The 113,026-nt window shown below is 53.8% G+C and carries 112 protein-coding genes, 2 tRNA genes, 1 pseudogene and 1 riboswitch (1 of these 116 only partly in view); of the genes and pseudogenes, 42 read left to right on the plus strand and 73 right to left on the minus strand.

Going from position 1 to position 113,026, the window contains the following annotated elements:
• Positions 1–526 carry the 3' portion of a universal stress protein gene (locus tag E1162_RS13720; RefSeq protein WP_155132076.1) on the plus strand. Its footprint begins 290 nt before the window's first position, so the window shows 526 of its 816 coding nt (coding positions 291–816); its start codon lies beyond the left edge, outside the window; its stop codon occupies positions 524–526.
• 86 nt (positions 527–612) lie between these two features.
• Here the strand turns inward: E1162_RS13720 and E1162_RS13725 are convergent, their stop codons facing one another.
• The 4 genes from E1162_RS13725 to rpmB all read right to left on the minus strand — a co-directional run bounded on the left by E1162_RS13725 (position 613) and on the right by rpmB (position 2,989).
• A complete protein-coding gene (locus E1162_RS13725; protein WP_371311943.1) occupies positions 613–1,314 on the minus strand; it encodes a glutathione S-transferase family protein in 702 nt (233 codons plus the stop codon).
• 68 nt (positions 1,315–1,382) lie between these two features.
• Positions 1,383–1,925, minus strand: a complete 543-nt coding sequence (gene sigZ, locus E1162_RS13730; RefSeq protein WP_155132080.1) for an RNA polymerase sigma factor SigZ — start codon at positions 1,923–1,925, stop codon at positions 1,383–1,385.
• A gap of 95 nt (positions 1,926–2,020) precedes the next feature.
• On the minus strand, positions 2,021–2,677 hold the full coding sequence (locus E1162_RS13735) for a queuosine precursor transporter (RefSeq protein ID WP_155132082.1): 657 nt from the start codon (positions 2,675–2,677) through the stop codon (positions 2,021–2,023).
• Between the two features lie 18 nt (positions 2,678–2,695).
• A complete protein-coding gene (gene rpmB, locus E1162_RS13740; protein ID WP_155132084.1) occupies positions 2,696–2,989 on the minus strand; it encodes a 50S ribosomal protein L28 in 294 nt (97 codons plus the stop codon).
• A 400-nt stretch (positions 2,990–3,389) separates the two neighbouring features.
• Here rpmB and E1162_RS13745 point away from each other — a divergent pair, with 400 nt between their 5' ends.
• The 3 genes from E1162_RS13745 to E1162_RS13755 all read left to right on the plus strand — a co-directional run bounded on the left by E1162_RS13745 (position 3,390) and on the right by E1162_RS13755 (position 6,701).
• The gene (locus tag E1162_RS13745) at positions 3,390–4,178 is read left to right on the plus strand and encodes a DUF3108 domain-containing protein (protein WP_257098998.1); all 789 of its coding nucleotides are present in this window, start codon (positions 3,390–3,392) and stop codon (positions 4,176–4,178) included.
• Positions 4,179–4,353: 175 nt separating this feature from the next.
• Positions 4,354–5,310 (plus strand): acetyl-CoA carboxylase carboxyltransferase subunit alpha, encoded by a 957-nt coding sequence (locus E1162_RS13750; RefSeq protein ID WP_155132086.1) that lies wholly within the window; start codon positions 4,354–4,356, stop codon positions 5,308–5,310.
• A 233-nt stretch (positions 5,311–5,543) separates the two neighbouring features.
• On the plus strand, positions 5,544–6,701 hold the full coding sequence (locus E1162_RS13755) for a L,D-transpeptidase family protein (RefSeq protein WP_155132088.1): 1,158 nt from the start codon (positions 5,544–5,546) through the stop codon (positions 6,699–6,701).
• Between the two features lie 36 nt (positions 6,702–6,737).
• Here the strand turns inward: E1162_RS13755 and E1162_RS13760 are convergent, their stop codons facing one another.
• From E1162_RS13760 to ispG, 3 genes are read right to left on the minus strand one after another with little or no spacing between them, the layout of a single operon-like run.
• The gene (locus tag E1162_RS13760; protein ID WP_155132090.1) at positions 6,738–7,478 is read right to left on the minus strand and encodes a DUF429 domain-containing protein; all 741 of its coding nucleotides are present in this window, start codon (positions 7,476–7,478) and stop codon (positions 6,738–6,740) included.
• A gap of 32 nt (positions 7,479–7,510) precedes the next feature.
• Positions 7,511–8,419 carry a bifunctional hydroxymethylpyrimidine kinase/phosphomethylpyrimidine kinase gene (locus E1162_RS13765; protein ID WP_155132092.1) on the minus strand — a complete coding sequence of 303 codons (909 nt, stop codon included), beginning with the start codon at positions 8,417–8,419 and terminating at the stop codon, positions 7,511–7,513.
• Positions 8,409–9,698 carry a flavodoxin-dependent (E)-4-hydroxy-3-methylbut-2-enyl-diphosphate synthase gene (gene ispG / locus E1162_RS13770; protein ID WP_155132094.1) on the minus strand — a complete coding sequence of 430 codons (1,290 nt, stop codon included), beginning with the start codon at positions 9,696–9,698 and terminating at the stop codon, positions 8,409–8,411. The genes E1162_RS13765 and ispG overlap by 11 nt, the downstream gene beginning before the upstream one ends.
• A gap of 294 nt (positions 9,699–9,992) precedes the next feature.
• On the opposite strand from ispG, the gene E1162_RS13775 reads away from it, so the two are divergent.
• Both E1162_RS13775 and E1162_RS13780 read left to right on the plus strand, forming a co-directional pair.
• Positions 9,993–10,775: a 3-hydroxybutyrate dehydrogenase gene (locus E1162_RS13775; RefSeq protein ID WP_155132095.1), complete on the plus strand. Its 783-nt coding sequence runs from the start codon at positions 9,993–9,995 to the stop codon at positions 10,773–10,775.
• Positions 10,776–10,829: 54 nt separating this feature from the next.
• The gene (locus E1162_RS13780; RefSeq protein WP_155132097.1) at positions 10,830–11,861 is read left to right on the plus strand and encodes a patatin-like phospholipase family protein; all 1,032 of its coding nucleotides are present in this window, start codon (positions 10,830–10,832) and stop codon (positions 11,859–11,861) included.
• A gap of 252 nt (positions 11,862–12,113) precedes the next feature.
• Here E1162_RS13780 and E1162_RS13785 read toward each other — a convergent pair whose 3' ends face one another.
• Positions 12,114–12,548, minus strand: coding sequence for a L,D-transpeptidase (locus E1162_RS13785; protein WP_155132099.1), 435 nt, complete (start codon positions 12,546–12,548; stop codon positions 12,114–12,116).
• Between the two features lie 228 nt (positions 12,549–12,776).
• Here E1162_RS13785 and E1162_RS13790 point away from each other — a divergent pair, with 228 nt between their 5' ends.
• A complete protein-coding gene (locus E1162_RS13790; RefSeq protein ID WP_155132101.1) occupies positions 12,777–13,628 on the plus strand; it encodes a pentapeptide repeat-containing protein in 852 nt (283 codons plus the stop codon).
• 34 nt (positions 13,629–13,662) lie between these two features.
• On the opposite strand, the gene E1162_RS13795 is transcribed toward E1162_RS13790, so the two are convergent.
• Both E1162_RS13795 and E1162_RS13800 read right to left on the minus strand, forming a co-directional pair.
• On the minus strand, positions 13,663–14,439 hold the full coding sequence (locus E1162_RS13795; protein ID WP_155132103.1) for a MipA/OmpV family protein: 777 nt from the start codon (positions 14,437–14,439) through the stop codon (positions 13,663–13,665).
• Between the two features lie 228 nt (positions 14,440–14,667).
• The gene (locus E1162_RS13800; protein WP_257098999.1) at positions 14,668–15,447 is read right to left on the minus strand and encodes a MipA/OmpV family protein; all 780 of its coding nucleotides are present in this window, start codon (positions 15,445–15,447) and stop codon (positions 14,668–14,670) included.
• 188 nt (positions 15,448–15,635) lie between these two features.
• On the opposite strand from E1162_RS13800, the gene E1162_RS13805 reads away from it, so the two are divergent.
• Positions 15,636–17,051 (plus strand): L-serine ammonia-lyase, encoded by a 1,416-nt coding sequence (locus E1162_RS13805; protein ID WP_155132107.1) that lies wholly within the window; start codon positions 15,636–15,638, stop codon positions 17,049–17,051.
• A gap of 15 nt (positions 17,052–17,066) precedes the next feature.
• Here E1162_RS13805 and mnmC2 read toward each other — a convergent pair whose 3' ends face one another.
• On the minus strand, positions 17,067–17,753 hold the full coding sequence (mnmC2, locus tag E1162_RS13810) for a tRNA (5-methylaminomethyl-2-thiouridine)(34)-methyltransferase MnmC2 (RefSeq protein ID WP_155132109.1): 687 nt from the start codon (positions 17,751–17,753) through the stop codon (positions 17,067–17,069).
• Between the two features lie 55 nt (positions 17,754–17,808).
• On the opposite strand from mnmC2, the gene E1162_RS13815 reads away from it, so the two are divergent.
• The 3 genes from E1162_RS13815 to E1162_RS13825 all read left to right on the plus strand — a co-directional run bounded on the left by E1162_RS13815 (position 17,809) and on the right by E1162_RS13825 (position 19,728).
• On the plus strand, positions 17,809–18,930 hold the full coding sequence (locus E1162_RS13815) for an NAD(P)/FAD-dependent oxidoreductase (protein ID WP_155132111.1): 1,122 nt from the start codon (positions 17,809–17,811) through the stop codon (positions 18,928–18,930).
• A 177-nt stretch (positions 18,931–19,107) separates the two neighbouring features.
• Positions 19,108–19,398 carry a YggT family protein gene (locus E1162_RS13820; protein WP_155132113.1) on the plus strand — a complete coding sequence of 97 codons (291 nt, stop codon included), beginning with the start codon at positions 19,108–19,110 and terminating at the stop codon, positions 19,396–19,398.
• Between the two features lie 12 nt (positions 19,399–19,410).
• Positions 19,411–19,728, plus strand: a complete 318-nt coding sequence (locus E1162_RS13825; RefSeq protein ID WP_155132115.1) for a DUF167 family protein — start codon at positions 19,411–19,413, stop codon at positions 19,726–19,728.
• A 4-nt stretch (positions 19,729–19,732) separates the two neighbouring features.
• Here E1162_RS13825 and E1162_RS13830 read toward each other — a convergent pair whose 3' ends face one another.
• The 4 genes from E1162_RS13830 to E1162_RS13845 form a co-directional block, all read right to left on the minus strand.
• The gene (locus E1162_RS13830) at positions 19,733–19,924 is read right to left on the minus strand and encodes a Trm112 family protein (RefSeq protein ID WP_155132117.1); all 192 of its coding nucleotides are present in this window, start codon (positions 19,922–19,924) and stop codon (positions 19,733–19,735) included.
• A gap of 28 nt (positions 19,925–19,952) precedes the next feature.
• The gene (locus tag E1162_RS13835; protein WP_155132119.1) at positions 19,953–20,636 is read right to left on the minus strand and encodes an LON peptidase substrate-binding domain-containing protein; all 684 of its coding nucleotides are present in this window, start codon (positions 20,634–20,636) and stop codon (positions 19,953–19,955) included.
• Between the two features lie 35 nt (positions 20,637–20,671).
• Positions 20,672–21,640: a thioredoxin gene (trxA, locus tag E1162_RS13840; RefSeq protein WP_155132122.1), complete on the minus strand. Its 969-nt coding sequence runs from the start codon at positions 21,638–21,640 to the stop codon at positions 20,672–20,674.
• Between the two features lie 125 nt (positions 21,641–21,765).
• Complete coding sequence (locus E1162_RS13845) at positions 21,766–22,284, minus strand: prolyl-tRNA synthetase associated domain-containing protein (protein ID WP_155132124.1); 519 nt, start codon at positions 22,282–22,284, stop codon at positions 21,766–21,768.
• A 398-nt stretch (positions 22,285–22,682) separates the two neighbouring features.
• On the opposite strand from E1162_RS13845, the gene E1162_RS13850 reads away from it, so the two are divergent.
• The 3 genes from E1162_RS13850 (at position 22,683) to E1162_RS13860 (ending at position 23,408) form a co-directional block, all read left to right on the plus strand.
• Positions 22,683–22,757: transfer RNA gene (locus E1162_RS13850), tRNA-Gly, on the plus strand.
• 40 nt (positions 22,758–22,797) lie between these two features.
• A tRNA-Gly gene (locus E1162_RS13855) sits at positions 22,798–22,872 on the plus strand.
• A gap of 128 nt (positions 22,873–23,000) precedes the next feature.
• Complete coding sequence (locus E1162_RS13860; RefSeq protein ID WP_155132126.1) at positions 23,001–23,408, plus strand: YchJ family protein; 408 nt, start codon at positions 23,001–23,003, stop codon at positions 23,406–23,408.
• Between the two features lie 22 nt (positions 23,409–23,430).
• Here the strand turns inward: E1162_RS13860 and E1162_RS13865 are convergent, their stop codons facing one another.
• The 4 genes from E1162_RS13865 to E1162_RS13880 are packed head-to-tail and all read right to left on the minus strand — an operon-like array spanning position 23,431 to position 29,560.
• Complete coding sequence (locus E1162_RS13865; protein ID WP_155132128.1) at positions 23,431–23,775, minus strand: TfoX/Sxy family protein; 345 nt, start codon at positions 23,773–23,775, stop codon at positions 23,431–23,433.
• Between the two features lie 31 nt (positions 23,776–23,806).
• Positions 23,807–27,184 (minus strand): error-prone DNA polymerase, encoded by a 3,378-nt coding sequence (locus E1162_RS13870; RefSeq protein ID WP_155132130.1) that lies wholly within the window; start codon positions 27,182–27,184, stop codon positions 23,807–23,809.
• Positions 27,181–28,581, minus strand: coding sequence for a Y-family DNA polymerase (locus E1162_RS13875; protein WP_371311965.1), 1,401 nt, complete (start codon positions 28,579–28,581; stop codon positions 27,181–27,183). The genes E1162_RS13870 and E1162_RS13875 overlap by 4 nt, the downstream gene beginning before the upstream one ends.
• The gene (locus tag E1162_RS13880) at positions 28,574–29,560 is read right to left on the minus strand and encodes an ImuA family protein (protein WP_155132132.1); all 987 of its coding nucleotides are present in this window, start codon (positions 29,558–29,560) and stop codon (positions 28,574–28,576) included. The genes E1162_RS13875 and E1162_RS13880 overlap by 8 nt, the downstream gene beginning before the upstream one ends.
• Positions 29,561–29,752: 192 nt before the next feature.
• Between E1162_RS13880 and E1162_RS13885 the strand changes: the two genes are divergently transcribed.
• The gene (locus E1162_RS13885; RefSeq protein ID WP_155132134.1) at positions 29,753–30,871 is read left to right on the plus strand and encodes a GNAT family N-acetyltransferase; all 1,119 of its coding nucleotides are present in this window, start codon (positions 29,753–29,755) and stop codon (positions 30,869–30,871) included.
• Between the two features lie 11 nt (positions 30,872–30,882).
• On the opposite strand, the gene E1162_RS13890 is transcribed toward E1162_RS13885, so the two are convergent.
• The 5 genes from E1162_RS13890 to ccrA all read right to left on the minus strand — a co-directional run bounded on the left by E1162_RS13890 (position 30,883) and on the right by ccrA (position 36,597).
• Positions 30,883–31,383, minus strand: coding sequence for a CAP domain-containing protein (locus E1162_RS13890; protein ID WP_155132136.1), 501 nt, complete (start codon positions 31,381–31,383; stop codon positions 30,883–30,885).
• Between the two features lie 132 nt (positions 31,384–31,515).
• Complete coding sequence (locus E1162_RS13895) at positions 31,516–32,772, minus strand: quaternary amine ABC transporter ATP-binding protein (protein ID WP_155132138.1); 1,257 nt, start codon at positions 32,770–32,772, stop codon at positions 31,516–31,518.
• 8 nt (positions 32,773–32,780) lie between these two features.
• The gene (locus E1162_RS13900) at positions 32,781–33,650 is read right to left on the minus strand and encodes an ABC transporter permease (RefSeq protein ID WP_155132140.1); all 870 of its coding nucleotides are present in this window, start codon (positions 33,648–33,650) and stop codon (positions 32,781–32,783) included.
• A gap of 77 nt (positions 33,651–33,727) precedes the next feature.
• Positions 33,728–34,759, minus strand: coding sequence for an ABC transporter substrate-binding protein (locus E1162_RS13905; RefSeq protein WP_155132142.1), 1,032 nt, complete (start codon positions 34,757–34,759; stop codon positions 33,728–33,730).
• Between the two features lie 545 nt (positions 34,760–35,304).
• Positions 35,305–36,597: a crotonyl-CoA carboxylase/reductase gene (ccrA, locus tag E1162_RS13910; protein ID WP_155132144.1), complete on the minus strand. Its 1,293-nt coding sequence runs from the start codon at positions 36,595–36,597 to the stop codon at positions 35,305–35,307.
• Between the two features lie 316 nt (positions 36,598–36,913).
• Between ccrA and E1162_RS13915 the strand changes: the two genes are divergently transcribed.
• On the plus strand, positions 36,914–38,914 hold the full coding sequence (locus E1162_RS13915; RefSeq protein ID WP_155132146.1) for an ethylmalonyl-CoA mutase: 2,001 nt from the start codon (positions 36,914–36,916) through the stop codon (positions 38,912–38,914).
• 3 nt (positions 38,915–38,917) lie between these two features.
• Here the strand turns inward: E1162_RS13915 and E1162_RS13920 are convergent, their stop codons facing one another.
• Positions 38,918–39,685: a transporter substrate-binding domain-containing protein gene (locus E1162_RS13920; protein WP_371311944.1), complete on the minus strand. Its 768-nt coding sequence runs from the start codon at positions 39,683–39,685 to the stop codon at positions 38,918–38,920.
• A gap of 313 nt (positions 39,686–39,998) precedes the next feature.
• Positions 39,999–41,030 (minus strand): SH3 domain-containing protein, encoded by a 1,032-nt coding sequence (locus tag E1162_RS13925; RefSeq protein ID WP_155132150.1) that lies wholly within the window; start codon positions 41,028–41,030, stop codon positions 39,999–40,001.
• Positions 41,031–41,245: 215 nt separating this feature from the next.
• Here E1162_RS13925 and xth point away from each other — a divergent pair, with 215 nt between their 5' ends.
• Positions 41,246–42,049 carry an exodeoxyribonuclease III gene (xth, locus tag E1162_RS13930; protein WP_155132152.1) on the plus strand — a complete coding sequence of 268 codons (804 nt, stop codon included), beginning with the start codon at positions 41,246–41,248 and terminating at the stop codon, positions 42,047–42,049.
• A gap of 8 nt (positions 42,050–42,057) precedes the next feature.
• Here xth and E1162_RS13935 read toward each other — a convergent pair whose 3' ends face one another.
• Positions 42,058–43,035, minus strand: a complete 978-nt coding sequence (locus E1162_RS13935; protein WP_155132154.1) for an NADPH:quinone oxidoreductase family protein — start codon at positions 43,033–43,035, stop codon at positions 42,058–42,060.
• A 148-nt stretch (positions 43,036–43,183) separates the two neighbouring features.
• Between E1162_RS13935 and E1162_RS13940 the strand changes: the two genes are divergently transcribed.
• From E1162_RS13940 to E1162_RS13955, 4 genes are all read left to right on the plus strand, one after another.
• Positions 43,184–43,741, plus strand: a complete 558-nt coding sequence (locus E1162_RS13940; protein WP_155132156.1) for an RNA methyltransferase — start codon at positions 43,184–43,186, stop codon at positions 43,739–43,741.
• 541 nt (positions 43,742–44,282) lie between these two features.
• The gene (locus E1162_RS13945; protein ID WP_257099000.1) at positions 44,283–44,786 is read left to right on the plus strand and encodes an invasion associated locus B family protein; all 504 of its coding nucleotides are present in this window, start codon (positions 44,283–44,285) and stop codon (positions 44,784–44,786) included.
• Positions 44,787–45,043: 257 nt separating this feature from the next.
• Positions 45,044–46,294: a dual-specificity RNA methyltransferase RlmN gene (gene rlmN, locus E1162_RS13950; protein WP_155132158.1), complete on the plus strand. Its 1,251-nt coding sequence runs from the start codon at positions 45,044–45,046 to the stop codon at positions 46,292–46,294.
• Between the two features lie 84 nt (positions 46,295–46,378).
• Complete coding sequence (locus E1162_RS13955) at positions 46,379–46,828, plus strand: translation initiation factor IF-3 (RefSeq protein ID WP_155132160.1); 450 nt, start codon at positions 46,379–46,381, stop codon at positions 46,826–46,828.
• A 44-nt stretch (positions 46,829–46,872) separates the two neighbouring features.
• On the opposite strand, the gene E1162_RS13960 is transcribed toward E1162_RS13955, so the two are convergent.
• From E1162_RS13960 to E1162_RS13980, 5 genes are all read right to left on the minus strand, one after another.
• Complete coding sequence (locus E1162_RS13960; protein ID WP_155132162.1) at positions 46,873–49,317, minus strand: heavy metal translocating P-type ATPase; 2,445 nt, start codon at positions 49,315–49,317, stop codon at positions 46,873–46,875.
• Positions 49,318–49,388: 71 nt separating this feature from the next.
• Positions 49,389–49,877, minus strand: a complete 489-nt coding sequence (gene folK / locus E1162_RS13965) for a 2-amino-4-hydroxy-6-hydroxymethyldihydropteridine diphosphokinase (RefSeq protein WP_155132164.1) — start codon at positions 49,875–49,877, stop codon at positions 49,389–49,391.
• Position 49,878: 1 nt separating this feature from the next.
• Entirely contained in the window at positions 49,879–50,694 is an 816-nt protein-coding gene (gene folP, locus E1162_RS13970; RefSeq protein WP_257099001.1) for a dihydropteroate synthase, read from the minus strand.
• Positions 50,695–50,821: 127 nt separating this feature from the next.
• Entirely contained in the window at positions 50,822–52,045 is a 1,224-nt protein-coding gene (locus tag E1162_RS13975) for a multidrug effflux MFS transporter (RefSeq protein WP_155132166.1), read from the minus strand.
• The gene (locus E1162_RS13980) at positions 52,045–52,506 is read right to left on the minus strand and encodes a MarR family winged helix-turn-helix transcriptional regulator (protein WP_155132168.1); all 462 of its coding nucleotides are present in this window, start codon (positions 52,504–52,506) and stop codon (positions 52,045–52,047) included. Before E1162_RS13980 ends, E1162_RS13975 begins: the two co-directional genes overlap by 1 nt.
• Positions 52,507–53,345: 839 nt before the next feature.
• On the opposite strand from E1162_RS13980, the gene typA reads away from it, so the two are divergent.
• Complete coding sequence (typA, locus tag E1162_RS13985; protein ID WP_155132170.1) at positions 53,346–55,169, plus strand: translational GTPase TypA; 1,824 nt, start codon at positions 53,346–53,348, stop codon at positions 55,167–55,169.
• A gap of 74 nt (positions 55,170–55,243) precedes the next feature.
• Here the strand turns inward: typA and E1162_RS13990 are convergent, their stop codons facing one another.
• The 4 genes from E1162_RS13990 to hisC form a co-directional block, all read right to left on the minus strand.
• Positions 55,244–56,191, minus strand: coding sequence for a sterol desaturase family protein (locus tag E1162_RS13990; RefSeq protein WP_155132172.1), 948 nt, complete (start codon positions 56,189–56,191; stop codon positions 55,244–55,246).
• A 120-nt stretch (positions 56,192–56,311) separates the two neighbouring features.
• The gene (locus tag E1162_RS13995; RefSeq protein WP_155132174.1) at positions 56,312–56,827 is read right to left on the minus strand and encodes a superoxide dismutase family protein; all 516 of its coding nucleotides are present in this window, start codon (positions 56,825–56,827) and stop codon (positions 56,312–56,314) included.
• A 232-nt stretch (positions 56,828–57,059) separates the two neighbouring features.
• Positions 57,060–57,995, minus strand: a complete 936-nt coding sequence (locus tag E1162_RS14000) for a prephenate/arogenate dehydrogenase family protein (protein ID WP_155132176.1) — start codon at positions 57,993–57,995, stop codon at positions 57,060–57,062.
• 19 nt (positions 57,996–58,014) lie between these two features.
• Entirely contained in the window at positions 58,015–59,112 is a 1,098-nt protein-coding gene (gene hisC / locus E1162_RS14005; protein WP_155132178.1) for a histidinol-phosphate transaminase, read from the minus strand.
• A gap of 431 nt (positions 59,113–59,543) precedes the next feature.
• Between hisC and metX the strand changes: the two genes are divergently transcribed.
• The gene (metX, locus tag E1162_RS14010) at positions 59,544–60,773 is read left to right on the plus strand and encodes a homoserine O-acetyltransferase MetX (protein ID WP_155132180.1); all 1,230 of its coding nucleotides are present in this window, start codon (positions 59,544–59,546) and stop codon (positions 60,771–60,773) included.
• 4 nt (positions 60,774–60,777) lie between these two features.
• Positions 60,778–61,404: a methionine biosynthesis protein MetW gene (gene metW / locus E1162_RS14015; RefSeq protein WP_155132182.1), complete on the plus strand. Its 627-nt coding sequence runs from the start codon at positions 60,778–60,780 to the stop codon at positions 61,402–61,404.
• A gap of 20 nt (positions 61,405–61,424) precedes the next feature.
• On the opposite strand, the gene E1162_RS14020 is transcribed toward metW, so the two are convergent.
• Complete coding sequence (locus E1162_RS14020) at positions 61,425–62,198, minus strand: class I SAM-dependent methyltransferase (RefSeq protein ID WP_155132184.1); 774 nt, start codon at positions 62,196–62,198, stop codon at positions 61,425–61,427.
• Positions 62,199–62,384: 186 nt separating this feature from the next.
• On the opposite strand from E1162_RS14020, the pseudogene gloB reads away from it, so the two are divergent.
• The 4 genes and pseudogenes from gloB to E1162_RS14040 all read left to right on the plus strand — a co-directional run bounded on the left by gloB (position 62,385) and on the right by E1162_RS14040 (position 66,152).
• Positions 62,385–63,159: pseudogene (gene gloB / locus E1162_RS14025) on the plus strand (hydroxyacylglutathione hydrolase).
• Entirely contained in the window at positions 63,159–63,590 is a 432-nt protein-coding gene (locus tag E1162_RS14030; protein WP_371311945.1) for a cupin domain-containing protein, read from the plus strand. Before gloB ends, E1162_RS14030 begins: the two are co-directional and overlap by 1 nt.
• Positions 63,591–63,851: 261 nt before the next feature.
• Positions 63,852–65,075 (plus strand): argininosuccinate synthase, encoded by a 1,224-nt coding sequence (locus tag E1162_RS14035; protein WP_155132186.1) that lies wholly within the window; start codon positions 63,852–63,854, stop codon positions 65,073–65,075.
• Positions 65,076–65,255: 180 nt separating this feature from the next.
• Positions 65,256–66,152: a D-hexose-6-phosphate mutarotase gene (locus tag E1162_RS14040; protein WP_155132188.1), complete on the plus strand. Its 897-nt coding sequence runs from the start codon at positions 65,256–65,258 to the stop codon at positions 66,150–66,152.
• 69 nt (positions 66,153–66,221) lie between these two features.
• On the opposite strand, the gene E1162_RS14045 is transcribed toward E1162_RS14040, so the two are convergent.
• On the minus strand, positions 66,222–66,770 hold the full coding sequence (locus E1162_RS14045) for an MAPEG family protein (RefSeq protein WP_257099002.1): 549 nt from the start codon (positions 66,768–66,770) through the stop codon (positions 66,222–66,224).
• Positions 66,771–67,178: 408 nt separating this feature from the next.
• Entirely contained in the window at positions 67,179–67,565 is a 387-nt protein-coding gene (locus E1162_RS14050; RefSeq protein ID WP_257099003.1) for a DUF1761 domain-containing protein, read from the minus strand.
• Between the two features lie 254 nt (positions 67,566–67,819).
• On the opposite strand from E1162_RS14050, the gene E1162_RS14055 reads away from it, so the two are divergent.
• On the plus strand, positions 67,820–68,239 hold the full coding sequence (locus E1162_RS14055; protein ID WP_155132192.1) for a hypothetical protein: 420 nt from the start codon (positions 67,820–67,822) through the stop codon (positions 68,237–68,239).
• Between the two features lie 64 nt (positions 68,240–68,303).
• On the opposite strand, the gene phbB is transcribed toward E1162_RS14055, so the two are convergent.
• The gene (gene phbB, locus E1162_RS14060) at positions 68,304–69,032 is read right to left on the minus strand and encodes an acetoacetyl-CoA reductase (protein ID WP_155132194.1); all 729 of its coding nucleotides are present in this window, start codon (positions 69,030–69,032) and stop codon (positions 68,304–68,306) included.
• A gap of 104 nt (positions 69,033–69,136) precedes the next feature.
• Positions 69,137–70,321 (minus strand): acetyl-CoA C-acetyltransferase, encoded by a 1,185-nt coding sequence (locus E1162_RS14065; RefSeq protein ID WP_155132196.1) that lies wholly within the window; start codon positions 70,319–70,321, stop codon positions 69,137–69,139.
• Positions 70,322–70,622: 301 nt separating this feature from the next.
• Between E1162_RS14065 and phaR the strand changes: the two genes are divergently transcribed.
• Complete coding sequence (phaR, locus tag E1162_RS14070; protein WP_155132198.1) at positions 70,623–71,207, plus strand: polyhydroxyalkanoate synthesis repressor PhaR; 585 nt, start codon at positions 70,623–70,625, stop codon at positions 71,205–71,207.
• An 82-nt stretch (positions 71,208–71,289) separates the two neighbouring features.
• Here the strand turns inward: phaR and E1162_RS14075 are convergent, their stop codons facing one another.
• Positions 71,290–71,724, minus strand: coding sequence for a GlcG/HbpS family heme-binding protein (locus E1162_RS14075; RefSeq protein ID WP_155132200.1), 435 nt, complete (start codon positions 71,722–71,724; stop codon positions 71,290–71,292).
• 125 nt (positions 71,725–71,849) lie between these two features.
• Here E1162_RS14075 and ggt point away from each other — a divergent pair, with 125 nt between their 5' ends.
• On the plus strand, positions 71,850–73,445 hold the full coding sequence (ggt, locus tag E1162_RS14080) for a gamma-glutamyltransferase (protein ID WP_306455043.1): 1,596 nt from the start codon (positions 71,850–71,852) through the stop codon (positions 73,443–73,445).
• A 21-nt stretch (positions 73,446–73,466) separates the two neighbouring features.
• On the opposite strand, the gene E1162_RS14085 is transcribed toward ggt, so the two are convergent.
• From E1162_RS14085 to E1162_RS14095, 3 genes are all read right to left on the minus strand, one after another.
• Positions 73,467–73,847, minus strand: a complete 381-nt coding sequence (locus E1162_RS14085; RefSeq protein WP_155132202.1) for a hypothetical protein — start codon at positions 73,845–73,847, stop codon at positions 73,467–73,469.
• Between the two features lie 103 nt (positions 73,848–73,950).
• Entirely contained in the window at positions 73,951–74,502 is a 552-nt protein-coding gene (locus tag E1162_RS14090) for an IMPACT family protein (protein ID WP_155132204.1), read from the minus strand.
• Positions 74,503–74,505: 3 nt separating this feature from the next.
• Positions 74,506–75,603: a 2'-deoxycytidine 5'-triphosphate deaminase gene (locus E1162_RS14095; RefSeq protein WP_155132206.1), complete on the minus strand. Its 1,098-nt coding sequence runs from the start codon at positions 75,601–75,603 to the stop codon at positions 74,506–74,508.
• 159 nt (positions 75,604–75,762) lie between these two features.
• Positions 75,763–75,841: riboswitch (SAM riboswitch) on the plus strand.
• Between the two features lie 77 nt (positions 75,842–75,918).
• Here E1162_RS14095 and E1162_RS14100 point away from each other — a divergent pair.
• A complete protein-coding gene (locus E1162_RS14100; RefSeq protein WP_155132208.1) occupies positions 75,919–77,109 on the plus strand; it encodes an O-succinylhomoserine sulfhydrylase in 1,191 nt (396 codons plus the stop codon).
• A gap of 341 nt (positions 77,110–77,450) precedes the next feature.
• On the opposite strand, the gene rpmF is transcribed toward E1162_RS14100, so the two are convergent.
• The 3 genes from rpmF to E1162_RS14115 form a co-directional block, all read right to left on the minus strand.
• Entirely contained in the window at positions 77,451–77,636 is a 186-nt protein-coding gene (rpmF, locus tag E1162_RS14105; RefSeq protein WP_155132210.1) for a 50S ribosomal protein L32, read from the minus strand.
• Positions 77,637–77,781: 145 nt separating this feature from the next.
• Complete coding sequence (mtgA, locus tag E1162_RS14110; RefSeq protein ID WP_257099004.1) at positions 77,782–78,510, minus strand: monofunctional biosynthetic peptidoglycan transglycosylase; 729 nt, start codon at positions 78,508–78,510, stop codon at positions 77,782–77,784.
• A gap of 9 nt (positions 78,511–78,519) precedes the next feature.
• Positions 78,520–79,428: a hydrogen peroxide-inducible genes activator gene (locus tag E1162_RS14115; RefSeq protein ID WP_155132212.1), complete on the minus strand. Its 909-nt coding sequence runs from the start codon at positions 79,426–79,428 to the stop codon at positions 78,520–78,522.
• 258 nt (positions 79,429–79,686) lie between these two features.
• On the opposite strand from E1162_RS14115, the gene E1162_RS14120 reads away from it, so the two are divergent.
• Together E1162_RS14120 and ahpD are read left to right on the plus strand one after the other, a co-directional pair.
• The gene (locus tag E1162_RS14120; protein WP_155132214.1) at positions 79,687–80,238 is read left to right on the plus strand and encodes a peroxiredoxin; all 552 of its coding nucleotides are present in this window, start codon (positions 79,687–79,689) and stop codon (positions 80,236–80,238) included.
• A 95-nt stretch (positions 80,239–80,333) separates the two neighbouring features.
• Positions 80,334–80,873: an alkylhydroperoxidase, AhpD family gene (ahpD, locus tag E1162_RS14125; protein WP_155132216.1), complete on the plus strand. Its 540-nt coding sequence runs from the start codon at positions 80,334–80,336 to the stop codon at positions 80,871–80,873.
• A 59-nt stretch (positions 80,874–80,932) separates the two neighbouring features.
• Here the strand turns inward: ahpD and E1162_RS14130 are convergent, their stop codons facing one another.
• Positions 80,933–82,180, minus strand: coding sequence for an SAM-dependent methyltransferase (locus E1162_RS14130; RefSeq protein ID WP_155132218.1), 1,248 nt, complete (start codon positions 82,178–82,180; stop codon positions 80,933–80,935).
• Positions 82,181–82,425: 245 nt separating this feature from the next.
• On the opposite strand from E1162_RS14130, the gene E1162_RS14135 reads away from it, so the two are divergent.
• Positions 82,426–83,331, plus strand: coding sequence for a polyprenyl synthetase family protein (locus E1162_RS14135; RefSeq protein WP_371311946.1), 906 nt, complete (start codon positions 82,426–82,428; stop codon positions 83,329–83,331).
• Here the strand turns inward: E1162_RS14135 and E1162_RS14140 are convergent, their stop codons facing one another.
• The 3 genes from E1162_RS14140 to E1162_RS14150 are packed head-to-tail and all read right to left on the minus strand — an operon-like array spanning position 83,332 to position 85,120.
• On the minus strand, positions 83,332–83,805 hold the full coding sequence (locus tag E1162_RS14140) for a YbaK/EbsC family protein (RefSeq protein WP_155132220.1): 474 nt from the start codon (positions 83,803–83,805) through the stop codon (positions 83,332–83,334). It abuts the gene before it with no gap.
• Complete coding sequence (locus E1162_RS14145; protein ID WP_155132222.1) at positions 83,799–84,464, minus strand: alpha/beta hydrolase; 666 nt, start codon at positions 84,462–84,464, stop codon at positions 83,799–83,801. Before E1162_RS14145 ends, E1162_RS14140 begins: the two co-directional genes overlap by 7 nt.
• Before the next feature lie 14 nt (positions 84,465–84,478).
• A complete protein-coding gene (locus E1162_RS14150; protein WP_155132224.1) occupies positions 84,479–85,120 on the minus strand; it encodes a DNA-3-methyladenine glycosylase family protein in 642 nt (213 codons plus the stop codon).
• A gap of 80 nt (positions 85,121–85,200) precedes the next feature.
• Between E1162_RS14150 and gluQRS the strand changes: the two genes are divergently transcribed.
• Positions 85,201–86,079, plus strand: a complete 879-nt coding sequence (gene gluQRS / locus E1162_RS14155) for a tRNA glutamyl-Q(34) synthetase GluQRS (protein WP_155132226.1) — start codon at positions 85,201–85,203, stop codon at positions 86,077–86,079.
• Here gluQRS and E1162_RS14160 read toward each other — a convergent pair.
• Both E1162_RS14160 and E1162_RS14165 read right to left on the minus strand, forming a co-directional pair.
• Positions 86,076–87,038 (minus strand): AEC family transporter, encoded by a 963-nt coding sequence (locus tag E1162_RS14160; RefSeq protein WP_155132228.1) that lies wholly within the window; start codon positions 87,036–87,038, stop codon positions 86,076–86,078. The genes gluQRS and E1162_RS14160 overlap by 4 nt on opposite strands.
• Before the next feature lie 153 nt (positions 87,039–87,191).
• Positions 87,192–87,794: a 2-hydroxychromene-2-carboxylate isomerase gene (locus E1162_RS14165; RefSeq protein ID WP_155132230.1), complete on the minus strand. Its 603-nt coding sequence runs from the start codon at positions 87,792–87,794 to the stop codon at positions 87,192–87,194.
• Positions 87,795–87,929: 135 nt separating this feature from the next.
• Between E1162_RS14165 and E1162_RS14170 the strand changes: the two genes are divergently transcribed.
• Entirely contained in the window at positions 87,930–88,751 is an 822-nt protein-coding gene (locus E1162_RS14170; RefSeq protein ID WP_155132232.1) for a phosphatase PAP2 family protein, read from the plus strand.
• A gap of 71 nt (positions 88,752–88,822) precedes the next feature.
• Here E1162_RS14170 and E1162_RS14175 read toward each other — a convergent pair whose 3' ends face one another.
• Positions 88,823–89,299 (minus strand): low molecular weight protein-tyrosine-phosphatase, encoded by a 477-nt coding sequence (locus E1162_RS14175; RefSeq protein ID WP_371311947.1) that lies wholly within the window; start codon positions 89,297–89,299, stop codon positions 88,823–88,825.
• A gap of 312 nt (positions 89,300–89,611) precedes the next feature.
• Here E1162_RS14175 and E1162_RS14180 point away from each other — a divergent pair, with 312 nt between their 5' ends.
• Positions 89,612–89,926, plus strand: coding sequence for a 4a-hydroxytetrahydrobiopterin dehydratase (locus tag E1162_RS14180; protein ID WP_371311948.1), 315 nt, complete (start codon positions 89,612–89,614; stop codon positions 89,924–89,926).
• A 13-nt stretch (positions 89,927–89,939) separates the two neighbouring features.
• Here E1162_RS14180 and E1162_RS14185 read toward each other — a convergent pair whose 3' ends face one another.
• Positions 89,940–90,188 carry a sulfurtransferase TusA family protein gene (locus E1162_RS14185; RefSeq protein ID WP_155132236.1) on the minus strand — a complete coding sequence of 83 codons (249 nt, stop codon included), beginning with the start codon at positions 90,186–90,188 and terminating at the stop codon, positions 89,940–89,942.
• Positions 90,189–90,270: 82 nt separating this feature from the next.
• On the opposite strand from E1162_RS14185, the gene E1162_RS14190 reads away from it, so the two are divergent.
• From E1162_RS14190 to E1162_RS14200, 3 genes are all read left to right on the plus strand, one after another.
• On the plus strand, positions 90,271–90,825 hold the full coding sequence (locus E1162_RS14190) for a DUF924 family protein (protein ID WP_155132238.1): 555 nt from the start codon (positions 90,271–90,273) through the stop codon (positions 90,823–90,825).
• A 380-nt stretch (positions 90,826–91,205) separates the two neighbouring features.
• On the plus strand, positions 91,206–91,544 hold the full coding sequence (locus tag E1162_RS14195) for a P-II family nitrogen regulator (RefSeq protein ID WP_155132241.1): 339 nt from the start codon (positions 91,206–91,208) through the stop codon (positions 91,542–91,544).
• Positions 91,545–91,569: 25 nt separating this feature from the next.
• Complete coding sequence (locus E1162_RS14200; RefSeq protein ID WP_155132243.1) at positions 91,570–92,889, plus strand: ammonium transporter AmtB; 1,320 nt, start codon at positions 91,570–91,572, stop codon at positions 92,887–92,889.
• 98 nt (positions 92,890–92,987) lie between these two features.
• Here E1162_RS14200 and E1162_RS14205 read toward each other — a convergent pair whose 3' ends face one another.
• From E1162_RS14205 to ccmA, 9 genes are all read right to left on the minus strand, one after another.
• Positions 92,988–93,251: a hypothetical protein gene (locus tag E1162_RS14205; protein WP_155132245.1), complete on the minus strand. Its 264-nt coding sequence runs from the start codon at positions 93,249–93,251 to the stop codon at positions 92,988–92,990.
• A 175-nt stretch (positions 93,252–93,426) separates the two neighbouring features.
• Positions 93,427–94,242, minus strand: coding sequence for an ABC transporter permease subunit (locus E1162_RS14210; protein ID WP_155132247.1), 816 nt, complete (start codon positions 94,240–94,242; stop codon positions 93,427–93,429).
• A gap of 149 nt (positions 94,243–94,391) precedes the next feature.
• Positions 94,392–95,279, minus strand: coding sequence for a cation diffusion facilitator family transporter (locus E1162_RS14215; RefSeq protein ID WP_155132249.1), 888 nt, complete (start codon positions 95,277–95,279; stop codon positions 94,392–94,394).
• A 149-nt stretch (positions 95,280–95,428) separates the two neighbouring features.
• The gene (locus tag E1162_RS14220) at positions 95,429–96,175 is read right to left on the minus strand and encodes a DUF1223 domain-containing protein (RefSeq protein ID WP_155132251.1); all 747 of its coding nucleotides are present in this window, start codon (positions 96,173–96,175) and stop codon (positions 95,429–95,431) included.
• A 109-nt stretch (positions 96,176–96,284) separates the two neighbouring features.
• Positions 96,285–96,899, minus strand: coding sequence for a DsbE family thiol:disulfide interchange protein (locus tag E1162_RS14225; RefSeq protein ID WP_155132253.1), 615 nt, complete (start codon positions 96,897–96,899; stop codon positions 96,285–96,287).
• Positions 96,900–96,901: 2 nt separating this feature from the next.
• The gene (ccmD, locus tag E1162_RS14230; protein ID WP_155132255.1) at positions 96,902–97,087 is read right to left on the minus strand and encodes a heme exporter protein CcmD; all 186 of its coding nucleotides are present in this window, start codon (positions 97,085–97,087) and stop codon (positions 96,902–96,904) included.
• A gap of 3 nt (positions 97,088–97,090) precedes the next feature.
• Positions 97,091–97,858 carry a heme ABC transporter permease gene (locus E1162_RS14235; protein WP_155132257.1) on the minus strand — a complete coding sequence of 256 codons (768 nt, stop codon included), beginning with the start codon at positions 97,856–97,858 and terminating at the stop codon, positions 97,091–97,093.
• Between the two features lie 124 nt (positions 97,859–97,982).
• On the minus strand, positions 97,983–98,642 hold the full coding sequence (ccmB, locus tag E1162_RS14240; RefSeq protein WP_257099032.1) for a heme exporter protein CcmB: 660 nt from the start codon (positions 98,640–98,642) through the stop codon (positions 97,983–97,985).
• Between the two features lie 5 nt (positions 98,643–98,647).
• On the minus strand, positions 98,648–99,343 hold the full coding sequence (gene ccmA, locus E1162_RS14245; RefSeq protein WP_155132261.1) for a heme ABC exporter ATP-binding protein CcmA: 696 nt from the start codon (positions 99,341–99,343) through the stop codon (positions 98,648–98,650).
• A 683-nt stretch (positions 99,344–100,026) separates the two neighbouring features.
• On the opposite strand from ccmA, the gene acnA reads away from it, so the two are divergent.
• A complete protein-coding gene (acnA, locus tag E1162_RS14250; RefSeq protein ID WP_155132263.1) occupies positions 100,027–102,705 on the plus strand; it encodes an aconitate hydratase AcnA in 2,679 nt (892 codons plus the stop codon).
• Between the two features lie 564 nt (positions 102,706–103,269).
• Here acnA and E1162_RS14255 read toward each other — a convergent pair.
• The 8 genes from E1162_RS14255 to htpX form a co-directional block, all read right to left on the minus strand.
• Positions 103,270–103,557 carry a GIY-YIG nuclease family protein gene (locus E1162_RS14255; protein ID WP_155132265.1) on the minus strand — a complete coding sequence of 96 codons (288 nt, stop codon included), beginning with the start codon at positions 103,555–103,557 and terminating at the stop codon, positions 103,270–103,272.
• A 939-nt stretch (positions 103,558–104,496) separates the two neighbouring features.
• Positions 104,497–105,039 carry a GNAT family N-acetyltransferase gene (locus tag E1162_RS14260; protein WP_155132267.1) on the minus strand — a complete coding sequence of 181 codons (543 nt, stop codon included), beginning with the start codon at positions 105,037–105,039 and terminating at the stop codon, positions 104,497–104,499.
• A gap of 8 nt (positions 105,040–105,047) precedes the next feature.
• A complete protein-coding gene (locus tag E1162_RS14265; RefSeq protein WP_257099005.1) occupies positions 105,048–105,797 on the minus strand; it encodes a carbonic anhydrase in 750 nt (249 codons plus the stop codon).
• On the minus strand, positions 105,778–106,356 hold the full coding sequence (locus E1162_RS14270) for a hypothetical protein (RefSeq protein WP_155132271.1): 579 nt from the start codon (positions 106,354–106,356) through the stop codon (positions 105,778–105,780). Before E1162_RS14270 ends, E1162_RS14265 begins: the two co-directional genes overlap by 20 nt.
• Before the next feature lie 112 nt (positions 106,357–106,468).
• Entirely contained in the window at positions 106,469–108,085 is a 1,617-nt protein-coding gene (purH, locus tag E1162_RS14275; protein ID WP_155132273.1) for a bifunctional phosphoribosylaminoimidazolecarboxamide formyltransferase/IMP cyclohydrolase, read from the minus strand.
• Positions 108,086–108,243: 158 nt separating this feature from the next.
• A complete protein-coding gene (locus E1162_RS14280; protein ID WP_155132275.1) occupies positions 108,244–109,965 on the minus strand; it encodes a heparinase II/III family protein in 1,722 nt (573 codons plus the stop codon).
• A 159-nt stretch (positions 109,966–110,124) separates the two neighbouring features.
• On the minus strand, positions 110,125–111,540 hold the full coding sequence (rsmB, locus tag E1162_RS14285) for a 16S rRNA (cytosine(967)-C(5))-methyltransferase RsmB (protein WP_155132277.1): 1,416 nt from the start codon (positions 111,538–111,540) through the stop codon (positions 110,125–110,127).
• A gap of 224 nt (positions 111,541–111,764) precedes the next feature.
• Positions 111,765–112,787 carry a zinc metalloprotease HtpX gene (gene htpX, locus E1162_RS14290; RefSeq protein ID WP_155132279.1) on the minus strand — a complete coding sequence of 341 codons (1,023 nt, stop codon included), beginning with the start codon at positions 112,785–112,787 and terminating at the stop codon, positions 111,765–111,767.
• Positions 112,788–113,026: the final 239 nt, after the last annotated feature.

Genomic DNA, 113,026 nt, shown 5'->3' on the forward strand with positions numbered 1-113,026 from the left:
GATAAACACAATCCGCCTTAGCGACGTTGCAGTCATTGCTAAAGACAGCGCTGCATCAGAAGAGCCCCTTCGCTATGCTCTCATTGAGGAGATGATCCTCGACACCGGTACAAGCGTGATTGTTGTTCCGGCAGAATATGATCAAGAGTTCCAACCGAAAACCATTGTTATTGCGTGGAATAATACCGGCTCAGCGTTCACGGCAATGTACGCCTCGCTGCCATTGCTACACAAAGCAGATCGCGTGGTTATTGCGGCAATTTCTGATGGTTCCTACTTCGACGAAGACTCACTTACCGAACTTCAAGAGTTCTTGAAAACTCACAGTATTTCGGCCGATATCGAAGTGATAAACGACCAGCGAAGACCAGTCGCGGAAATTCTCAAAAGCAGACTAGAGGAGCTAAGTGCAGACCTGTTGGTGATGGGTGGCTATAGCAACAGCCGCTTCAAACAGTACTTCTTTGGTGGAGCCACTAAGGAAATGCTGGACATCATGGCGCTGCCGATCCTGATAAACCATTAGGGCAACAAAAGCGCCCTCCAACTTCCGGCCACTGGAACTACGGCGGTGAGCACCCACCCACCGCCGAGAAATTTTGTCGGCTCTATTTAGCAGCAGCTGCCTTTTTTACAGCCATCATCTGCAGAGGTAGAGCAGCTAGTAGCGCCGCCAAGATAGGTCTGCGAAGACAGATAGAAGCCGGTAAATTCAGCTTCAAAATCATCACTCACAGAGCGTTCTGCGATACCTGTATCAAGCACAGCTTTCTGCCACGCCTTCACTTTTGGAAAAGCCTTCAGAAAATCATAGTCCGTGTGCTTTTCGATAATCGCAGCGCGGTGCAGCAATGGTAGCCATGCCATGTCAACGTTACCGAGTTCAGTGCCGTTGAAATAAGGCCCCTCAGCCAACTGCGCTTCAGCGCGGGCAAATGCCTTATCAAGGTTGGCCGCACGCTCTTCCAGAGTCTTGCAATCACCGCTGCGCATAGCAGAACACTGCACGAGATAGTGCTTGCTGCCCTGATAACTCCAAGCGCGGTTGTATGCCCTGTCTTCTGGGGTAAGACCTGATTCGAGCGGCGTACTGATTTCGTCGATGTACTCAGCAATCGCATCAGATTCGAACAGCGCCTTACCGCTTTCGGTAATCAACACCGGCACCTGACCGGTTGGCGAAATATCCAAAAACCACTGCGGTTTGTTCTTCAGACTGATGTACTCCACCTGATAGGCAAGGCCCTTGGCTTCCAGCAGGGCAGTGATGCGCTGAACAAATGGGCAGATTTTAAAGCTAACGATCTTAAGCACGGTATGCTCCGTCTTTTCATTGATACTGCTATAAAGACGGGCGCTTTGAAAAAAGGACGAAAAATAATTCAGCAGCTATCGCAGTTTTTTGATTTTCTTGAAAAATCAGTCACTTGCCCGTTTGCACTTTGCTCAAACTGGCAGCATTGATCAAACAGGTGACGCAGTTGCTCTCGCCCCTTCTGCACCCGTGACTTCACAGTCGAGTAGGCAACACCGTGAGCAGAAGCATAGTCTTTTTGAGACTGACCGTTCAGCTCTACATCACGCAGCAAGGCCGCTGTTTCTTCAGGAAGGGCCTTCAAAAATGGCTCAACGCAGCGCTCAAGATCCTCAAGGGCACCGGCTTCTTCCAAGTCAGGAGAAAGGTCTTCCGGCAGTTCTGTCTCGGGAACAGACTTGCGGTAATAATCAATTAGCGTGTTGCGGGTGATTTGTTTTAGCCATGCGGGAAGGCTTTGAGCCTCCTGCAATTCAGGCAGGCCTTTATGCACCTTGATCATGATGTCTTGCAGCAGATCATCAACATCAGACTGGTTTTTCAATCGTCCCCGAAGGTAGCTACGCAGCGCGCCTTGATAGTCCTGCCAGATTTGCTCGAAAGGAGGCATAAGCTTCTCGTCGTTTTATTGAAACGCGAAGATACAACAAGAGTGTGCCCGCATGAAGATGCAGGTTCGAAGGATAGCTAAGACGGGAGAATGAATTAGATTCGGCTGGCGGCGTAAGGGCCGTAACCGAAGATGCTGAGCAAAATACGGTATGGAGCCAGCATACACAGCGCGACGAGGATCTTAACGCTGAAATCACCGAGAGCCCAAGATACCCAGCGCGGTACTTCCAGAGCGAAGTAGCCAAACAGCGGTGCAGCTTCCACGGCAAATGCATCGTAGCTGCCAAGGAAGGCAAGCGATGCAGAGAAGGAAATGCCGAAGAACAAGATGGTATCGAGGATTGCACCTAGCGTGGAAGAGACAATTGGCGCACGCCACCAAGCGCCGTGGCGCAGACGGTGGAAAATGGCAATGTCAAAAAGCTGGGCAAAAAGGAATGCGCAGCCGGATGCAAGAGCAATTCGCGGCGTTGCAAAGACAACCGAAAGGGCAACAGCAACAGCAAAACCTGCGTAGACGACTCGTCTCGCAGCTTTAGGACCGAAGTTTCGGTTGATCAGATCGGTTACCAGAAAAGCAACCGGATAGGTGAAGGCACCCCACGTAAGGAGGTCTTCCAACACCACAGGGCCAAGCATTCCCCGCACAGGATACTGCACGAGAATATTCGACGCGACTACCACAACCATCATCGCAATGATGCCGAGTGCGATAGCGCGCGTCGGATTATTCTTGACCGCTGAATTCATCTGTCAGCAAACAGCAGCTTATGCAGCTGCTTCAGCCTGACGACGACGAATTTCAGTCTTCAGAAGGCGTGCCTTAGGAGACAGATCAGCTTCAGCTGCCTTCATGAGGAATGCGTCCAGACCACCACGGTGCTCAACAGAACGCAGAGCGTGTGCAGAGATACGCAGCTTGTAGGTTTCACCCAGAGTATCGCTCATGAGGGAAACGTTGCAGAGGTTTGGCAAGAACCGACGACGGGTTCTGTTGTTTGCGTGGCTGACATTGTTGCCAGTCATCACGTCTTTGCCGGTAAGTTCACAGCGGCGTGCCATGTGGATCACCCTTTTTATTCAATCTGGCGCCACGTAAAAACAGAAGCGCTATCGTTAACCAGAGATTCGCAGACTCCAAAAGTCCGGCGCTAGCAACTCTGGCCCCGTATTGGAAAAGTCGGCCTGCTATAATGTGGCGCGTAGAATTCGTCAAGGGTTTGGTGCGCCCTTACTACGGATTCTGGCCTCTTTGAATAAACTTTGGTCTCTTAACCTCAACGTTACGAACTGTTCCTATGATTTTGGTAGCAATTTGAAAAGCAGAAAAAATAATTTTTAAAGTACTCAAAGGCTGACGTTTAAATATGAAAAGCAGCCGCGGAGGTATGGCGTCGTGCTAAACTCTCTTATCCGGGCTATAAGTGCCCTGGGTCATAAAGCTATAGTAGGAAGCATCGCTTTGTGCGTATGCTCACTATCCACAGCTGCCCTTGGAAAAACTAATCAGGTCGATGGAAACTACAATATTTCCATCGCTGGCATCACCATCGGCAAGGGCTCAATGTCGCTTGCCCTGCGCAATAATGCCTATTCGGCAAAAGTTTCTATGGAGCCTGCCGGTATCGGCACCTTGTTCTCCACGGGTACTGGCGCGGCTGAAGCACGGGGCTGGATTTCCGGCAGCCGTATCTTGCCGTCCCGCTATGAAATGGTTTCACAGGCGTCCGAGCGCAATTTCCATGTGGACCTGCGCCAAGGCTCTGGCCACATCCGCAACGAGCTTGTCCGTCCACGCTTTAAGCCATCGGCAACCCGTATCAAGGTAACCAACAAGCACCGCAAAAACGCCATGGATCCGCTAAGCGCAGCGCTTATGCCGGTAGTATCGAGAGGCGACGAGCTTTCTCCTGACGCCTGCAATCGCACTTTGCCGATCTATGATGGCTGGACCCGGTTCGACATTGAGATGACCTACAAGAAAATGCGCGAGGTTTCCGGAAACGGTTACGACGGCCCCGTCATTGTTTGTAAGGCACGATGGATACCGGTTGCTGGCCACAGACCAGAGCGAAAAAGCGTCCAACTGCTGGCCCGTTCCAACAATATGGAAGTTTGGCTTGCCCCAACCGGCCACAAAAAAGTGCTGATCCCCTACCGGATTTCCATCCCGACAGGAACAGGCTCTTTGGTGGTTCAAGCGCAGGAATTGGGCCTGCCTAACGGCCATAAACAATCTGCTGCTAGGTAGGTGCATTGCTGATTTTCAATTAAATCATTGCAGGAATGAGCGAGTGCCCCCACATTTATGCCGGAATACCTTGACAAGACGGGCATAGCGGGGCCAGTGTCGCGCCAAATTTCCGGCGCAGCCTGACGCCTCCCTCAGCGATTTTGACCGCTGAATTTAACGAGTGAACACTTAAATGCGCAGTTACCTTGAATTTGAAAAACCAGTTGCCGACCTAGAAGGCAAGGTTCAAGAACTCAAAATAATGGCCAAGAGTGGCGAGGCCGTAGATGTAGAAGACGAGATCGCAACGCTGCAAGGCAAAGCCGATCAAGCACTCAACGACATCTATAATGCTCTTAGCCCTTGGCAGAAAACACTGGTCGCTCGTCATCCGGACCGCCCGCACGCTGAAGACTACATCAAAGGCCTGATCTCCGACTTCACGCCACTGGCTGGTGACCGTAAGTTTGCAGAGGATCATGCAATCATCGCAGGCTTTGGCCGTTTCCGTGGTCAGTCTGTTGCGATCCTCGGTCAGGAGAAGGGTAACGACACCCAGTCTCGCCTGCACCGCAACTTCGGCATGTCCCGTCCAGAGGGCTACCGTAAAGCCGTTCGCATCATGGAACTGGCAGAACGCTTCAACATTCCTGTCGTATCCTTCGTTGATACTGCTGGTGCATACCCTGGCATTGGCGCTGAAGAGCGCGGTCAGGCGGAAGCAATCGCCCGCTCCACCGACCAGTGCCTCATGCTGGGCGTGCCAAACATCTCCATCGTTATCGGTGAAGGCGGTTCCGGCGGCGCGATTGCAATTGCAACAGCAAACCACGTGGCAATGCTTGAACACGCAATCTACTCTGTGATCTCCCCAGAAGCGGGCGCATCCATTCTTTGGCGCGATAGCACCAAGGCACAGGAAGCTGCGACCAACATGAAGATCACCGCGCAGGACCTTTCCGAACTCGGCATCATTGATGAAATCATCAAGGAGCCAGTTGGCGGCGCACACCGCGCCAAGGAAATCGTTGTAGATCGCGCTGGCACGACCATCGAGAACGCTCTGAAGCACTTCGCAGACATGGATGCAGCAGCAATCAAGCAGCAGCGCCGTGAGAAGTTCCTGAAAATTGGTCGCCATCTGGCGTAATCAACAGAACTCGACAATTTATAGACTGGAAAATGGCGTAGAGGCACTTTCTACGCCATTTTTTATTATCTAAACTTCAAGGCATCTACGGCTTTTGAGCAGTCAAACCTTTGTGGAATAGGCTGGGATAAGCTGAACCGGTAAGGAGGGATCAACCTTTCTACCGCTAGTCTACCATCAACGGAGTGGCGACGGGCGTTCCACTTCTTGGTGCTGTTTTCGGGTTCTGCTTTATGCTGTCAAACATCCTCTCCGGCTTAAAACAAGTCACAAAACCACTTTCGATGGCGGCAATTGCGCTAACGCTGGTGGCTTGTCAGGGTGCTGACTTTGCAGATGAGAAGCACCGCAAACCCGTAAGCAAAAAAGTTCAGCGCAAAATCGAAACCTCAGACATGGCTTTAAAGGCCCCGATTTTCATTCGCATCTTCAAGGAAGAAAGCGAGTTGGAAGTCTGGAAGCAGACCAAATCCGGTCAATACGCACTGCTGGAAACCTACGAGATCTGTAAATGGTCTGGCAAACTGGGGCCGAAGTTCAAAGAAGGCGACCGACAAGCGCCTGAAGGGTTTTATTTCGTAACTCCGGGGCGCATGAACCCGAATTCCGACTATTATCTCTCCTTCAACCTCGGCTTTCCGAACCGCTATGACCGCGCCCACGACCGCACAGGTACGCATCTGATGGTTCACGGAGCGTGTTCTTCTGCCGGTTGCTATGCGATGACCGATGACAGCATTTCCGACATTTACGCCCTCGCCCGCGATAGCTTCATGGGTGGTCAGCGCGAGTTTCAGGTGCACGCCTTCCCGTTCCGCATGACCGGCGAAAACATGGCCCGTCATGCTGAGAATGAACACTTCGAGTTCTGGGAGATGTTGAAGGAAGGTTACGACCACTTCGCCGTCACCAAACAGCCACCTAAAATCGATGTTTGTGACCGCCGCTATGTGTTTAACGCCGAGCCGACAATCAGAGGCGCACAGTTCAGCTCCCGCAATCGCTGCCCAGATTATTCTATTCCACAGTCGATTTCCGTCGCTCTGGCTAAAAAACAGGCGGAAGATCAAAAGAACTTCGAGGAATTCCAGATCGCGGCTGAGAAAAGCAGGCAGCGTCAGGAACAGCTTGCAGCGTTCTTTGGTACCAATGCAGCTGACAAAGGCGGCCCAGCACAAACCACAGCGGAAACAGTGGCAGAAGCTGCACCTGCAAACACCCCAAGCCAGAGCCAGCTAGCCCTGACGCCGGAAACAAAACCGGAAGAAGCTCCAAAGACCGAGAAGGACCGCGCCTTTGGTTATTTCTCCAAAATTTTCCCGATCGGTCAAAAGGAAGAAGCTGTGGCGATCGTGGACGAGAACATTCCGCTGCCAATCAGCAAGCCATAGTCGGCACCTGCCCGCTGCTAGCTGTTTAGAATAAACCTAGGCCCAAATCGCCATTCGCAGACCGTTACTGTCGCGCTCATAGTTCGCGGGAAACGGCTGCGCCTGCCCTAGCAGCAAACGCTCGGCAATAACGGCGTTGACCGCCGCATCAATCAAATCGTCGCGCGCCGCGCCTTTTGACGCTTTCTGGTCAAGGAAGTGTGCCGAGTAGCCATAATTGCACAGCAGATCACGGCGCACATCCAGCCCTGCTCCGCTTGGCTGGCCCTTCACCCGCTTCGGCGCAACTATCGGTTCCTCACCATTCAGCCGCCAAAACGCCACTTCCGGATGCACCTCAAAAATACAGCTTTCCAACTCTGGCGACATGGCAGCATCAAGCTCACGGATTTTGGGGAAGATATTGAACGCCTGCTTGGAAACCTTTTTTGGCGGCGCAGAAGTCGCTTGCGCCACTTTACACGCTTCCCAATAGTCTTCGGCGTATACGGCAGCGCGTGAGGGAATGGAGAACACCGTCGATTGGCGCATACCGAGCAAAGGCCGAACCGCCTTTTCCGGTCCTCGCCCATTTTGACCGATGTGATCAGGCAGACCGATAGGCATATCAATGGCGATGCGCTGAAGTTGCGGCCAGCGGGTCAGTATTTCGGAAAAAGAGCCAACCAGATGGGCTTCATGGGTGTAAGGCGTACCAAGGTGGCGAATTATAACCATCCAGCCACCAGCAGCGCCATCAACCCCTGCAACACACAGTTCATTCTGCACTTCACTCATGACATCCTCACAATGAATGCATCACTGTCTGCTCACGCTCTGGCAGGCGCCTCGAATACGCGCCGCTCACTCACCAGCGCCATCGGGCGAATAAGCACGTCCTGATTAGCCGGATAGAACAGCTCTTGCCGGCCCATGCGAACGGAGCGCGCGGCAAGTTCAAAGGTCGAAGCTGTTGCCCGCTTCAACGCTTCGCTCTGGGCAGTACCCGTAAGGGCGCGAGCCAAGAACAGCGCGGAGATCAAACCACGGCTGCCCTTCGGCGCATTTGGCACTTCCGCATGTTCAATCGCAGATGAGCCGCTAAAGGCCACCAGAAGGTTGGAGAGGCTGTTTCTGCGCAAAGCCGGAGCAGATGTAACCACAACGCTTGGAACGCCTAGAAGACGCGCTGAGGCTGTGCATTCCTGTTCTGTGTCGGTACCAGCTTCTACAAGCTCGGCAAGCTCGCGGCGGTTCAGCACAGCATAATCGCTAAGCGGCAAAAGTTGTTCTTTGAATGCGCTGATAACTTCAGCCCGTGCTGGCGCCTGCTCACCATCGGTAATCGAAACATCGCATAGATACTTCGCCTCCGGGTTTAGCCGCTTGACGGTGCTTACAAGGCGGGCAACCAAGGCCGCTTGCTCGCCAGAATGGATATGGCCGGAAAGCACAGCATCCACATCGCGCAGCTTCTCGGAGGTAATCATATCCTCCGCCAAAGCAGCAAATAGCTTAGCGCTCTGTTCAAAACTATTGCCGATGCCAATGCCGCCGCTGATCGGCAACAAGGCCGTTGGCAAAAAGATAACGCTGTGCCCCAAGCGTTCCAGCGTAAACACTGCACTACGCCCACCAAGACCGCACACGGTTTGGGCGGTTAGAACCAGAATGGTTTTCGGCTCGGGTGGTTGCTGTGGTACGGCTGGCTGCTGCGGAGCAAAGCGATCAAGCGACATCAATTTCCTGCGTTTCTGTCAGGGCTGCGGACTGCCCGTTACCATAACGCTTTTCAATATAGTCCAGAACCAGTTTCTTAAAGTCCTCGGCAATTCCCGGACCGCGAAGTGTCACGGCCCTTTCGCCGTCAATGAACACAGGCGCAGCTGGGGTTTCGCCCGTACCCGGCAGAGAAATACCGATATCTGCGTGTTTGGATTCGCCCGGTCCATTCACGATGCAGCCCATCACAGCCACGTTGAGCGTTTCAACGCCCGGATATTGCTCCCGCCAGACAGGCATGCTGTCGCGAATATGGTTCTGAATATCCTGCGCTAGCTCCTGAAAGACGGTGGATGTGGTGCGGCCACAGCCCGGACAAGCCGCTACAATCGGCACAAAGCTGCGGAAGCCCATGGTTTGCAGCAATTCCTGAGACACCTGCACTTCACGGGTGCGGTCACCGCCCGGCTCCGGCGTTAGGGAAATACGGATCGTATCGCCAATACCCTGCTGCAGCAGAATACCCATGGAGGCAGAAGAGGCCACAATGCCTTTGGTACCCATGCCAGCCTCTGTGAGGCCAAGGTGGAGCGCATAATCACAGCGCTGCGCCAGATCAACATAAACGCCGATGAGATCTTGAACCTGAGAAACCTTGGCAGACAGAATAATCTTGTCCTTGCCCATGCCCATTTCCTCGGCGCGGCGGGCAGAAAGCAAACCGGACTGGCAAATCGCCTCGCGCATCACTTCCTGCGCGGTCAGCGGCGAGCCGTTGCTCTGGTTTTCATCCATGAGATGGGTCAGCAGCTCTTGGTCGAGAGAACCCCAGTTCACGCCAATGCGCACCGGTTTGTCGTGGCGCATTGCGGTGTCGATGATCTGGCCGAACTGCTTGTCTTTTTTCGTTTTGAAGCCAACATTGCCCGGATTGATACGGTATTTATCCAGCGCCTCGGCGCAGGCCGGATGATCCGCAAGAAGCTTGTGGCCGATGTAGTGAAAGTCGCCAATCAGCGGCACATCAAGACCAAGGCGCAAAAGGCGCTCTTTGATATGCGGAACAGCTGCCGCAGCCTCGTCCCGATCCACGGTAATGCGCACCAATTCGGACCCTGCCCGCGCCAGCGCTGCAATCTGTGCAACGGTCGCGTCTGCATCTGCCGTATCGGTGTTGGTCATAGACTGCACAACAATCGGCGCATCCCCGCCAACGACGACACCGCCAACATTCACCGCAACACTTCTGCGGCGGGCGAGAGGAGCTGAAAGAAAGGTCTGGTTTGTGCTTGTCATGCTGGATCCGAAACGCGGTTCAAGTTTGCAATAGCAAGTGCCGCATGCAGCTTGCTCTGTCAACGTTTGAAAAAGAAAGAGAACACCCCGTGCCTGTCGCTGGACGGCAAGTCCCTCCCCGCCCTCTACATCGGTTTGTTTACCCTAAGTTTCAATAGGCGGCGCCCGCGCAAAGATTGCCAATCCTATCCGTTTTCACAATACCACTAATGCGTATAATCACATAAGTTTCGTCACATATATCGCTTAGGTATGCGTCGTACCCCAATCGAGTTAGCGCAGGGCATTTCAAAAATGATCAAAGATAAAGCTGCCGTTATCACCGGCTCCACCTCAGGCATCGGTCTGGCCTACGCTCGCGCTCTGGCAGCACAGGGCGTCAACGTCATGATCAACGGCTTCGGTGATCCGGCAAAAATCGAAGCAGAGCGCCAATCAATCGAGGCCGACTTCGGCGTGACCTGCATTTATTCCAATGCAGATATGACCAAGCCGGACGAAATCGGCGCGATGATTGCCCATGCCGCAGAAACCTTTGGCTCGGTCGATATTCTCATCAACAACGCTGGCATTCAGCATGTTGAGGCTATCGAGAACTTCCCGCCGGAAAAGTGGGACGCGATTATCGCGATCAACCTGTCCTCCTCCTTCCACACCATCCGCCACGCTATTCCGCTGATGAAGAAGGCTGGCTGGGGCCGCGTTATCAATACAGCTTCCGCACACGCGCTTGTCGCCTCCCCATTTAAGTCCGCTTATGTGGCTGCCAAGCACGGCATTGCAGGCCTGACCAAGACCGTGGCGCTGGAAGTTGCGGAAGACAACATCACCGTCAACGCCATCTGCCCGGGCTATGTTTGGACACCGCTGGTGGAAGCGCAGATTCCCGACACTATGAAAGCGCGTGGATTGACGGAAGAAGAAGTCAAACGCGATGTTCTTCTGGCAGCACAGCCAACCAAGAAGTTCGTGACGGTTGATCAGGTCGCAGCCATGGCGATCTTCCTCTGCTCGGATGCGGCGTCCTGCATGACAGGAACTATTTTGCCAATGGACGGCGGCTGGACAGCGAAATAAGGCGGTTTTCTTCGAAAGCGGCCTTTGCCAGATGCCAAAGGAAGGAGCTTCCGAATGGCAGCAAAGCGCGTAAGAAAGCCGAAGAAGATTAGTCTGGCGTTACAAGGTGGCGGCTCACACGGAGCCTTCACTTGGGGCGTTCTGGACTGGCTGCTGGAAACCGAAGCGCTGGAGATCGACAAAATCTCCGGCACCAGCGCTGGCGCAATGAACGCCGCCGTCTTGGCTGACGGGCTTGTTGAAGGTGGGCCAGAGGGTGCGCGCAAGGCTTTAGAGCGCTTTTGGCGTTCTGTTTCCTTGCTGGGTCAAGGTAGCCCATTCCAGCGCACGCCGCTCGACATTTATTTTGACAGTTGGAACCTCGACCACTCCCCCGTTTATGTCTCGTGGGATGTTACCTCAAGAGTTCTCTCCCCCTACCAGCTCAATCCGCTCAACATAAACCCGCTTGAAGAACTGGTGCGTGACCAGATTGATTTTGGCCGTGTACAGACCTGCCAAGACCTTGAGGTCTATGTGGCTGCCACCAATGTGCGCACTGGCAAAATCAAAATATTCGGGCGCGAAGAGCTGACTGCAGAGGCGCTGCTTGCCTCTGCCTGCATACCAACCATCTACCAAGCCGTTGAAATTGATGGCGAAGCATATTGGGACGGTGGCTATATGGGCAACCCGCCCCTCTTCCCGCTGTTTCCCAAAGGCGGCATTACCGATGTTGTGCTTATTCAGGTTAATCCGGTAAAGCGAGAAGAGCTCCCCACCACGGCGCAGGAAATCAGTGAACGCCTCAACGAGATCACCTTCAACTCTACGCTATTGCGCGAACTGCGCGCTATCGCCTTCGTGAGCCGCCTCATTGATGAAGGTCGCTTAAGCAACAACGACTATTCGCAGGTGCACATGCACCGCATTGAGGCCAGCGAAGATCTGATCCCCTTTGGCGCATCCTCCAAATTGAACCCGCAATGGGCTTTCCTCAAAAGGCTATTCAACATTGGCCGCGCCAGTGCTGAAAAATGGGCAGCAGAACACTTTGATGCGATCGGAGAACGCTCGTCGTTAAACCTTGAGAAAGAAATTATGTAGCGCTTTGCGCGAAATAAACTGCATTTTGCAATGCAGACATGCTTAACGCTTCCTAAAATTAACCTTGATTTTGATGCCAAGCCAAGACGACCCGCTAGATCTTGATGGCACAGTTAATTCAGCAAGTTGGCAAGGCTCTTGCAATATGGATTGTGCGCTGATGTTGGGTAATGCGTCTTCAGCGCTCCTCAGTTTAAAAGGGTCAGTCGCGTATTTGACTGGCCCTTTTACTTTACCCAGAGCAAATGCTCCTCAGCGGGAAATCATGATCCGCGAGTTGGCTGGTCCGTGCTTCTTTATCAAGCTGAATAATCTGGATGCATTGCTGGGATGCAAGCGAATGCAGCCATGCGAAGCGGGCGTTCCCAACCGCTTGATCGAGTCCGTCCCGTGAATGGCATAGCCCTTATAGAAAAACACCGAATGCGGCATGGGCGAGCCATTATATTTGCGCGAGAAATACTTGCGATGCATGCGCGTTGGCGCAAATGTGCCAACCGGTGTTCGATAGCCCTTGCGAGCCGTTGAAACCTTCCATGTGTGACGCGGCACACCATTCACGTACACCCGCATTTTCTGTTCGGATATATCGATTTTGGCTGTAATTTTATGGCTATAAGCAGCTGTCGGGAAAATAAGGCCGAAGAAAATCAATGCGCAAGCAGCTGCGCGAAATAAGATACGCATGTACTAAACCCCGAAATACCAAGAATAAAAATTAACTTATTATTAAAAATTTCCGGAGTCTTCCTCCCTATATTATCAGTGTAATTTTCCTCAAGGGAAACAGGGATCTAATCTCCAAAACAAAGCCCAAGAAAATTCATATAATTACCCTGCGGCAATTTTATCAAATTACATTACTGAAAAAATCGCAGCGTATGCTACGATAAATAAAAAACGCAGGGTCCACCAATGAAGATCAATAACTTATCGGGCCGTATAATCTTGCTCGCCGTGCTCACCGCGTTAGCCCTCATCATGCTTTTGATGACAGATAAACCAGCCGACGCCGAAGAAGAGCAGCATGTTTTGCTGGACGAGTTGATCGTTAGCGGCCAGTGCGTGGGATGCAATCTGGAAATGGCCTCCATGAGGCACATCAAGGTGCGCGGCCTCAATTTGTCAGGCGCGAATTTACGCGAAGCCGACATGAAAGATGCCGACATGCCGGAAACAAACTTCCACCGCGCAGACCTCCGCCGAGCCTCCCTTGAAAAGAGCTACATGCCAGACAGCAACTTCGACCAAGCCAAGTTGCGGCAGGTAGACTTTGAAAAGTCAAACCTAGAGGGCGCTAAATTTACGGGCGTAGACCTACGTGATGCCGACCTAAAATCAGCCGATATTAAAGGTGCCGATTTTTCCAATTCGGATTTGCGTCATGCATCGTTCAACCGCTCGAACGCAGAAACCGCTCTTTTCCGTGATTCAAACATGGCCAATGTTGTCTTTGACCGCGTCAATGCAAATGAAGCCGACTTCTCCGGCTCCAACATGGTGCAATCCGATCTGAGCAGAACTATTGCCGTTGCCGCCATTTTCAAAGACACGAACCTGTCCAAGGTCAACTTTACAAGCGCAGACCTCACCCAAGCCAATCTGGATGGCGCAAATGTCGCCGGAGCGTTGTTTAGAAGAGCGCGGCTGGCAGGAGTAGACTTTTCCAAAGCCATTGGGGCAGACGATGCCCGCTTCATCAGCAGTTGCCGTGATGAACTGACCGTTCTACCCGAAGGCGTCGAAATGGATATGTGCGACGACTAAAGAAAAAGGGCGGGATACCCGCCCTCTCATCAACTTATTTCCAAAGGTCAAAGTCGAACCGGTAGGTCACCCCAAAGGCCGCTGTAAATTGGTCGTCTGAAACCGTTACTGGGCTATCTTCTGCATCTCCGATCAAACGGTCATAGCCGCCTTGAAGATGCAGAGAAACGTCTTCGGTTGCCTCAAAGCTGACGCGTGCAACTGCACCAACACTCTTGAAGCCGCCATCAGGATCAAACGAACCCGGCATGCCAAAATAAGTGTCGAAGTAATTGTCGTCTGCAAAGTCAACACGCGGGCCGACAGAAAGGGTCCAGCGGTCATGCGGCTCGAAAATCGCATCCATACCCGCACGGCCAACGAAGCCGTTGTAACCGTTGAAGCCGCGGCGCACTTCTAGGAACGCGCGGAACCAGTCATAGCGAAAGCCAGCACCAAGACCGACTTCACCTGCCCAGTTGATCTTCTTTGTGCCGGCAAGCTTTGGATCATCATTTGGCGAACGGCCACCGACGTAACCGAAGGACGGATACAAAAACACGCCCTTTTTCGTAACGCCGTCTTTTACCTCACCGATGCCCGGCAGGTAGAATTTGGCGAACGAGATGATTGGAAACGGATAGATGATGTAGTCGTCTGCGCCGTCATACTTGGGAGAGACCACACCAGCGATCCCCACATCCACCACGTATTGCTTGGTCGCTTCTTCCTCGGTCAAACCATCGGAAAGAAAACGCCCTTCCGCCAGAGCGGTGCCTCCAAAAGCGCAAGCCCCAACGAGCGCCATGAAGCTACGGGAAATCAATTTCATTGCCTTATCCCACAATCGAAAAACTACTGACGCCAGTTATACGCAGTTTTGCAGCTAATGGCTGCATAATACTTTTCGGTAAGCACTTCTGGTTTTAAACCACGAAGGCCCATCCACGGAATCCCGTAGATATTAAGGGGTTAAGAGATTTCCAGTTTTGAAAACTTTTCCGGCAGCCGGAAAGAAAGGCAACATCAGCATGCCGGAAAAGCCATTAGATCAAGCGAATCAATCAAATAGATCGAAAGAGAAGCGGTAGGAAAGACCGGTAGAGATGGAGTAGCTGTCGTCATCTACAAGCAGTGGGCTGTCACCAGCATCCCCTGCAAATCGCTCCCAGCCACCTTGCACGTGCCAAGTCCACTTGTCTGTCAGGTCATAGCTGGTGGATGCATAAACACCGTAGCTTTTGATACCGCCGCCAACTTTGTAGGCAGAGCGACCACTAGCGGCAGCCTCGGAAGGTGTCAGGCCAAAATAGGTCTGCATGTAGTCTTCGCTGGCGAAGTCGATACGTGGACCAACCTTAACGCGCCATGAGTCGGTAATTTCCCACTTGGCATCCACACCCGCACGGCCAACGATACCGGTGTGACCACCAAAGCCCTGACGCAGCAATACGAAGGCATCAAACGGGCCGTAACCATAGCCCATACCCATACCGACTTCGTAAGCGAACTCGGTCTCCTTTGTGCCCCTAAGTTCCGGCGCATCAGAAGCTTTTCGCGCGCCGACAGCACCAAAGGACGGGTAGAAATAAAGGCCATCGCGGTACCCTTCACGCACCTGCCCCCAGCCCGGCATATAGAAGCGGCTGAACTGCGCAATCACATAAGGATAGGAAACTGTACGCTTAGCACCCGGATAAGATGGGCGCGTCGTCACACCAAGGCCAAAATCGACAACATACTGCTTGCCCAACTCTTCCTCTGTCATTCCGCGAATAACAGAAAAGTCATCAGCGAGTGCCGTGGAAGAAAGACCACAAAAAACTAACAAACAACCCAAAGGCGAAGCCGCCTTGGTAGCAAACCCGAAGCACATAAATTGCCAATCCGTTCAAATGATTACCAAGCAAATGTCTATGCTCTTTTTTCATGTGGTAAAAGAGCGTGAAATGACGCAATCTCTTTTGATTGCCGCGGCGGTACATTTGCCGTAAGGCAATTTTCCGGTTGGAATAGGAAAGACCCACAATGTTTTTGAGTATCTTTGAAATCTTCAAAGTCGGCATTGGCCCGTCCTCGTCACATACTATGGGCCCGATGACTGCGGCCCAGAGATTTCTGGAAGAGCTCCGTGACGGGTCGCACAGATGGCCAGGCGCTGGTGATGCAGCAAGCGTAAAAGCCACGCTCTACGGTTCTTTGGCATGGACCGGTAAAGGCCACGCATCAGATCGCGCCGTTGTTCTTGGCCTTGCAGGCTTTACGCCGCACACCATCGACCCAGACCGCGTTGACGAGATTGAAGCCGCAATCGCCAGGGAAAAGATGATCCGCCCTGAGGGCCTGCCTCCTCTGGCGTTCGATCCGGCAAAAGACGTTGTTTTCAATTTCGAGCATGACCTGCCGGGCCACGCTAACGGCATGATTATCGAAGCTTTCGATGCCGCCGGTAATCTGCACTTCCAAGAGACCTACTACTCTATCGGCGGCGGTTTTGTTGTGACGGCGCAAGAACTAGAGCGCCAGCATCAGGCAACAGCTCACGAGACCGACGGACCGGCGACAGACAAGGAAAAGCCTTACCCATTTGCAACAGCAAAAGAGATGCTGGAAATGGGCCAGAAGTCCGGCAAGACAATTGCCCAGATGAAACAGGCGAACGAAGTCACGGTTATGGAAGAGCCTCTCTTCCGTGACAAAATCTGGGAAATCTGGTCGGTGATGAACGCCTGCCTTGAGCGCGGCCTTAACACCAGCGGCACCCTGCCGGGCGGTTTGAGCGTCAAGCGCCGTGCAGCGGAAGTAAAGCGCCAGCTGGATGAAGAGCGCGGCACCAATCTAACAATGCCGCATGTGGCAAACGACTGGCTCTCTGTCTACGCAATGGCGGTAAACGAGGAAAACGCAGCAGGCGGCAAGGTCGTCACCGCGCCAACCAACGGCGCTGCAGGCGTTATTCCGGCAACCATTAAATATTACCGCGAGCATTGTCCGGGCAGCAATGACGAAGGCATCTACACCTTCATGCTTACCGCAGCTGCGATTGGCGGCTTGATTAAAACCAACGCCTCCATTTCCGGCGCTGAGGTTGGCTGTCAGGGTGAAGTGGGTTCGGCTTCGGCAATGGCGGCAGCTGGTCTTTGTGCAGCCCTTGGCGGCACCAATGAGCAGATTGAAAACGCTGCTGAAATCGCGCTTGAGCATCACCTTGGCATGACCTGTGATCCGGTTGGCGGCCTTGTTCAGGTACCATGTATTGAGCGTAACGGTATGGGTGCCATCAAAGCGGTTTCAGCCGCTTCTCTGGCCCTACGCGGCGACGGTTCTCACTACATGCCGCTCGACAATTGCGTCGAAGCGATGCGCCAGACCGGCGATGAAATGAACAGCAAGTACAAGGAAACCAGTCTTGGCGGCCTTGCTGTAAACCTTCCTGAATGCTGATCTGACTTAAGTGTTTTAGGGTTTGGTTCCGCGCATCATCTCGCGCTTGCGGCCAAACCCTTTTTCACGCTCAACAGTAAAACCTGCTTCTTTCAGATTCCGTCGCACCCAGCCTGCCGCTGTATAAGTGGCAAAGCTACCGCCGCTGCGAGTATGGCCGTAGACCGCCTGCATCAAAGGTAATTCCCACAAAGCTGTATTGAGTGATGGATTAAAGCCGTCGAGATACCAAGCATCGGCTGCAAAATCGGCAGCAGGAAGCAGCTCCCGCGCATCACCAACACCCAGCTTCAAGGTTACGCCATCCAGCTCGAAGGTGTTCCAACCCTCTCGCACAGTCCACATGGCAAGCGAAGCTTCCATATACGTTGCCAAGTCAGGCCAAGGGTTCATCGCTCGCCGGATTGCCTCTGCTGGCAGCGGGTGAAGCTCAAACGAAACAAACGTTAAGTGGCAGCGCTGCTCTGCATCATGTGCCCGCAGTTGTCTGCAGGTCTCAAAGAAATTCAAACCCGTACCGAATCCAAGTTCGGCAATGGTGAAAGCTGGCTGCTCCAGAAAGCGTTCAGGCAGCCTGTTTCCCCTTAGGAAGACGTAGTTTGTCTCATCCCGTCCCCCTTCCTTTGAATAATAGGTATCCCCAAAGGCAGAAGAGACAGGCAAATCGCCGTCTTTCCATTCCAATTTTGGAGCATCTGTCATAGGCTGCGTCCGACTTAGTTTTATTCAGTCCCACAATATCAAGGAAAACAAAGGGATGACAGCCTACGATCTCGCAATTGTCGGTGGCGGCATCTTCGGTCTATCGCTTGCAAACGCTGCAATGCGCTACGGGCTCAAAGTAGCCCTGATCGAAAAGAACACAATCGCCTCCGGTGCCAGCAATGGCCTAGTCGGCGCTTTGATGCCTCACATTCCAGCCCGCTGGAACGAGAAGAAACAGTTCCAGTTTGATGCTCTGCTTGAGCTGCCGGAGATTGTAAAAAACCTTGAACAGGCAACCGGCATTTCTACCGGCTATAGCCGCAGTGGACGCTTGGTGCCAATTTATACGCAGGCCAAACTGGACCACGCCTTGGCCCGCGAAGAAGAAAGCCGCCAGCACTGGAAAACAGAAAAGACCGGTTTTGAGTGCAAAGTGATTGAGCGCTCGCCTGTCGAAAACTGGCCAGCGCCGGAAACAGCTCCTCTCGGTTACACATGGGACAATCTCGCAGCCCGCGCAAACCCGCGTATGGTTTCAGCGGCCATTCGCCAGCTGATTACACCGCGTGTTCACATCATGGAGCATACCTGCGTCACCACCATTGATGACAAGGCTGGAAAGGTTGAAACCGCAGACGGCCGCACCATCACCGCAGACCGCATCATCCTTACGGCTGGTTACGAGGGCTTTGATCTTATTAAAGACCTGACAGGCAAACAGCTTGGCAAAGGTGTGAAGGGTCAGTCCCTGCTTTTGGAAAAAGCCTTCGACCAAGAAATGCCAGTTGTCTATGACAGCGGCATTTATGTGGTTGCCCACCAAAACGGTACCGTCGCGATTGGCTCCACCTCGGAAGAAGAGTGGGACACAACAGAGCCGCAGCCAGCCGACATTAAAGAGATGCACCAGAAAGCAGTGCGCCTTTGCCCTGCCCTTAAAGATGCTCCGGTCATTCACACATGGGCAGGTATTCGCCCTAAATGTTTGAAACGCGACCCGCTGCTTGGCCCGCTACCGGACTTCGACCGCACTTGGGTCGTTACCGGCGGCTTCAAGATTTCTTACGCAATCGCCCACCGCATTGCGAAGGCAGCGCTGGAACGCATCTTCCCGCATGAAGCCCCAGCCATTGCTCTGCCGGATAGCTTCTTGATTTCGCACCATTGGAAGTAGTCCCCAAACGGACTATTTTCAGGAAAATATCAGGATTGGATGCCAGTGGACAAAGAGTACTCTTGAAGAGCGGTGACGACAAAGCTACATGAATTTTAGTCGCTGCCACAGATTCAAGAGCCTTGTTCGCTGGCACGCTTCAAACTGCCCAACAAGGCACCGGAGATTGACCGACCCATGAAAGCAATTTTTTTAGTACTCGACGCAGCATTGAGCATTTACTGGTTCATCATTATCGCCAGTGCCATTTTCTCATGGCTCTATGCATTCAATGTCGTCAACTCCCGCAACCAGTTTGTGGCTAGCATTGGCCAGATGCTCTACAACCTCACAGAGCCTGCGCTGCGCCCGATCCGCCGCTTTATGCCAGACCTTGGCGGTATCGACATTTCGCCGATTATCCTGCTGCTCTGCATCTACTTCCTGCGCCTCGTACTGCAGATCTACATCATTCCTGTAGTGCCGTGAGGCTTCGCTCTCTTGAGTGATTTTCCATGGAATTTGAAGGCTGACGGCGTTCTTCTCGCTGTCCGCCTTACGCCCAAGTCCAGCAAGGACAATGTAGACGGGCTCGGTGCTCTTTCAGATGGCCGCCCGCTTATGATGGCGCGTGTGCGCGCTGTGCCGGACAAAGGCGCAGCCAACAAAGCGGTCTGCGCTCTGTTTGCCAAAGCGCTAAAACTTCCCAAATCTGCTGTAACTCTGGAAAGCGGGTCCACATCCCGCGTGAAGACCCTGCATTTGGAAGGGGACCCAGAGCAGATCGAAGCCGCCCTGAAATCCCTCTGTAATCTTTGAAGGCCTAGTCTTCCAGTTTGCGAGCCTCTTCAGGCAGCATAATAGGAATGCCATCCTTGATCGGATAGGCAAGCTTGGCGACCTGTGAAATGAGCTCTTGACGCTCACGGTCATAGCGCAAGGTGGTTTTGGTTACTGGACACACCAGCAACTCCAGCAGCTTACGGTCAATTTCAGGTGCTTTTTGCGCACTCATAGATGCCTCGAATATCGTTATAGCAACACTATTGCAAAGTTGGCCCAGAGCCGACACCAGCAGACTTTGCAAGGTCAACCTCAGTCAGCGCTACCAGCGTTTCCGCGCGGGTTTTTAGGCTATCGGCTTCAAGAAGTGCCTGTTTTTCTGCCGGACCAAACGGGCTCATCAAAGACAGCGCATTGACCAGAACTTCGGTAGAAGCCTCTTTTACACTGTCCCAATCAGCTTCCAGATTGTTCGCGTCAAGGTACTCTTGCAAAGTCTTGAGAAGGTATTCGCGGTCAACGACTTCCTCTCCAAAGCCCGGCTCGAAATCCTCAATGAAACGGCTGACGTCAATCGCCCCGCGGCGGAACAAGGAACGCTCCTCGGTCTCGCCAACTAGCTCAAAGCGTGTAATGCCCGACAAGGTGACGAGATAGTGCCCGTCACCACTTTCCTGAAACGCAGTAATGCGCCCCAAGCCCCCGATTGAGCACAGCTTAGGACGGCCATTCAGCTCGTCGTCTGTTGTCTCAAACACAGGCTGAATGATGCCGATTACGCGGTCTGTGCGCAAAGCAGCATCAATCATTGCCACATAGCGAGGCTCGAAAATATTCAGCGGCAGGTGGGAACGAGGCAATAGCAACGCACCGGGCAGCGGAAACAACGGCACGACCCGTGGAATATCCCTGCTGTGTGCGTACTCTGCGTTACCAACTTTCATCGGGCACTCTCACTTCTGACGGACAATAAATCCGATCATGAAAATAGGATGGACGACAACTTTCTACGGCTTATGGCAGATGCAGGATCTTTAAAGCCCCATGCTTCAAAGAACTGCAGCAACTGTGTGCGTGCACCGTCCTCGCGCCATTCACGATCACGGCGAATAATTTCAATAAGTTGATCGACGGCTTCGTTCTTTTCACCGCGCCCGCTCAGACCAACAGCCAGATCAAAACGAGCTTCATGGTCATCAGGGTTTGCTGAAACACGCTCTTTCAAACCGGCAAGATCGTCTACAGAAGCTGCCTGTTCGGCCAACTCGATCGCAGCACGCGCGGCCACAATTTCCTGCGCATTAGCAGCATCTGCTGGCGCCATATCCAGTGCCTGCTTGGCCCGCTCAACATCGTCTGCAGCCAGATAGCAATGCGCAAGACCTGCGATAGCGGCCGTGTTATGCGGCTCGATGGAAAGCACAGCGCCATAAAGCTGCGCAGCCTGCGGGTAATCACCCTCTGCACGCAGCGCATCGCCCTGCTCGATGTACTTTTCAGCGTCGCTCGGGCCAATCTTCACGCCAAGGCGCTCAAGAAACTGCTTGATCTGACCTTCAGGCAAAGCGCCCATAAAGCCATCAACCGGCTGACCGTTTTTGAAAGCAACAACGGCTGGAATAGACTGAACACCCATCTGTCCGGCGACTTCCGGATAGTCTTCAATGTTCATCTTCGCCAGTTTGACAGCGCCCTTCGCTTCACCAACCACCTTTTCAAGGATCGGCGTTAGCTGCTTGCATGGCTCGCACCAAGGAGCCCAGAAGTCTACGAGAATCGGCTGATTGCGGGATGCATCGATAACATCCTGCATAAAGGTTTGGGTGGTCGTATCAAAAACGTGTCCACCTGCACTGCTCTGGGCTGGTTCTGTCTGGTAACCGCCGCCAAAGCTGCCACCCATGGTTCCGCCAAAGCTACCACCTACTGAGAAACCGGATCCGCTCATACTCTCTTATATCCCTGTAATTTTCTGCAAGAACCAACTTGGTGCCACTGCTGCGCAGGGCTTGTTTCTAACATGGCCCTTCTGCTTACGAATTACAAATCCGCAAGCAACGGGTTGCCATTCGCTCAGGCCATCTGCTTTGCTTCTTCAGAGACTGCCAACACGCGCACAGTATGCCCGCATAGCTCTGCAAAACGTAGCAAATCCTCAGGAGAAATGGCCGTTGTGGCATTGTTTTCAAGAGGATGATAGTTGAGCGGTGCCTTTTGCATCATCGCCGCATCAAAAACCGGCTGAACGCGCTGCGCTTCACGATCGTTGATAAGCGCAAATGGGGTTACTGACCCCGGCAACACGCCCAGAACCTCGCCAAGCAAATCAGCCTTACCAAAGGAAACCCGGCCGCTTGCACCAATAACCGAAGAAATCTGTTTCAGATCAATAGTCGCATCATGAAGCGCCACAACAAGGAACAAGTTTCCCTTTTTATCTTTCAAAAACAGGTTCTTGGTGTGCCCGCCTGGAATGCGTTCGTGCAGGTCACCCGATTCCGCGACGGTGAAAACCGGCTCATGGTCAACGGTTGAAACAGCAAGGCCGTTTTCAGCAAAAAAGGCAAAAAGTTCAGCGCGGGTCGCTGCCATGGGTTCCCTCGTCTCTTCTTTTTAAAAACTGGACACGCGTTTGTGTGACAGGCAACAACCAAAAGCAAGGCAAGACCATCTTTGCACCTTGCGCTAGCCCCGTCTTTTTTCCGCTAGGAGAATTTTGCGCGCTATTTTGGTCCAATTTGCGGGCTTGCAAGCTGGTTCCAACAGTTTTTGTGGGTTTTGGTGAGGCAATAGACCTATCGTTTTCACCGAGATACGATGTTCCGCCATAAATTTGCACGCAATAACACCTAGCAAAATTAATAAAATCCACAGAACTGGAAAAAAGTGCACACCAGATTGAAAATTCCATATTGCAATCCGCCCGCGCTTTTGTCATATAACGCCGACCTCACCGAGGGACGCCGCAAGGCGATCATCGGAAAACATGAGCGGGCGTAGCTCAGGGGTAGAGCGTCACCTTGCCAAGGTGAATGTCGTGAGTTCGAATCTCATCGCCCGCTCCAGTTTTTCTGGAGCTTTCTAGAAAAACACGCGTTTTGGAACGCGGGCGTAGCTCAGGGGTAGAGCGTCACCTTGCCAAGGTGAATGTCGTGAGTTCGAATCTCATCGCCCGCTCCAAAAACAACAGGCCGCCGCAGGGCGGTTTTTTTGTATCCAGCGCCCAGCACTCCCCTTTCCCATTCGTCTCTTTTTGGTTATGCACCCTTCTTGCATAGCATCACACTGAGCCTTTTAGGGTAATGACCATGAGCACCAATCCAGCTGACTGCCCTTGTAAATCCGGCGCGGCGTTTTCCGCTTGCTGCGAGCCGTTTTTGACAGGCGCTTCACTACCGGCAACACCGCAGCAACTCATGCGCTCTCGTTACAGCGCCTATGCCACCAAAAATATCGCTTACCTGAAAGAGACCCTCTGGCCTGCACACCAGAAGAAGTTTGACACAGAAGGTGTGATCCTTTGGGCAAATGAAAGCCAGTGGCTGTCGCTGGAAATTCACAGTGCCGACGGCGCAGAGCCTGATGCTGTAAAAGGTACCGTCCACTTTACGGCCAAGTATCTGGCGAGCGGGCAGTTCGGCGCACAGGAAGAGCTAAGCCTTTTTAAAAAGAAACAGGGCCGCTGGTATTATGTTAAGCCGCTCCCGCTCAGCTAATGAGAGAACGTGGAAAAGGCACCTAACCCTTTGGCGGCAAGGTACTGACAAAGCTTAGGGAAAGTGAAATCCACTCCCGCATCTGCTCGTCATCGCAATCATCTTCGTTCACGAAAAACATGCCACTCATGCGCTTGTTGCCTTGGGTGAGAATCTCTGCGCCGGGCAACTTTTCTGCCTCCGCCTCGTTCTCCTTCCCGACGCGAAACAGAAACTGACCGATCCCGTTTTTAGAGCGGGTGGCACCGCCCACCATATTGCCATCAAGCATAAAACACAGCGCACCCATCATCCGCTTTTCAGAAATGCCGACGATGCCTTCCAGTGCGCAGCGCATGCGGTGCGCTAGTTCTTCATCATATGCCATCGCTCAACTCCAACCCTTACTCACTACAAACCTAATGGAAGTTTCGTCCCTTTGGCAGCGCCAACCGCGTTTGCTGCGCCAAGCGGGCATAATCGTTAGCAACTGCGGGCACATCTTGTGCCAGATTAACCAGCCCGCGACCGGGTTCAATTTTCTCACCCAGTTCGACAACTGGCCTGCGCACTTCGTCCGCATTGGCCAAGCCTGCGTTATCCAGCGCCCCTTCCACACTGGTAGACAACAGCGCAGAAACATCCTCAAGCCGCTCGGCAACAACGTGAATGACCCCTTCAGCGTTCTGAAGCCGTCCTTCAACCTTGATAAACCGCGCCCCTAAAAGAATGCGCCGATATTGCTCAAAGCACTTTGGCCAAACGATCACGTTGGCAACGCCGCTCTCATCTTCCAGCGTGAGGAAGATCACCCCCTTGGCTGAACCGGGGCGCTGGCGCACCAACACCAGTCCGGCAACACTGACAGAGCGACCGCTTGGCACATTAAGAAGCTGCTGACACGGGAGCACCCGCGAGCGCTGCAAAGCCTTACGCGCAAAGAAAACGGGGTGCGCTTTGAGGGATAGGGAAAGCTGGCGATAGTCCAGCACCACCTGCTCTCCAAGTGGCATCGGCGGCAAGTTTGCATCCGGCTCAGGCTGTAAATCGCGCATATCCGCAAGGTCAAACAGCGGCAAGCGCTCTGCGGCCTCGCCCTTTTCCAATGCCTGCGCCGCCCATAGCGCCATGCGCCTATCCACCCCGAGCGAGCGGAACGCATCGGCCTCAGCCAGTTTGATGATAGCAGAGCGGGATAGGCCGGTACGCAGCCACAAGTCCCGTACAGAATCGTAGCCCTGCCCCCGTTTCTCAACGAGGACCTCCATATCCTCCTGCCGCAGACCTTTGACCATACGAAAACCGAGCCGCACTGCGTGGGTGGAGCGTACCGTATCGTGCATGGAAGTGTGCCGCTGGTGCAGTTTCATGCGGGCCTCCACGCCCGCTTCCAAAATCGCATCCCACTGCGAGAGGTTGATATCAACTTCCCGCACATCAACGCCGTGCTCTCGTGCATCGCGCACAAGCTGGGCAGGCGCATAAAAGCCCATTGGCTGGGAGTTCAAAAGAGCTGCACAAAACACATCGGGATAGCGCGCCTTGATCCAGCAAGAGGCATAAACCAGCAGCGCAAAGCTGGCTGCATGGCTTTCTGGAAAACCGTATTCGCCAAAACCCTCGATCTGCTTGAAGCAGCGCTCTGCAAAGCTGCGATCATAACCACGCGCCGCCATGCCCTCCACCATCTTGCGCTGGAACGTGCCGATTGTGCCGACACGGCGGAAGGTAGCCATAGCGCGGCGCAACCGATCGGCCTCTCCGGGTGTAAAGCCTGCTGCAACAATGGCAATCTTCATGGCCTGTTCTTGAAACAGCGGCACGCCTAGGGTTTTACCAAGCACATCGCGCAGCTCTTCCTTTGGAAAATGAACCGGCTCCAACCCTTGCCTGCGTCGCAGATACGGGTGCACCATATCCCCCTGAATAGGTCCGGGGCGAACAATGGCAACCTCGATCACCAGATCATAAAAGTTCTCGGGCCTGAGGCGTGGCAGCATACTCATCTGCGCGCGGCTCTCGATCTGGAAAACACCAATGGTATCGGCGCGTTGGATCATCCGGTAAACCGGCTCTTCTTCTGGCGGAATGCTGGAGACGCTGTGGTCGATATCGTAGTGCTGCTCCAGCATATCAAGCGCCTTGCGCAAGGCCGAAAGCATACCCAGCGCCAGAACATCAATCTTCAAGATGCCCAGCGCATCCAGATCATCCTTGTCCCACTCGATAACCGTGCGGTCTTCCATGGCCGCATTCTGGATTGGCACCAGCTCATCCAGCCGCCCACGGGTGATAACAAACCCGCCCACATGCTGGGAAAGATGGCGCGGAGACCCGATGAGTTCTTTCGCCAGCATGAGCACTTGCGCCACCACAGGATCAGAAGGGTTAAGCCCCGCCTCTTTCACCTGCTGCTCGTCACCACCGCTTGATGAACGGCCCCAGATGGTGCCAGCAAGCGCCCCGCCCGCATCTTCAGAAAGACCGAAGACCTTAGCAACTTCCCGAAGAGCCATGCGCGAGCGATAGCAGATAACGGTGGCAGCAAGCCCTGCCCGCTCCCGCCCGTATTTGCCATAGATATACTGGATCACCTCTTCGCGGCGCTCGTGCTCAAAGTCTACATCGATATCCGGCGGTTCTTTACGCTCTGGTGAAATGAACCGCTCAAACAACAGATCGGCACGCTCTGGATCAACCTCGGTAATACCAAGGCAGAAGCAAACAGAAGAGTTAGCCGCAGACCCGCGCCCCTGACACAAAATGCCCCGCGAGCGGGCAAAGCGAACGATGTCGTAAACGGTGAGAAAGTAAGGTGCGTATTGCAACTGTTCCACCAAGGCCAGCTCATGCTTTACCGCATTAGCGACCTTTTCCGGCACTCCTTTAGGGTAGCGCCGCTTCATGCCCTCCTCGGTCAGCCGCACAAGCTCTTCTTGCGGCGGCAGCCCGCTTTCGCAAACCTCCTCAGGATAGTCGTAGGCCAGCTCTGCAAGTGAAAACGTGATAGCGTCCATCACCTTCAGCGTCTCAGAGACCGCCTGCGGATAATCGCGGAACACATGCAGCATTTGCTCATGAGATTTTAAGTGCCGCTCTGCATTTGCTTCCAGCCGCCGGCCAGCGCTCTCCAGCGTTTCATGCAGACGAATGCAGGTAACAACATCATGCAGCTTGCGACGCTCCGGCGTATGGTAGAGCACGTCATTGGTGGCAAGCAGCGCGATATCAGCCTGCTGTGATAGCTCCATCAGCTGCGCCAGCCAGCGCTTGTCACGCGCCCCGTAGCTGAGAGACGCACCAATGCGCACCATCGCCTCAGAAACAGCTGAAAGCCTCTCCAAAAGCGTTAAAACTGGCTCAAGCCCCTCTTTGAGATGTTCAGGACGAACAAGCGGCGCAAGCACCATGCCTTCGCCATAGCTAAGCAGATCTTGCAGAAAAAGATGACACTCGCCTTTAGGGGCGCGCCGGTTGCCCATAGTCAGCAGGCGAGACAGGCGCGTATACGCCCCATGGGTTTTGGGCCAGCACAGGATATCTGGCGTGCCATCCATAAACACCAAGCGGCAGCCAACGAGCGTGCGCAAGCCAACCTCTTTGGCCGCCACATAAACGCGCACCACACCGGCAAGGGAATTACGGTCGCAAACACCAATAGCCTTCATACCCAAACGGGCCGCAGTAAAAGCCAGCTCCTCTGGGTGGGAAGCTCCATAAAGAAAGGAAAAGTTGGTCGCGCAGCACAGCTCGACGAAATCAGGTTGGCGAAGAAGGGCAAGAGGTTTCATACTCATCCAAATAGCCCTTGCAAGAACCAGCACGGCGTGACGCCTTGCGTGTCATAAAGACCTTCGCGGTACAGCCAGAACCGGCGCCCCTCCATATCCTCCACGCGGTAATAGTCTCGTGGTTCAGCACCACCAAACCACCAAGGCGGACAAATACGCTCTGGCCCCTCGCAGCGGACAACCTCAAACAAGGCTTTGCGCCAGCGAAACCGCAAAGGAGAACCTTCCGGCACCATCGCTACAGTCTCCACCGGCTCAGGCCGTGGTAACAACCGGAGTGGGCGCACCGCGCAAGGGTCAGGATGAGTAAGCGCTGTTTCATCCCAATAGAGCGCTTCATCACGAACAGTTGCAGCAGGTACAAGGGCAAAGGCCTCCTCTGGCAAATGCTTGTTACAAGGCAAAAAGCTCGAGACGCGGCTCACACCAAGGCGGGCACCCAGACGATCAACCAAAGCGGCAAGTGCTTCGCCCTGTCCGGCATTTCCATCAAAGTCGTGCTGGGAGGCGTCATAGCTTTGCGTTTCAACCGCCGCCAAACGCAAAAGGTCATATCCGAAACCGGCATCCATTTCGTCCTTGGCCGATTTTAGCTTTTCCCGAAACAGCCGCAGAATCTGATGCGGCTCTCGAATAGCGTGACTGGTGCCAACGCTAAGACGCGAGACAACGCCGTCCACGCGAAAGAGAACAAACTCGAAGATACGCCCGCCCTCGCAGCGCTTTTCAAGCTGCCCCTTCAGGCTTTGGGCCAGCGCAAGCAAAGTGGCCTCCACATCATCATCACGGGCGATGGGTTCAAAAAAACGTCGCTCGACAACAAGGGGCGGCGTGTAAAGGCGCGGAGAAATCGGTTCCTGCTCCATGCCCATGGCCTGATCGAGACGGCGCACAAGCTCTGGCCCGAACCGGCGCGCAAGCGGCGCACGCGGGCGGTCCATCAAGTCACCTATGAGCTTGAGGCCGACCTGCTCCAGCGCTGTGACCACTCCACTTTCAAGACGCAGATGGGCAAGTGGCAACGCCTCCAAAGCAGCGTGCAAACCACCAGAGGGCACCACCGCGCCCCCTGCGCGCGCTACGGCCCACGCACCGCCAACCGTATCAGCCAGCGCAGCTGAGACGGTGAAGCCCTGCAGTTTGAGGCGGTGAAGGCAGTCATTCTGCAGCGCCTCTTCACCATCAAACAAATGAGCACAGCCGGTCACATCCAGCATCAAACAATCATCACCGGCAAAGGCAACAAGCGGCGTATACCGGTCACACCAGTCTGCCAGTGCCTCTAGCAGCGCACTATCAGCTTTGGGAATTTCCTCTTCATAAAGCAGTTCCGGCACACGGGCACAGGCATCACTCAAGGCAACACCAACATCAAGGCCAGCAGCAAGCGCTGCTTCATTCACGCAGATCAGACGCTGTGCGTTCTTGCGTTTGCCGTAAACGGCCCGCGGCCCAACGGCTGCCTCGCAGCGCCACGACCTGCCCAGATCCCTTCGGCAAATCCGGTCCGTTGCCAGCGCCTTGAACCACAGGCACAGTATTCTCTGGCGCATAACAGAAGCTGTTTGTGTCATGGTTCCATTCCAGATCACAACGACCTGGCCGTCCTTCTCTATTGCGTTCAAGCAGCAGCGACCACTGCGCTGCCTCTACCTGCGGCTTTCCTCCAGAAGCAAACGCAGATGCCTTCCGCTTCTTTTCCGTCAAACCGCCGGAAACACGGGGAAGCACCTGCCAGCGGGTTAAAGCGGCACTGGGCGCTGCCTGCCAGCCATGCCCAACGAGGAAAACGGGCGTCCCGCTTCGTTCGGCACGCAGCACCAAACGGCGCGTCACCGTTAAACCTTCCCCCTTCATTTCACCCTGAAGCTCGCCAACAACTGCAACCAAATCTGAGCAGTGGGCGCCCTCTTCCATCGCCCACAGCACATCGTCTTCCCGTTTCGGTGTCACCAGTACCAGGCGGGATGGCTCCACCCCGTAATAAGAAAGCCCCGGCCCGTACGGACCGCCGGTTTCCCGCAGGACTGTGTCATCGACAATCCAAAGCACCTTGCCGGAGCGCTCCCTCATCAACTGCCCAACAAGCGCACTCACAAAACCACTGACCGCACCGCTGTTGCGTGTTTGCGGCGCATAAAACTCATGCAGCGAGCCAATCGGCATACCGCCATTGGCAAACAGTTCATCCAGCTTTTGCACTCCGAAAACAAAACGCCGCTTTGCCGAAGAGCTTTGTTCTTGCGGCGCGAGAGAGGCGGGCCCCTGCCGTTGTGCGGCGGTGGCAGGGGCCTGCGCGAGTTGCACCGGAGAAGGGCGGCGGCCCTCAAGGGATGCGAGGCGGTGGCGCAACTCGGCGATTTGTTCCAGTCTCGGCTGCATACTATAATGTTCTATCTTTGTTCTGTAAATGTTCTTGTATTGATTCCGCCATATGGCCTGTGAGTCAACCCTGTTTTTCCAACGGTAAACTCACCCAATAATTAAAAGGGAGCAAAGCTGCTCAACCAAATAAATTTATGTTATAATTGTATATATCTCAGGTTGAGTTTCACGATGGGAGAGTGAAGCGAATTGAAACAAAATGCATTTGAAGCGCATGTCATTTCACCGCTTAAAGACGGTGCAATTAAAGAAAAATGGCGTACGCTTGCAGCCAACGCACTGGAACCAAATCCATTTTATTCGCCTGAGTTTGTAGAGCCTTACGCCAAGCATCTCCTGTCGGATGAGACCTGTGTTGTGGTTGTTACCTCTACTGACCGGCAAAAAGCACTCGCTGCCCTGCCCCTTAGAAAAATGCGCAGCACACTCCTGTTTCAAACAACGCAAGCCCTTGCAGGACAGTACGGCCCTTTGGGTACGATTTTGCTCTCCAAAGACGGAGTAAGCAGCGAAGCCCTGCAAAAGCTTATCGAGACCGCTTGTGACCTATCTCCTTCAAATACTTTGGTAATACCGTTTCATCCAACGCATACAAAGAGCCTACAGCTGCTTGAAAAGGCACTAGAGGACAGCCCTTTCACGCTTAATTACCAAGCGGAGGAAGAGCGCGGATATCAAGACACGACCCAATCCGGGCATACGACATTCCATGCCGGTAAGAACCTTAAGGCCAGACGCAAAAAGCTAGAACGCCTTGGAGAACTGCACATGCAGACTTATCGGCAAAGCGATGCGATTCTGGCGCATCTCCCGGATTTCCTTGATCTTGAAGAGCGCAGCTGGAAAGGCCTTGAAGGCACAGCTCTTGCAAGCCAAAGCCACAGCCGCAAGTTTGTTGAAGAGTTTGTCGAAGCGCTGACAGAGGCAAACCAGATTCGCATACACACGTTGGTGCTCGATGAAATGCCGATCGCCAGCATGATTCTGCTTGGCGCTGAGAGCCACCAATTTGCATGGAAAACTGCTTTTGACGAATCCTATGCGCGCTACTCCCCGGGGCGCATTCTACTCTGGCTGATCGCCGAGCAGAACGAGAGTAATCCGCAGTTTCGTAAGATGGATTCGCTGGCGTCTCCGGAAAATCAGATGGTCAACGCCACCCTGCCCGATCGAATGCCGTATGTGCAGATCGCAATCTCAAAAGGCCCGATCAGCACCGTTGCCACGTCGGCGCTTCAGCAGACCGACGCTCTTAAAGAGCACGCCAAGCAAACTGTTAAACGACTGCTTGGGCGGAAAATCTCCTAGTCCCGCTGAGGTTATTTCCCCTCAGGGCCCGCAGCGACCAAGCCCCAGAACACTTTGTATTTGGAAGATGGGTTATAGGTTGTTGCAAGGCCAATCCGCGTGACCTTTGGGTCTAACATCGCAGCGCTGTGCTGCGGAGAGTGGCGCCAGCCAGAAAAAGCCTCCGCCCATCGGCGATACCCAGCACTCGTATGCGAGACCATGTACACGCCGCTTTTGGCGGTTTTCGCAGAAGCCTTTGCCGCGTTCGCTGGTCGGTCCCCTGCCTTCGCTAATTGCTCTGAAAGCGCTTTAGCCTGCCTTTGAAGGCCCTTATCGGCAACCACCGGTCCCAGACCATACTGCGCCCGATAAGAGGAAATCATCATTGCCGCATCGACCTGATCCACTTTGGCGTCAGCAGCCTCTAGCTCCTGATAGGCTGCAGGAACACCAGAACTAGTGTTGCAGGCAGCAAGCGGAAGCAGCAGGGTCAAACAAGCAGCGGATACGGAAAGAAGCTTCAAATGCATTGGCTTTAAATGGCTCTATTAAAAACTCTGCGAGTATTCTTGCAAATTGAGGCAAACCTAAGATTGCAGAGACTCAAAAAGAAAAAGGCCGAGAGAACTCCCGGCCTTTTATCACTAAAGTTTGTAAGCGGATCAAGAGGCAGCTTTAAGCGTTTCCTCTTCCTTGTCGATCACTTTCAAAGAAACCGGCTTTGACTCAGCTTCATCATCTTCAGAAGGCGGCACCAAAATCTGGCCAACTTCTTCCTGACTAAGGATACCCTTAAGCGCACCGCTTTCATCCAGCACAGGCACAGGATGGTCCGCTTCAAGCGTCACTGGCAGCGCTTCTTCAAGGGTGTCTTCCAAGGTCACGCTGTTACCTTCAACAGCAAGGTCGTAGATGGTTGCCGAAGAACTCTTGTCCTCAACAGCCTCTTCAAGCACTTCCTGCGTAACGTAACCACGGTACTCCTTGTTATGGATCACGTAGCCATACTCTTCACCGCGGCGAACCATTTCAGACAGAGCACGCTCGATGTTGTCATGCGTGATGCGCATCGCCGGCGGTTGCATAACCGTATCAACAGTCAGAACGCGGGCGCGGTTAACATCACGAACAAAGGCGCGAACATAGTCGTCTTCCGGCTCAAGCAGGATCTCCGCAGGTGTGCCCACCTGAGAAATCACACCGTCCTTAAGGATGGCAATCTTGTCACCAATGCGCAGCGCTTCATCCAGATCGTGGGTAATGAACACGATCGTTTTGTGCAGCTTTTCTTGAAGCTCAACCAACTGGTCCTGCATCTGCGAGCGGATCAGCGGATCCAGTGCGGAAAACGCCTCATCCATAAGCAGGATGTCTGGATTGTTAGCCAGTGCGCGGGCAAGACCCACACGCTGCTGCATACCGCCTGAAAGCTGGCTTGGATATTTGTTCTCAAAGCCATTCAGACCAACAGCTTCAATCCACTCCATAGCGGTGGTTTCACGCTCGGTCTTGGCAACGCCCTGAATTTCCAGACCGTATGCAACGTTCTGAATAACAGTGCGGTGTGGCAGCAAGCCAAAGCGCTGGAACACCATACTCATCTTCTGACGACGGAACTGCTCAAGCTCTTTGTTGGAGAGCTTCATCACATCATTGCCATCAACCAAAATCTGGCCAGCAGTTGGATCGATCAAGCGGTTGAAGTGACGGATCAGCGTGGATTTACCAGAGCCGGACAGGCCCATGATCACGAAGATCTCACCTTCTTCAATCGTCAGGCTCACATCTTTCAGGCCGAGGATCGCGCCGGTTTCTGCCAGCAGCTCTTCCTTGCCCATACCTGCTTCAACCTTTGGAAGGGCCTGAGCAGCATTAGAGCCAAAAATCTTAGTGATGTTTTTTACTTCAATCTTAGCCATGGTTCCCATTACCCCCCGATGTTTCTATAGGCCTGCATACGCTGACCTGCCGACTGGGTGATACGGTCGAACAAGATTGCGAGAATAACGATGGCGATACCGCCGACGAGACCTTGACCGGAATCGTTACGCTGAAGACCCAGCAAAACAGTCTCACCAACACCGCGTGCGCCAATCATAGAGGCAATTACCACCATCGCCAGCGCCATCATCATTGTCTGGTTAATACCCTGCATAATGGACGGCATCGCCAGAGGGATCTGAACCCCTTTGAGGATCTGCCAGCGTGTTGCACCAAATGCACGGCTTGCTTCAACAACCTCGCCATCAACCATACGAATACCCAGATCAGTCAGACGGATAAGCGGCGGTGCGGCGTAGATAACGGTTGCAAGAATTGCAGGAACCTTACCAAGGCCGAACAGCATAGCGGCCGGGATGAGGTACACGAAACTTGGAATCGTCTGCATCAAATCCAGTACCGGGCTAAGCAGCGCACGGAACCTTTCAGAACGTGCAGCAGAAATACCCAGCGGGATGCCGATGATAATAGAGATCGCAACAGCTACCAGCATAATCGCGATGGTCTGCATAGCCTGCTGCCACAGACCCAAAGCACCAATGAACCACATTGCGCCCACCATTCCAGCAGTCAGTGTCAAACGACGGCTTGCAGCAAATGTCAGCAAACCAACACACAGCAGAATGATAAGAGGGTCGGCGCTTCTAAGCAGCCGTTCCAGCTTTACGAGAAAGAAAAGCAGGGAGTTGGAGAAAGCCTCGAAGCCATCTCCGAAATTAATCACTAGGTAGTCGACAAATTCATTTGTCGCATTTTTGATTGGTTTTCCAATATTTGGAAAAATGTCGGAATCCATACGATCCTCGTTTGTTACAGAAAGAGGTACGGACGTTGTGCCCGTACCTCGTTAACTTGCGAAGGAGTGGACCCTTCTTAGCCTTCCAGAGCAGCTTCTACGCGGGCAGCTACATCTTCAGGCACCCATGGAACCCACAGGTCGCGGTTCTGTTTAAGGAACTCAACCGCAGCATCGTCGGTGGTGCCGCCAGTGTCCTGCATGTATGCAAGAGCCTTGGAAACAATGGCGTTGCTGGTTTCGTAGTTAGACAGGAACTCGGTTACAGCCGGAGCCTGCTCCTGGAACTCGCTGTTTACATAAACGTGAGCAGCGGACAGAGGGTAAGCAACAGCTTCAGTCACCTTCGCAGGGTCAGTCTCAGCGTTAAGCGCATCCCAAACGTCGCGGTTGAACTCAGGCTCTTCAAGCATCACGAGCTGGTCGATCACTTTACCCATGACCCAAGTTGGACCCCAGTAGTAGAATACGATCGGCTTCTTACGCTTGATGCTGGATTCAATCGCAGCAGAAAGCGCAGCACCGGTGCCTGGTCGGAAGTTCACGAAGTCTTCAGTCAGGCCATAAGCGTGCATCTTCTTGGTGTTGATGACTTCACAGCCCCAACCAGCGATACAGTTATAGAAACGGCCCTTACCTGGCTCTTCAGGATCGTTGAACACTTCCTTGTATTTCGGAAGGTCGTAAACGGACTTCAGACCCTTCGCCGGCGCGTCATCACCTTCAACGATGTACTTTGGAACGAACCAAGCCTGAACAGCGTCTGGGAAGTTAATGCCCAGATCAACAAGCGCACCGGAATCTGTACCCTTCTGCAACGCCTCAGTAACGTTGTCCGGCCAGATCTCCATGGTCACGTCAATGTCACCGCGGGTCATGCCGTTCAAAAGCGGAATGGTGGAACCTGGAATGCTATCGACTTCACAACCGTAGCCATTCTTTACGATGAACTGAGCAACAGAAGTGTGGAACGCGTTAGAGTCCCAGTCCAGACCAGCAAAAACTACCGGACGGTCGAGTTCACACGTCGCATCAGAAGCCAGCGCCTGTGTCGAACTCAATGGTACCGCGACAGCAAGGGCTGCCAGTGCGAATTTGAAATTAAACAACGGTTTTCTCCGATTTATCGAGAGTCAGCCCACCAGACGCCTTCGCGGGCACCTAGAAGCGGGCTCTTTCGGTCACCCAAGGGACCAAGAAAATCTCATCAGCTTTCACAAGTGCAAAGATATACATGAAAGCTATTACAATAATAAATCGTAGGATTATCGTGTCAAGGATACAGAATTATTACAGTCTTAATGTACTGAGACAAAAGATTAATTCCGCTGTTATTGTAAGTTTTTACGAAATAAATACCAAGTTAAGCATCAATTTAGACTTTAAAAAAGTCCGTTGATAAAAATATAAACTTACAAATTAAGTAGAAAACCCACAGCCCGTCAAAAACATTAGGATAATTACTCAATATCCAAGTTTCCACCCCACATGCCCCAAGTAGAGGCGAGCGCCTTTTACTACGTTAGGTTTACGATTCGCTCGCAGTCGAAAATCAGATTTTGAATGTCGAGCCTCTAGGAAATTAGGATAATCTTTTCAAAAATAAAGTAAGGGAGCGATTTCAAAACCGCTCCCCTTAGAAGTATTTTAGGTTTTAAGCAGATGCCTCAAGGACATCTTCAAAAGTTTTTAAGCCCGCTTTTGGCGATGTAACCAGCACGGCCATATTTCCGGGCGCATGTTGATTGTTCCACATCTTAGTATGCGCCTGCGGAATCTGATCCCATGGGAACACTTCACTTAAGCAAGGGTCGATGCGTCTATCGATTACAAAGTCGTTGGCAGCGCTGGCTTGCTGCAGGTGAGCAAAGTGCGAGCCCTGAATACGCTTCTGACGCATCCAGACATAACGAGCATCAAACGTGATATTGAAGCCAGTAGTACCAGCACAGAACACCACCATGCCGCCGCGCTTTACAACAAGGCAAGAGACGGGGAACGTGGCTTCACCGGGGTGTTCGAAGACCATGTCTACGTCATTGCCTTTGCCGGTAATTTCCCAGATTGCCTTGCCGAACTTACGCGCCTCTCTCAGCCACTTGTCATATTCGGGGGAGTTCACCGTGGGCAACTGCCCCCAACAGTCGAAATCCTTCCGGTTAATGACTGCTTTGGCCCCGAGCGACATCACATAATCACGCTTGTCTTCGTCGGAGATCACACCAATCGGGTTTGCGCCAGCAGCAGCAGCCAACTGAATGGCAAACACGCCAAGACCGCCGGACGCGCCCCACACGAGCACATTCTGCCCCGGCTTCAATGCATGCGGGGAATGGCCAAACAGCATACGGTAGGCTGTTGCAAGGGTAAGAGTGTAGCAAGCCGCCTCTTCCCAGCTTAGGTGCTTGGGACGTGGCATCAGCTGCTGGGATTGAACACGGGCAAACTGGGCAAAAGAGCCATCCGGTGTCTCATAACCCCAAATGCGCTGGGAATTGGAGAACATCGGATCACCGCCGTTACAGGCTTCGTCATCACCATCATCCTGATTACAGTGAATGACAACCTCGTCCCCCACCTTCCAGCGCTTCACCTTGGAGCCAACCGCCCAGATGATGCCGGAAGCATCAGAACCTGCAACGTGGAACGGCTGTTTGTGAACGTTCAACGGCGAGATCGGCTCTCCCAAAGCCGCCCAAACGCCGTTGTAGTTGACACCTGCCGCCATCACGAGAACCAGCACTTCATTGCTGTCCAGCTCCCAAACAGGCACCACCTCTTTACGCATCGCCTCTTCCGGCGAGCCATGGCGATCCTGACGAATTGTCCACGCCCACATGTTCTTGGGAACATGACCAAGCGGCGGGATTTCGCCAATATCATAAAGATCTTTTATTTCAGCCTCGTATCTAGGCTGAATATCATCCGCTCTCGCAATCGAACTCATCGCCATCTCCTCCTCTAAAAGCGATAAATCACCAAGTCCAAGCTGTCTTCCTCATCAACTTACCTTAGTGGACCCATTTTGCAACGCAACAAAATTCTCCGCCCTGCGTCACTCATATTGAAATTATTGATATAAATTTTTCTATAAAAAATAATACTATTGCTTAGCTTGCGCTGCAGTGCAGAAATGCAGTTGCATTGCACCAAACCATCTGCGAAAGTTTGCCAAAGGGAAAACAGGTGCTACGGCATCTTTGAGTACCATTCGCGTCAGATCGATCCCCGCTGCGCGGGGCCTATGTCTTTGGGAGGAGTTCATGGGCACACAAAACAACAACAATGCCGGTAGAGATCGGCCTTGGATGTTCCGCACCTATGCGGGGCACTCGACAGCACGCGAGAGCAACGAGCTATACCGCTCCAATCTGGAAAAGGGCCAAACCGGTCTATCCATTGCCTTCGACCTGCCCACCCAGACCGGATACGACCCTGACCACATTCTAGCGCGTGGTGAAGTTGGCAAGGTGGGGGTTCCCATCGCACATCTGGGTGACATGCGAACCCTATTCGACCAGATCCCGCTGGATCGGATGAACACGTCGATGACCATCAACGCCACAGCCCCTTGGCTGCTGGCACTCTATGTGGCGGCGGCAGACGAGCAAGGCGTAGACCGCGAAAAACTTGCAGGCACCACCCAGAACGACCTCATTAAAGAGTACCTTTCTCGCGGCACCTATGTGTTCCCGCCTGCGCCTTCCATGCGCCTGACCACAGATGTCATTTCGTGGACCTACCGCAATACGCCCAAGTGGAACCCGATGAACGTGTGCTCCTACCATTTGCAGGAAGCGGGCGCGACACCGGTTCAAGAGCTATCATTTGCTCTGGCAACAGCAATTGAGATCCTAGACCGCGTCAAGGCAGATCCGGCCATCTCAGCCGAGGACTTTCCCAAGGTGGTGGGCCGCATCTCGTTCTTCGTGAATGCAGGTATGCGCTTCATTACCGAACTATGCAAAATGCGCGCTTTTACAGAGCTGTGGGACGAAATTTGCCGCGACCGATACGGCGTTGAAGAGGAGCGCTACCGCCGCTTCCGCTATGGTGTTCAGGTCAACTCCCTTGGCCTCACCGAACAGCAGCCGGAAAACAACGTCTACCGCATTCTCATAGAAATGCTGGCCGTGGTGCTTTCGAAAAACGCCCGAGCCCGAGCCGTTCAGCTACCAGCATGGAATGAAGCGCTTGGTTTACCGCGCCCGTTTGATCAGCAATGGTCGCTGCGTATGCAGCAAATCATGGCTTACGAGACCGATCTGCTGGAATACGGCGACATATTTGATGGCTCCCGCGAAATCGAAGCGAAGGTAGAAAGCCTTAAGGAGCAGGCCCGCCAAGAACTTGCTTCTATTGAGCAGATGGGCGGAGCTGTAGCCGCGATTGAAACCGGCTACATGAAACAGCAACTGGTGAACTCTAACAGTGAGCGCCTCGAAAAGATTGAGGCCGGTGACCAAACCGTTGTTGGCGTAAACCGCTGGACAGTAGGCGAGGACTCTCCCCTTACAGCAGATAAAAACGGGGCCATTCTGACCGTTCCCGCACATGTAGAGGAAGAGGCCATCACCCGCCTTGAGCAATGGCGCGCCCAGCGCGATGACGCAAAGGTTCAAGAAGCTCTCGACGCCCTGCGCAACGTTGCGCGGGGTTCAGGAAACATCATGGAACCATCCATTGCCTGCGCCAAAGCTGGCGTTACAACGGGCGAATGGGGTGAAACTTTGCGCAGCATCTACGGCGAGTTCCGCGCCCCGACAGGTGTAAGCGCAGCGCCGCGTAACAACCCCGGCGATCTTGATCCCCTTCGTGACAAGGTCTCGGCTCTTACAGCTAAACTGGGCCGCCTGCCTAAGGTACTGGTGGGCAAGCCGGGCCTTGATGGCCATTCCAATGGCGCTGAACAGATTGCCGTACGTGCCCGTGATTGCGGTATGGAAGTTGTTTATGAAGGTATCCGCCTGACACCAGAGCAAATCGTGGAAGCTGCGCTAGAAGAAAAGGCCGATGTAATTGGCCTTTCCATTCTCTCGGGCTCTCACATGGCGCTTGTGCAGGACACCATGGAGCGACTAGGCAAGGCGAAAGGAGAACAACCGCCTGTTATCGTTGGCGGCATTATCCCGACTGAAGATGAAACCGCGCTCAAAGAGCAAGGCATCGCAGCAGTTTATACGCCCAAGAACTTTCAGATTAACACCATCATCAGTGACATAATCGACATCATTGATCGGCAAGTCACAGACCCAGAAGCGTAGCTGTTACTCAGTCTTTTCCGCAGCAGGAGCCTTTGGCAACTCAATGTTGGGCTGATGCGAGTTCATCAGGATTGAAGGCGATTTGTTGTTGTAAACATCTCGAACCCAATCGAGCGAGCCGAACCAATAGTTAAAGACGTTAGCCATGTCGCGGCTGGCTCGGGTCTCTTCGATCCATGAGTTGATGTAGTTTAAAAAGCGCATGCTATCAGGACGCAAGGCCATACCAGAGACTGTCGCCAGAACATTGTGCTCTACTACAACGAACTTCCGGTTCTTTGAGGAAACAAGCAGCGCCGGATACGGTGTCGGCATCAAGAAGCCATTGACCTCACCGTTTAGCATACCCTGATAAGCGGCAATATCCGTGACATAGCGACGGATACTGGCATTGCGAAAGCGCTTACTAGCATAGCTGTCAGCAACCGTGCCCATGATGACACCAAGGGAGAGCTGCGGAATATCGAAGGCCCGCTCCGCTGCTTCAAGCGGCAAAACGTCAGCATCAATGACAAGGCTATATTCGACCTGATTGTAAGGAATAGAGAAAAGCACTTCCCGAGCAGTCACACCATTAATGGGCACGCCGGAAATAACAACATCAACCTCACCCTCGTTGAGCTTTTGCAGCAACACGCGGTGCCCCAGTTCCACCAGTTCCAGCTCAACATCCAAAGCGGAAGCCAGCCCCATAGCGACATCCACTTCATAACCAATGCGGTGCCCCTCATCGTCATGGCCGATCCATGGCAGGAAGTCATCTTTCGACACACCTACCCGCAGAACCTTTGTTTCCAAAATTTCTTTCAAGGGATCGTCAGCATATGCCGAAGGCGCAAGCATGCTCAAAGAACACAGAAACAAAAGGATTGGTTTGAGCATACGCATTATTGTTATTCGTTCCGCTGTTGGACACGCCCTGCCACTCTCAAATCCGCCAGGGAGCGGTATTTCAAGGTGGCAAGACCAAGTCGTTATGTGCATGAATCATAAATCGTAAAGCGCCTTGCAGGCAACGACAAAGCAAAACCCGCCCTCCACCAATCGGGCAGAAAGCGGGCTTTACACATCCAACCTAGGATTTTTACTTTATGTTTCCTGCACCTGAGCGCGCCGCATTGGGAGCGCGTGGATCATAACGGTTGCCATATGGGATAGAGCCCGGCTTCGGCGCTTCTACCTTCGGCAACCCTGTTACCTTAGGCGCCGGGGCCATTTGAACGGGCGTTCCCGGCTGAGAGTTACCAATCGGCTGATTGAATGTCTGACTCGACGATCCGGTTGCACCAATGCTGCCAGTGGTTCCAACAGAACGGCTCTGCGCGAGAACGATACTATCAAAGCCGAGCGAACTTTGATCGCCGGAAGGCTTTGGCGTTTGGGTTGGCGCAGCTTCATTATTACGAAGTGCGTCCATTTCTTTGCCGATAGCGCCATCAAGCGGCTTCGTATCACCCTCTTCCACGATCTTGTTCACGGTCGCATCTGACTGAGTTCCAGAAACAGAGCCATCATTGAACGTACCGTCTGCTGTCGGATCGAGTGGCTTGGTAACCCCTTCTTGAGCCGGACTTACAACACCTGTCTGTGCTTCTTTTTCAAACTGGGCAGGCTCTTGCGGCGCAGGAACGTTGCCTTGAATGCTGCTTTGGTCTTCTAGCGGCTTGGCTGGATCAACCTGCCCCGCTGCGTTTGGCGTTGCCGCTGGTGCTGTGGTTGTTGCCGGAGGTGTCGTTGTAGCAGGCGCTGTTGTTGCTGGCGCACCGGTGGCCGGCGTACCAGCCGCTGCAGGGGCTGTATCTTTCACAATTGGAACGCCAGCCTGCGCACCAACTGCCGTGACAGGCTGGCCATTAATGTAAAGGAAACGACCGGCAACCCAGCCCTGCTGGCCTGCGCTTTCCACCGCGCACCAACCATAGTTACCACCGCAGTGGAACAGGGTTGCGGCCTGACCGCGCTTCAAAACGGAAACGACAGGAGAAGATGTAGAAGGATCAGCACGCATATTTACATCGGTGCTGGCGGTCACAGCGGTTTGCGCATTGGCAGAGCCTGCTAAACCAAGAGCAACAACCGCTACGGCGCTGTAGAGGGAATAGGCCAGCTTAGTCATTTTCGGCCTCCTTTAGTGGCTTCTTTGTTCTTGGCCTCAAGTAACTCATGCAAATGTGGTCATGCTGGGGCACATGACTCACCACCGCGTGCATGCTTAATCATTTCACTACGCCGCCTTTGCAGCGAAAAAGAAATTAATCATTGAACGTCCCTCCCGCCCTTTGTATTGCCTAGATCCACCGCAACGAATCTCTCAATGCCCATCGGATTTCCATGCAAAGCTCTCTCAAAATCGCCAGTTGGAATATTAATTCCGTTCGCCTCAGATTGCCGATCGTCGAAAAGCTCATTCTCGACTACGCGCCTGACGTTATCTGCTTGCAGGAAACCAAATGTCCTGATGGCAGCTTTCCGGAGGCTGCGCTGCGCAAGCTGGGCTACAAGCACATCGAAGTGCATGGCCAGAAAGGCTACCACGGCGTTGCTTTTATCTCCCGCGTGCCACTGATGGATGTTGAGAGCCGCGAGTTCTGCCAGATGGGCGACACCCGCCACATTGCAGCAACCCTTGATCTAGGTGGCAGCCCGTTTCGCCTTCATAACTTCTACGTTCCAGCTGGCGGCGATATTCCCGACCCCGAAGTGAACGACAAGTTCGCCCACAAACTGCGCTTCCTTGATGAAATGGAAGAATGGTTCAAAACCTTCTCGGGCGAGTCCATGGTCGTCGGTGACTTGAACATCGCTCCTTATGAAACCGATGTTTGGTCCCACAAGCAGCTTCTCAAGGTTGTTAGCCACACGCCGTTGGAGTGCCAGAGACTTGAAGAAGTGCGCAATGCTGGCCGCTTCGTCGACACCATGCGCAAGCACATTCCAATGGAAGAGAAAGTCTACACTTGGTGGAGCTACCGCGCAAAAGACTGGTCTGCTGCCAATAAAGGTCGCCGTTTGGACCACATCTGGATGACGCCTGATCTGGCAGACAAAAGCCAGAACATCGACGTACTGCGCGATGCCCGTGGCTGGGAAAAACCATCAGATCATTGCCCGGTAATGACGGTTCTTAAAGCGTAAGCAAACACTCAGGGGCGAAGGATTACTTTGCCCCTTGCCCGCCGTGAGGAAATCTCCTCAAACGCTTGCTCGTAATCTTCCAGAGAATAAACGCCGTGAATACGCGGTTTTAAAACACCCGCTTCCAGCCAAGCTAGCAACTGCTCGGTATCCTCGTTAAAGGCCTCAGGCTCTTCTTCAATAGCCCTTCCCCAAAATACGCCGCGCACATCGCAGCCCTTTAGCAGCATCAAATTGGCAGGTAGGCGCGGAATATCACCCGCCGCAAACCCAACCACGAGATAACGGCCTTTCCACTTCAAGGCCCGTAGCGCTTGCTCGGCATAATCTCCGCCTACAACGTCATAGACCACATCAACACCGCTACCGCCGTCGACGCTCTTCAGTTCAGCCTTGAGATCTTGCTCAGCATAGTTGATCAGCTCATCAGCGCCGTGTTCGCGGGCGATCTCCAGTTTTTCAGCAGAAGACGCACAAGCTATCACCTTTGCGCCCATCGCCTTAGCAATCTCTACAGCTGCAAGGCCTGCCCCGCCTGAAGCGCCAAGCACAGCAACCGTTTCGCCAGCTTTAACCTGCGCGCGATTGCGCAGACCGTGGATCGCAGTTCCGTATGTGATCATCACACCGGCAGCATGATTATCATCCACCGCTGCCGGAAGCTTGAAGCACTGCTCTGCAGGCAAGGTTACCTGCTGACGCGCCGCACCCCATTTGGTGTAGGCCATGACACGATCACCAACGCTAAGGTTTGTGACCTCACTTCCAAGCGCCTCAACCTCACCCGCAAGCTCCCCCGCCGGAGAAAACGGTAGATCTGGCTTGAATTGGTATTTGCCTTGAATGATCAGAGTATCAAAGAAGTTCAGCGCCGCTGCATTCACCCGCACCCGCACTTGGGTTGGCCCCAACGGCTCATCGGCCCCAAGCATTTTTAGTGAAAGGCTGGAAGCCGGTCCAAATTCGCTGCAAATTAACGCCTTCATAGGGGCAGAACTCCCGCTCTTCTACAACTCTTGATGATCATCGCAGAGTATTGTCAAAACCCAAAGCCGAGCAAATTGGCGAAAGGTTGCAATTTGCCCGCCAGCCGATGTAAGACCCACCAAAACCGAACCAAGAGAAAGCGAAAAAATGCGCGGCTATTTTGCGGTTGGCTCTGAGGGCCTTTCCAAACCAATGAACATCGGCACGCTTATGCGCACTGCCCATGCATTCGGGGCCAGCTACTTCTTCACCGTAGATGCTGACCCACGGCTGGGGCACCGCGCTCCGCGGTCTGACACTTCCAAAAGTCACGATCACCTTCCATATTTCAAATGGAACAACATCGACGAGATGATGTTCCCGCGTGGCTGTAAACTGGTTGGCGTTGAACTGACCGATGATGCAATCGAACTCCCAAGCTTCGGCCACCCTTTGCAGGCAGCGTATGTGCTTGGCCCTGAACGCGGCAGCCTTTCTCCGCAGATGCAGGAAAAGTGCGACTACATCGTCAAGATCCCGACCAAGTTCTGCGTGAACATCGGCATTGCCTGTTCCATCGTTTTGTACGACCGCTTCCTCGCGCATGGAAAATATGCGCCGCGTTCGCTCACAGCTGGCGCTCCAAAAGACCCGCTGATCGAACATATTCACGGCGGCCCAAAGTTCCGTAGCGATCGCCGCTTGCCGGGCATGGGTGACAAATAAGCAATCAAGTGATTCGCTGGTTAACCACAGAAGGCCTATCCGGCGCGGTTGGTACCTTCTGTGGTTAAGCGATTCATTAAATTTTTCACAAGAGTCCCCAGCGCGAGATTCTCACCCCCTCGCCCATAAAAAATTGCCCCGAAAATTCACAGGAAGTTATCCCCTTAACAAGAAGCACTCAGGGGTTTTGGTGCGGCACATTTTGACAAGGCCGCCCCCTAAGAACGCCAGTCAATGATAAGCATTTGAATTTACTTGCATTTCATCGCAGCGGAAAATTCAGTAAGTGGCAAAACATCCTCAAACAAACGTATTCTAGAGACATTTTTTAAGCACAATTTTCGGCGTAGCCGCCTTAGTCTCGCCAGTTTCTTCGGCTTTTCGTAGGCGCTAGAGGTGGTCTGCAACAACGCATTTCAACATTGCGATAGGGTCTTCAACCCTTTTGTAACCATCATTAAGGTAACCTTAAGACAAACTTTTCTATGAAGGCTGGTAACGTTTCCACGGTGTTCAGCGCAAACAAAGCGGTTTGGAGAAGATGCAAGCACGTATCCTGATGACTGCCATCCTGGCTCTCGGTTTTTCAGCGACTGCAAATGCGCAGTCACCATCATTGCTAAAACAACATAGAGACTGGGCGACCTATACCTACACGGGTCAAAACGGCAAGGTATGTTACGCTCTGTCCAAGCCTACCCAGCTTCTGCCGACAGACCGTAACCACGGCGATGTCTATTTTTTCGTTTCTAACCGCCCGAATGAGCGCGTTAAGAACGAGCCAAGTGTAATTGTGGGCTATAACTTCAAAGAAGGCTCAACAGTTACGGCTGATGTTGACGGAAAGAAATTCAACCTGTTCACCAAAGGTGACGGTGCTTGGGTTCAAAACGCAGCAGAAGAGCAGCGCCTGATTTCTGCAATGAAAGCAGGCCGCAGCATGACTGTTACCGGCGCATCCAGCCGCGGCACACAGACAAGCTACACGTTCTCGCTCAGCGGCATTACCGCAGCGGTGAACGATGCAGACAAATCCTGCCAGTAAGGCAGAACAAGAGATGGCCCTGCGGGGCCATTTTTTATGCCCCTATTTTCTTTGCAAAAACAAAGATTTGATTAGCTAATTTGGCACGACAGCAGCTTCGCTTGCGTCTGGGGGCTTCCACTTGCAGCAAATTGCGGTATAACCTGCCGCAAAAGGCGTTTGCGTCAGCACGCGCCAGTAATGCTATTTTGAAGCGGCGGCGCGCGGACAAACGCAGCGAACCCGCTGTTCTCTCAAGAAACCGATGGAAAAGAAGTATGGCGATTTCGCTTGATATCGCGCACAAGCCGGCAGATGAAACCGCAAACGCCGCAGCCGCGCACATTGCCGCCCCTGCGGTCACTGAGGAAAAACCGTCTCTGATTGGTCTGGACCGCGATGATCTGGCAAGAGCGCTGGAAGCTGTCGGCGTTCCGCCAAAACAAGTTCGTATGCGCGTGAACCAGCTTTGGCACTGGCTCTATATTCGCGGCATTTCCGACTTCGACAAAATGTCCAACGTGTCGAAGGATCTGCGCGCGCGCTTGAAGTTCGCCTTCACAATCGAGCGCCCTGAGCTGGTTACCGAACAGATCTCCGTTGATGGCACTCGCAAGTGGCTGTTCCGCTTCCCGTCTCGCGGCGCAGGTAAGCCGGTTGAAGTTGAAACCGTTTATATTCCTGAAGAAGATCGCGGCACCTTGTGCATCTCTTCCCAGGTTGGCTGTACACTCACCTGCACCTTCTGCCACACCGGCACCCAGAAGCTGGTGCGTAACCTGACTGCGGAAGAAATTCTGTCCCAGCTCCTCATGGCGAAAGACAGACTGAACGACTTCCCTGATGCAGACGCACCTGAAGGTGGATTGGATACCAGCTCCAACCGTCGTAGAATCACAAACATTGTGATGATGGGCATGGGCGAGCCGCTCTACAACTTCGACAACGTGAAGAAAGCGCTGCTCATCGCCTCTGATGGCGATGGTCTGTCTCTTTCCAAGCGCCGCATCACACTGTCCACCTCTGGTGTGACCCCGGGTATCCCGAAAACCGGTGAAGAAATCGGTTGTATGCTGGCGATCTCGCTTCATGCAGTAACCGACGAGCTGCGTGATGTGCTGGTTCCGATCAACCGCAAATACAAGATCCAAGAGCTTCTGGATGCGTGCCGCGCCTATCCGGGTCTGTCCAACGCCAAGCGTATCACCTTTGAATATGTGATGCTCAAAGGCGTGAACGACAGCCTTGAAGACGCGAAGAAGATGGTTCAGCTGCTCAAAGGCATTCCTGCAAAGATCAACCTTCTGCCATTTAACCCATGGCCGGGCTCTCCTTACGAGTGTTCCGATTGGGAGCAGATTGAAGCGTTTGCTGACGTTGTGAACCGCGCAGGCTATGCATCGCCAATCCGCACCCCACGCGGCCGCGATATCTTTGCCGCATGTGGTCAGCTGAAGTCTGAATCCGAACGCCTGAAAAAGGCAGAGCGTGAAGCTTTGGAACAGGCACAGGCGGCAGGCGAAGCGTAATCACGCAGCTTGCATTCCGCGTATAGGCCGATAGAAACAAAGAGCACCCTTAGCGGTGCTCTTTTTGATTCAAAGGACGATTTGATGGTTGATGGCGGCAAACTGTTTGTGCAGCTTTTAAGAATTGTGTTTGGCTTCATTGCTGCAATGCTGGCCGCAGCCCTGTTTATCTCTTGGGGCTATTTTCAAACCACCGCCCCATCAGACGACCCTGTGGCTTTCGCTGCCATGATCTGGAGTTCGTTTGTTGCCGCGAGCATCTTCGGCGGCCTCTCCTTCATCCCGGCAGGTATCGCCATCATCATTGCCGAGGCTTTCAAATGGCGTAGCCCTCTCATTCATATGGGCGCTGGCGGTCTCATCGCCATCGGGCTATGGACCTTGGGTGGCCAAATGCCGGATGCAGAGCTGGAATATGCGCTACGCCCCGGCTCCAATATCGCCATGGCAGCAGGCTTTATCGCAGGCTTTGTTTATTGGCTGTTTGCAGGAAGAAAATCAGGCTACTGGCGTATCCAGCCAAAAGCAGAATAAACAAAAAGGCGCTTCTCGATATCCAAGAAGCGCCCTTGTTTTTGTCAGCGATCTTTCAAAAGCCGCAGAGCGTTGGCAACAACCACCAGCGTTGCACCCACATCGCCAAGGATTGCTGCCCAAAGGCTGGAAAGTCCCATGGCTGTCAGCACGATCAACGTACCCTTCACCACGAACGCGAAGATGATGTTCTGGTGAATGGTGGAGAGCGTACGGCGGGAATGATGGATCAACCAAGGCAGCTTGGAAAGATCATCCTTCATCAGCGCGATATCAGCGGTTTCAATCGCCGCATCAGAGCCAATAGCGCCCATGGCGATACCGAAGTTGGCACGGGCCATCGCCGGGGCATCGTTCACACCATCCCCGATCATCGCCACAGTGGCATAGCGCTCGGACAGTTTCTCAACAGCGTGAACCTTGTCTTCCGGCAGTAACTCGGCGCGTACCTCATCGATACCAACAGCCTTCGCTACCCGCTCAGCGGTTGCCTTGTTATCGCCGGTCAACATAATCAGCTTTTCAACGCCCGCTTCATGAAGTTCGCGAACAAGCGCCTCGGAGGTCTCCCGCAAGCTGTCGGAAAGAGCGATCAAGCCGCAAACATGATCGGCAGAACCAACGGCAACGACGGTTTTGCCCTGCGCTTCAAACGCTTTGGCTTGTTCATCAGCCGCCCCGATGTCGATCTGCTTTTCATTAAGGAAGCGGCGCGAGCCAAGCCAGTAAGACTGGCCGTTATAATCACCGCTTAAACCACGACCAGCAAGAAGCTCAACGTTTTCAGCAGGAGCAAAGGCAACGCCCTCTTCTTCCGCTTTTGTGAGAATGGCACGGGCTAAAGGATGGGAGCTACGCGCTTCCAATGATGCTGCCCGTTCCAGAACGTCCGCTTCGCTGTGCCCGTTCAGAACATAAACATCGGTTACTGATGGAACACCTTTGGTGATGGTTCCGGTTTTATCGAAAGCGAGCGCTTTCAGGCGCGATGGCAGCTCAAGGAAAACACCGCCTTTGATGAGAACGCCGTTACGAGCTGCGGAGGTCAAGCCAGCCACAATGGAAACTGGCGTGGAGATAACCAGCGCACACGGGCAAGCAATCACCAGCAGAACCAGCGAACGATAGAACCATTCGACCCAGTCCGCCCCAAACAGAAGCGGAGGCAAAACAGCCATAGCAATCGCCAGCAGCATGACAGCTGGCGTATAGATGCGGGCGAACTTTTCAACCCACTGCTCGGCGGCAGCACGGCGACCTTGCGCTTCACTTACCAGCCGAATGATCCGCGCCAGCATGGTGTCGTCAGCCGCTTTTGTGGCCTCTACCTCGAAGGTTCCTTCACCATTAATAGTGCCGGCGTAAACTTCATCGCCAACCTCTTTGATGACAGGAACGCTCTCACCGGTAATCGGTGACTGATCAACGCTGCCAAGGCCCTTGCGCAAAACGCCATCCAACGGAATGCGGTCACCACCACGAACAATAAACCGCGCTCCAACAGCAACGTCTTTAGCCGGAGTATCAATTTCGCGGCCATTATCCAGCAGAACGCGCACTGTTGTTGGGGCAATGTCCATTAGCGCGGCAACAGCGCGGCGGGCGCGGCCGACACTCCAGCTTTCCAGATAAAGAGACAGAGAAAACAGGAAGGCGACTGTCGCCCCTTCAAACCACTCGCCAATGCCAATAGCGCCAGCAACAGCGACAAGCATAAGCAAGTTCATATCCGGTCTAAGCGTGCGGATGGCATAAAGCGCCTTGGGAGCTACAAAGCGTGCGCCTGTAAAGATTGCGGCGAGATAGAAGACCTCTGTGCCGAAGCTAACACCAGCGCCGGAAGTGAGGCCAGCTGTGAATGCTGGTGCGAAATAAGAGATTGCCTGAAGAATGAGGGCTGCGCCCCACAGGATACCGGAGGCGAGCGTCCAATTGCCAAGGCGTCTGTGCTGGAGGCTTTGCGCTTCCTGCGCTTCCTCCTGCTTCCAAGGCGCAGCTTTCATACCGGTAGAGTTGACCGCCTTAATGATAGCTGCATCAGCAACACGCCCTGCCTCTGGTGAGACAATCATTCTTGCATTGAGAACATCAAAGGCGAGGCTTTCGCGGTCACCCACCACAGGGCCAACCACACGGCGTAGAATTGCAATTTCTTCAGCGCAGCAAAGCCCTTCAACACGGAAGGAGCGAGATCCGGCAGCTTCTTTTATCGGGGCAACAGCTACTTCTTCGGCTGTAGAGGAGCAACCACAGCCCCCTCCACAACCGCTCGTTCGCTCGGGCTCTTCTTCTGCCTCAGCGTGGACGTGCGAATGGTCGCCGCCGCCACAGCAACTGCTGGCCGCTTTCGGCTCATCGCAGCAGCTGTCTGCAACTGCCACAGTTTCGGTCGCCTGCGTACTGCAGCAACCGCAAGAGTGGTCGTGATCTCTGTGATTTACGTCTCTGGCAACGCTATGATCGTAAGAGCAAGCCATCGTCGACTCCATGCAAGAATTTATCCTGCACGCACAATAGGACCTACAACGATTGTAGCTTCAAGCGTTTTTTGAAACTTTTTTCAAAGCTTGGAAATGCCGTCTTTATCCTGTGCTGTTTCCGCAGCTTGCGCAACGCTGCGCCCATCAGCCAGAACAGCATCGGCAAGAATTTCAGCAAGCGGAACAAGAACAAACGCGCGCTCACCCATACGCGGGTGCGGAACCTGCAGCCCGTGTTCTTCAACTGTTTCAGCCCCGTAAAGCAGGAGATCGATGTCGATTACACGCGGTCCCCAGCGCTCATCGCGCACACGGCCCAGCTTTGCTTCAATGTTCAAGCAGGTCGCAAGCAGATCAACGGGTGCTAGAGTGGTCATAGCCGTTACGCAGCAATTGCGATAATCGTCTTGAGGAACAGGACCCCAAGGCGGGGTGCGGTAATCGGAAGAGCGATCCAGAACATCAATGCCATCTACCGCCTGCAGCGCTTCAATCGCCGCGTCGATCATGGCTTTGGTGTCGCCCATATTGGAGCCGAGCCCGAGAGCTACTTTCACAGGTTCACGCATACTAAGCTCCAAGCTCCTTCATAGCCTGATAAATTCGAACAGCATCCGCATGAGCCTTAACGTCATGAGCGCGGATAATCTGGGCACCGCCTTGCAGCGCCAATGTATGGACGGCAAGAGAGCCAAATACACGCTGGTCAGTCTCAACGTTCAAAACGTGACCAATCATGCGTTTACGGGAGGCTCCGGCAAGAATTGGCCGGTCAAAGCCCTTCAACTCCGCGAACCTTTTGAGGATCTGGTAGTTCTGCTCCAGCGTCTTGCCGAACCCGAAACCCGGATCAAGGATCTGGTGGTGTTGGGGAACACCAGCAGCTTCTGCCAGAGCGATGGACTTTTCAAAGAAGCGAGCGATATCCTCGAAGATATCTAGCGCGCCATCCACCTCTTCACGGTTATGCATCATGATGACAGGAACACCATGATGCGCAGCCACCGATGCCATATCAGCGTCTTTCTGTAGCCCCCAAACATCATTGATGATGTGCGCGCCAGCTTTGACAGCAGCATCAGCTACGCAGGCTTTGTAGGTGTCGATAGAGATGAAAGCATCAAGTGAAGCAATGCGCTCAATCACCGGCAAGACCCGTGAGAGCTCATCATCAGCTTCAACAAATGTAGCACCGGGCCGCGTGCTTTCACCGCCAATATCCAGAATGTCAGCGCCTTCTGCAATCATCGCGCTCGCATGAGCATAGGCAGCATCTGGCGCATTGTGCCGGCCACCATCAGAGAAGCTGTCAGGCGTCACGTTCAAAATGCCCATAACAAGCGGGCGCTGATGTTCAGCCAGCAGTTCGGCGTTGAAAGCAGGCATAGGGGCGCAGTCCCTTTATCTGGAAAATCTCAAGTGCAGGTCCTGCGCTTTTTTCCGCCGAAAATCAAGAGAGCGACGGAGCGTCCCCCGAGAAAAACACGGGGGACAGGTTCGATAACGGGATCGCTTAAAGAGCGCTCGTTTCGGCTGCTTCCATACGGCGGCTGTAAGGCTTGAGGCCAAGCCAGTAAAGGCAAACCGCACCAAAGCAAAGCAGTGGCAAAATAGTTCCCAGCGCGGTGATGGAGCTGGAAAACGCCAAGGCCGCCACGGTGCCAGCAAGGAAGCCACCACCCATTTGCACAAAGCCCATCAGCGCAGAGGCTGCACCTGCAATGTGCGGGAATGGATGCAGAGCACGCATGGTCATAGCTGGCATTACGAGTGCCACACCGAACGAGAACAAACCGCAAGACAGAACAACATGCCAGACAGTTAGCTCCGCAAAGTAGCAAGCCCAAACAAGAGACAGGCCGGAAATAGCACCGCAAACCAGACCAATCGGCACAACAGCTTCTGAGGACATACGCTTCATCAACTGACGGGTTGTTAGCGCGCCGCTAAAGAAGAAGACGTTCTGCACCATCATCATCAGCGAGAACATAAACGGCGTCAGGCCCAGATGCTCGATGTAGACGTACGGCAGCAATACCGGGAAGGTGTAGATACCGCCCAAAGACAACGCGATGATAAGGGACGGCAGCAAAAACTCTGGCGAACTAATCAAGGTTTTGTAAGAGCAAAACAGGTACTTGGGACGGAAGCGGGACGGATCACGATTTGCATTGGTTTCCGGCAGGATGCGAACAGCAATATAAAGAACCAGAAGGCCGTAGAGCACCATCAGCGTAAAAATGGCTTTCCAGCCAAAGGTGGCCAAAAGCACACTGCCCACCAGCGGCGCACAGGCTGGTGCTACAGCAAACATCATACCGACAAGGTTCATGATGCGAGCGCCAACTTCACCGGAAAACTGATCGCGCACCAAGGCACGCGAAATCGCAACACCAGCAGACGCACCAACGCCCTGCAGCACACGGGCAACAAGCAGACCTTCAATCACCGGAGTGGTAACAGCCAGCAAACTACCAATCAGATAAATGCCCATAAACCACATGATGACTTTGCGGCGACCATAGGCATCAGAAAGCGGGCCACAAACCAGCTGGGAAACAGTAAAGCCTGCAAAAAACAGACTAATGGACATCTGAATGGTCGGAACGTCGGTTCCAAAGACCGACGCCAGCAACGGCATCGACGGCGTATAGAGCGCCATAGACATTGGACCCAGCGCACCAAGAAGGGCGCAGATCACCGCTGTCTTTTTCTCTGACAGTATTGGGGTTTGCATTAACTCGTGCTTTCAGGATTTCCGGGCAAGCTGGCCAGCTCGTCCCTCATTTTTATAAGTGTTTCTTGTAGGTGGCGCACGTCTTCTTCGCTCAATCCAGCCGCGGCGTGTTCGCGCACCCTTGCTCCGACTTGTTTTAACTGCTTCACCAGCTCTTGCGCCTCGTCTTTAACTACAATGATCTTGCAGCGACGGTCGCTCGGGTCCGGAAGGCGCTCAACGAAGCCCATGCCTTCAAGCGTATCTAGCTGGTTTACAAGCGTCATTGGTTCAACGTTCATACGCTCAGCCAGCTGAATCTGGCGCTGACCGGAAAAAGCCGCCGCGTAGACAAGTGCTCGTGCGCAAGCTGGCGTTAAAGGCACACCTTCGCGCTCAAGCTCTTTTTCGAATGCGCGGCGAAAAAAGCGCGCAAGATCATTGATAATAAAGCCGAAGCCCTCTTCGATCCGTACGGACATGGGATTTCCGAATATTTGAGAGATAGCCTTATTATAAGGTAGACTTATTATATGTCCAGCATAAAGAAGTTTCGTCACATATAGGCGCTCATTCTCGATAACCTCGCGCTCTACTGTGACCCCGTATTCCGCCTGCTCTATTTTCTGCGGATTGCAACACCTGCTACTTCAACGTCCAATACCTACACCTTTTTGTTGGGGGTGAGTAAAATTGCCCCAATGCTGGACTAGAAGCCGATAAAAAACGAACACTGTGCAGGTACCCCCTTGTGAGCACCACAGGTTTTAGAGCGCTGTCTTGGCAATTGCGCGATATAAAACAAAGCTTTAGAGAACGCGGCTATGCCTACCACCTCCGGGTCGACCGTCCAGGCCGAATCTGGCGAAATCTTTACGCCGAAGCCGATGAAGTATTTATTGCATTGACCCCGGGCCTCTCCTTGAGTTACAGGAGCAGGATTAGAGCAGCAGAACCATTCGAGGAAATGTACCTCGATGCTGGAACCTCATTCGACATAATTGGATCTTGCCAAGGTACGTGCCATTGGGTCTACGGCTACGAAATAGCCGGAACCTCGGTGCAAACCCGCCTTATGCGGCAATCTGGCGTTCTGCTTAAAGAAGACTGGCATCACAGCCAAAGTGTTTAAGATGTGGCTATTCGGGCGCAATAAGCGCTAATGCGACTAAAGAAAATGTCTCGTGCAGCAACCTGACATTTGATTTGTCACAAAAATAGGATAGAAAGCCCCATCTTTCAGTAGAAATCGCCAAAGTCAGGCAAGTGGATGCATGCATACGCGTGCGACCGGCCTTCACTATGGCCTTATGGAGCCTTCATGAAACTGCGCAATATTGCGATCATTGCCCACGTTGACCACGGCAAGACAACGCTTATCGATGTCCTTCTGAAACAGTCCGGCGCGTTCCGCGAAAACCAGCGGACCGAAGAACGCATGATGGATTCCAACGACATCGAGCGTGAGCGCGGCATTACCATTCTGGCCAAGAACACCTCTTTGGTGTGGAACGACACCCGCATCAACATCGTAGACACCCCAGGCCACGCCGACTTTGGCGGCGAGGTTGAGCGTATTCTGCACATGGTTGATGGCGTGGTTCTGCTGGTAGATGCGGCTGAAGGCCCAATGCCACAGACCAAGTTCGTTCTTGGCAAAGCCCTGAAACTCGGCCTGCGCCCGATTGTTGCGATCAACAAGATCGACAAGCCGGAACAGCGCGCTGACGAAGTTCTGGACGAAGTATTCGACCTCTTCACCGCTCTTGATGCAAACGAAGACCAGCTGGACTTCCCGGTTGTGTACGGTTCTGCAAAGCAGGAGTGGATGGCACTGGAAGCAGACGGCCCGCAGGAAAGCATGGCTCCTCTGTTCGACATGATTCTGAACCATGTTCCAGAGCCAACTTCTGAAGAAGGTCCGTTCCGTCTTCTGGCAACCACTATCGAATCCGATCCGTTCCTCGGCCGCATCCTCACCGGCCGCATCGCTTCTGGTACCGCAAAGCCGAACATGCCGGTCCGCGCCCTTTCCCGCGATGGCAGCGTGATTGAAACCGGCCGTATCTCCAAGGTACTGGCTTTCCGTGGCCTTGAGCGTCAGCCGATTGAACAGGGTGAAGCTGGCGATATCGTTTCTATCGCAGGCCTGACCAAAGCAACCGTTGCTGACACCATCGTAGACCCACAGGTTAACGAGCCAATCCAGGCACAGCCGATTGACCCGCCAACCCTGTCCATGATGTTCCGCGTAAACGACGGTCCTCTTGCAGGCACCGAAGGCACCAAGGTTCAGTCCCGCGTTATCCGCGAGCGTCTGAACAAGGAAGCGGAAGGCAACGTTGCGCTGAAGATCGAAGAAACCGCTGAAGCTGATGCTTTCATCGTTTCCGGTCGCGGCGAACTTCTGCTCGCAATTCTCATCGAGAACATGCGCCGTGAAGGCTTCGAGCTGTGCGTTGGTCGTCCTCGCGTTGTTTATCAGGAAGACGAATCCGGTAAGCGCCTTGAGCCTATCGAAGAAGTTATCATCGACGTTGATGACGAATACCAGGGTGCAGTTGTTCAAAAGCTCACCGAGCGCAAAGCTGAATTGCTTGAAATGCGCCCATCTGGCGGCGGTCGTACCCGTCTGGTGTTCCACGCTCCAACCCGTGGTCTCATCGGTTATCAGGCAGAACTGATGTCCGACACCCGTGGTTCCGCAATCTTTAACCGCGTGTTCCACGAATACGCACCGCACAAAGGTCAGATTCAGGGTCGTCACACCGGCGTTCTTCTGTCCAATGCTCAGGGTGAAGCAGTTGCTTACGCACTGTTCAACCTTGAAGATCGCGGCCCGATGATGATTGATCCGGGCACCAAGGTTTATCAGGGCATGATCGTGGGTGAACACACCCGTGGTAACGACCTTGAGGTAAACGTAATCAAGGGTAAGCAGCTGACCAACGTTCGCGCATCCGGCAAGGATGACGCGGTTAAGCTTACAACTCCGATTAAACTGAGCCTTGAGGCAGCACTGTCTTACATCGCTGATGATGAACTGGTGGAAGTAACCCCAGAATCCATCCGTCTGCGTAAAGCTCTGCTTTGCCCGCATGACCGTAAGCGCGCAGAACGCGCTGCAAACAAAGGCGCTGCATAAGCCCCGCGTTTAACGTCATAAGAAGACAAAAAAGGAGAGCCTTGGCTCTCCTTTTTCATATCTACACTGCGAAATCAGCTGACCGGCTCATCTTCCCTGTGAAGCTCTTCGGCATTGCTTTCTGCCTGCCGTTTCTTTTCCTGCCGCCGCTTCCAGTTGTCTTTGGCCATTTTTGAAGTGATGCGCGAACCATCGGGCGTCCATCCCGGCACGCCGAAGGTGTACCCCACCAACTCTTTGAGCGAGCGAACCTTTTTCATATCCCGCGCCATCGCCATCCACTCATGGAAGGCAACAAAAAAGATGTTGTTGCTTTCAAGCGGCTTACCAATGCCATAGCGCACCGGCTCCTCCCGCTCCTCAGCGGTAAATGTTCCAAACATCCGGTCCCAGATAATCAGCGTGCCGCCATAGTTGGCATCAAGATAGCGCGGATTAGCTGCATGATGAACGCGGTGATGGCTTGGCGTATTCAGCACCCACTCCAGTGGCCCCATCCGGTCTATTAGCTCTGTATGAATCCAGAACTGATAGACGAGATTGAGCGCAGCAACAAAGTAGACCATCTCCGGACTAAAACCGATCAGCGCTACCGGCATGCCGAAGACAAAAGCAAAGGCAATCTCGCCTGTCCATGTCTGCCTTAGAGCGGTGGAGAGATTATAAAACTGCGAAGAATGATGGTTCACATGGCTTGCCCAAAACCAGCGATGCTCGTGCCCTAATCGGTGCTTCCAGTAATAGGCAAAGTCATAGGCCAAATAACACAGCGCAACGGACCACCACGTGACCGGAATCTCATTAATGATGCGGAACTCGTGAATCCAGCGCAGCGTCGCGTAAGCTACAGCCGTGCCAAACGCGATGGATACCACAAGACTGCCAATGCCCATGGAAAGGCTAGTCACCGTGTCTTTGAATTCATAGCCCTTAACCGAGCGTGCACGCGCGGCAACCCCTTCCGCGATCATCAAGATAATGAACGCAGGCACCGAATAAGCAATCGGATCAATAAAGCCCATGAGATCCCCCCAATCTCAAGGCAGGCTGCGCGCAATAGCGCGGCTAGCCAAACCAACCCCTAAAGACTATCAGCGCCTCAGTACGGATCAATGGTCCTTTGGGTTGGGTTAGAGATCGCTCTAAGAAGCGGGCGTGATGACGCCGCAGGCTATGCGGCCACCGGCATTGCCTGTTGGCTGGCTAGTGTAATCATCAGGATCTGCGTGAATGATAAATGCTGTACCCTGCCCGCCCAAAACGCTCTCGTCATCACCGGGCTTCACCTCGATCTCTTCGGAAAAAATCTCGACAACCGCTTTTCCGTCCGCAGACACATGCAGGTTCGGCAAATCACCGCCATGGGGACCATGTAGTGCCATCACACCGTGGTCATGACCATCAGGCGCAAAATGCCCTCCGGCAGCATCAAAGTTCGGCTCGCAGCGGCCATATTCATGGATATGGAAGCCATGCACGCCTTCTGGTAGCCCTGACAGCTCTCCGGTAATCAAAACGGTCTCGGAAGGGGTGTCGGTAAGCGTCAATGTGCCAACCACATTACCGCTTGTATCTTTCAACTCTGCAGTTGCTTTGGACTGAGCCATTGCACCCGTTGCAAGAACAATAAACCCTGCTGCAAGTATCAGCGATCTCATAAGGCCTCCTCGGCTTTCTATGTATGTCGGCCATAGAATAGCAAAGCCCCTTAGACGCGAGGGTAGAAGTGTTTTCTGCAGTTAATCGGGTGTTGCGAAAATAAAAAAAAAGCGGGTCCAGAAGACCCGCTATAAAGTTTTCAATCTCAGCCACCACAGGAGATTGGAGATCTGTAGAATGCCATAGATCCTCAGATAAACAAGCTGCCCATTGGTCTATAGAACCTTTTATTTACTGTGCAGGCTCGCCTTGAGAGTTCTGGCGACCGAAGTTTGGCTCCGGAGATTCCTGTCCAGCATCAATAAGATCGCGGCGAATACCTCGGGTTCTGGTGAACAAACTATAGAGTGCATCACCATCGCCCCAGCGGATTGCACGCTGCAACGCTGAAAGGTCTTCTGAGAAGCGCGAAAGCATCTCCAAAATGGCTTCCTTGTTGTTCAGGCACACGTCACGCCACATGGTCGGGTCGGAGGCTGCAAGGCGAGTAAAGTCGCGAAAACCGGATGCCGAATACTTAATCACTTCCGACTTGGTTACCGTCTCAAGGTCATCGGCCGTACCCACGATGTTGTAGGCGATGATGTGCGGCAGGTGGGAAACCACAGCCAGAACCAGATCGTGGTGCTGGCTGTTCATGATTTCCACGTTGGAACCACACCGCTCCCAGAATGTTCTGAGCTTGGCAACAGCCTGCTCATCAGCATCCTCGTCGGGCGTAAGCACACACCAACGGCTCTCGAACAAAGAAGCAAAACCGGCATCAGGGCCGGAATACTCGGTACCGGCAATCGGGTGCCCTGCTACAAAGTGCACACCTTCAGGCATATGCGGTTTGAACGCCTTGATAACGGCGTTCTTGACCGAACCCACATCGGTGACAATTGCACCTGTTTTCAGATGCGGAGCGATCTGACGGGCTATCGCCTCAGATGCGCCCACAGGAACACAGGCAATTACCAAGTCCGCCCCTTCAACGGCCTTGCCCGCGTCGAGATAATATCGATCCCCAAGCCCGATTTCTTCCGCACGCTTTAGAGTAGCTTCGGAACGGGTGGAGATGACAATCTCGCCGGCGAGTTTTTCACGCGCCATAACACGAGCAAGAGATGAGCCGATCAAGCCAATACCGATCAGCGCAACACGTTGAAACAGGGGTTCAGACATTTGAGTAGTAATTTCGCTCTTACTTTAAAAATTCGCGGAGAGCGGCAACCACATCATGGTTCGCCTCTTCCGTACCGATGGACATACGCAGTGCATTCGGGAAACCATAACCGGCAACCTGACGCAGAACACAGCCACGCTCCAACAAATAGGCATCTGCATCCGCAGCACGCTTACCGTCAACATCCGGGAAGTGGATAAGGATGAAGTTACCAACACTTGGTGTCACTTCAAGGCCAAGCTTGGTGAGTTCTTCGCTTACCCATGGCAACCACTTTTCATTGTGGTCAATAGCCGCTTCCACAAATGCCTGATCGCGCACTGCGGCAGCACCTGCTGCAATAGCTGCCGCGTTCATGTTGAACGGGCCGCGAATGCGGTGCAAAGCATCAATGATATGGTCTGGCGCATAGCCCCAACCAACGCGCAGCGCAGGCAGACCGTAGACCTTGGAGAAGGTGCGGGTCATCACAACGTTCTCGCTGCTGCCAACCAGCTCGATACCAGCTTCATAGTCGTTGCGGCGCACGTACTCGGCGTAAGCGGCATCTAGCACCAGAACGCAGGTCTTTGGTAGGCCAGCATGCAGCCGGCGCACTTCGCTAAACGGGATGTATGTGCCGGTCGGGTTATTCGGGTTAGCGAGGAAGACCATCTTGGTCTTCTCGGTCACGCGTTCCAAAATAGCGTCTACATCTGTCGTGCGATCCTTTTCAGGCGCGACAACAGGTGTTGCACCGGCAGCAAGAATTGCAATTTTGTAAACGAGGAAGCCGTGCTCGGTGAAGATAGCCTCATCGCCCTCACCCAGATAAGCATAGGCAAGCAAGCTGAGAATCTCATCAGAACCGTTACCGGCGATAATGCGCGATGCATTCAATCCGTAAACATCGGCGATGGCTTCGCGCAGCGCTGTTGCTGCAGGGTCCGGATAGAACTCAAGGTTCGAAATAGACCGATAAGCCTCGATAGCCTTTGGGCTCGCGCCAAGCGGCGTCTCGTTCGAAGAGAGTTTATGGAGTTTATGGCCGCCTGTGGCTTTGGCTTTACCCGGCACATACGGGTCAATTGCAAGCACACCTGGGCGGGGAACAGGGCGAACAACCTGCTGATCCATAACTCTCATTCCTCTTTTGCGTATCGCTTTAGAATAATCTCGAAGGGGATCACTATCAAACTGCACGCTAACGTCAATAGCTACTCTACCCTGATCTACCCTACCTAAGCATAGGGCCCTACAAACCAAAGCAGCCTTTTTAGGCTTACTTGGCGCATACGTTGCGCTTCCTTGGCAAAAAACAACAGAGCATTGCGCGAATAGGGCGAACAATGAATGGGTATTTCGCAAGTTAGCTTGAGCAAAAATGATGCGTTCTATTGGACCAGAAGTGCTTTTTGCGCCCACCAACCAAGTCTGCCCCTAAAACCTACTGCTGGGAAAGCGAAAGAAACGATTGACACAACGTATCCGCGCCCATAGCAAACAGATATTTCCCGCCAATCTATGCAGGTTGGCACTGGTCTTTCTGACAGTGTAACGGAGTAGCAATGACCAATTCCACAAGCGCCACCAACGGTGATGCGCAGATCAACGGTAACGCACAAAACAACGCTCTGGATCAAGCAAACGCGCCATCCAGCAAGCTCATGTGTTTTGGAGCCGATAATCCGTTGATGTTGGATTCAGGTGCAGAACTCGCTCCGTGGCAGATCGCCTATGAGACCTACGGAACGCTGAACGAAGACAAATCCAACGCCGTTGTTGTTTGTCACGCGCTGACCGGCGACCAGTATGTTGCCTCCCAAAACCCTGTTACCGGCAAGCCGGGCTGGTGGGAGCTTATGGTTGGACCGGGCCGGCCGGTAGACACCAACCACTATTTCGTTATCTGCGCCAACGTTCTTGGCGGCTGTATGGGCACAACCGGCCCAGCATCCACCAATCCAGAGACTGGCACATCCTACGGCCTCGACATGTCGGTCGTGACCATTGGCGATATGGTGCGCAGTCAGGCAAAGCTTGTTGAGGCTCTGGGCATCGAGACCTTGTTCGCCGTTGTTGGCGGCTCTATGGGCGGTATGCAGGTGCTGCAGTGGGCTGCGGCTTATCCTGAAAAAGTCTTCGCCGCTGTTCCAATCGCTTCCGGTGCACGCCACACGTCCCAGAACATCGCGTTCCACGAAGTTGGTCGTCAGGCTGTTATGGCTGATCCGGACTGGTGCCAAGGTAAGTATGCGCAAGAAAACAAGCGCCCTGTGAAAGGGCTGGCTGTGGCGCGCATGGCCGCACACATCACCTACATGTCTGACGAATCCCTTCAGCAGAAGTTTGGCCGCAACCTGCAAGACCGCGCCGCCATTACCTTTGGCTTTGACGCAGACTTCCAGATTGAAAGCTACCTACGTCATCAGGGCATGACCTTTGTTGATCGCTTTGATGCCAACTCCTACCTCTATGTGACCCGTGCCATGGACTATTTCGATCTGGCAGCAGCCCATGGCGGCAGACTGGCAAATGCGTTCATGCATACCAAAACCCGCTTCTGCGTGATGTCCTTCACCACCGACTGGCTGTTCCCGACATCCGAAAGCAAGGCCATCGTCCACGCGCTCAATGCAGCAGCGGCAAACGTCTCCTTTGTTGAGATCGACAGCTCGCGCGGCCACGATGCCTTCTTGCTGGACGAGCCAGAAATGTTCGAAACCATGTTCGGCTTCATGACCGGCGCTGCAAATGCGCGCGGCATTCCTGCCCCTGCAACGCCTATCGGAGAATAAGGTCATGAACAGCAAAGATTTGAAAAACGTCCGCGGTGACCACCGCATTCTCTGCGACTTTGTGGAACCGGGCTCCCGCGTTCTTGATATCGGCTGTGAAGACGGCGATCTACTGGAGCTGCTCATCCGCACCCGCAACGTTGATGCACGTGGGCTAGAGCTTCACCAAGCGGGCGTAAACAAATGCGTTGCCCGCGGCCTGCCAGCGGTGCAAGGCGATGCGGACACCGACCTTTCAGCCTACCCTGATGGCGCGTTCGATTACGCCATCCTCAGCCAGACGCTGCAGGCGACCAAAGACCCAAAGCATATTTTGGGTGAGCTGCTTCGCATCGGCAAACGTGCTGTGGTGTCCTTTCCAAACTTTGGCCACTGGCGCAACCGCATGCAGTTGCTCACTCGCGGCCGCATGCCGGTAACCGATTATCTGCCGTATTCTTGGTATGACACGCCGAACATCCACTTCTGCACCATCCGTGATTTCGTAGAGCTGGCTGGTGAAGTGGACGCAAAAGTTCTGCGCGCAGAAGCGCTCAACGCAAAAGGCGAGCGGATCGGCTTCAACGCCCCATGGTGGGTTTGGAACCTGATTGGCGATCAGGCGATCTTCTTGCTAGAGCGCAAGAAATAAGCGAGGCCCTAGCCTCGCCCTTACCTACAAGGATTTCTCGGTTCTTCGAAAATCTGCGCTCCGGCAGTCTTTCCCTCAGGGAGGAAGACGGGGCGCAGCGCTCTGGCAAACCGGTCCGAGCGCGAATGCAGGCCGCGGTAAACACGCTTTTCTGCTTCCATCAAGACAAGGCCTGCAAAGGCTGGCCAGATGAAATTGCCCATGCGCTCGAAGCTTCTGGCAGACTTCATCACGAGCCGAGAATTAATCGGCGGCACATAGAGCGCCTCTTCCCGCCCAACGACAGAGAGCGCGTGATTGCCGAGAAAGTTTTCCAGCTGAGAACGTGAATACGGTCGCCCATATCCGAAAGGGGAAGCCTCAGAGCGGCACCAATACCCCCGCCGATTGGGAACAACGATCATGATACGGCCACCGGGAGCTAGCACACGGTAAACCTCTTCAATCAGGCCATCCGGATCACTCGCCATATCAAGACTGTGAACCATCATAATACGATCAAAGCTGGAATCAGGAAGCGGCATGCGGTTTGGTTCCATGAGAAACGCTTTGTTGGGCGCATCCTTCTCACGGGGCCACTTTACAACGCCTTGTGCGGCGGGCATGCCAACGGCAACTTGGGCTGCCTCTTTCATGTAAGGGCGAACAAATGGCGTTGCGTATCCAAGCCCTAACAGCTTGCGTCCCTTTAGCTGCGGCCAGATGCGGCGCATTCTGTGCCCAACCAAGACCCGAAGCATCCGGCCCAACGGCAGATCATAGAATTCTTTCAGGTGGGCAACATCAAGATGCATTCAGCGGTTCCAGAGCCTTCGTTCTACTAATCTATGGGGTGCAAAAGCGGCAGGTGCAATATCTAAGAAAAGTAAATCCTTTCCCACTAGGGTTTTCCGCTACCTCTAGACGAACTTAATTATTGAATTCGCTCATCTGCCTTAGCACAATAAGGCTAAGCAAAACGAAAAGCACGGAGAAAGCGTTTGGCCACCGTAGAAGTTTATCAGTTCACCTGTCTCTCCGACAATTTCGGGGTTCTCGTTCACGACAAAGAAAGTGGGACCACCGTCGCTATCGACGTGCCGGAGGCTGCTGCCTACGTTCAGGCCTTGGCGCTCAAAAACTGGAAGCTCAGCCACATCCTGATCACTCATCACCACTGGGACCACGTGCAAGGCGTGCCCGAACTGGTAGAGGCAACAGGCGCAAAGGTGATCGGCCCTGAGCGATCCCGTCAGAAAATCGCCAGTATGAACCGCGGCGTCGAAGATGGTGACAGCGTTCAGCTTGGCCCGTTCACTGTAGAAGCGATTGGCACGCCCGGCCACACACTGGACCAGATAAGCTGGTGGTTTAAAAGCGAAGGCATTGTCCATACAGGCGACACGCTGTTCTCGCTTGGCTGCGGACGCATTTTCGAAGGCAATGCGGACATGATGTGGGCATCCCTTTCCCGCTTGATGCGCGACCTTCCCCCTGAAACCCGCATTTACTGCGGCCATGAGTACACCCTTGCCAACGCACGCTTTGCGCTGACCATTGATTCCAGTCAATGAGGATCTGAAAGCCCGCGCCAGACACGTTGAAGAGCTACGCGCGACTGATCAGGCAACATTGCCGACCACCATGGCGCTTGAGCTCAAAACCAACCCGTTTCTGCGTGCTGCTGACCCTGCTATCCAAAAGCATCTGGGTATGGAGGGGGCAGACGCGGCTGCAGTCTTTGCCGAAATCCGCAAGCGCAAGGATAACTTCTAGTGGCTGGACCAAGCGCGCAGGACATCATCAAGACCTTGAACATGAAACCGCATCCGGAAGGTGGCTACTACACCGAAACCTTCCGCGATGAGGAAGGCCCAGAAGGGCGCGGCTACTCAACCTGCATCTACTATCTCCTAGAGGCGGGCGACCGCTCTCACTGGCACCATGTGGATGCGGTTGAGGTCTGGCATTACTATGCCGGGGCGCCGCTGGAGCTTTCCATCTCAGTCGATGGCAAAACAACCAGCCAACACAGGCTTGGTCCTGATGTTCTTTCCGGAGAACGCCCGCAAGCTATTGTGCCCCGTCACGGCTGGCAGTCTGCCCGTTCACTGGGACCATGGACGCTGGTTGGCTGCACGGTCTCACCGGGCTTTTCATTTGGCGGGTTTGTTATGGCGGAGCCAGACTGGCAGCCTGCTGGTTAGCTCTTGCCAGCCACTACCCCAACGCGCACCTCATTGCCCGGCAAAGCAAAAGCCGTGTAGATACAACTAAGTGATGAGGTGTCATACACAGCCCCTGCCCCACCTGCCATAGATTGTGGCAGGTGCTGATGTTTTCTCGAAGCAAAAGCACATTTCTTCAATGTTTGACCGCAATCAGTGCTTGCTTTGCGTTCACACCTCGTTAGATTGCCCCACTGTAATCATTCGATTACTCCTGAAACTCTATTTGGAAATCAATCAATGGCCCAAGGCGACATCAAAAAAGTTGTGCTTGCCTATTCTGGCGGGCTCGACACCTCGATTATTCTCAAGTGGTTGCAGACAGAACTTGGCTGCGAAGTAGTAACCTTCACCGCTGACCTTGGTCAGGGCGAGGAGCTTGAGCCGGCTCGACGAAAAGCCGAACTCATGGGCATTCGAGAAATCTATATTGATGATCTACGCGAGGAGTTCATCCGGGATTTCGTATTCCCGATGTTCCGTGCCAATGCGGTTTACGAAGGCGTATACCTGCTGGGTACGTCCATCGCCCGTCCATTGATTTCCAAGCGTCTCATTGAAATCGCCGAGGAAACCGGTGCAGATGCTGTTGCTCACGGTGCAACCGGCAAAGGCAATGATCAGGTTCGCTTCGAGCTTTCTTGCTACGCCCTGAACCCGGACATCAAGGTGATCGCACCTTGGCGTGACTGGACGTTCAAATCCCGTACCGACCTGATCGAATTTGCAGAAATGCACCAGATTCCGGTACCAAAAGACAAGCGCGGTGAAGCACCGTTCTCCGTTGACGCCAACATGCTGCATTCTTCTTCCGAAGGTAAAGTTCTGGAAGATCCGAATGAAGAGGCACCGGAATACGTCTTCCAGCGCACCGTTGACCCAACCAAGGCACCTGACGAAGTAACCGAAATTGAAATCGGCTTTGAAAAGGGTGATCCGGTCTCCATCAACGGCGTTCACATGTCTCCGGCAACTCTGTTTGCCAAGCTGAACGACTACGGCCGCGACAACGGCATTGGCCGCCTTGACCTTGTAGAAAACCGCTTCGTGGGCATGAAGTCCCGCGGTATCTATGAAACTCCGGGCGGCACCATCCTGCTTTCTGCACACCGCGCGATGGAATCCATCACGCTTGACCGCGATGCAGGCCACCTGAAAGACGAGCTGATGCCACGCTACGCAAAGCTCATCTATAACGGCTTCTGGTTCTCTCCTGAGCGTGAAATGCTGCAGGCGATGATCGACAAGTCGCAGGAGTTCGTCACCGGCACAGTTAAGCTGAAGCTTTACAAAGGCAACGTAATCGTTGTTGGTCGCGCGTCCCCATACTCCCTCTACTCTGAGGAACTGGTGACCTTTGAAGATGACCATGGCGCATACGACCAGAAGGACGCTGCAGGCTTTATCCGCCTCAACGCTCTTCGTCTGCGCACTTTGGCAAAGCGTGATAAGCTGGCGAAATAACTCGCAAGCTTGAGCTACAAATTTCTGAAACCCGCCGCGGCAACGTTGGCGGGTTTTTTGTTTGCCAGCGGCCAGCGCTTATTTTCGCCCAGCGACAGTCCACCCACTTGCAGCACGTGTTTGCTGCTGTCATATGTGCTTCTTGCTATTTGCTTCAAAAGCCACCAACAGGCCATAATAATGACAAGCACAACTTCCATCGAAACCACCGCCACCTTCGGCGTATCCTTCATCCAGATCAAAGCTGCAGGCGCTGCAGAAGGCGTAACCCGTCAGGCAATCGTTATTGACAACGATCTGTCCAAGACCGTTGTCGCCCTTAATGGCGCGCACGTCATGTCTTTTGTGCCAAAAGGCAAGCCAGACCTGCTTTGGATGTCTCCAAACAGCGATATCGTTGCTGGTAAACCGATCCGCGGCGGCATTCCGCTTTGCTTGCCTTGGTTCGGCCCGGGCGCTGAAGGCACACCGATGCATGGCTTTGCCCGTATTGTTGACTGGGCAGTTGCTGGTGTTGAAGCAACCGCAGAAGGCGCAACCAAAGTTACGCTGGTTCTGGCTGATACCGCTGAAAGCCGCGCCTCTTGGCCTTTCGCTTTCGCAGCAACTCTGGAACTCGTCTGCGGCACCGATCTTGAAATGAAGCTCAGCTTCGAAAACAAGAGCACAGAAGCGCAACGCGTTGAATTTGCCTACCACACCTACTTCAACGTTGGTGATGTAAGCCAGATCCGCATCGAAGGTCTGGATGGCTTGGACGGTATCGACCGTTTGGCAGGCGATGCACCGATCCGTCAGGAAGGCATCAAAACCATCGACGGCGCAACCACCCACTACTACTCCGGCATTCCAGACTGCCTCTACATTGATAGCCCGAACGGCCGCATCAAAATCGCTGGCGATCAAAAGTCTGCAATGGTTTGGAACCCGGGTGAAGGCGCTGCAAACGTGCCTGATATGGGTGAAGGCGCTCAGGTCGGCTTCGTATGCGTAGAGCGCGTTGATGCTATCGACACCGCTGTGACCTTGGAGCCATCTGCTACCTACACTGCCGATATGACCATCGGCTGGTGCTAAGCTCAAGCTAGTCACCTGTAGCTTCAGAGCCCGCCGCGGTAACGTTGGCGGGCTTTTTTTAGACCGTCCCTAGAAGAGCGACAGAACCAACCACACCAGCACCACCCCAAGCATCAATAAGCTGGGGTAGAACGTTAGCGCAAAGCCCATACCCCTATAGGGCGCTCCTCGATGATAGCTGGCAAAAAACTGAATTCGCCCAACACCGAAAGCCAAAGCACTAAAGACAATAACCATCAAAGTGCTTTGCGGCATAAACACGGCCCACGCCACATAAGCAAAAAATGCCAGAATGGCTTGCTCAAGCGTGTTTTGCAGCAAGGACTGGAGCATCTTCGCTTGCTCGGTGCCTGCTGTCATTCCTCCGCCGTCAATATCAGCAGGTGTAAAGAACCGGTGAGAGGCCATCCGGCCAATGGAGATCGCCAGAAACACTGCAAGCACCAAGGACGCCAGTGCCAGCACACGAACGCGAATGTCGACCTCTGCCCCTTCAGGCAGCGCCAAAGGGTTCCAGAAACTACCAGCAAGCAACACCACAATTGCAGCAACTGCGCCTAGCCCCATGCGCCACAAAACGCCTCTCTGCTTTTCTTCCGCTGTCAGTTCTTTCGCCATCACTACACCTCTCGCTGTGCATGTAACTATTTGCGACGAAAAAGAGCCTCTCAAGCCCCGTCTTTTGCCAATAGACTTTCGTTCTCTATTTGTTCACCATCACCATTCAACTCTTGTTATCAAAGCAGCAGCGCAAACCAGTCTGCGCAACTGGGGAGCGTGGGCAGCCTCAGCAGAAGCAAGGCCCGGACAGGAGGTGATGTTAGGTGACGTTTGAACTCGACTTCAAAATTGAAAAAGCCCGGAACAGACTGGTCCTCTGGTTCCGAGCTCTTTTGAAAACCTGACAACAGGTGGGGGCGTTAAGCGCCCTCACCTTTGATAGTACTCAGAAAGCGCAGCGCTTTCAATGAACGCACCGCCCCTCAATCTCTAGGGAGCCCTTAGCGCTTACAAAGGTCACCGTGTTTAGAAGAGCCCCTGCACAATGAGCATCACCACAAGAGCGGCAATCCAGTAACCGAAGTCGATTAACGCCGCCGCAGTCGACTTTTGCCCGAACTTGCCGCCAGAAAACCCCAGAACCGCGAAAGCCACCGTTGCAAGAACCACCGTCATCAGCGCGTTGTTCATAGCAGTAACGCCCACAAACCAGCTCATCAAAAACAGACCGAGGAACTGTGAGACCATTGCAAGTGCTGGCATTTTCTCAGGCCGATCAAGATCAACCCCAGTGCCGGATGCCCAAACCTTACCAAAAGCAACCGGAGAATACCAAAGCCAGCCAAGCATAAAGGATGCAATTGCGCCGACGATAACTGCGACCCAGTTCACATTAGAGATGATTTCGTTCATCACGCCCCCCCCTCTTTCTAAAACCCTACATTTGCCCATCCAAATGCACGGACTGCCATTGAAGGGGGATTCCCTTCAGAACTCAACACCAATTACCCCTAGGTTATTTACACGAGGGAGAGAGCGGCTGACACCGCCCCTCAATAGACAAGCCCGCCAGCAGGAGCCTAAAAACCTCGAAATACGGCCTATTCAATTTTCGTAGGGGCATGTTAGAGTTGCGCAGCTTTACAAAAACGCCATTGGGAGGGGCTATGACGTTTTTATTTGCTATTCCGCTAACGGTGCTGCCGTTGGCGCTCTACAATCTATTCGTCTTCGGGCTGCTGGGAGCGCCCTATTCCGACCCATGGAGCATCTCCATTGTCAGCTTTACGTTGGCATCAGGTGCCACAATGGTTTTGCATCTATCGGACTTGTTTCTGGCGCTCTCGCTGCTGATCCTGTTCATCGAGCTGATGAAAGCAACACGGGCTGGTCGTAGCTCCATTATCGACCACATGATCTCCACGTTGGTGCTGCTCGCCTATCTGGTTGAGTTTCTCACCGTACAGCAAGCGGCAACCTCGGTTTTCTTCCTGCTGATGATAATCGCAGCGCTGGACGTTATGGCAGGCTTTGCCATATCGCTGACCGGCGTTCGCCGCGATGTGGTTGTTGGCGCGCACCACTAGCGCGTTGCGAAACAAAAAAGCCGCAGACAAAGCTGCGGCTTTGAAGCGTTCGTTGCCAGATTGATTACCCGTTGGCGATGTACTGACCGCCATTAATGGTAAGCACAGAGCCGGTCATAAACGCTGCAGCGTCGGAGCAAAGGTAATTGACGAGGCCGGAGATCTCTTCCGCCTTGCCAAGCCGCCCGACCGGAATTTGGCCGATAATACCTTCCAACACCTTTTCGGGCACGGCTGCCACCATGTCGGTATCAATGTAACCCGGACAGATGCAGTTGACCGTAACGCCTTTGCGCGCATTTTCCTGCGCCAGCGCTTTGGTAAAGCCGATCACACCAGCTTTTGCGGCAGAATAGTTTGCCTGACCAAGCTGCCCCTTTTGACCATTGATAGAAGAAATGTTGACGATGCGGCCAAAACCTTGCGCCCGCATACCTTCAATAACCGGGCTGCACATGGTGAACATGGAATCGAGGTTTGTGCGCATCACCTGCGACCAATCCTCAAAGCTCATTTTGTGAAACCAGCCATCGCGGGTAATACCGGCGTTGTTGACCAAAACACCGATTGCGCCGAGCTCTTCTTGCACCTGCGCAATGCCTAACTGGCAGGCTCGCTCGTCCGCAACATCCCACTTGTAAACGGAAATTCCGGTCTCGCTGCGAAAAGCTTCTGCCTTTTCCGTATTGCCTGCGTAAGTGGCAGCTACAGTAAAACCGGCGCTTTGAAGACCCTTAGAAATAGCTGCGCCAATGCCGCGCGTACCACCAGTAACAACTGCAACTTTACTCATTTGAACCCGTCCCTGTTTCAAGCCCATACAGGAACAGTGTCAGCGTTAATACCTAGGGAAGTCAAGCAGACTTCCCTAGGGTTTTCCTAGTAATTAGTCTGGCTCTAGTCGCGTTCTACACAAAGTGCAACGCCCATTCCGCCGCCAATACAAAGGGTTGCAAGTCCTTTCTTAGCATCGGCCCGCTTCATCTCATGCAAAAGACCTACGAGAATTCGAGCGCCGGATGCACCAATCGGATGACCAATTGCAATTGCGCCGCCATTTACATTGACCTTGGAAGTATCAAGGCCCAAACCTTTGTTTACAGCGCAAGCTTGTGCTGCAAATGCTTCGTTTGCTTCAACAAGATCAAGATCGGCAACAGACCAGCCCGCTTTTTCAAGCGCTTTTTGGGAAGCTGGAATAGGTCCGGTTCCCATGAAGGCAGGGTCCACACCTGCTGTCGCCCAAGATGCGATTCGCGCCAGTGGCTTCAGGCCGCGCTTTTCAGCCTCCTCAGCACTCATAAGCACAAGTGCCGCCGCACCATCATTAAGACCGGACGCGTTAGCAGCGGTTACAGAGCCTTCCTTATTAAAGGCAGGACGCAGCTTTTCCATCTTGTCGATGGTTGCACCATGGCGGATGTATTCATCATCTTCCACCACGCGCTCGCCCTTGCGCTCTTTAACCGTTACCGGCGTAATTTCTTCCTTGAATTTACCGGCCTTTTGCGCAGCCTCAGCTTTGTTTTGGGAAGCAACGGCAAACTCGTCCTGCTGCTGGCGGCTAATTTCAAATTTCAGCGCCACGTTCTCGGCGGTCTGGCCCATGTGATAGCCGTTAAACGCATCCCAAAGACCATCTTTGATCATGGTGTCGACCATCTTGTAGTCGCCCATCTTCACACCATCACGCAGGTGCTGGCAGTGCGGCGACATGCTCATGTTTTCCTGACCACCAGCCACGATCACAGAAGCATCGCCGGTCATGATCTGCTGCATGCCCATTGCCACGGTGCGCAAGCCCGAGCCGCAAACCTGATTGACGATAATAGCGGAGGAACTTTCTGGAAGACCTGCTTTGAGCGCAGCCTGACGCGCCGGATTTTGCCCTTGTCCGGTAGTCAGCACCTGCCCGAAAATAACTTCATCCACCTCTTCCGGCGCCACATTGGCTCTTTCCAACGCAGACTTGATGACAAGAGCGCCAAGGTCGTGCGCAGGAATTTTAGCAAAAGAGCCGTTAAAGGAGCCTACAGGCGTACGCGTCGCACTAACAATGACGACGTCCTTCGGTGTGCTCATTCTTGTTCTCCCAATTAGACAGTGTTTTTCGTCCCACAAAACGCTGCGTGCCCGATTATACCACACCAGTACCTCGCCCCTGAGGCACCGGCGATTCGCACGGGAAGCGACAAGCCTCCCATGATGCAGCGCACCATAAGTTATATCACAGATTGTATTTTAGACTACACCAAACAGAAAAAGTGTGGTCACAACCAAGGTTTTGGGCTTAAGCTGTCTTTTTGAGGAAACGTTCCGCACAAATCTATTAGGATCGAAAAATTAACGGCAAATAATATGCCGCCGAAGCACGGTAGAAGAGATGGCAAATACAAATCAGGCCACAGTTATTAAAAAATACGCGAACAGGCGCCTGTATAACACTGGCACCAGTTCCTACGTCACGCTTGAAGACTTGGCAGTCATGGTAAAGAACGAGGAGGACTTTATCGTATATGACGCCAAGACCGGAGAAGACATTACGCGTTCCGTTCTCACGCAGATCATTTTTGATCAGGAGAACAAGGGGCAGAATCTGCTGCCTATCACCTTCCTTCGCCAACTGATCCGCTTTTACGGCGACAGCATGCAGAATATGGTGCCAAGTTATCTTGAGTACACCATGTCTACCCTGACCCGTGAGCAGGAGAAGATCCGCGGCCAGATGTCTGACGCTTTTGGCACATCCGCCTTTGACGTCATCGAAGATCAGGTCAAGCGCAATGCGGAAATGTTTGAACGTGCCATGAAGATGTTCATGCCGTTTGACAATGCTCAAGGGACAGAAAAGCCGCAAAGCCCGAAGGAAGAAACGCCCGCAGCGCCTGCATCCGATCTGTCTGACATGCAAAAGCAGCTGGCAGAGATGCAAAAGAAAATCGACGCATTGGCCGAAAGCAAAAAGTAAGCGGCCGCTTGCTCGATTACATCAAGTCGATCTATTCAAAAAAAGGGGCGCCCATACGCCCCTTTTTTTGTGCTTCACACAATCAACCAACGTCTGGCTGAAATCCGCCAGCTGCGATACCGGCAATCGCACATGCTTCATCATTTTCGGAAGTATCGCCCGTTATGCCGACAGCGCCAAGAATTGCGCCGGTGCTGGCATCTTTGGCCAGAACGCCGCCGGGAACCGGCACAATGTTACCGCCTGCCAAACCGTTGAGCGCCTGCACAAAGTGAGGTCGGCTGACAGCATTTTCATTGAGCCAGCGAGACCCAGCCCCAACCGACAAAGCGCCAAAAGCCTTGCCGTGGGCAATCTGCGGCCGCAGCAAAGATGATCCATCCTGCCGCTCCATTGCCACCACGTGTCCGCCAGCATCCAAAACAGCTACGGTGATTGGCTTTAAACCCAGCTCGGCAGCCTTTTCCTGCGCCTTTGCGATAATCGCCTTGGCAGCAGAAAGATTAAATTGCGTCATGATCGATCCCTATCTAATCTCAGTATAACTTCATACAGGACTAGTATCAGCGCTTGAATGGCACGAGAAGGCTCCATTTCCGAAAAGCTCCTCTGCCAAACTACAATAAATTAGGGGACCTCTTTTTGTTTAGAGACTTTCAATCACCCGGTCGTTCGGCGGTTTACGCCTCCAAAGCAATGGCCGCGACTTCTCACCCGCTTGCAACGCAGGCAGCGCTAGAGATTTTGCAAAAGGGCGGCAACGCAGCAGACGCAGCTGTTGCAGCTATCGCCGTTTGCAGCGTTGTTGAACCTCACATGACCGGTATTGGCGGTGACTGCTTCACCTTGATCGCCAAGCCGGACGGCACTTTGCATGGCATGAATGCCTCTGGCCGCGCTGCAAAGAACACCTCCGGCGAGAAACTGCGCGGGCTCGGTCTTTCCAAAATTAGCACCAAGTCCGTCCATGCGATCACCGTTCCCGGCGCACTGCGCGGCTGGGAGAAAACGCTGAAAGACCATGGTCGCATGGGCTTCAAAGACGTGCTCGCCCGCGCTATCTACTATGCCCGCAACGGCTTTGCTGTGGCTCCTCGTGTTGCTTGGGATTGGCGCACCAACCGCGACTTCCTTGCAGAAGATGAAGGCTCTGCAGCAAACTACCTGATTGAAGGCCGCGCCCCAAAAACCGGTGAGACTTTGCGCCTCAACGGCCTAGCAAATACTCTGCAAGCTGTTTCCAGCGATGGCGCTGATGCGTTCTACCTTGGCCCTATTGGGCAGGAAATTGCGGCAACCGTACAGGCCAAGGGCGGTTTCCTAACCGAGGAAGACCTTGCTGGCATGAAAGCCGATGATGTCACGCCAATCACAGCGGACTACAACGGCATCACCGTTGCCGAACTGCCGCCAAACGGCCAAGGCGTAATCGCTCTTATCATGCTGGAACTGATGAAGCGGTTTGATGTGGCATCAATGGATCCACTTGGCCCACAGCGCTTCCATTTGGAAATGGAAATCGCAAAGCTCGCGTACTCTGGCCGTGATCGTTTTCTTGCCGAAGCCGATGCAATGCCAATGTCGGCGCAAGAACTCCTGTCACCTGCTTACATTGATGCTTTGGCGGCCAAAATCCGCATGGATGCCGTTCTTCCGCGCCAGAGCGCAGAAGTTCTCATGCCCCATTCCGATACTGTGTATCTAACCGTTGTCGATGAAGACGGCATGGCTGTTTCCCTCATCAACTCCATCTATCACGGCTTTGGCTCTGGCATCACGACGCCGCAGTCTGGCGTTCTGCTGCAAAACCGTGGAGCTTGCTTCTCGTTGGAAGAAGGTCACCCGAACGAATTGCAAAGCGGCAAGCGCCCGATGCACACCATCATTCCGGCAATGGCGCTCAAAGATGGCAAGCCATGGATGAGCTTTGGCGTAATGGGCGGCGGTTATCAGCCGTGCGGCCATGCGCATGTCCTTTCCAACATGCTGGACTTCGGTATGGACGTGCAAGCGGCGATCGATTGCCCGCGTATGTTCATCAATGAAGAAACGCTGGCGCTGGAAGCGGAAACCGGTGTGCCGCTTAAAACCGTCGATGCCCTGCGCGACCTCGGCCACCCAGTATCTCGCGTTGGCGCGCCGTTTGGCGGCGGTCAGGCAATCCAGTTTAATCAGGAAGGCAGTGGCCTGATTGGCGGTTCGGACCCGCGCAAAGATGGCTGCGCTATCGGCTACTAACCAGTAGAAATAGAGAGGGCCTTAGGCTTGGCGCTGTAATACGCGCCCCTCTCCCATCCTTCGCGTTGAGCGCGCTGTCTGCTGATAGGTGCTCAGCGCCGCTTCTGGCTCTTCACGGCAGCGCGAGCGCATTTGAGGATGATGGTCACGCACGGCTATCAAGTGCGCAACAATGGGAGAATAGCTGCGATAAGCATCCAGACGGCGCGGCGCGGCTTGCTCATCATACAAGTCGTCCTGAGGCGTTGCCTCATAAACAACAAGCGCTTTGCTGTTGGTGTTGGCAGCTTTTAGGCTCGCATCCTCTGTGGTCTTTCGGCCAGCATGCTGCGCTGGACGACGATGACGATAGCCATAGTCGTTTCCGCCATTGCCGCTGTTAGACGCTTGGGAAACACGCATTACAAACCCCACACCTGTCTCAAAAAGAGACATCAATCACCACTATAGTGATTGCTGCGCAAAGCCTGTGCCACTGGCAGAAATTGCAGGTGATTTAGAAGGGTTAAATCTGATCGAGTATGTGATCAGGCCCGCTAACCGTAAGGGTTACACCATCCTCTGTGAAACTGCGGTCATCCACGGTCAAGGCAAGATTGGCGATTTTGCGCTCCAGCTCCGCACTCGAAGCAAAGGTTGCAGAGAGTCTTTTTGTCTTGATCGGGAACCACGGTACCAAATCAGCACACCGGATCACCTCATTGGCTGCGCCCGAATAGGCCCGCGCCAGACCGCCCGTTCCCAGTTTGATACCGCCGAAGTAGCGCACCACAATAACCCCGCAGTTGACGAGGTTCGCGCCTATCATGGTCTTCAGCATGGGCATGCCGGAGGTTCCGGCAGGCTCGCCGTCATCCTTGGCGCTTTCAATGACGCGCCCGTTCTCTTGAATGTAGCGAGACGCTGTCACATGGTGGTTGGCCTTGCGGTGTTCTTCACGCAAAGCCTCCAAGCGGGCATCAAAGTCTTCAAAAGGAACAAGAAACGCGAGAAAGCGGGACTTTTTCTCTTCGGTCTCCGCATACCATTCCCGCGTTACTGTAACGTAGTTTGCCATTGATCAGCTGGCGCTTTCCGCCACTTTGAAGTGCTTGGAAAGCTTGAGCGCCTGCCCCTGATAGTTGGAACCGATACCTTCGCCATAAAGCGTTGCCGGACGCTCTGCCATGTGTTCGTAAACGAGACGGCCAACGGTCTGGCCATGACCAACTAGGAACGGCACTTCGTGGGAGCGCACTTCCAGAACCGCGCGTGAGCCAGTTCCGCCAACAGTTGAATGACCGAAGCCCGGATCAAAGAAGCCTGCGTAGTGCACGCGGAACTCACCTACCAGCGGGTCAAACGGCACCATCTCTGCTGCATACATTGGCGGCACATGAACCGCTTCCTGCGAAACAAGAATGTAGAACTCGTTCGGATCAAGGATCAAAGAGGCGTCGCCGCGGTTGTAGATCGGCTCCCAGAAATCCAGCGGATCATGGGCTGCCTTCACATCCACATCAATCAAACCGGTATGGCGTTTGGCACGGTAGCCGATCAAGCTGCCGATACCATCGCCCATCAGGTCGATAGAAAGCTGGACACCGCCGCCGATCAGCTCATTGCCGCCGCTCATCAGAATATGCTCTTTATGGACGTCGCGCAGCGCTTCATCGGAAATCAGCGCATCGCCATCACGGAAGCGGATCTGCGACAGGCGGGAGCCAGAGCGCACCAGCACAGGGAATGTGCGCGGCGAGATCTCGGCATAAAGCGCGCCATTATAGCCCACTGGCACACGGTCAAACTCGCGGCCATCGTCAGTGATCACGCGGGTGAACACGTCAATGCGTCCGGTTGAGCTTTTCGGGTTGGTTGTCGCAGAAAGGCCCGCAGGCAAGCTCAATGCTTCCTGTAGCTTTACAATGTAAACGCAGCCGGTTTCCAGAACGGCGCCCTTGGACAGGTCGATCTCGTGCAGGATCAACCCTTGAAGCTTTTCTTCTACCTTCGCGCCAGGGCCTGGAAGAAAGCTGGCCCGCACACGCCATGCCTGCTGGCCAAGACGTAGGTCCAAGCTGGCAGGTTGGATCTGGTCACTATCAGGCGTGTTCGGGGCCTTGATGGTGCCATCCTCGAACATGGCTTTGATCGCTCGTGCCGGAAGAATTCCGCCCATAATCCGTTTTGCCCCGCTGTTTCTCAATCTAATATCGGGTTTGATCTGTGTAATTGCCCGTTTGTCTTTGATTTTGTGATTATAGGAGAATTGAGTGTAAGCCAAGAAGGGAATGAGATGGATGCAATTGACGCTCCACTCATAATCAACTACAGAAGAACACCTATCCGTGGTGATTTGGGCCGGCCGGCTTGCTGCCACGTTAAATAATTAGCTAAAGGGTCGGGTTCTTGCGCGAGATCCTGGCTTTAGGCCGGGTTTACTTTGGAAAGCAGCCACAAAGGCGCTGTTATCCACATCGGGCAAGGACAGAAAATGACCAATCCAATTCATAAAGACTGGAAACCAGCAACCAAACTCGTTCACGGTGGCACAACCCGTTCGGGCTTTGGTGAAACGTCCGAAGCACTTTTTCTGACGCAGGGCTACATTTACGAAAGCGCTGAGGCAGCTGAAGCTCGTTTCATTGGTGAACTTCCAGGTTACATCTACTCCCGATACGCAAACCCGACCGTTGCCATGTTTGAACAGCGCATGTGCGAGCTGGAGGGGGCAGAAGCTGCCCGCGCCACAGCTTCGGGCATGGCCGCTGTTAATTCAGCCATTATGTCCTGCGTACGCGCAGGCGATCATTTCATCGCTCCCAAGGCGCTTTTTGGTTCGTGTCGATACATCATCGAGCAGATCCTGCCGCGCTACGGCGTTGAATCCACATTGATCGATGGCACAGACATCGAGCAATGGAAGGCGGCGATCCGTCCAAACACCAAAGCGGCGTTCCTTGAAAGCCCAACCAACCCAACGCTGGATGTCATCGATATTCAGGCAGTCGCCGATATCATTCATGGCGTTGGCGGGCGTCTTATCGTCGATAACGTATTTGCGACAGCCATTTGGCAGGCGCCTCTCACCCTCGGCGCCGATGTGGTGATCTATTCTGCGACCAAGCATATTGACGGTCAGGGTCGCTGTCTTGGCGGTATCGTGCTTTCTGACAAGAAGTGGATCGAAGAAGAGTTCCACGACATGTACAAGCACACTGGCCCGGCCATGAGCCCGTTCAACGCGTGGGTTCTGCTGAAAGGCTTGGAGACCCTGCCGCTGCGAGTAGAACGCCAGACCTCAACGGCCGCAAAGATTGCTGATCTGCTGGCGGAAAGCTCTGCTGTTTCGCGCGTTATCTATCCAGGGCGCGCAGATCATCCGCAGGCCGACCTTGTTCAAAAGCAAATGCGCGGTGGCTCTACCATGCTGGCGTTCGATCTCTCTGGCGGCAAAGAAGCAGCCTTCAAGTTCTCCAACGCACTGCAGATCGTGAAGCTCTCCAACAATCTGGGCGATGCCAAGAGCCTGATCACTCATCCGGCAACGACAACGCACCAGAGCGTCGCTGAAGAAGCTCGCCTTGAGCTTGGCATTACCGACCACACCCTGCGCCTGTCTGTCGGCCTTGAAGATCCGGAAGACCTGCTGGACGACGTAAGACAAGCACTTGCCAGCATTTAAGCTTTGTAAGTCAGGAACACCAAAGGGCGCTCGTTTCGAGCGCCTTTTTTTATTCGCCTAGACCCCGCATCAAGCGCGGGGTGACAACGTGCATTGAGGCGAGGTTAAAGCCCCTGCCGTCATGCCGGGCTTGATCCGGCATCCAGCTCTCACCTCTCAGCCCTTGCAAGAGACACCCGCAAACAAAAAAGCCCCGCCGAAGGCAGAGCTACGAAACAAATGCGCTTGAATGAGGACGGCGGCATGCCAGCGAGGCACCAACGAAAACAGTGCCAGAAAAATGAAAAGGCCGCCCAGAGGGACGGCCTAGTCATTTATAGCATCTCGCCGAAGCTTCAGTCTTAGACGTCGTCTTTTGGCTGAAGGATCTGACGACCACGGTACATACCGGTCTTGAGATCAACATGGTGCGGACGACGCAGTTCGCCCGAATCCTTGTCTTCTACATAAGTCGGCTGTGCGAGGGCGTCTGCAGAACGGCGAAAGCCGCGCTTCATGCGCGAAACTTTTCTTTTAGGAACTGCCATCGTTGCTCTCTCTCTCGTCAATACTCACGCGCCGGGGCGCGTGGCCTCAACGTGCGAAACTTATAAGTTTCAGAATGGCGGGGTTATACAGGCAAATTTTCGAATTTGCCAGACTCAAATACGAAATAATTTCGTAGCGCCGCACTTATGGCAATGTGCAGCTGAGCACATCGCCAGCCACCTGAGTTCGGCTACGATTTATACCCGCAAGACGCCGATGTCCAGAGCTAGGTTTTGCGGCATTTCTAACAAGGGGGTTCGGCAAGGCAGTTGCCAGCAAGGAGGCTTGGGTTTTACTTAATTTCTCAGCAGAACGCCCAAAGTATTTTTTCGCAGCGGCTTCAGCGCCAAACACCCCGTCGCCCCACTCAACAACGTTCAAATAGATCTCTAAAACCCTTCTTTTTCCAAGAACGGTGTCCAGAAGAATGGCCAGAGGCGCCTCTAGAGCCTTGCGTACAAAGTTGCGCCCGTTCCACAAAAACAGGTTCTTGGCGAGCTGCATGGAGATCGTCGAAGCGCCCCGCGGACGCTCCCCTTTAAACAATTGCGCGACCTGCTGATGGGTTGCTTTCCAGTCGATTCCATCGTGCTGGCAAAACAAACTATCCTCGGAAACCACAACAGCCCTTTGAAGATTCGTGGAAATTTTCTCCAGCGGAACAAACTCACGCGTGACCGGCTGACCTGTTAGATAACGCGCCAGCATAAGCGTCGAGATCGGATTGACGACGGTGTAGAGCACACTCAGCACAACAGGCAAAGCGATCACCCCCGCCAGCGCCCAAAGCACAATACGCTTCAAAGAGCGCTTGAAGCTCGGCGCCCCTTTGCCATTTCCTTTGCTTTTGGCTTTTGCTGACTGCAAGGTCAAAACGCTATCCTACTTTACCGCCAAGACTGGCCCCAGTATCTCTTTCAGGAACGAGGCCATCAGCATTGCATTTCCTTCTATCGAAGCATGCTTGCGCCACACAACTCCGATATCTCGCATGGCCTTTCGTCCCTCGATCGCCGCAAAACAAAGCGAGGTTCCATTGGCTACACCAGCTGCTGCTGCAAGACGTGGAATGAGGGTCAATCCAAACCCGTTATCCACCATTTGCACAAGCGTAGTCATTGATGTTGCTTGTACTTCATCTCCGTGAACCTCCATTTTCGCGCCAACAGCGCTCAAAACGTGGTCGCGAAGGCAGTGGCCGTCCTCCAGCAGCAGAAGTTTTTGCCCGCTCAGCTTATCTCGCGACACCGTTTTGAACTTCGAAAGGGCGTTGGATGAGGGAACAGCGAGAAGAAACTCGTCCTTGCCAACCTCGGCATACTCATAGCCTGCAATATTATAGGGCAGCGCCATCAGCACCGCGTCCAACTTGCCTTCGCTGAGCGCATTCATCAAATTGCGAGACAAATCCTCCCGCAAATGCAACTTGAGCTGCGGATACTGCTCCCTAAGACGCGGCAGTAAGCCGGGCAGAATATAAGGGGCAATGGACGGAATAACGCCAAAGCGGAATCTGCCGGTCATTGGCAGCGTGTGCATTTGCACCCCTTGCACCAGATCTTCCGCTTCCAGCAATAACCCGCTGCCACGGGCCAGCACCATCTCACCGGCCTCCGTTAGCATAAGCACCCTACCCGTGCGATCCACCAGCTCCGCACCCAACGCGTCTTCAAGCTGCTTGATCGCAGCCGAGAGCGTTGACTGGGTGATACCGCAGGCCTGCGCCGCCTTTGAAAACGACAAATGAGTCGCCAACGCCTTAAAATATTGAAGTTGCCGCAAGGTTAGCATTATAAGCTCAACTACCTAAGGTTTAATTACAACTGCCGTAACTGTGGGTATTTAAAACCCTTGAAATCCCTACGTTTTGAATCATTCTAAACTACAGAATCGAAAAAAACGATAGCATCGTTCGATATTATCGTTTTGACCGATCACCATTCTAGACGCATAAATGACGCATCTGCTGAATTCCGGTGCGACCGGTGCAGGATAAAGTTTCTTAATTGCAACGCCTTAAGGCGGGTGCCACTCTCTAGGAGAATAAACATGCTCGGTATTGGTGATAAGCTTCCTGAATTTAAAGTAACTGGTGTTAAGCCTGGTTTTAACAACCACGAAGAAAACGGCGAAAGCGCGTTTGAAACCATCACCGACAAGAGCTTTGAAGGTAAGTGGAAGGTCATCTTCTTCTATCCAAAAGACTTCACCTTCGTATGCCCAACTGAAATCGCTGAGTTCGCTCGCCTTGCTGGTGAGTTCGAAGACCGCGACGCAGTTGTACTCGGCGGTTCTACCGACAACGAATTCTGTAAGCTGGCATGGCGCCGTGCGCACCCAGACCTCGACAAGCTGCCAATCTGGGCATTTGCTGACACCAACGGCTCTCTCGTAGACGGCCTCGGCGTTCGCTCCCCAGCTGGCGTTGCTTACCGTTACACCTACATCGTCGACAACGAGAACACCATCCAGCACGTTTACGCAACCAACCTCAACGTTGGCCGTAACCCTAAAGACACCCTGCGTGTTCTGGACGCTCTGCAGACCGACGAACTGTGCCCATGTAACCGTGAGGTTGGCGGCGACACTCTGGCTGCATAATCAGCTATCAAAGCCTTACTCGGGGTCCCGTCGTGGGACCTCGAGACCGCGCCCCGCGCTCTTGACCTTTCAAATCAAAAAATTACGAGTCCACCATGTCCATTGATGCTCTTAAGTCCCAGATCGCTGATTACGCTAAAGATGTTCGCCTGAACCTTGGTTCCATGGCTTCCGACGAGAGCCTGACCAACCAGCAGAAATACGGCCTAATGGTTGCTTGCGGTATCGCATCCCGTAACCCTGTTGTTCGCCGCGCTATGCTGGAAGAAGCTGCGCCGCATCTGTCCGCTGAAGCTCTGGACGCTGCAAAGGCTGCAGCTACCATCATGGGCATGAACAACATCTACTACCGCTTTGTACACCTGAGCTCTAACGAGCAGTACAAAACCATGCCTGCAAAGCTGCGCATGAACATCATCGCAAAGCCGGGCGTAGACAAAGTTGACTTTGAACTGTGGTCTCTGGCTGTGTCTGCCATCAACGGCTGCGGCATGTGCATCGACAGCCACGAAGCTGTACTGCGCAAAGCTGGCGTAACCGCTGAAATGGTTCAGACCGCAATCCGCTACGCTTCTATCATCCAGTCTGCAGCTATTGCACTGGAAGCAGCTGAAGAACTTGCTGCGGCTGAATAAGCCAACCCCTTCCAAGAATTCGAAAAGGTCGTGGTGCATCGCCACGACCTTTTTTTTGTTTATCCCTTTGCCTGTCGCAGCGTTGGATGCGAACGCGAAAGCATTTCCTGCTCGTTCTGCGTAATGAAGTCTCGGGTAATCGGCACAGCATCACGCTTTTTGGCGATCAAAAGCTGGAACACCATGGTCGAGCCACTCTGGAAGCCTGCTTCACACGCCGCCAGATAAAACTCCCACATCCGGCAGAAACGCTCGTCATAGATCTCTTTGATCTGCTCACGGTTGCGTTCAAAATTGCGACGCCAATCACGCAGTGTGTAGTAGTAGTGCAGCCGTAGTATTTCGGCATCACACACCCACAAACGCAAGTTCTCGGTCGCCTTAAACACCTCCGACATTGCCGGCGCATATCCGCCCGGGAAGATGTACTTCAGCAGGAACGGCCCCGTCGTTCCTGGCGGCGTATTGCGGCCAATGCAGTGGATCATTGCAAAGCCGTCTTCAGTTAGACAGTCACGCACCTTTCCGAAGTAGGCCTCATAATTGCCAATACCCACATGCTCCATCATGCCAACGGAAACGACGCGGTCGAACTGGCCTTCAAACTCGTTATAGTCTTTGATGACAAAGTCTATTCTGTCTTGCAGGCCCGCTGCTGCGGCTCGCTCTTCAGCAATTTTCACCTGCTCGCGTGAGACATTGAGTGACACCACATCCACGCCTTCCTGCGCCATGCGGATCGCAAGCGAGCCCCAACCGCCACCAATTTCCAGAACACGCATACCCGGCTTGAGGTCCAGCTTGGCAACGATGTGGTCAAGCTTGGCCTGCTGCGCCTCCTCCAGCGTATCTTCCGGCGTGCGATAGTAAGCGCAGGAGTAGTTCAGCCCCTCATCCAGAAATAAGCGGTAAAGCTCGGTCGACAGATCATAGTGATGGCGCACCTGCGCTTTGTTTTTGCGCAAATTGAGCTTCTGGTCTTGGCGGCTATAGCCCTCGCGTAGCGAAAGAAGCACTTGATGAAAGCGGCTTTGCGAGATCGGCCCGTCATTGGCCTGAAAGACTGAGATCATATCCACCAGTCGGTAAGGTGGTTCAATCGTCAGCAGTCCATCCATGTAGGCTTCCGCGCCTTTCAGCTCGGGATCAATCATTAAGGTGTAGGGTAACGTCTTGCTATGAAAGCGGATAGTTGCCTCAGGCCCCTCTTCCTGCCCCTCGATTACATGATGCTCACCGTCGGCATCAATAATAACCAAGCGACCTTTTTTGACGTACCCCTCCAGCATTTTCTTGAAGACACGCATACCTGTTTCTCCAGTCTTAATGCCCCATTACGGGAGAGAGTTTGTTCGACTTTACGCTACGTCATAATTGTGAAGCAATTCCTCACGCACAAAACATCAGCTTAGCCACGCAAGTTTCTCTTGACCTCACCTCTAATTCGGGGGAGACGTTTTAGAGGCATTTTACGTCGATTTTTCTCATCAATTGTAATTGGCTCCGCCACGGAGCATCTGCATTCAATCGGCAACACCAAAGGAACACGCGCGTGGACACCCAGCTCAAGAGGCGCATCTCTTCTATCGCCACACAGTTGGAAAAGGTTCTGGAGCAAACATTCCAATCCGCTCCACTTGAGGGAGAGGTCTTTAGAGCCCCGCGTCTACTGGAAGCGATGCGCTATGCATCCCTTGCTGGCGGCAAACGCCTGCGCCCTGTCCTACTTGTTGAAGTTGCTGGTCTTTTTGGCCGTTCAGACAACGGCATTTATCAAGCTGCAGCCGCGCTAGAGTGCATTCACTGCTACTCGCTGGTGCACGATGATCTTCCGGCTATGGACGATGACGAGCTGCGCCGCGGCCGGCCAACCACCCATGTTGCCTTTGATGAGGCAACGGCCATTCTAGCAGGCGATGCCCTGCTCACCATAGCATTCGACCTCATCACAGAAGACGCTGTTCACGAGGATGCGAAGGTGCGCTTGAGCCTTGGCAGGTCCCTCTCCCGCGCCTCTGGGGTTGGCGGCATGGCAGGTGGCCAGATGCTTGATCTGGAATCCGAACACCGCGACCGTTCAGAAGCAGAAATTCGTCGTCTGCAAGCCATGAAAACCGGCGCGCTGATTCGCTATGCCTGTCAGGCAGGCGCAATTCTTGGTGATGCAACAGAAGAAGAAGTCGCCCGTCTCACCCGCTTTGGCGAGATTGTCGGCCTTGCCTTCCAGCTCGCTGATGACCTGCTGGACCTGAAGGGCGATGCCGAAGTTGTTGGCAAAGCAACCGGCAAAGATGCAGAAGCTGGCAAGGCAACCCTTGTCAGCCTGCTTGGAGAAGACGCCACCCGCAACGAGCTCGAAAAGCTGATTGCAGAAGCTGAAACGCTTCTGGCCCCGTTTGGCGAGCGTGCCGCTGTTCTCAAACAGCTGGCAGACTACATCGCTAACAGAGACAGCTGATTATTTGATCGAGACAACGCTGTGTTCAGGCAAAACGTTCGATAGATTGCCAGCAATACAGAACACAGCGTGCGGTGAGCCAGCTGCAGCCCAAACCTCATCAAAGGTGAAAAGGTCTTCATCGACAAACACGGTGAGCGGGTTTTTATGACCAAGCGGCGGAATACCGCCAATGGAAAAGCCGGTCACGTCTTTTACAAACTTGGCATCCGGACGCACAATCGGGCCGCCAACCAGCGTGGCGATGGTATCCTCGTTCACACGGTTAGAACCGCTCGCGAGCACCAAAATCGCATCGCCAGACTCTTCCGCTTTGAAAACCAGTGACTTCAGAATTTGCGCTTCAGCGGTTTTAAGCGCCAGCGCTGCCTCCACAACAGAGCGAGCGGTATCCGGCAACTCAATAACCTCAAGGTCCAGACCCTTTTCGTCCAGAATACCCTGAAACTGCCGCGCCCTTTTACTCTTTAGCATTCCCTCTTCTGCTCCAATAACTTGCCGATAAAATTCGATAGTATGTCTTGCACGCGCCCATCAATGCTGTGATCCAGACCAGAGATAATTTCCGTCTGCACATCATAGCCTGCTGCAATCAGCTGGGATGAGGCAGACAGAGAGTAGCTGGCGTCCAGAACCGTGTCATCTTCGCCGTGCACAAGCAGAATTGATAATTTCTCCAGATTTGCCGTTGGTAGACTGCCGCCGCCAGCCAACGCACCCGACAGACCAACACAGCCCAGCAGGCTTGAATAACGATGCAGTGCAAGATGCAGTGCAACCATTGCACCCTGCGAGAACCCACAGAGCAGCAGTTCGCGCTCGCTCAGGCCACGCTCATTCAACAGGCGAGAGATTGCTTGAAAAACACCAGCCTCGGCATACTGCACACCGTGCCACATCTCCCGCGCATCAAAGGCAGAGGCTGCAAACCACTGCTTGCCATCGGCCCATATTGCGCAGACCTCCGGCGCTTCAAGACACACAACATCCACCTGAGGCAACGCTTTATTCAGCGCCCGCGCCAAAGGCTCCATATCGCGGGCATCACCGCCATAGCCGTGCAGCAATACAACAAGCGCCCGTGCCGCACCGTTCTTCGGCCCGAACTGCGAGCCTATTCCAACTTCTCTCATGGGGTCTCTAGATCTCAAACCGGCAATGTTTCTTTGCCGTTCTTCATTACAGCGTAATAAGCCCAAAGCAAACGGGCAGCGGTACCGCGGTGCGGTGCCCACGCGCGGGCGATATCATCCAAATGAACCGGCTGCGGGCACGCCTCCAGCGCCAGCACACTTTGAACGACATTTTGCAGAGCCTTATCGCCGCTTGGAAAAACGTCAGGATGCCCAGCGCAAAACAACAGATAGATATCAGCCGTCCAACGGCCAATGCCTTTGATCTGACAAAGGCGGGCATGGGCCTCGTCTCCTGCCTGCAAAGCGAGCGCATGTAAATCCAGCCCGCCATCAACCTCCTGTGCGATTGCCCGAAGCGTGCGGATTTTCGCCCAAGAAAGCCCAGCGGCACGAAGTGCTTCTTCATCGACCGAAAGCAGCACCTGCGGCTCAAACGGCTGCACCAGTGTAACCACACGCGACCAGATGGAGGCCGCAGCCTGAACGGATAGAAGCTGCGCCACCACGATATTGGAAAGGCCCTCAAAGTCTGCACTGCGCCTGCGTAGCGGCACCTCGCCCACTGCCGCAAGCAACGGTTCCAGCCGCGGATCGCGCTGGATCAGGCTGCCCAACTCCCGCTGGATATCCTCGGCAGTTTCAATCAAAAGCAAATCGGCACTCCCAAACTGGCCCACTCTGGTCTATGCACACTATCAGGAACCTCTATTGCTTTGAACCGTACCAGCCCGTTATGAGCCAACCTGTCTTACGCTTTGCGCCCTCACCCAACGGCCATCTTCATCTTGGCCACGCGTACTCTGCCCTGCTCAACGCCAAACTGGCGCAGCAACTGGGCGGGCGCTTTCTGGTGCGCATTGAAGACATAGACAAAGCCCGCTGCACCCAGACGCTCATAGACGAAATGTTTGAAGACCTCACATGGCTTGGCGTAACATGCGAAGAGCCGGTACGGCGGCAGTCAGAGCATTTTGAAGCCTATGCCGAAGCACTGGCGCAGTTGGAGGCTACGGGCCTTGTCTACCGCGCGTACGCATCGAGGGCGCAGGTCAAAGCCTTTATTAGCACCTATGAGGAAACAGGGCGAAGCTGGCCGCGCGATCCAGACGGGGCTCCGCTTTATCCGCCGGAAGAAGCTATTCTGTCGCCAGAAACGCTGGCTAGCCTGGCAGCCGACCCCAATGCACCGTTTGCTTTGCGGCTTGATATGGCAAAGGCACTCAAACTTATCGGGGCAGAGCTGTTCTGGCAGGAGCTGGTGGATTTAAATGCTCCAGCAGTGAGCCAGAAGGCCCATCCAGAGCTTTGGGGCGATGTTGTTCTTGCCCGCAAAGATACACCAACCAGCTACCACCTCTCCGTGGTTCTGGATGATGCCCTGCAAGGCATTACCCATGTGGTTCGCGGACAAGACCTTTACCACGCCACCAGCGTGCATCGCTTGCTGCAAGAGCTGCTTGGCCTGCCAGCGCCCACCTACCACCACCACAAGCTGATCTTGGATGACGACGGGCGCAAACTTGCCAAGTCCAACAAATCAACAAGCCTGCGATCTTTGAGGGAGCAAGGAACCTCAGCCCCGGAAATTCGCCAGATGCTTGGGTTCGCTTAATAGCCCAGTGACATCAAAATCGCGTACCACGCCGCCGCCGAGAAGATAGAGGCGAAGGTGGTAATCGTAATGCCGTTGGCAGACATGGCGTGACCGGTGCCAAACTGGGTTGCCAGCAAAAAGGCGTTTACACCCGTTGGGCAAGCTGCCGTGATCGTCGCAACACCAACCCAGAACGGATCAAGCACAATCACCTGCGAGGTCATGAAGAAGACCAAAGCAGGCAGCAACACCACCTTGAACACGCTGAGAACACAGCCAATCGCCAATGTGCCGCGAATACCGTACTTCATCAGGCTCATACCAATAGCGATCAGCGCAACAGGGGTCGCTGCCTTCGCCATCGGGCCCATGACCCGCTCTGCAATTTCAGGAAAGTGCAGACCGGAAAGGTTCCACAAAACGCCAAGGAAGATGCCGACGATAATCGGGTTGCTGTAAAGGCTGCGAAAAACCGAAAGCAGAACCTGCGGCAATGGACGCGCCTTGCGATAGCCATCCACCACAACGGCTCGCTCCATCAACACCACCGAAACAACGGTCACTAAAGCAAGGTGAATGGAGATGATCAGCGACAACGGCAGCAGGGCTTTTTCGCCAAAAAGAAAGGTAATCAGCGGAATACCCATGAGGCCAGCATTACCGAAACTGGCGGTTATGCCACCAATCACGCCCGCCCGCGCTTCTCTGCCAAATGCATAGCGAACGGTAAAATAGGCAATCGCATAAACCGTAAATAGCGCCGAATAATAGCCGCCCCAAAGTGGCAACGGGTTCACACTTGTAAGGTCTGCATTTGCAAGCGTGCGGAAAATCAGAACAGGTAGAAGGATCGTCACACAGAACGAGGACAGCGCATCGCCAACATCCTGAGAAAGGATCTTTGTACCGGCTATTAGAAACCCGAACGCAATCATGGCGAAGATAGGCAGCACAATACCTACGGTTTCTTGCAGCATCGGACGTCTCGTTTCTTTGCGCTCTGAAAGACACGGGAGGGGCCGGATCTTAGATCAACAGCTCCCCGACATGCCTACTGGGATCAATCGCTACCAGTTATAGAGCGCTGGCACCACATGACAAACCCGTAGTTTGCAAATCAGATCATTATTTTAGGCAATACGCCCGAACGAAGCGTCTAACGCATCATCCAGCCGGTCATTGCCCCAAAACACCTCTCCAGAAGACGTTACAAAGCTCGGTGCTCCGAAAACACCTTGCGCCTCTGCTTCGGCAACATCAGCGCGCACACCAATCTTAACAGCAGCGCTTTCTGCTTCTTTCATTGTCGCTTCACCGCCAACGCCAAGCTCATCCAGAAGGGCGCTAAGCAGCTCCTTGTTGGAAATATCCTGCCCCAAAGCAAAATGGGCGTGAAACACAGCGCGGGTAAACGGCCCAATCCAGCTCTCGTTTTTGCCAACATAGGCAACACGGGCAGCATGAAGGCTGTTTTGCGGAAAGGCCTTGGGCTTCTCGAAAGGAAGGCCCAACTGCCAGCATTGGCGGGCAACATCCTTCCAAAGATAGGCCTCCTTAGCGCGGTTTAGCTTGAAGGGAGAGGTCTCCAGGCCTTGCTTTTTGAAAATGGGAGAAAGAAGAAAAGGCCGCCAAACCAGTTTGATGCCACGGTCCAGACAAAGCTTTTCTATGCGCATAGCGCTAAGGTAACTATAGGGCGAGGCAAAGTCATACCAGAACAACAAATTAGGCATCGAAGCACTTTCAAAAAGACTATCTTTTGTTTGTAGCGCAGAATGTGAGCACGCCCCAGCAGAATTGCTTGGCAAGGCCCGAAGGGAGCCTGTATAAGCTGCGCTGAAAACCCAGAAAAATAAGCGGGAATCGAAGTGCCACACAAAACTAAAAAGCTTTTTTCCTTTTGTGGGAAGCATCCGTTCATTGCAACGTTTGTTTACATCGCAATTGTATCAGCCATTTTTCTAGCGGTCCCGCGTCTTGATATCTGGGCAACCCAGCTTTTCTACGCTGGCGACGGCGTGTTTCCTGCATCTGTCAGCCCGTTCTTCAAAAAGCTGCGCTACCTTGGCCCGCACCTGATGACTTGGATCGCGGCGATCAGCGTTATCTTGTTGCTGCTCAAGCTGCTCATCCCTTCCAAGAAGTCCATCGTAGACCTTCGCGCGCCCCTTTTCCTCATCACAACCTTGATCATGGGTCCAGGTATCGTGGTGAACGCGATCTTGAAGAACAACTGGGGCCGTCCACGCCCAAAGCATATTGAAGAGTTTGGCGGCGTTGATCCGTTTATCGGCATATGGAACCCGACCGATATCTGCCCGACCAACTGCTCTTTCGTTTCTGGCGAGGCATCCATGGCAATCTGGCTGTTTGCCGTTGTCTTCCTGCTGCCACGCTTCTGGAAATGGCCTGCCGCGATCTTTATCGCCATCCTGTGCCTTGTGTTCTCGGCAAACCGCGTTGCCTTTGGCGGCCACTTCCTGTCCGATACGCTGCTGTCGTGGGGCATCACCATGCTGGTGATCCTGACCACCTACTTCCTTCTGTATCGCTGGACACCAAAGTGGGCCCAGCCTGAAGCGCTAGACAGCTCGTTCTCCAAGGCCGGTTTCTGGCTGCACAAGAAGGGAGCCATTGTCGGCACCCGCATTGCAGAAGCCTTCAAAGGCTTCATTGCCAAGTTCCGCTAAATGAAAAAGCCGGTCACTGAATGCAGCGACCGGCTTTCTTTTTATTGAATTTGTAAAAGCAACGGGACCGTTTAGCAGTCCATCTCGGCGCGGATTTCCTCCAGCAGCTCGAACGTACCATCCCGAAGCATTTCATAGACAAGCTGGAAGCCGTCAGACCCACCGTAGTAAGGATCTGGCACATCCTGCCCGCTTGCCTGAAGCAGCAACCGCGTAGTTGCGCTGTAGGAAGATGGAGCGAACTCTTCCAAAGCCTGCAGGTTAGAACGGTCCATCGCGATGATGTGATGGAAGCTGTTGAAGTCAGCCCCTTCTACCTGGCGGGCGCGCTGGCGGGAGATATCAACCCCGTGCACGTTGCCAATGGAAACGCTGCGCGGATCAGGCGGATTGCCCACGTGCCATGCACCTGTGCCAGCAGAGTCTACATAGATCTGCCCTTCAAGTCCGGCCTGCAAAACATGGTGCCTGAACAAACCCTCAGCCAAGGGTGAGCGACAGATATTGCCCAAACACACGAACAAAACTCGACGCTGTACTAACGGCACGCCTACCCCCTCATAAATCGCTGACAACGGGCCATTCCCGTTTGTTTCCAAGGTTAGCCTAACCTATGTAATTGCGCAGGTATGCAGGGATAACCCTTAGATTTCACAGCTACTCACGGGCCTATTTATTCAATAGCCAATAGTAAGAGCGTCACTAAAAGCGCTCCTTTAAGTCCCGGGTAGGCAAGGTAGGCGAAAAGACTGCGAAGCATCACACGGCACTCCTTTTCAACGCTATGCTAAAATCAGCCTAGCACCTGCCCCGTCTACAGCGCCAAACACGCTGGCACACATCGGCGTGAGGAGGAACCTGTGACCAAAGAACTGCTTAGTCAGGAGGAGCTGGACCAAGCCCTTGCGGATTTGCCTGACTGGACCTTGAGTGAGGATGGCACTGCTATTGAACGCCACCTGACTTTTAGAACCTTTATCGAGGCGTTTGCCTTCATGTCGAAAGTGGCGCTGGCCAGCCAGCAGCAAAAGCACCACCCAGACTGGTCAAACAGCTATAACCGCGTCGATATTTCTCTAACGTCCCATGACGTTGGCGGGCTTACAGCGCGTGATATCAAGCTTGCCCATACCGTTGAGCAGTTTTTGAAACCGCAGCCGCGACCAACCAGTTAAGCCGAATGTGCGATTAGGCAAGAACCGGCCCGCGACAGATCGTAAACTCGCGCTTCTTTTCATCCAGCAACTGCGATGAAACGAGCTGATGTCCGTCCTCATTACACATGTGCGGAATATCGATTGCCGACATCGGGTCCGTCGCGACCACCGTCAACACAGCGCCCTCACCCAGTTGAGCCAGCTTCTTCCTTGTTTTCATGACTGGCAACGGACAGTTCAGCCCGATCAGATCCAAAAAGTGTTTTTCCAATTGGCTCATTCCCAAATTAGTGACAAGCCACTACATTCAAATGGCGTTTTCTCTTCGTGTCTATGAAACTATGGTTTTTGAGGTTTAGACAATGGGCAGTGCCAATATTTCACGATCACTCGACATCTTATCTTTCTGGTGGGCCGCTGGTATGCAGAAGTGGTTCATGGGCGGAGAAGCATTCGACAACGAAATCCGCGAAAAGTTCGAGGCCGACGTTGAAGCCGCGGCAGCCGGTGAATACGACCACTGGCAGGAAAGCCCTCATGGCACGTTGGCCCTACTGATCCTGCTCGACCAGTTCACCCGCAACATCTACCGCGGCACAGCAAAAGCCTTTGAGCAAGACAAGAAAGCTCAGCAGATCGCCCTTGCAGCGCTAGAGCGTAAAGACCACCATGCCTACCCTGCAATGGCCAAGACCTTCTTCTTCCTGCCGTTCGAGCATGCTGAAGACATGGATATGCAGAGCCTTTCGTGCGACCTCTTCCGCCAGTACACCGATCAAGACGCCTATCACTACGCTTTGGTGCATATGGACGTTATCCGCCGCTTTGGCCGTTTCCCGCACCGGAACAAGTTCCTTGGCCGCACATCTACTCCAGCAGAAGAAGAGTTTCTGGCTAGCGGCGGGTTCTCGGCCTGAGGCCAACAAATTAGCGACTAAAAATTAGGCAGCGCATTCAGTTGCACAAATAATAGTCACTATCACGTAAGTGCGGTGACTATTTTTTATTCACGAAGAAAATGTACCGCTTCTGCAAATTCAACCCTTGAGCGCATTTCAGCACACCAATCTATCTCTTTGAAATTTAGAGTAAAACACGAGATAGCGCGCTCACATCACCCTTCCAAAAACCCCGCAAAAATGCAGTTGGCACGATCTTTGAAAGTAAGGGACCGACAGTCAGGTCCAGCGCCAAAAGCATTCGCTCCTCCCAGAATGCCTCTGATGAAGGATCTGTAAGTTACAGGGCGACCTTCCCGCTCTGAAACCAAAGGTCAACACAGTAGACGGGGTAGAGCATGAAAATCGTAATGGCAATCATCAAGCCCTTTAAGCTCGATGAAGTTCGCGAAGCACTTACAGACATTGGCGTTCAAGGGCTTACCGTAACCGAGGTTAAAGGTTATGGCCGCCAAAAGGGCCACACAGAAATTTACCGCGGCACCGAATACGCGGTCAGCTTTCTTCCAAAGCTGAAAATCGAAGTCGCGGTTTCTTCCGACATCGCAGACAAGGTCGTCGAAATCATCTCCAAAGCAGCAAAAACCGGCCAGATCGGCGACGGCAAGATCTTTGTTTACGGCATCGATCAAGTCGTTCGCATCCGTACCGGTGAAGTCGATGCAGAAGCGATCTAAGACAGTGAATGGGGTATTTGGAACAATGAGAATTTCGCTAAAGACAATCGGCATGAGTGCTTCCGCCCTAGCTCTGGGCGCAGCTCCTGCCCTCGCTCAGGACGCCTCTCCGGTTTCGCCTGAAACCCAGTACATCTTCAACACCCTTCTGTTCCTCATCGGCGGCTTCCTCGTCATGTGGATGGCAGCTGGCTTTGCAATGCTGGAAGCAGGTCTTGTTCGCACTAAGAACGTTTCCATGCAGTGCCTCAAGAACATCAGCCTCTATTCCATCGCTGGCCTGATGTTCTGGATCACCGGCTACAACCTCATGTACACCGGCGTTGATGGCGGCTTCATCGGCTCCTTCGGTCCTTACTCTTTTGATCCGGTTGGCGGCAACTCGCTGGACACCGGCTACTCCACCGCTTCTGACTGGTTCTTCCAGATGGTGTTTGTGGCAACTGCAGCTTCTATCGTTTCCGGCACTCTTGCCGAGCGTATCAAGCTGTGGCCGTTCCTGCTCTTTACCGTCATTCTCACCGGTTTCATCTACCCAATCGCCGGTTCTTGGCAGTGGGGCGGCGGCTGGTTGTCTGAAGCTGGTTTCTCTGACTTTGCAGGCTCCACCCTTGTACACTCCGTTGGTGGCTGGGCAGCTCTTGCAGGCGCACTGATCCTCGGCCCTCGCGCTGGTAAGTACAACGCAAACGGTTCTGTAACACCGCTTCCAGGCTCTTCCATGCCGCTTGCGACCCTCGGCACCTTCATTCTGTGGCTCGGTTGGTTCGGCTTCAACGGCGCATCCCAGCTGGCAATGGGAACCATCAACGATGTAACCGACATCTCCCGCATCTTTGCCAACACCAACATGGCAGCTGCAGCAGGTGTGGTCGTAGCAGTGCTTCTCACCCAGCTGATGTACAAGAAGGTCGACGTAACCATGGCCCTTAACGGCGCTCTGGCAGGTCTGGTGGCAATCACCGCAGAACCTCTTGCACCATCCGTACTGCAGGCCGTTATCATCGGCGGTATCGGCGGCGCGATTGTAGTGTTTACCGTTCCACTGCTCGACAAGCTGAAGATCGACGACGTTGTTGGCGCAATTCCCGTTCACCTGCTGGCAGGCATCTGGGGCACTCTCATTGTTCCACTGTCCAACGCTGATGCATCCTTCGCAACGCAGGCTCTGGGTGTGGTCGCATACGGCGCATTCACCTTCATCGTCTCCGCAGTGTTGTGGCTGGTTCTCAAGGCAGTGGTTGGCATCCGCGTTACCGCAGAAGAAGAAGCCATGGGCCTCGACAAAGTGGAAATCGGCGTAGAAGCCTATCCTGAGTTCGGTCAGGGCTCCCAGCGCCTCTAATTCAAAAAGGGGTATAAACCCCGCAATCTCCTTCCAGAGATACAAGCAGCAAAGAGGGCCGGTCATGTACCGGCCCTTTTCTTTTGAGGTTTCAGCTCTTAGTCACGGCGATCATCGCGACGGTCGTCCCGTCTGTCGTCACGCCGATCATCTCTATGGTCAGCCTTATTGTTGTGTTTCGCTCCCAAGCGGCACAACTGCAGCGGTCGACGACCAGAGTCATAAAGCGAAACACAGCCCGTCAGCCTGTCTGTGCGCACCACCGTTCTCTTGCCGCGATCATCATAAAAAACGAGCTTGTCAGCAAACGCACTCGGCGCAGTAAACAAGCAAAGAACAGCGATTATCAGGAGGTGTTTCATGGTCGGACCCTTCTTGGTGGAGGTTTCAGGTAAGGCCAAAGCTAGTGCTTCCCACCAGCTTCAGCCCAAAACCGTGATTCCCCACAAGGCTAACGGATCGACTAGCGCTCCATAACCCGAGTGCGACAATAATACTTATGCAGTTACAGTGATTTGAGCTGGTTTCCAGCCTAGCTTACTGACGACCGTCCGTAAGGCCCTTCACAAAATACCGTTGAAAGAACACTACAAGCAGCACTGGTGGAAGCATTGCCAGCACAGCAAGTGCCATACCTTCAGGGCTACGCTGCCCCACAAACATTATGCCCTGCACCACGGTCATCTGTTCTTCGGCGCTGTTGACCATAATCGGCCACAGATACTGGTTCCAGCCAAGCACAAACATCAGCAGGAACAAAGCGGCCACCATAGGAGCAGAAGCAGGCGCCAGAATATCCTTCAAGAACTTGATCGGACCCGCACCATCAATGCGGGCAGCTTCCACCAGCTCATTCGGCACAGTTAGAAAAAACTGGCGAAAGAAGAACGTACCAATTGCAGAGGCCAACAGCGGCAAAATCAAACCGGCCTTGGTGTTTACAAGACCGAGATTGGAAACAACGCCGTAGGTAGCAAGAAAGCGAGATTCCAGCGGCAGCAACAAACTGGTGAAGATCAGCCAGAAAATCAGCGTTCCAAAGCGAACACGAAAATAGACCAGCGCATAGGCGGCCAGCATGGAAAGAAGCACCTTGCCCAGCGCAAAACCAAGCGCCAGAGCCATGGAGTTCCAGATCATCAAAAGGCCTGTCACAGCACCGGAAAAACCGCGCCCTTCAAACAAGATGCGCTCATAGGCCCGCAAGCCATTTTGCCCCAAAACAAGCTGCAGTCCCTCACCCGCCAAAACTGCACCGGAATGAGTGGAGGAGAAAAACACGACAAGCGCTGGCAGGGTCATAAACAATACCCCGACGCACAGGATCATATGATCCATCAGCTTTACCCGCATGCAGCTCTCCTGTTGCCAGCCTGTTCGCACCCAGCGAACAACTAGCCAAAAATACTTATAAAGAGCTGCAGGTAAAGCGCTTTTTTAACGGCACGAACAGCGACGCAGCGGCACCTTGCTAAACAGATGCGCTGCAGCCGCAAAGAGTTTTAAAGAACAACAATACCGGAGTGCTTGGCGTGATTTTCCGGCTCAACGTGAATGGTCACACGAGCGCCCGGCATTTCTGCCGCAATGCCTTCTTCAATGCGATCACAGATCTTGTGCGCATTCTCAACAGTCATATCGCCCGGCACAACAAGGTGGAAGTCAACAAACGTCACATGACCGGAGTGGCGCGTGCGCAGATCATGCGCCTCAAGCGCACCATCACCGTGCTTGGAAATAAGCTGGCGCAGCGCTTCCTGTTCTTCTTCAGGTGCCGCCTCATCCATCAGCCCGCCAATGGACTCGCGCACCAGACCCCAGCCGTGCCAAAGAATGTTAACAGCAACCAGCGCTGCGATAATCGGATCGAGGATTTCCCATCCAGTGAGGAACACCAGAACGACACCCAGCAACACACCACCCGACGTATAAACGTCGGTCATAATATGCTTACTGTCAGCCATCAGAGCCGGAGAGCGATGCTTGCGGCCAATACGCATCAACATGGTTGCCCATGCAGCATTGATAACGCTGGCCAGACCGTTCAAGGCAACACCGGCAGGCGATGCATTCAGCTCCGGCGGAGTGATAATGCCAAAATAGGCTTCACGCATAATCACCAAGGCAGCAAGAACGATCAGCACGCCTTCAAAAACGGCGGCAAAGTACTCGACCTTGTAGTGACCATAGGGGTGGTTTTGATCAGCCGGTTTTTGCGACATATAAAGCGCACCGGCAGCCGCAAGTGCTGAAGCCACGTTCAGCGTGGTTTCAAGAGCATCGGACAGGAACGCGATGGACCCTGTCATCACATAGGCGGCATATTTTATTGCAAGAACCAGCAAGCCGATAAAAATGCTGCCGATCGCAAAGCGCATACTCTCGTTCATTTCCGACTGCCTGATCCCCGATTGCTAAGAGGAACACCCCTGTTCGCTGGCGCTAGCCATAACAGAATATTCCCGCATAGCAACCCAAACCAGTGAGCCAAAGTCCCTATTGGCAAAAATCAGGAAAGGACCGGAAGAGCATAACCGAACTAGGGTTTAGGAGCAGCAGTCGCGCCAAGAATAGTTGAAGGAAAACCGTCCTTCATGGTCTGCACCAGTACGACCCACGAAACCTTGCCGGACTTGTCCAGCGCAGACTTGGGCAACTGGAACACCTTCTTGGTTCCATCCCAAACACCAATTGGCATCACGCTCTTGACGATGTTGGTATAGCGGCGGGTTTTACCTGCGTTTTCACCGCGGGCAATCTTCACCTCGGCCACCGGCATCACTTGCAGAAAGTATACATCCGCCATCACATCCAGCGGCTTATCCAACCCTTCAACGCTCACTTCCAGCATGTCGTTCTTCATGGATGTCTCGACATCCACGTCCAGCTTTTTCGCCTCTGCAATCGCTGTATTGATCGCTGCCTGATTGTTGCCCGTAAACTGGCTTGCACCGTTCAGCACCATTTGCGGCGTGTAGACAGCCTGATCGCCCCGCGCTTCGGCATAGCCGCGTTGCCGGTCACTGGCTTCACGAGAGCCAAACGTATCTTTCCAGCCAAGGTAGTCCCAATAGTCAACATGGAACGCCAAGGTCAGCAGATCAGGATTTTGGGAAATCTCGAAGAAGTAATCATCAGCGGCAGGGCAATAAGAGCAGCCCTGACTGGTAAAGAGCTCAACCACCGCCTTCGCCTTTTCAGCGTTGGCAGCAGGTGTCCAACCGGTAACCATTGCCATGGCGGCAGCGCCCATTACCAGTGAGCGACCAAGGTGAGCAATCTTCATTCTTTGGCCTTTCTGCCCGTTTCCGTTCACTGCGCAGAGCCTACAAAACCGTATCTACAAACAACAGTAACAAGCGGGTGATGGCATTCACCCACCTATGAAATGATCGTTACCGAGAGGTCGCCAGAACCCGTTCTAGCTCAGGAAGGAAGGTATCGCGGTAGCTCTGCTCGCTAAGCGGCCCCACAAACTTGAACTTGATGTTACCGTCCTTACCGACAATGAAGGTTTCCGGAACACCATAGACACCCCATTCAATGCCAATACGCCCCGTATCAGCACCAACGCGGTCATATGGGTTGCCCAACTCCTGCAAGAAGCGAATGGCATTGGGCGCTTTGTCTTTGTAGTTCAGCCCCACCATCTGCACGCGGTCATCCTTGGAAAGGTCCATGATGTATTCGTGCTCGGCGCGGCAAGGGCCACACCAAGAAGCAAAGATATTGACGATGGAAACTTTGCCCAGCAAGTCCTTGCTGGTGACACCGGGCACCTGCTCGCCGCTCGCCAAAAGGCCGGGTACTTCAGGCAGAGTAAACTGCGGCACCGGCTTATCGATGAGAGCAGAAGGCAGCTTTTGCGGATCATGGCCGGAAACAAGCTGATAAAGAAACAAAAGCGACAGAGCGGCAAAGACAACCAAAGGCACCAGCGCCAGCGGCGGTATACGGCGCGCCTTCTTTGGCTCTACTTCGTTCTGCGAGGACTCTTCACCACTGCTCATTTTTAACCCTGTTTTTTAGCGGATCGGCGGCGAATACCAGCGGCCTCCAATTCGGCCAGCTCTTTCACACGCTGCTTTTTGACTACCAGCGCCACGGTTAGCAAACCACCAAATACGGCTACCGCCATCAAATAGACAGCTGCCACATATTCGGCATGACGCGGAAGATCAGCGAAGAAACTATCCATATCCTAAACCTCCCGAATTTGCGCTGTAACATTTGCGTGAGGCTGCGCGGCAGAAGCAGCACGCATACGCATGGCCCTGATACGGCGGGCGTAAATCTCGTTCCGCATGAACATCAAATGCATCATGATGAAGAACAGGGTGAACGCGCCAGCCATAACGAGAAGCGGCACCAGAATGGAGCTATGCAGCGCAGGCCCGTCGGTGCGGAAAACACTGGCTGGCTGATGCAATGTGTTCCACCAATCGACCGAGAACTTGATGATCGGCAGATTGATTACGCCAACAAGGGTGAGGATCGCATTGGCTTTTGCCGCTTTGATCGGGTCATCCATGGTGCGCCACAAAGCGATGATGCCGAGATACATGATGAACAGCACAAGGAAAGAAGTCAGGCGCGCATCCCAAACCCACCAAGTACCCCACATCGGCTTTGCCCAGATGGAGCCGGAAAACAGTGCTAGAAAGGTGAAAGCCGCCCCCAGCGGTGCTGCAGCTTTTGCAGACACATCGGCCAGTGGATGCTTCCACACCAAAGTGCCAATGGAAGAGCCAGCCATCATGGCGTAGCAGAGCAGCGCCAACCAAGCAGAAGGAACGTGCACAAACATGATGCGCACAGTCACCCCCTGCTGATAATCTTCAGGTGCGTAGAAAAATGCCATGTAAAGGCCGGTCGCAAGCGCCAGAACGGTCGCGCCGATAAGCCAAGGCATAATGCGCTCTACAAGTGACAAGAAGCGTGTTGGGTTGGCCAGATCATATAGCGTCATGGATCACTTCTGTTTGTTAATTCCAAGATCCTGTAAGGGCTCATACGGCTTTCATTTACAGGTAGTTCTACGGATTATTAAAGCAAAGACAGCGCGCCGCTTTGCTTTGCATCAAACTTTCTCATCAGTCTGATGCCACTCTCAAGGCTGCCCCCGCTGCAACCGGCCCGAGGACCAGCGCAAAAAGCGAGATGGCGCATAGATAAAGGAGCGGCGTCAAAAACGGCGTTGGTCCGCCCACGGCAGCCGTAGCAGCACTTACACCAAAAATGAGTACGGGTATAGCCAGAGGGATGACCAGAATCGAAAGCAGTACGCCGCCGCGTCTCAGCGAAACGGTAACCCCTGCTCCCACTGCACCAATCAGGGTGAGCGCGGGCGTTCCAACAAGCAGCGTCAAGGTCACCGCGCCAATGGCTGTTGGCTCCAGATTAACGAACAGCGCCAGAACCGGAGCCGAGATTACAAGCGGCAGACCCGTTGCTGCCCAGTGGGCGGCACACTTAACAAGCACGATAAGTTCTGGCGGGCGGCCCGACATCAAAAGAAGGTCTAGGGTGCCATCTTCCCTGTCAGCCTGAAACAAACGATCGAGCCCCAGCAAAGTTGCCAGCAAAGCGCCGATCCATAGAACCGCAGCGCCGATACGCGCCAGCATCTTAAGGTCTGGCCCGACACCGAAAGGAAACACGGTCACAACGGCAAGGAAGAACAAAACACCGATAAGCGCCCCGCCGCCAACCCGAGCCGCGATTTTGAACTCTCTAACAAATAGCGCAGTCATCCAGTTCATAGAAAGTCCCCGCTATCGCCAAAGCCGTCGTAATCTTCTGCAAGGCCCTCATCATCACGGCCATCACCGCGAGAAAATTCCAGATACTTGGTATTGGGCAGGTCCAATGGCAGGTGTGTTGCGGCAATAATTATGCCGCCGCCATTGATGTGGCTGGCCATAAGCCCAAGCAGCGTTCTTTCAGAGGCCGCATCCAGTGCAGAGCTTGGCTCATCCATAATCCAGATAGGCCGCGGCACGACTAAAAGACGGGCTAGAGAGAGCCGCCTGCGCTGCCCAGCACTCAAAAATGCTGCTGGCAAATGGGCGGTGTGCCCAATTTCCAGTGTCTCCAGCGCTTCTGATGCGCCCAGCGTTGCATCGCTTGAAAACCCTGCAAGTTCCACCGGCTCATAAAACGAACGCCAGAAGGACAAGTTCTCTAGTGCAGTCAACGAAGGCTTGAGCGCATCTAGATGGCCGAAGTAATGGCAATGTTCAGGAACCGTTCTGTCTTCTATGCCGCCCTCAAGCGCCATTTTGCCAGACCTGACAGCAACAAGACCTGCAATGACCCGCAAGAGAGAAGACTTCCCAACCCCATTGGGGCCGCGAACGATAAGCGCCTCTCCTGATGAAATCTGAAAGGTAACATTCTCAAAAACACGGCGGCCGCCGCGCTCACAAGTCAGGCTATCGCAGATAAGCTTCAAGAGATCCCCGCTCGAATTGCCAAGAAACACAGCAGGATGGCGCCATGTTCACCCTCTTTGATTAGGGCCTATTCATTTGATTTGGCAAGTCTTTCCTACAGAAAAACACGGTATTCGGGTCTAATTGCCCAGCGACTATGCTCAGTTGAGAACGCAAACGCTTCATACTCAACAGCAAACAAGAGGAAAACCAGCACCGGTGGGCAACAACCCTGCACTTGGGCCAGCAACGGCTATTGACGGTACGTCGAAGGCCACTTTACCTTCGCTGCCAATGGAATCCGCAAAAGGCCCGCTCGCCGCTCTCGTCCACAACCCACGCTGGACAACAAAGGTAAGGGCTCGACATTATTGTATACATGTGTATATAAAGCGGCGAAATTCGAAATAACTCAGCTTGTTGGGCGAATTCGGATAGAACTTTAGACGCATTCACAGCAGAAATACCAACTGCCTCAAGGGCGCGTCTCTGGCACCTGATCCGAAAAAACGCTATAGGAAAACAACTCAAAGCTGAAGGCGACCAAACCAACGCCCACCCGGATGGTTCTGGTTGATTTCAAAAGATAAAGCATTTCCGCAGGAAGTGCGAAACAGCCCGGTTAAACGGGCACATAAGAGATCTTTCGGGCCGGCAGCAAGATTTCGCCCTTTCTCCGGCTTTCATAAGGAGACCGCTCGCCATGTCGACTTCACTAAACAGCTTTGGCGCTAAACAGTCGCTCAAGGTCGGTGACAAGACCTACACTTACTACTCTCTTCCAGAAGCAGAAAAGAACGGTTTGGAAGGCATTTCCAAGCTGCCGAACTCTTTGAAAGTGGTTCTGGAAAACCTGCTGCGCTTTGAAGACGGCCGCACCGTCACCAAAGAAGACATTCAGGCCGTTGCTGAATGGCTTTTAGAGCGCAAATCCAGCCACGAGATTTCCTACCGCCCTGCCCGCGTTCTGATGCAGGACTTCACCGGCGTTCCTGCTGTTGTTGACCTTGCTGCAATGCGCGATGCGGCTGTGAAACTCGGTGGTGACCCGAAAAAAGTGAACCCGCTGGTTCCAGTTGACCTCGTAATCGACCACTCCGTAATGGTTGACTACTTCGGCACAACCTCCGCATTCGCTCTCAACGTTGAGAAGGAATACGAGCGTAACGGCGAGCGTTACGAGTTCCTCCGTTGGGGCCAGTCTGCGTTTGACAACTTCCGCGCTGTTCCTCCAGGAACCGGCATCTGTCACCAGGTGAACCTTGAGTACCTTGCCCAGACCGTCTGGACCAAGGAAGAAGACGGCGAGACCGTTGCTTACCCTGATACCCTCGTGGGTACAGACTCCCACACCACCATGGTGAACGGCATGGCTGTTCTGGGTTGGGGCGTAGGCGGCATCGAGGCGGAAGCAGCAATGCTCGGCCAGCCAATTTCCATGCTCATCCCTGAAGTGATCGGCTTCAAGCTTGACGGCAAGCTAGCAGACGGCATCACCGCGACCGATCTTGTTCTGACCGTTGTAGAAATGCTGCGTAAGAAGGGCGTTGTAGGCAAATTCGTAGAGTTCTACGGCCCTGGCCTCGACAACCTGTCTTTGGAAGACTGCGCAACCATCGCCAACATGGCACCGGAATACGGCGCAACCTGCGGCTTCTTCTCTGTCGACAACGACACCGTGAACTACCTGAAGTCCACTGGCCGCGCAGCAGACCGTGTTGAGCTGGTAGAAGCCTACTCCAAAGCACAGGGCATGTTCCGCGACAGCGGCTCCGCTGACCCAGTCTTCACCGACACTCTTGAGCTGGACATCTCCACCGTTGTTCCTTCTCTGGCAGGTCCAAAGCGCCCTCAGGACCGCATCTCTCTGGTTGATGCAGCTGAAGGCTTTGCCAAGACCATGGCAGAAGAGTTCAACAAGGCAGGCGAAGAAGCCAAGCGCGTTGCAGTTGAAGGCCGCGACCATGACCTTGGCAACGGCGATGTTGTTATCGCTGCGATCACCTCTTGCACCAACACCTCCAACCCATCTGTGCTGATCGGCGCTGGCCTTGTCGCCCGCAACGCTCTTGCAAAGGGTCTGAAGGTTAAGCCTTGGGTTAAAACCTCTCTGGCTCCTGGTTCCCAGGTTGTGACCGACTATCTGGAAAGAGCTGGCGTTCAAGAAGACCTTGACGCGCTGGGCTTCAACCTCACCGGTTACGGCTGCACCACCTGTATTGGTAACTCCGGCCCACTGCCTGAGGAAATCTCCTCTGCGATCAACGACAACGACCTTGTTGCATGTTCCGTTCTGTCCGGTAACCGTAACTTTGAAGGCCGCGTGAACCCGGATGTCCGTGCAAACTACCTTGCATCACCTCCGCTTGTTGTTGCTTACGCTATCGCCGGCTCTCTCAACGTGAACGTTGCAACTGACCCGCTGGGCGAAGATCAGGACGGTAACCCTGTTTACCTGAAAGACATCTGGCCAACCACGGCAGAGATTGCAGAGCTGATCCGCACCTCTATCACCGAGCAGATGTTTGAAGAGCGCTACGGCGACGTCTTCAAGGGTGATGAGCACTGGCAGGCGATTAAGGTTGAAGGCGGCATGACCTACGGTTGGCCTGTTTCTTCTACCTACGTGCAGAACCCGCCTTACTTCGAAGGCATGACCATGGAGCCAAAGCCTCTCGAAGACATCGAAGGTGCTGCGGTTATGGGTCTGTTCCTCGACTCCATCACCACCGACCACATCTCTCCAGCTGGTGCGATCAAGGCAAACTCCCCTGCGGGCGAGTACCTCTCCCAGCATCAGGTCGCGGCCAAGGACTTCAACTCCTACGGCGCGCGCCGTGGTAACCACGAGATCATGATGCGCGGCACCTTCGCCAACATCCGCATCAAGAACCAGATGGTTCCAGGTGTTGAAGGCGGCGTCACCATGAAGGACGGCGAGAAGAAGTGGATCTACGACGCTTGTATGGAATACAAGGCCGAAGGCACTCCGCTCGTTATCTTTGCAGGTAAAGAATACGGCACCGGCTCTTCCCGTGACTGGGCAGCAAAAGGCACCAAGCTTCTGGGCGTGCGTGCAGTGATTTCCCAGTCCTTCGAGCGTATCCACCGCTCCAACCTTGTTGGCATGGGCGTTCTGCCATTCACCTTCAAAGAAGGTGAAAGCTGGCAGTCCCACGGCATTGAAGGCACCGAACGCGTAACCATCAAGGGCGTTGCAGACCTCAAGCCACGCCAGATGGTTGATATCGAAGTGGAATACGCAAACGGCGAAAAGAAAACCATCGAGGTTCTCTGCCGCATCGATACCGAAGACGAGCTGGAATACATCAAGGCTGGCGGCATCCTGCACTACGTGCTCCGCAACCTTGTAACCAGCTAAGAATATTCGGCTTTACAGTTGAAACGAGAACGGGTCCTTCGGGGCCCGTTTTTTGTTTTTGGTCGTAGTTGAATGGCAGACCACGGGGCCGCGTTATCTCATAGGCGCTCGCCGTCGCACCAGTCTCAAGGCCGTCACGCTGCCCAACCGCCGTCATCCAGATCTTGGGGAAGTCACCCCGCACCCGATGCAGGGTCCCGCTGGAGATGTCCTATCATGCGTTTTCTGGATACCGGATCATCGCTTCGCTTGTCCGGTATGACATGTTCGACTTTTAAGAAGTCCTTGTGAACGCAACCAACACACAGTTCTCAAACAGCCGCTCTTCGCCGGTCAGACTATCAGCTAGACCCCGCAACAAGTGCGGGGTGACGGTTGTACGGGGGGATTCCACATCGCCGTCATAACGGATTTGATCTAGCATCTAGCATACCGCTTCTTTAGTTGCCGTCATTAGGCGACAGGATTCCGCATTGGAGATGAAATGACAGCTTGAGCTCTCGCAAGATCCCCTCCTCTACTGTCATGCCGGACTTGATCCGGCATCCAGCTATAGGGTCAAGTTTATTGATTTAGCCCCTCATAGAGGTCATCCCAATCTGGGTTCATCCTCTCGATCGCGTCTAGTTTCCATGAGCGCCGCCAGCGTTTAAGCGCCTTCTCACGATTGATCGCATCCATAACCAGATTATAGGTCTCGTAGTAGACGAGCTGGCTCACCCCATATTTTGCCGTAAAGCTGACAGCTTGCTTTCCTTTGTGCTCGAATACCCGCCGCGCAAGATTATTGGTCACGCCAGTATAAAGCGTCCCGTTTCGCCTGCTGGCCAAGATGTAAACGTAAAATGGCATCAGGAAAGATTGCGCATGTACCGCAAAGCCTCAATCTACCCAATTCCGCCTGTGTTTTTTGTGGAGGCCGTTCTGGATGCCGGATCAAGTCCGGCATGACTGAATTGATACTGAAGGAAGCCATGCAAGGCCCAGCTTTAACTGTAGGGAGCCCTTGTTACAGAGGCAGCCATCATCATAAAAGAGAGAACAAGCAGTGACCTTGTAGTCCAACCCCTTCCACTCAAAATCGGTAACAGATCCAACTTCCCTTTGGCACGAGTGTCCGCTCCTTGTGTCATACAGAGAAGAAGCGGAGCAGTGATCCAGTGCCTGAACAATCTGAGCCTGCTTAGAGTGCATTTGAAGCGAAGTTGCCTTGGCACCCATGTCGGCTCTCGGTGTCATACCGGACTTGATCCGGTATCCAGCAAATGCTCCGACCGTGCGCTGGAACTAAAGCCAAGGCCTTCCACTCTGGTGGGCAGAGTTCCCTGTCACTGCAGACCACTATCCGGTGCCCGAAGCACCCTGCTTCCCAAAAACCTTATCCCCGTCTCACCAACCCGCCCCATAATCAATGCCGTGCTCACCTGAACGGGCAGTTGGCGGACCGTCCGCCAGCGCGGGGTGGGTCGGGTGGGGCTGTCTTGAGAAGTAACGTATCGCAAGGCTGGTCCGGCAAAGGCAACGCTGCAAGGGTGCCGCAGTTCTTGGCAGCATAGCCCGCTCACGTTGGCGCACAGCGGCGGCAGAATACTGCCGGTCACGCGTCTTCGTTGAAAGGGCCGTTCTTTGCCTAAAAAGCCCGGGCAAGGCGTGTAAGCTATTGCCGAAGAAACTAACCAACCAAAAGCGCAGGCATAGCCTGCCCGCCTTGCCACTCCCGTTTTAACGGGGCAGCCAGCTCACACTGCAAGCAAACCGCTTGCGGTGCTGCTCATCATGGCCTGATGCTGCTTAACCCAGCTCACGCACCATATGCAGGCGCTCACCATCATCGCGCATCAGCTCAAAACCAGCTTGCTCAATGAACGTTCGCGCTGGATGAGTGCTAACCGGACAGTACGTGCAGCGGCTGAAGCCTGCTTTGACGATGTCCGCTTCAACCCGCTCCAGCAAGTCTTTGGCTATGCCATAGCGGCGGTAATCAGGATAGACATACAGATTGTAGATATGCGGGGTTTCTTTCTTAAGACCCCAATAGCCATAGCCAACGATTTCACCGCCGAGCTGTGAAACAAACATGCGCACCTGATTACTGGCCAAAAGCCCGTGTACGGCTGCCTCACTTGCGCACCACTGGGCAAGGTTTTTGGGCTCCAGCTCACGCATATAGTGCTCTTCAAGGCGCACCACGGCAGGCAGATCAGCCTCCGAGGCCCTGCGGTAAATGGGAAACGTCATGCACCTACCCTCTCTTTCCAGCGTGTTCCGCGTCAGGGGTTTGGGGCCCACGATAAACCAAAGCGCGCCCAGCGACAAAACCAGCACACGCGCCATAGCCTACATCACGCAACAAAGTGCACTTCGCCGGTGTGTAGATCATAGATACCGCCGACGATCTTTAGCTTACCCTCGTCCACCCGCTGCTTCAGGATATCGGACTGATCGGTAAGCGCCTTCATACCCAGCAACACGTTCTGGCGGATGCTACGGTCCAGCAAGTCACCGCCGCCTTGTTTTGCAGCTTCAACGGCGGGCTTGATGAGCTCAACCAGAGAAGGCAGAGAACCGGGAAGCGTTTTACCGTCATCAATAGACTGAATGCTGGCCTCTACCGCGCCGCAGTTGGAATGGCCAAGCACCATGATAAGCGGTGTGCCGAGCTCTGCAGTGGTGAACTCAAGGCTAGCAATGCCCTCCGGCGTTACCACGTTGCCCGCAACACGCACGACGAACAGATCACCCAGTCCGGTATCAAAAGCAATTTCCGGCGCAACGCGAGAGTCCGAGCAGCCAAGGATCGCTGCAAACGGGAACTGCGCCACTTCAAGCGCTTCCACGCTTTCAAAAAAGTCGCCAGCTTTGGCAGAGCCCTGAATGTAGCGTTTGTTGCCCTCCATAAGCCGCCTGAGAGAAACTTCCGGCGGCTCTGCGCCCTTCTCCCGCGGCTCGGGCATACGCGGCTCCTTGGCGCTCACCTGAATGCTTCCAGTTGTTAGCGCCGCACCAACGGCTGCTACACTGGTCAGGAAATGGCGGCGGTTAAGGCGGGAGAAAGATGGCCCCGCTCCTTGCTCATAGTGGTGGTTGCACATGGGGGTCTCCCTGTTGGTTCTGGGGCAGATACGGCGGCGGCGCGATATTTTGCGAAGGCGCATCGTCCGCTGGTACTGATGGAGTGGTCCGCTCAGCGGCCTTCGGTTCTTCGTTCAAAACGCCGCGTGCCTTGCGGATGGACTGGTCCAAACCTGCAAGCACGCTGTCGAAGAACCGTTCACCTACACGCTCTTGCGGGTTGCGAATGGCTTTAAGGGTCTGATCGATGCTTTTGAGCTGGCCGGAAATGGTGGAGAGCTCACCGCGCAGGGCCGGATTAAAGCCGGAGCCGTCTTTAAGCGCTGCAAGGCTGGTGTTGAGGCGGCCAAGCTCGCGCTGCCATTGCGCAGGCTGAATGCCTGAAGCAGCAAGGACTGAGGCCGTCACGCGCTGTGCGGCTTGCTCGGAAAAGGTAAGTGCGGAGTTTGCGGCCCAGCCAATGGCAAGCGCTGCAACAATCACGAGAATGAGTGTTGCGTTCAGTAGGGCAAGGCCAAGCTGCTTCAGCGTTCCGCCAAAGGTTCTGCCAAGGGTTCCGGGGCTGGCGTTCGTTTGCATTGTTGTTCTCCACCAGTCTGGAGCCAAACCTAGCAAAGAACGTTTCTTAAAAATGAAAGGCCCGCCGGAATTGTTCCCGGCAGGCCAAGTGTGGTTAAGCTTTCAAATACGCTTAGTGGCGGAAGTGACGCATTCCGGTAACCACCATTGCAAGACCGGCTTCATCTGCCGCCTTGATTACTTCGTCATCACGCATGGAGCCGCCCGGCTGGATAACAGCGGTTGCACCAGCTTCTGCAGCAGACAGAAGGCCGTCAGCAAACGGGAAGAATGCATCCGATGCCACAACGCAGCCCTTGGTCAGCGGCTCGGCCATGCCAGCAGCTTCGGCTGCATCAATCGCCTTACGTGCTGCAATGCGGGCACTGTCCACGCGGCTCATCTGGCCTGCGCCAACGCCAACGGTCGCGCCGTCTTTGACGTAAACAATCGCGTTGGACTTCACGTGCTTGGCAACGCGGAACGCCATTTTAAGGTCAGCCATTTCCTGCTCGGTAGGCTGGCGCTTGGTAACAACTTTGAGGTCGAGATCATCAACCACGCCGTTGTCACGGCTCTGCACCAGAAGACCGCCAGAAACGCTCTTAACGCTCATGCCTTTTGCTCGTGGATCAGAAAGACCGCCGGTTACCAGAAGGCGAAGGTTCTTCTTCTTGGCAACGATGTCGATTGCTTCCTGCGTTGCATCCGGCGCGATGATCACCTCAGTGAAGATCTTGGTGATCTCGGTTGCAGCGTCTGCATCCAGAGTGCCGTTCAGCGCAACAATGCCGCCGAATGCAGAGACAGGATCACAGGCAAGCGCCTTCTCGTAGGCTTCCTTCAAAGTTGGAGCCTCGGCAACACCACAAGGGTTTGCATGCTTGATAATGGCAACAGCAGCAGTACGTGCAGGGTCAAACTCGGAAACAAGTTCAAACGCCGCGTCGGTATCGTTGATGTTGTTGTAAGACAGCTTCTTGCCCTGCAACTGGCGGGCAGTGGCAACACCTGGACGCTTCTCGCCGGTGAGGTAAAAGCCTGCGGACTGGTGTGGGTTCTCGCCGTAGCGCATCACTTCGTTAAGCGTTCCGCCAGCAGCAATGTAGTCCGGTGCCTCAACGCCGATCTGCGCGGCCATCCAGTTGGAAACCGCCGCATCATAGGCAGCAGTGCGCGCAAAGGCTTTCTGAGCCAGCTTCTTGCGCAGCGCCACAGGCGACAGACCGCCGTTCGCGTCCAGCGCTACAATTACGCTGGCATAATCGGCGGGATCCACAACAGTGGTCACATAGGCATGGTTTTTAGCAGCAGCGCGGGTCATTGCCGGACCGCCAATGTCGATGTTCTCGACGCCGTTTGCGTAGTCTGCGCCAGAAGCAACAGTCTCTTCAAACGGATACAGATTGACGCAAAGCAGATCGATGCCGGTGATGCCATGCTCACCCATTGCAGTAACGTGCTCTGCATCATCGCGAATGGAAAGCAGTCCGCCGTGCACTTTCGGATGCAGGGTCTTTACACGGCCATCCATAATTTCAGGAAAACCGGTGACCTCGGAAATATCTTTAACTGGGAGGCCAGCCTCTTCCAGTGTCTTACGGCTTCCGCCTGTAGACACCAACTCAACGCCCCGCTCAACCAGCGCCTTCGCAAAGTCAATCAGACCGCTTTTGTCGGAAACCGACAGCAGCGCGCGCTTGACTGGGACGAGATCTGGAACGGGAATACCTTTGGAAACGACGGCCATCTTTTTGCCTATCCTGACTTATGTGGAGGAAGGGAGTTTCGCGGGCGAGTTAACATGGTTCGCCCGCAAACACTAGCCATCTGCTGGTTAAATTTTCCGCAAGTCGGGAGGCAATTGCCTAGAGGTTAAGCAAACCGCTACGTTCATTAGCAGCAAGTCTAATTCGCGCTCTTACGACGCCCTTTAGCAACCGCAATACGGCGAATCATCCACGTCACAACCTGCTCTGATTTAATGCGGCCGGTGATGACAATTTGGTTGGTGCGCCGATGTCCAAACACATCGGAAAGATAGATGGATTCTTCCAACGCGAGCTTGCCATCTTCGCACATAAACTCCCACGCCTCGCCATCTGCGCATTGCAGGGCGATGGAATTGCCGGAGTTCAGCATGGAGCACTTGATCTTCGGATGCAGATGGAAGCGGATAGTGTACTTGCGCCCGTTGGCGATTTTTCCGTGGGGCACAATGCGGTCGATACCATCAAGCACCGTACCATCGCGAGAAAGCGTCAGATCGCGCTCATGGGTAACACCGGCACGATCCAGATACCCGTCATGGCTGGCAACAACACGGTCAGCCACCTCGTTGTCCTGCCGTTCAACACTAACGTTTTTCGGACCGGACAGAACAGGAGAGCCGATGATGCCGTTAAGCTTCACATTGCTTAGGAACCGACAAGACGACAGTTCATCAATCTCGACGGTGGAATGGGCAGCAGTAGAGCGGGCAACGGAGCGCCATTCAAGGCGTTCTTGCGAGGACACACCGCAGTTCACGAAGATGCGGTTCCGCTGGGACGAAAACTCGATAGACAGGCAGCCAGCATGGGCTTGGTGGCTGACCTGAGGAACCGGCGGCTTACCGGTGTCCATCAACACAATGCTGTCACCGCCAGTAAGACGCTGATAGCCGCTGTAAGGAGCGCTGGCGGAAGGAACACCGCGCGCATCATCATAGGCAAGCACAGTGGCGACCAGATCGCCTTGTGTGGACCCCATGCCATTGAAGTTTGCAAAGGAACCATCGCCATGGCGGAAGAAACGCACAATCGGCATCATCCGGTCGATGGATTCCATCATCACCGGAGAAACCTTCTGGCCCTGCATCACCAAAGCCTGACGGATTGGCAACAGATCAACCAGTACTTCGACAACCGCACCGGGATGACGGGAAAAATGTCCACCATCTGGAAGGATTTGCCGTTGCAGCTCGCTATCAAGGCGGCGAAGCGCCTGCTTGGTATGACGACCCTGCCCTTCCATGGAAACGCTTGCACTTGCGATTGCCATATTAGCAAGAAGGCGCGGCAATCCATCTGGGCTTTCATTGACCGTACGGCGCAGATAGCGAACCTGACGGGTCAACGAGCGCATGAAACGCTTGTAAAAATCAGCATCGCAGCCATCAAGCAGCAAAGGAGACTGCGCCATCCAGCTGAGCACACGCCTTGCAACGACTTCCTGCTGCCAGCCAACAGGGTGATGACCACCGCAGGCTTTAATCCAGTCTTCAACAAGGGCACGAGCATTGCTTTGGGCGACAGCCGTTTCGGCGGCCCGCAAATGACGCAGCCAAGAGAAGCCGTGCAGCGCCTTTTCCCACTCTACACTTGGCGAAGGAACATCAAACGGCGACAAGCCGTTGGTTTCAACCAAATGACCAGCGAAGAGAAAACGGCCAGAGTAGATGTCAGAGGCATTGGTCGAGTCAGCCGTGCGCAAATCCTGCGGCGCTATAAGCAGCCGCGGAGAGCTACTCCCGAAATAGCTCATGCGGAACAAAGGTCCGCCGTGAACCCATTTCAGGGCAGAATGAAACGCACTTTGTGCTAGTAAGCGCCCGATACGCGCTCGCTCAGCCACGATGCCTAACGACATGCTCAGTTCATACCCAGTAAGTGATTATTGGGGTTCAGAGGAACCAAATGTGATGCCTCAGTGAAACCCGGGAACGATAGGGTAACCCCCAAAGCCCTTTATATCTCGTTAACCATAGCTTGCGCGAGGGTGGAATTCACCACGCCTCGCACTCAAGTCTTAGCTCATCTTGCGCAAACGGGAGGCAAAGAAACCATCAAGACCGCTTAAACGCTCAGAATCCTGCGCGTTGTGGCAAGGCAGAGCTCTGAAATCACCCTGTGCATTAATGCACTCGGTATGACCACCTAGTTCGTCGCCATCAACAGGTATGCGCGCAAAGTTCTCGTTTTCGAGTAGGAAGCGCTGGATCTGCAACTCGCCCTCTTCCTGCTCCAAAGAGCAGGTGCAGTAAACAAGTAATCCACCCGGCTTCAGCCACTGCGATACTTTTTCAAGAAGCTCGTACTGCAACTCTGCAAGTTTCTCGATATCGGTCTCGCGTTTCAGCCAAGCGACATCAGGGTGACGGCGGATCGTACCAGTCGCACTACAAGGAGCGTCCAACAAAATCGCATCAAACATCTGTTCCGGCTGGAACTCACGGATATCGCTGGTGACAGTCGTAACGCTAAGACCAATGCGCTCCATGTTCTGGGCAAGGCGCTGCAAACGGCGAGCGGAAATATCAACCGCGGTTACGTTGGCGCCTGCTGACGCGATCTGCATGGTTTTACCACCGGGCGCTGCGCAAAGGTCAGCAACATCTTTGCCTTCAACACTGCACAGCAAGCGAGCAGGCACGGCAGCGGCGGCATCTTGTACCCACCACTGACCATCGGTGTAGCCTTCCAGCTTCTCGATAGAACCGTCTGGCAGCAGGCGCAGGCTTGCGTCAAGAACCGCAGAAGCGCCAAGCTTTTCTGCCCAGCCTTCAAGATCGCTGCGCACTGTGAGATCAATGTATGGCTCTCTCAAATGGGCGCTTGCGATACCGCGAGCCGCCTCTTCGCCATAAACCTCTTTCCAACGGGAGAACATCCAATCAGGCGCATTGATGAAGGTTTCATCTTGATCCGCAACAATCGCAGCAGCTTCACGGGCCGCGCGGCGCAGAACAGCGTTCACCAGTCCTTTATAAGGCTTGGCGCGGCTATCGCGGCCAGCAAGGGTTACAGCAAGCGAAACCGCAGCATGATCTGGCACCTGCATAAACAGCATCTGCGCCAGAGCGACATGCAAAATGTCGGTAACTCGGCCGGTCTTTTCAGGAATAGGACGATCAAGGAAAGTGTCGATCACATTCTGGATCTGGCCGCGGCGACGCAGAGCGGTGCCCAAGATAGCACGAACCAGCGAGCGGTCGTTTGGCTCCAGCTTTTTGTAGCCCGGATGACCGTTGTTCAGGTCCAGCTCACCGTCCAGCGGCATACGCTTGGAAAGAACCTTGCCAAGAAGGTCTGTCGCTACTTTGCGGGAAGCATAGCCCGGATCCTGATGATCAGGATGCGCACCGTTAGAGCCGTTAACGTTCTCTTTTACCGGTTTTGCTCGCCGACGAGCTTGGGGGCGTTTGCCTTTTTTTTCTTCCGTCATCAATCGTCCAAACTCTGCCTAGCGGCTCTTGGCCCATCCTGTTTAAAGGGCCTAAAGTGCTTCATAGTTTAAGGGCTATGCCCTCTAAAAATCCGTAAAAGCCTCAGTGAAGGGCGAATGCAAAAAAATCAATCGACCTCAGCTTCTTTTTTGAATGCTATTTCGTTTTCTATAGCAAATGGGGACAACTTTCATCGCCAGTCGTCCCCTTTTGGTTAGTCTCGTTAGCCCCAAGGGCCTTTAGGCTTGCTTGGCGGCTCGTTTCGGCCACCGCCGGAGCTACCACGGCCACTGCCGCCGCCCCATGGGCCACGAGGCGGCTCAGGCTGGCGAGGCTGCTGGGGCGCACTGCCAAAACCGGAGCGGCTGTAAGACTGGGTTCTACCGCCAAACGGGGAGTATCCATCACTTCCACCCATCTGCTGCAAAGCCTGAATACGGTTTGCTGTGTTCGGGTGGGTAGAAAACAGATTGTCCATATGCTCGCCGGAAAGCGGGTTGATGATGAACATATGCGCCGTTGCCGGATTGCGCTCGGCGTCTTCGTTATAAACTTGCTGGCCGCCGCCTGCGATCTTTGCAAGAGCCGATGCAAGCCAGATCGGGTTACCGCAAATTTGTGCGCCCATTTTATCGGCGGCATATTCACGGGTCCGCGAAATCGCCATCTGCACAAGGCTTGCAGCAATCGGCGCAAGGATCATGGTGGCGATTACGCCAATGAAGCCAAACGGATTGTTGTTCTCGCGGTTACCGCCAAACAAAAACGCGAAGTTGGCAAGCATGGATACGGCACCGGCGATGGTCGCGGTGATCGTCATGATCAAGGTATCGTGGTTCTTGATGTGCGCCAGCTCGTGCGCCATCACACCGGCGACCTCTTCCTTGGTCAGGGAGTTCAGCAGACCCGTTGTTGCTGCAACGGCGGCGTTTTCAGGGTTTCGCCCAGTTGCAAACGCGTTTGGCTGCGGGTTGTTGATCACGTAGACCTTTGGCATCGGCATATCAGCCCGTGCGGCCATTGCGCGAACCATGCCATAGAGTTCTGGAGCCTGACGTTCATCAACTTCCTGCGCATGGTGCATGGAGAGCACCATTTTGTCGGAGTTCCAATAGCTGAAAACGTTCATGCCCGCAGCAATCACGAGCGCAATAAGCATACCGCCGGAGCCGCCAATCATATAGCCGATGCCCATAAACAGGGCTGTCATGGCAGCAAGCAACATCGCTGTACGGACGTAGTTCATAGTCGGGGCTCCAGCTCCTTGGTTCTTTTTGAGTTCAGCATTATCAGAGCTGCAAATCTTGGCAAATCGCGGCTCTAACACATGATTGCATATAGTGTTCCACAGGCATTATATCCAATTGCGAACACACGGTAGATGGATATCGGTACCTATCGTGAATATATAAAGGGAGGTAGGTACGCCTGCTTATAAACGCAAGCAGCCAGTACCGCTCGTTTTTTGAACCCGCGAAACAAGGC

The organism is Pseudovibrio flavus (genome assembly GCF_009711345.1).
In the GTDB taxonomy this organism is placed as follows: Bacteria; Pseudomonadota; Alphaproteobacteria; order Rhizobiales; family Stappiaceae; genus Pseudovibrio; species Pseudovibrio flavus.

What these genes read in the sequence shown, in the direction of transcription:
- E1162_RS13780 (WP_155132097.1), top strand. Translation starts at nt 10,830, where the DNA reads ATGGCAGCAAAGCGCGTAAGAAAGCCGAAGAAGATTAGTCTGGCGTTA.
- E1162_RS14045 (WP_257099002.1), bottom strand. Translation starts at nt 66,770, where the DNA reads ATGGCGAAAGAACTGACAGCGGAAGAAAAGCAGAGAGGCGTTTTGTGG.
- E1162_RS13925 (WP_155132150.1), bottom strand. Translation starts at nt 41,030, where the DNA reads ATGACTAAGCTGGCCTATTCCCTCTACAGCGCCGTAGCGGTTGTTGCT.
- E1162_RS14215 (WP_155132249.1), bottom strand. Translation starts at nt 95,279, where the DNA reads ATGAACGAGAGTATGCGCTTTGCGATCGGCAGCATTTTTATCGGCTTG.
- E1162_RS13990 (WP_155132172.1), bottom strand. Translation starts at nt 56,191, where the DNA reads ATGGGCTTTATTGATCCGATTGCTTATTCGGTGCCTGCGTTCATTATC.
- E1162_RS14235 (WP_155132257.1), bottom strand. Translation starts at nt 97,858, where the DNA reads ATGACGCTATATGATCTGGCCAACCCAACACGCTTCTTGTCACTTGTA.
- E1162_RS14065 (WP_155132196.1), bottom strand. Translation starts at nt 70,321, where the DNA reads ATGAGCACACCGAAGGACGTCGTCATTGTTAGTGCGACGCGTACGCCT.
- E1162_RS13940 (WP_155132156.1), top strand. Translation starts at nt 43,184, where the DNA reads ATGCGCGGCTATTTTGCGGTTGGCTCTGAGGGCCTTTCCAAACCAATG.
- E1162_RS14020 (WP_155132184.1), bottom strand. Translation starts at nt 62,198, where the DNA reads ATGCATCTTGATGTTGCCCACCTGAAAGAATTCTATGATCTGCCGTTG.
- E1162_RS13880 (WP_155132132.1), bottom strand. Translation starts at nt 29,560, where the DNA reads ATGCAGCCGAGACTGGAACAAATCGCCGAGTTGCGCCACCGCCTCGCA.
- htpX (WP_155132279.1), bottom strand. Translation starts at nt 112,787, where the DNA reads ATGAACTACGTCCGTACAGCGATGTTGCTTGCTGCCATGACAGCCCTG.
- phaR (WP_155132198.1), top strand. Translation starts at nt 70,623, where the DNA reads ATGGCAAATACAAATCAGGCCACAGTTATTAAAAAATACGCGAACAGG.
- typA (WP_155132170.1), top strand. Translation starts at nt 53,346, where the DNA reads ATGAAACTGCGCAATATTGCGATCATTGCCCACGTTGACCACGGCAAG.
- E1162_RS13890 (WP_155132136.1), bottom strand. Translation starts at nt 31,383, where the DNA reads ATGCATTTGAAGCTTCTTTCCGTATCCGCTGCTTGTTTGACCCTGCTG.
- E1162_RS13755 (WP_155132088.1), top strand. Translation starts at nt 5,544, where the DNA reads ATGCTGTCAAACATCCTCTCCGGCTTAAAACAAGTCACAAAACCACTT.
- E1162_RS14040 (WP_155132188.1), top strand. Translation starts at nt 65,256, where the DNA reads ATGACAAGCACAACTTCCATCGAAACCACCGCCACCTTCGGCGTATCC.
- E1162_RS13795 (WP_155132103.1), bottom strand. Translation starts at nt 14,439, where the DNA reads ATGAAATTGATTTCCCGTAGCTTCATGGCGCTCGTTGGGGCTTGCGCT.
- E1162_RS13895 (WP_155132138.1), bottom strand. Translation starts at nt 32,772, where the DNA reads ATGGCTAAGATTGAAGTAAAAAACATCACTAAGATTTTTGGCTCTAAT.
- rpmF (WP_155132210.1), bottom strand. Translation starts at nt 77,636, where the DNA reads ATGGCAGTTCCTAAAAGAAAAGTTTCGCGCATGAAGCGCGGCTTTCGC.
- E1162_RS14085 (WP_155132202.1), bottom strand. Translation starts at nt 73,847, where the DNA reads ATGCGTGTTTCCCAAGCGTCTAACAGCGGCAATGGCGGAAACGACTAT.
- folK (WP_155132164.1), bottom strand. Translation starts at nt 49,877, where the DNA reads ATGCGTGAACCTGTGAAAGTAGCTCTCGGGCTCGGCTCCAATATGGGC.
- E1162_RS13900 (WP_155132140.1), bottom strand. Translation starts at nt 33,650, where the DNA reads ATGGATTCCGACATTTTTCCAAATATTGGAAAACCAATCAAAAATGCG.
- E1162_RS14210 (WP_155132247.1), bottom strand. Translation starts at nt 94,242, where the DNA reads ATGCGGGTAAAGCTGATGGATCATATGATCCTGTGCGTCGGGGTATTG.
- E1162_RS14260 (WP_155132267.1), bottom strand. Translation starts at nt 105,039, where the DNA reads ATGGCGCGTGTGCTGGTTTTGTCGCTGGGCGCGCTTTGGTTTATCGTG.
- E1162_RS14195 (WP_155132241.1), top strand. Translation starts at nt 91,206, where the DNA reads ATGAAAATCGTAATGGCAATCATCAAGCCCTTTAAGCTCGATGAAGTT.
- E1162_RS13980 (WP_155132168.1), bottom strand. Translation starts at nt 52,506, where the DNA reads ATGTCCGTACGGATCGAAGAGGGCTTCGGCTTTATTATCAATGATCTT.
- E1162_RS14055 (WP_155132192.1), top strand. Translation starts at nt 67,820, where the DNA reads ATGACGTTTTTATTTGCTATTCCGCTAACGGTGCTGCCGTTGGCGCTC.
- E1162_RS13845 (WP_155132124.1), bottom strand. Translation starts at nt 22,284, where the DNA reads ATGGCAGCGACCCGCGCTGAACTTTTTGCCTTTTTTGCTGAAAACGGC.
- E1162_RS13865 (WP_155132128.1), bottom strand. Translation starts at nt 23,775, where the DNA reads ATGGCATATGATGAAGAACTAGCGCACCGCATGCGCTGCGCACTGGAA.
- E1162_RS13785 (WP_155132099.1), bottom strand. Translation starts at nt 12,548, where the DNA reads ATGCGTATCTTATTTCGCGCAGCTGCTTGCGCATTGATTTTCTTCGGC.
- E1162_RS13860 (WP_155132126.1), top strand. Translation starts at nt 23,001, where the DNA reads ATGAGCACCAATCCAGCTGACTGCCCTTGTAAATCCGGCGCGGCGTTT.
- E1162_RS13945 (WP_257099000.1), top strand. Translation starts at nt 44,283, where the DNA reads ATGCAAGCACGTATCCTGATGACTGCCATCCTGGCTCTCGGTTTTTCA.
- E1162_RS13815 (WP_155132111.1), top strand. Translation starts at nt 17,809, where the DNA reads ATGACAGCCTACGATCTCGCAATTGTCGGTGGCGGCATCTTCGGTCTA.
- E1162_RS14165 (WP_155132230.1), bottom strand. Translation starts at nt 87,794, where the DNA reads ATGCCTAATTTGTTGTTCTGGTATGACTTTGCCTCGCCCTATAGTTAC.
- E1162_RS14140 (WP_155132220.1), bottom strand. Translation starts at nt 83,805, where the DNA reads ATGCTAAAGAGTAAAAGGGCGCGGCAGTTTCAGGGTATTCTGGACGAA.
- mnmC2 (WP_155132109.1), bottom strand. Translation starts at nt 17,753, where the DNA reads ATGACAGATGCTCCAAAATTGGAATGGAAAGACGGCGATTTGCCTGTC.
- E1162_RS13830 (WP_155132117.1), bottom strand. Translation starts at nt 19,924, where the DNA reads ATGAGTGCGCAAAAAGCACCTGAAATTGACCGTAAGCTGCTGGAGTTG.
- E1162_RS14265 (WP_257099005.1), bottom strand. Translation starts at nt 105,797, where the DNA reads ATGTGCAACCACCACTATGAGCAAGGAGCGGGGCCATCTTTCTCCCGC.
- rsmB (WP_155132277.1), bottom strand. Translation starts at nt 111,540, where the DNA reads ATGACGGAAGAAAAAAAAGGCAAACGCCCCCAAGCTCGTCGGCGAGCA.
- E1162_RS13870 (WP_155132130.1), bottom strand. Translation starts at nt 27,184, where the DNA reads ATGAGTATGAAACCTCTTGCCCTTCTTCGCCAACCTGATTTCGTCGAG.
- ahpD (WP_155132216.1), top strand. Translation starts at nt 80,334, where the DNA reads ATGTCCATTGATGCTCTTAAGTCCCAGATCGCTGATTACGCTAAAGAT.
- E1162_RS14200 (WP_155132243.1), top strand. Translation starts at nt 91,570, where the DNA reads ATGAGAATTTCGCTAAAGACAATCGGCATGAGTGCTTCCGCCCTAGCT.
- E1162_RS13935 (WP_155132154.1), bottom strand. Translation starts at nt 43,035, where the DNA reads ATGAAGGCGTTAATTTGCAGCGAATTTGGACCGGCTTCCAGCCTTTCA.
- metX (WP_155132180.1), top strand. Translation starts at nt 59,544, where the DNA reads ATGACCAATTCCACAAGCGCCACCAACGGTGATGCGCAGATCAACGGT.
- E1162_RS14160 (WP_155132228.1), bottom strand. Translation starts at nt 87,038, where the DNA reads ATGCTGCAAGAAACCGTAGGTATTGTGCTGCCTATCTTCGCCATGATT.
- sigZ (WP_155132080.1), bottom strand. Translation starts at nt 1,925, where the DNA reads ATGCCTCCTTTCGAGCAAATCTGGCAGGACTATCAAGGCGCGCTGCGT.
- E1162_RS13735 (WP_155132082.1), bottom strand. Translation starts at nt 2,677, where the DNA reads ATGAATTCAGCGGTCAAGAATAATCCGACGCGCGCTATCGCACTCGGC.
- E1162_RS14100 (WP_155132208.1), top strand. Translation starts at nt 75,919, where the DNA reads ATGACCAATCCAATTCATAAAGACTGGAAACCAGCAACCAAACTCGTT.
- ispG (WP_155132094.1), bottom strand. Translation starts at nt 9,698, where the DNA reads ATGACAAGCACAAACCAGACCTTTCTTTCAGCTCCTCTCGCCCGCCGC.
- E1162_RS13760 (WP_155132090.1), bottom strand. Translation starts at nt 7,478, where the DNA reads ATGAGTGAAGTGCAGAATGAACTGTGTGTTGCAGGGGTTGATGGCGCT.
- E1162_RS13775 (WP_155132095.1), top strand. Translation starts at nt 9,993, where the DNA reads ATGATCAAAGATAAAGCTGCCGTTATCACCGGCTCCACCTCAGGCATC.
- E1162_RS14220 (WP_155132251.1), bottom strand. Translation starts at nt 96,175, where the DNA reads ATGAAGATTGCTCACCTTGGTCGCTCACTGGTAATGGGCGCTGCCGCC.
- trxA (WP_155132122.1), bottom strand. Translation starts at nt 21,640, where the DNA reads ATGAGCGGATCCGGTTTCTCAGTAGGTGGTAGCTTTGGCGGAACCATG.
- E1162_RS13835 (WP_155132119.1), bottom strand. Translation starts at nt 20,636, where the DNA reads ATGAAAGTTGGTAACGCAGAGTACGCACACAGCAGGGATATTCCACGG.
- E1162_RS13915 (WP_155132146.1), top strand. Translation starts at nt 36,914, where the DNA reads ATGGGCACACAAAACAACAACAATGCCGGTAGAGATCGGCCTTGGATG.
- xth (WP_155132152.1), top strand. Translation starts at nt 41,246, where the DNA reads ATGCAAAGCTCTCTCAAAATCGCCAGTTGGAATATTAATTCCGTTCGC.
- hisC (WP_155132178.1), bottom strand. Translation starts at nt 59,112, where the DNA reads ATGGATCAGCAGGTTGTTCGCCCTGTTCCCCGCCCAGGTGTGCTTGCA.
- acnA (WP_155132263.1), top strand. Translation starts at nt 100,027, where the DNA reads ATGTCGACTTCACTAAACAGCTTTGGCGCTAAACAGTCGCTCAAGGTC.
- folP (WP_257099001.1), bottom strand. Translation starts at nt 50,694, where the DNA reads ATGCCTGCTTTCAACGCCGAACTGCTGGCTGAACATCAGCGCCCGCTT.
- E1162_RS14050 (WP_257099003.1), bottom strand. Translation starts at nt 67,565, where the DNA reads ATGAACGAAATCATCTCTAATGTGAACTGGGTCGCAGTTATCGTCGGC.
- E1162_RS14145 (WP_155132222.1), bottom strand. Translation starts at nt 84,464, where the DNA reads ATGAGAGAAGTTGGAATAGGCTCGCAGTTCGGGCCGAAGAACGGTGCG.
- E1162_RS14035 (WP_155132186.1), top strand. Translation starts at nt 63,852, where the DNA reads ATGGCCCAAGGCGACATCAAAAAAGTTGTGCTTGCCTATTCTGGCGGG.
- rpmB (WP_155132084.1), bottom strand. Translation starts at nt 2,989, where the DNA reads ATGGCACGCCGCTGTGAACTTACCGGCAAAGACGTGATGACTGGCAAC.
- ccmD (WP_155132255.1), bottom strand. Translation starts at nt 97,087, where the DNA reads ATGGATAGTTTCTTCGCTGATCTTCCGCGTCATGCCGAATATGTGGCA.
- E1162_RS14000 (WP_155132176.1), bottom strand. Translation starts at nt 57,995, where the DNA reads ATGTCTGAACCCCTGTTTCAACGTGTTGCGCTGATCGGTATTGGCTTG.
- rlmN (WP_155132158.1), top strand. Translation starts at nt 45,044, where the DNA reads ATGGCGATTTCGCTTGATATCGCGCACAAGCCGGCAGATGAAACCGCA.
- E1162_RS14225 (WP_155132253.1), bottom strand. Translation starts at nt 96,899, where the DNA reads ATGAGCAGTGGTGAAGAGTCCTCGCAGAACGAAGTAGAGCCAAAGAAG.
- gluQRS (WP_155132226.1), top strand. Translation starts at nt 85,201, where the DNA reads ATGAGCCAACCTGTCTTACGCTTTGCGCCCTCACCCAACGGCCATCTT.
- E1162_RS13995 (WP_155132174.1), bottom strand. Translation starts at nt 56,827, where the DNA reads ATGAGATCGCTGATACTTGCAGCAGGGTTTATTGTTCTTGCAACGGGT.
- E1162_RS14255 (WP_155132265.1), bottom strand. Translation starts at nt 103,557, where the DNA reads ATGCCATTTTACGTTTACATCTTGGCCAGCAGGCGAAACGGGACGCTT.
- purH (WP_155132273.1), bottom strand. Translation starts at nt 108,085, where the DNA reads ATGGCCGTCGTTTCCAAAGGTATTCCCGTTCCAGATCTCGTCCCAGTC.
- E1162_RS13820 (WP_155132113.1), top strand. Translation starts at nt 19,108, where the DNA reads ATGAAAGCAATTTTTTTAGTACTCGACGCAGCATTGAGCATTTACTGG.
- E1162_RS14075 (WP_155132200.1), bottom strand. Translation starts at nt 71,724, where the DNA reads ATGACGCAATTTAATCTTTCTGCTGCCAAGGCGATTATCGCAAAGGCG.
- E1162_RS14270 (WP_155132271.1), bottom strand. Translation starts at nt 106,356, where the DNA reads ATGCAAACGAACGCCAGCCCCGGAACCCTTGGCAGAACCTTTGGCGGA.
- E1162_RS13750 (WP_155132086.1), top strand. Translation starts at nt 4,354, where the DNA reads ATGCGCAGTTACCTTGAATTTGAAAAACCAGTTGCCGACCTAGAAGGC.
- E1162_RS14205 (WP_155132245.1), bottom strand. Translation starts at nt 93,251, where the DNA reads ATGAAACACCTCCTGATAATCGCTGTTCTTTGCTTGTTTACTGCGCCG.
- E1162_RS13960 (WP_155132162.1), bottom strand. Translation starts at nt 49,317, where the DNA reads ATGGAGTCGACGATGGCTTGCTCTTACGATCATAGCGTTGCCAGAGAC.
- E1162_RS14090 (WP_155132204.1), bottom strand. Translation starts at nt 74,502, where the DNA reads ATGGCAAACTACGTTACAGTAACGCGGGAATGGTATGCGGAGACCGAA.
- E1162_RS13790 (WP_155132101.1), top strand. Translation starts at nt 12,777, where the DNA reads ATGAAGATCAATAACTTATCGGGCCGTATAATCTTGCTCGCCGTGCTC.
- metW (WP_155132182.1), top strand. Translation starts at nt 60,778, where the DNA reads ATGAACAGCAAAGATTTGAAAAACGTCCGCGGTGACCACCGCATTCTC.
- E1162_RS14115 (WP_155132212.1), bottom strand. Translation starts at nt 79,428, where the DNA reads ATGCTAACCTTGCGGCAACTTCAATATTTTAAGGCGTTGGCGACTCAT.
- E1162_RS13975 (WP_155132166.1), bottom strand. Translation starts at nt 52,045, where the DNA reads ATGCAAACCCCAATACTGTCAGAGAAAAAGACAGCGGTGATCTGCGCC.
- E1162_RS13765 (WP_155132092.1), bottom strand. Translation starts at nt 8,419, where the DNA reads ATGTCGCTTGATCGCTTTGCTCCGCAGCAGCCAGCCGTACCACAGCAA.
- E1162_RS14095 (WP_155132206.1), bottom strand. Translation starts at nt 75,603, where the DNA reads ATGGGCGGAATTCTTCCGGCACGAGCGATCAAAGCCATGTTCGAGGAT.
- E1162_RS13805 (WP_155132107.1), top strand. Translation starts at nt 15,636, where the DNA reads ATGTTTTTGAGTATCTTTGAAATCTTCAAAGTCGGCATTGGCCCGTCC.
- E1162_RS14190 (WP_155132238.1), top strand. Translation starts at nt 90,271, where the DNA reads ATGGGCAGTGCCAATATTTCACGATCACTCGACATCTTATCTTTCTGG.
- ccrA (WP_155132144.1), bottom strand. Translation starts at nt 36,597, where the DNA reads ATGAGTTCGATTGCGAGAGCGGATGATATTCAGCCTAGATACGAGGCT.
- E1162_RS13955 (WP_155132160.1), top strand. Translation starts at nt 46,379, where the DNA reads ATGGTTGATGGCGGCAAACTGTTTGTGCAGCTTTTAAGAATTGTGTTT.
- E1162_RS14130 (WP_155132218.1), bottom strand. Translation starts at nt 82,180, where the DNA reads ATGCGTGTCTTCAAGAAAATGCTGGAGGGGTACGTCAAAAAAGGTCGC.
- ccmB (WP_257099032.1), bottom strand. Translation starts at nt 98,642, where the DNA reads ATGACTGCGCTATTTGTTAGAGAGTTCAAAATCGCGGCTCGGGTTGGC.
- E1162_RS14120 (WP_155132214.1), top strand. Translation starts at nt 79,687, where the DNA reads ATGCTCGGTATTGGTGATAAGCTTCCTGAATTTAAAGTAACTGGTGTT.
- E1162_RS14280 (WP_155132275.1), bottom strand. Translation starts at nt 109,965, where the DNA reads ATGTCGTTAGGCATCGTGGCTGAGCGAGCGCGTATCGGGCGCTTACTA.
- phbB (WP_155132194.1), bottom strand. Translation starts at nt 69,032, where the DNA reads ATGAGTAAAGTTGCAGTTGTTACTGGTGGTACGCGCGGCATTGGCGCA.
- E1162_RS14185 (WP_155132236.1), bottom strand. Translation starts at nt 90,188, where the DNA reads ATGAGCCAATTGGAAAAACACTTTTTGGATCTGATCGGGCTGAACTGT.